The 115343-nt window shown below is 35.4% G+C and carries 109 protein-coding genes and 10 pseudogenes (1 of these 119 running past the window's edge); 86 read left to right on the top strand and 33 right to left on the bottom strand.

The window, feature by feature from the left end; genetic code table 11:
- From COE49_RS26140 to COE49_RS26130, 3 genes are all read left to right on the top strand, one after another.
- Window positions 1-1228: the 3' portion of a vWA domain-containing protein gene (locus COE49_RS26140; RefSeq protein ID WP_088229879.1), read on the top strand. It extends 869 nt beyond the left edge of the window; the window shows 1228 of its 2097 coding nt (coding positions 870-2097); its start codon lies beyond the left edge, outside the window; its stop codon occupies window positions 1226-1228.
- Between the two features lie 81 nt (window positions 1229-1309).
- Complete coding sequence (locus tag COE49_RS26135; RefSeq protein ID WP_088229878.1) at window positions 1310-4672, top strand: tubulin-like doman-containing protein; 3363 nt, start codon at window positions 1310-1312, stop codon at window positions 4670-4672.
- A 57-nt stretch (window positions 4673-4729) separates the two neighbouring features.
- Complete coding sequence (locus tag COE49_RS26130) at window positions 4730-4864, top strand: phosphonate ABC transporter permease (protein ID WP_088229877.1); 135 nt, start codon at window positions 4730-4732, stop codon at window positions 4862-4864.
- Between the two features lie 79 nt (window positions 4865-4943).
- Here the strand turns inward: COE49_RS26130 and COE49_RS26125 are convergent, their stop codons facing one another.
- The 3 genes from COE49_RS26125 to gerSA are packed head-to-tail and all read right to left on the bottom strand — an operon-like array spanning window position 4944 to window position 8713.
- Entirely contained in the window at window positions 4944-6080 is a 1137-nt protein-coding gene (locus COE49_RS26125; protein WP_088229876.1) for a Ger(x)C family spore germination protein, read from the bottom strand.
- Window positions 6081-7178, bottom strand: coding sequence for an endospore germination permease (locus COE49_RS26120; protein ID WP_088229875.1), 1098 nt, complete (start codon window positions 7176-7178; stop codon window positions 6081-6083).
- Entirely contained in the window at window positions 7175-8713 is a 1539-nt protein-coding gene (gene gerSA, locus COE49_RS26115; RefSeq protein ID WP_088229874.1) for a spore germination protein GerSA, read from the bottom strand. The genes COE49_RS26120 and gerSA overlap by 4 nt, the downstream gene beginning before the upstream one ends.
- Before the next feature lie 447 nt (window positions 8714-9160).
- Between gerSA and fdhF the strand changes: the two genes are divergently transcribed.
- The 17 genes from fdhF (at window position 9161) to COE49_RS26015 (ending at window position 24679) form a co-directional block, all read left to right on the top strand.
- Window positions 9161-12100 carry a formate dehydrogenase subunit alpha gene (fdhF, locus tag COE49_RS26100; protein ID WP_098841018.1) on the top strand — a complete coding sequence of 980 codons (2940 nt, stop codon included), beginning with the start codon at window positions 9161-9163 and terminating at the stop codon, window positions 12098-12100.
- A gap of 15 nt (window positions 12101-12115) precedes the next feature.
- Window positions 12116-12598 (top strand): helical membrane plugin domain-containing protein, encoded by a 483-nt coding sequence (locus COE49_RS26095; protein WP_098841017.1) that lies wholly within the window; start codon window positions 12116-12118, stop codon window positions 12596-12598.
- Window positions 12599-12713: 115 nt separating this feature from the next.
- A complete protein-coding gene (locus COE49_RS26090) occupies window positions 12714-13058 on the top strand; it encodes a Na-translocating system protein MpsC family protein (RefSeq protein ID WP_088229871.1) in 345 nt (114 codons plus the stop codon).
- 16 nt (window positions 13059-13074) lie between these two features.
- Entirely contained in the window at window positions 13075-13875 is an 801-nt protein-coding gene (gene fdhD / locus COE49_RS26085; protein WP_098946153.1) for a formate dehydrogenase accessory sulfurtransferase FdhD, read from the top strand.
- 16 nt (window positions 13876-13891) lie between these two features.
- Window positions 13892-14908: a GTP 3',8-cyclase MoaA gene (moaA, locus tag COE49_RS26080; protein WP_098252691.1), complete on the top strand. Its 1017-nt coding sequence runs from the start codon at window positions 13892-13894 to the stop codon at window positions 14906-14908.
- Between the two features lie 191 nt (window positions 14909-15099).
- A complete protein-coding gene (locus COE49_RS26070; RefSeq protein WP_141524761.1) occupies window positions 15100-15879 on the top strand; it encodes a formate channel in 780 nt (259 codons plus the stop codon).
- Window positions 15880-15903: 24 nt separating this feature from the next.
- Window positions 15904-16920, top strand: coding sequence for a molybdopterin-synthase adenylyltransferase MoeB (locus COE49_RS26065; RefSeq protein WP_088229866.1), 1017 nt, complete (start codon window positions 15904-15906; stop codon window positions 16918-16920).
- Window positions 16921-16938: 18 nt separating this feature from the next.
- The gene (locus COE49_RS26060) at window positions 16939-18246 is read left to right on the top strand and encodes a molybdopterin molybdotransferase MoeA (RefSeq protein WP_098252693.1); all 1308 of its coding nucleotides are present in this window, start codon (window positions 16939-16941) and stop codon (window positions 18244-18246) included.
- On the top strand, window positions 18227-18691 hold the full coding sequence (gene moaE / locus COE49_RS26055) for a molybdopterin synthase catalytic subunit MoaE (protein ID WP_088229864.1): 465 nt from the start codon (window positions 18227-18229) through the stop codon (window positions 18689-18691). Before COE49_RS26060 ends, moaE begins: the two co-directional genes overlap by 20 nt.
- A 3-nt stretch (window positions 18692-18694) precedes the next feature.
- A complete protein-coding gene (moaD, locus tag COE49_RS26050; RefSeq protein ID WP_088229863.1) occupies window positions 18695-18931 on the top strand; it encodes a molybdopterin converting factor subunit 1 in 237 nt (78 codons plus the stop codon).
- An 86-nt stretch (window positions 18932-19017) separates the two neighbouring features.
- Window positions 19018-20067, top strand: coding sequence for a P-loop NTPase (locus tag COE49_RS26045; RefSeq protein WP_088229862.1), 1050 nt, complete (start codon window positions 19018-19020; stop codon window positions 20065-20067).
- A gap of 15 nt (window positions 20068-20082) precedes the next feature.
- Window positions 20083-20307 carry a group-specific protein gene (locus COE49_RS26040; RefSeq protein ID WP_088229861.1) on the top strand — a complete coding sequence of 75 codons (225 nt, stop codon included), beginning with the start codon at window positions 20083-20085 and terminating at the stop codon, window positions 20305-20307.
- A 42-nt stretch (window positions 20308-20349) separates the two neighbouring features.
- Entirely contained in the window at window positions 20350-20757 is a 408-nt protein-coding gene (locus tag COE49_RS26035) for a hypothetical protein (RefSeq protein WP_088229860.1), read from the top strand.
- Window positions 20758-20939: 182 nt separating this feature from the next.
- Window positions 20940-21188: a DUF1294 domain-containing protein gene (locus tag COE49_RS26030; protein ID WP_088229859.1), complete on the top strand. Its 249-nt coding sequence runs from the start codon at window positions 20940-20942 to the stop codon at window positions 21186-21188.
- Between the two features lie 91 nt (window positions 21189-21279).
- Window positions 21280-22221, top strand: a complete 942-nt coding sequence (gene rarD / locus COE49_RS26025) for an EamA family transporter RarD (RefSeq protein ID WP_088229858.1) — start codon at window positions 21280-21282, stop codon at window positions 22219-22221.
- Between the two features lie 79 nt (window positions 22222-22300).
- Complete coding sequence (locus COE49_RS26020) at window positions 22301-22726, top strand: divergent PAP2 family protein (protein WP_088229857.1); 426 nt, start codon at window positions 22301-22303, stop codon at window positions 22724-22726.
- A 99-nt stretch (window positions 22727-22825) separates the two neighbouring features.
- Window positions 22826-24679 (top strand): terpene cyclase/mutase family protein, encoded by a 1854-nt coding sequence (locus COE49_RS26015; protein ID WP_088229856.1) that lies wholly within the window; start codon window positions 22826-22828, stop codon window positions 24677-24679.
- 73 nt (window positions 24680-24752) lie between these two features.
- Here the strand turns inward: COE49_RS26015 and COE49_RS26010 are convergent, their stop codons facing one another.
- Window positions 24753-24902 carry a YfhD family protein gene (locus COE49_RS26010; protein WP_140417291.1) on the bottom strand — a complete coding sequence of 50 codons (150 nt, stop codon included), beginning with the start codon at window positions 24900-24902 and terminating at the stop codon, window positions 24753-24755.
- Between the two features lie 133 nt (window positions 24903-25035).
- On the opposite strand from COE49_RS26010, the gene fabG reads away from it, so the two are divergent.
- Window positions 25036-25776, top strand: a complete 741-nt coding sequence (gene fabG, locus COE49_RS26005) for a 3-oxoacyl-ACP reductase FabG (protein ID WP_088229855.1) — start codon at window positions 25036-25038, stop codon at window positions 25774-25776.
- Window positions 25777-25827: 51 nt separating this feature from the next.
- On the opposite strand, the gene dhaS is transcribed toward fabG, so the two are convergent.
- Window positions 25828-27312, bottom strand: a complete 1485-nt coding sequence (dhaS, locus tag COE49_RS26000; RefSeq protein WP_088229854.1) for an aldehyde dehydrogenase DhaS — start codon at window positions 27310-27312, stop codon at window positions 25828-25830.
- 273 nt (window positions 27313-27585) lie between these two features.
- Between dhaS and COE49_RS25995 the strand changes: the two genes are divergently transcribed.
- The 6 genes from COE49_RS25995 (at window position 27586) to COE49_RS25970 (ending at window position 34093) form a co-directional block, all read left to right on the top strand.
- The gene (locus tag COE49_RS25995) at window positions 27586-27864 is read left to right on the top strand and encodes a YhdT family protein (protein ID WP_088229853.1); all 279 of its coding nucleotides are present in this window, start codon (window positions 27586-27588) and stop codon (window positions 27862-27864) included.
- Window positions 27865-27867: 3 nt separating this feature from the next.
- Entirely contained in the window at window positions 27868-29301 is a 1434-nt protein-coding gene (gene panF / locus COE49_RS25990) for a sodium/pantothenate symporter (protein ID WP_088229852.1), read from the top strand.
- 122 nt (window positions 29302-29423) lie between these two features.
- Window positions 29424-30356 carry a nucleoside hydrolase gene (locus COE49_RS25985; RefSeq protein ID WP_088229851.1) on the top strand — a complete coding sequence of 311 codons (933 nt, stop codon included), beginning with the start codon at window positions 29424-29426 and terminating at the stop codon, window positions 30354-30356.
- A gap of 117 nt (window positions 30357-30473) precedes the next feature.
- Window positions 30474-31583, top strand: coding sequence for a serine hydrolase (locus COE49_RS25980; protein WP_088229850.1), 1110 nt, complete (start codon window positions 30474-30476; stop codon window positions 31581-31583).
- Window positions 31584-31684: 101 nt separating this feature from the next.
- Entirely contained in the window at window positions 31685-33193 is a 1509-nt protein-coding gene (gene argH, locus COE49_RS25975; RefSeq protein ID WP_141556645.1) for an argininosuccinate lyase, read from the top strand.
- 66 nt (window positions 33194-33259) lie between these two features.
- Complete coding sequence (locus tag COE49_RS25970; protein WP_088229848.1) at window positions 33260-34093, top strand: GNAT family N-acetyltransferase; 834 nt, start codon at window positions 33260-33262, stop codon at window positions 34091-34093.
- Between the two features lie 35 nt (window positions 34094-34128).
- Here COE49_RS25970 and COE49_RS25965 read toward each other — a convergent pair whose 3' ends face one another.
- Window positions 34129-34878: a (S)-benzoin forming benzil reductase gene (locus tag COE49_RS25965; protein WP_088229847.1), complete on the bottom strand. Its 750-nt coding sequence runs from the start codon at window positions 34876-34878 to the stop codon at window positions 34129-34131.
- 116 nt (window positions 34879-34994) lie between these two features.
- Here COE49_RS25965 and COE49_RS25960 point away from each other — a divergent pair, with 116 nt between their 5' ends.
- Complete coding sequence (locus COE49_RS25960) at window positions 34995-42467, top strand: DUF7507 domain-containing protein (RefSeq protein ID WP_098946151.1); 7473 nt, start codon at window positions 34995-34997, stop codon at window positions 42465-42467.
- Between the two features lie 48 nt (window positions 42468-42515).
- Here COE49_RS25960 and COE49_RS25955 read toward each other — a convergent pair.
- Window positions 42516-42708: pseudogene (locus COE49_RS25955) on the bottom strand (CatB-related O-acetyltransferase); the annotation flags it as partial.
- 116 nt (window positions 42709-42824) lie between these two features.
- Here COE49_RS25955 and COE49_RS25950 point away from each other — a divergent pair.
- The 7 genes from COE49_RS25950 (at window position 42825) to COE49_RS25915 (ending at window position 47221) form a co-directional block, all read left to right on the top strand.
- Window positions 42825-43166: an ASCH domain-containing protein gene (locus COE49_RS25950; RefSeq protein ID WP_098946150.1), complete on the top strand. Its 342-nt coding sequence runs from the start codon at window positions 42825-42827 to the stop codon at window positions 43164-43166.
- The gene (locus COE49_RS25945) at window positions 43163-43558 is read left to right on the top strand and encodes an NUDIX hydrolase (protein WP_098841012.1); all 396 of its coding nucleotides are present in this window, start codon (window positions 43163-43165) and stop codon (window positions 43556-43558) included. Before COE49_RS25950 ends, COE49_RS25945 begins: the two co-directional genes overlap by 4 nt.
- 86 nt (window positions 43559-43644) lie before the next feature.
- A complete protein-coding gene (locus COE49_RS25940) occupies window positions 43645-44265 on the top strand; it encodes an acetate uptake transporter (RefSeq protein ID WP_098841011.1) in 621 nt (206 codons plus the stop codon).
- Window positions 44266-44403: 138 nt separating this feature from the next.
- The gene (locus COE49_RS25935) at window positions 44404-44847 is read left to right on the top strand and encodes a flavodoxin (RefSeq protein WP_071711416.1); all 444 of its coding nucleotides are present in this window, start codon (window positions 44404-44406) and stop codon (window positions 44845-44847) included.
- Between the two features lie 16 nt (window positions 44848-44863).
- Window positions 44864-45763 carry a WD40/YVTN/BNR-like repeat-containing protein gene (locus tag COE49_RS25925; RefSeq protein WP_141555254.1) on the top strand — a complete coding sequence of 300 codons (900 nt, stop codon included), beginning with the start codon at window positions 44864-44866 and terminating at the stop codon, window positions 45761-45763.
- 215 nt (window positions 45764-45978) lie between these two features.
- Window positions 45979-46179 (top strand): cold shock-like protein CspB, encoded by a 201-nt coding sequence (cspB, locus tag COE49_RS25920; protein WP_001179150.1) that lies wholly within the window; start codon window positions 45979-45981, stop codon window positions 46177-46179.
- Between the two features lie 187 nt (window positions 46180-46366).
- The gene (locus COE49_RS25915; protein WP_098252701.1) at window positions 46367-47221 is read left to right on the top strand and encodes an exonuclease; all 855 of its coding nucleotides are present in this window, start codon (window positions 46367-46369) and stop codon (window positions 47219-47221) included.
- A 133-nt stretch (window positions 47222-47354) separates the two neighbouring features.
- Here COE49_RS25915 and COE49_RS25910 read toward each other — a convergent pair.
- Window positions 47355-47882: pseudogene (locus COE49_RS25910) on the bottom strand (DUF3898 domain-containing protein); the annotation flags it as partial.
- 419 nt (window positions 47883-48301) lie between these two features.
- Between COE49_RS25910 and COE49_RS25900 the strand changes: the two are divergent.
- Window positions 48302-48994, top strand: a complete 693-nt coding sequence (locus tag COE49_RS25900) for a hypothetical protein (protein ID WP_088229840.1) — start codon at window positions 48302-48304, stop codon at window positions 48992-48994.
- Between the two features lie 595 nt (window positions 48995-49589).
- Here the strand turns inward: COE49_RS25900 and COE49_RS25895 are convergent.
- Both COE49_RS25895 and COE49_RS25890 read right to left on the bottom strand, forming a co-directional pair.
- Window positions 49590-50666: a DUF3900 domain-containing protein gene (locus COE49_RS25895; RefSeq protein WP_088229839.1), complete on the bottom strand. Its 1077-nt coding sequence runs from the start codon at window positions 50664-50666 to the stop codon at window positions 49590-49592.
- Window positions 50667-50783: 117 nt separating this feature from the next.
- Window positions 50784-51113, bottom strand: a complete 330-nt coding sequence (locus COE49_RS25890) for a hypothetical protein (RefSeq protein ID WP_088229838.1) — start codon at window positions 51111-51113, stop codon at window positions 50784-50786.
- Between the two features lie 443 nt (window positions 51114-51556).
- Here COE49_RS25890 and COE49_RS25885 point away from each other — a divergent pair, with 443 nt between their 5' ends.
- Complete coding sequence (locus COE49_RS25885) at window positions 51557-52468, top strand: VanW family protein (protein ID WP_088229837.1); 912 nt, start codon at window positions 51557-51559, stop codon at window positions 52466-52468.
- A 191-nt stretch (window positions 52469-52659) separates the two neighbouring features.
- The gene (locus tag COE49_RS25880) at window positions 52660-53568 is read left to right on the top strand and encodes a VOC family protein (protein ID WP_088229836.1); all 909 of its coding nucleotides are present in this window, start codon (window positions 52660-52662) and stop codon (window positions 53566-53568) included.
- Between the two features lie 47 nt (window positions 53569-53615).
- On the opposite strand, the gene COE49_RS25875 is transcribed toward COE49_RS25880, so the two are convergent.
- Window positions 53616-54134: a GNAT family N-acetyltransferase gene (locus COE49_RS25875; protein ID WP_088229835.1), complete on the bottom strand. Its 519-nt coding sequence runs from the start codon at window positions 54132-54134 to the stop codon at window positions 53616-53618.
- A gap of 412 nt (window positions 54135-54546) precedes the next feature.
- Between COE49_RS25875 and COE49_RS25870 the strand changes: the two genes are divergently transcribed.
- Together COE49_RS25870 and COE49_RS28185 are read left to right on the top strand one after the other, a co-directional pair.
- Window positions 54547-55836, top strand: coding sequence for a VTT domain-containing protein (locus COE49_RS25870; protein WP_088229834.1), 1290 nt, complete (start codon window positions 54547-54549; stop codon window positions 55834-55836).
- A gap of 54 nt (window positions 55837-55890) precedes the next feature.
- Window positions 55891-55983 (top strand): annotated as a pseudogene (locus COE49_RS28185) (XRE family transcriptional regulator); the annotation flags it as partial.
- A 247-nt stretch (window positions 55984-56230) separates the two neighbouring features.
- On the opposite strand, the gene COE49_RS25860 reads toward COE49_RS28185, so the two are convergent.
- Window positions 56231-56734, bottom strand: coding sequence for a GNAT family N-acetyltransferase (locus tag COE49_RS25860; protein WP_088229833.1), 504 nt, complete (start codon window positions 56732-56734; stop codon window positions 56231-56233).
- 255 nt (window positions 56735-56989) lie between these two features.
- Between COE49_RS25860 and COE49_RS25855 the strand changes: the two genes are divergently transcribed.
- From COE49_RS25855 to COE49_RS25835, 5 genes are all read left to right on the top strand, one after another.
- On the top strand, window positions 56990-57388 hold the full coding sequence (locus COE49_RS25855) for a DUF2871 family protein (RefSeq protein ID WP_088229832.1): 399 nt from the start codon (window positions 56990-56992) through the stop codon (window positions 57386-57388).
- Between the two features lie 171 nt (window positions 57389-57559).
- On the top strand, window positions 57560-58951 hold the full coding sequence (locus COE49_RS25850; protein ID WP_088229831.1) for an FAD-binding oxidoreductase: 1392 nt from the start codon (window positions 57560-57562) through the stop codon (window positions 58949-58951).
- A gap of 6 nt (window positions 58952-58957) precedes the next feature.
- Complete coding sequence (locus COE49_RS25845; protein ID WP_088229830.1) at window positions 58958-59305, top strand: DUF4260 domain-containing protein; 348 nt, start codon at window positions 58958-58960, stop codon at window positions 59303-59305.
- 34 nt (window positions 59306-59339) lie between these two features.
- Window positions 59340-59867 carry a GrpB family protein gene (locus COE49_RS25840; RefSeq protein WP_088229829.1) on the top strand — a complete coding sequence of 176 codons (528 nt, stop codon included), beginning with the start codon at window positions 59340-59342 and terminating at the stop codon, window positions 59865-59867.
- Window positions 59868-60007: 140 nt separating this feature from the next.
- Entirely contained in the window at window positions 60008-60628 is a 621-nt protein-coding gene (locus tag COE49_RS25835; protein WP_098357610.1) for an FMN-binding negative transcriptional regulator, read from the top strand.
- A 78-nt stretch (window positions 60629-60706) separates the two neighbouring features.
- On the opposite strand, the gene COE49_RS25830 is transcribed toward COE49_RS25835, so the two are convergent.
- The 5 genes from COE49_RS25830 to COE49_RS25810 form a co-directional block, all read right to left on the bottom strand.
- Window positions 60707-60844, bottom strand: coding sequence for a Phr family secreted Rap phosphatase inhibitor (locus COE49_RS25830; RefSeq protein WP_088229827.1), 138 nt, complete (start codon window positions 60842-60844; stop codon window positions 60707-60709).
- On the bottom strand, window positions 60844-61938 hold the full coding sequence (locus COE49_RS25825) for a response regulator aspartate phosphatase (protein WP_088229826.1): 1095 nt from the start codon (window positions 61936-61938) through the stop codon (window positions 60844-60846). The genes COE49_RS25830 and COE49_RS25825 overlap by 1 nt, the downstream gene beginning before the upstream one ends.
- 279 nt (window positions 61939-62217) lie before the next feature.
- Window positions 62218-63684 carry a protein adenylyltransferase SelO gene (locus tag COE49_RS25820; RefSeq protein ID WP_088229825.1) on the bottom strand — a complete coding sequence of 489 codons (1467 nt, stop codon included), beginning with the start codon at window positions 63682-63684 and terminating at the stop codon, window positions 62218-62220.
- A gap of 175 nt (window positions 63685-63859) precedes the next feature.
- Window positions 63860-64858, bottom strand: a complete 999-nt coding sequence (locus COE49_RS25815; protein ID WP_088229824.1) for an NADP-dependent oxidoreductase — start codon at window positions 64856-64858, stop codon at window positions 63860-63862.
- An 18-nt stretch (window positions 64859-64876) separates the two neighbouring features.
- Window positions 64877-65221 carry an ArsR/SmtB family transcription factor gene (locus COE49_RS25810; RefSeq protein ID WP_088229823.1) on the bottom strand — a complete coding sequence of 115 codons (345 nt, stop codon included), beginning with the start codon at window positions 65219-65221 and terminating at the stop codon, window positions 64877-64879.
- Window positions 65222-65744: 523 nt separating this feature from the next.
- On the opposite strand from COE49_RS25810, the gene COE49_RS25805 reads away from it, so the two are divergent.
- The 5 genes and pseudogenes from COE49_RS25805 (at window position 65745) to COE49_RS25785 (ending at window position 69668) form a co-directional block, all read left to right on the top strand.
- Window positions 65745-67364 (top strand): FAD-dependent oxidoreductase, encoded by a 1620-nt coding sequence (locus COE49_RS25805; RefSeq protein ID WP_249278313.1) that lies wholly within the window; start codon window positions 65745-65747, stop codon window positions 67362-67364.
- 245 nt (window positions 67365-67609) lie between these two features.
- Window positions 67610-68316: pseudogene (locus tag COE49_RS25800) on the top strand (hypothetical protein); the annotation flags it as partial.
- Window positions 68317-68706: pseudogene (locus tag COE49_RS28540) on the top strand (WXG100 family type VII secretion target); the annotation flags it as partial.
- 16 nt (window positions 68707-68722) lie between these two features.
- Window positions 68723-69373 carry a hypothetical protein gene (locus COE49_RS25790; protein ID WP_098252712.1) on the top strand — a complete coding sequence of 217 codons (651 nt, stop codon included), beginning with the start codon at window positions 68723-68725 and terminating at the stop codon, window positions 69371-69373.
- 31 nt (window positions 69374-69404) lie between these two features.
- Window positions 69405-69668: a DUF4176 domain-containing protein gene (locus tag COE49_RS25785; RefSeq protein WP_088229820.1), complete on the top strand. Its 264-nt coding sequence runs from the start codon at window positions 69405-69407 to the stop codon at window positions 69666-69668.
- A gap of 365 nt (window positions 69669-70033) precedes the next feature.
- Here the strand turns inward: COE49_RS25785 and COE49_RS25780 are convergent.
- A pseudogene (locus COE49_RS25780) lies at window positions 70034-70381 on the bottom strand (DUF3916 domain-containing protein); the annotation flags it as partial.
- Complete coding sequence (locus tag COE49_RS25775) at window positions 70374-71225, bottom strand: LysR family transcriptional regulator (RefSeq protein ID WP_088229818.1); 852 nt, start codon at window positions 71223-71225, stop codon at window positions 70374-70376. The gene COE49_RS25775 and the pseudogene COE49_RS25780, both read right to left, overlap by 8 nt.
- 108 nt (window positions 71226-71333) lie before the next feature.
- Here COE49_RS25775 and COE49_RS25770 point away from each other — a divergent pair, with 108 nt between their 5' ends.
- Entirely contained in the window at window positions 71334-72542 is a 1209-nt protein-coding gene (locus tag COE49_RS25770; protein WP_098946149.1) for an MFS transporter, read from the top strand.
- Between the two features lie 109 nt (window positions 72543-72651).
- On the opposite strand, the pseudogene COE49_RS25765 reads toward COE49_RS25770, so the two are convergent.
- Window positions 72652-72882, bottom strand: a pseudogene (locus tag COE49_RS25765) (hypothetical protein).
- Between the two features lie 258 nt (window positions 72883-73140).
- Between COE49_RS25765 and COE49_RS25760 the strand changes: the two are divergent.
- From COE49_RS25760 to COE49_RS25745, 4 genes are all read left to right on the top strand, one after another.
- On the top strand, window positions 73141-74271 hold the full coding sequence (locus tag COE49_RS25760; protein WP_088229816.1) for a serine hydrolase domain-containing protein: 1131 nt from the start codon (window positions 73141-73143) through the stop codon (window positions 74269-74271).
- A gap of 283 nt (window positions 74272-74554) precedes the next feature.
- Window positions 74555-75712 carry an agmatine deiminase family protein gene (locus COE49_RS25755; protein WP_098252715.1) on the top strand — a complete coding sequence of 386 codons (1158 nt, stop codon included), beginning with the start codon at window positions 74555-74557 and terminating at the stop codon, window positions 75710-75712.
- 315 nt (window positions 75713-76027) lie between these two features.
- On the top strand, window positions 76028-77095 hold the full coding sequence (locus COE49_RS25750) for an agmatine deiminase family protein (RefSeq protein WP_432264454.1): 1068 nt from the start codon (window positions 76028-76030) through the stop codon (window positions 77093-77095).
- Between the two features lie 40 nt (window positions 77096-77135).
- Window positions 77136-77957: a MerR family transcriptional regulator gene (locus COE49_RS25745; protein ID WP_098946148.1), complete on the top strand. Its 822-nt coding sequence runs from the start codon at window positions 77136-77138 to the stop codon at window positions 77955-77957.
- Between the two features lie 132 nt (window positions 77958-78089).
- Here COE49_RS25745 and pepF read toward each other — a convergent pair whose 3' ends face one another.
- On the bottom strand, window positions 78090-79877 hold the full coding sequence (pepF, locus tag COE49_RS25740) for an oligoendopeptidase F (protein ID WP_098841002.1): 1788 nt from the start codon (window positions 79875-79877) through the stop codon (window positions 78090-78092).
- A gap of 117 nt (window positions 79878-79994) precedes the next feature.
- Entirely contained in the window at window positions 79995-80786 is a 792-nt protein-coding gene (locus tag COE49_RS25735; RefSeq protein WP_088229810.1) for an arylamine N-acetyltransferase family protein, read from the bottom strand.
- A gap of 539 nt (window positions 80787-81325) precedes the next feature.
- Between COE49_RS25735 and COE49_RS25730 the strand changes: the two genes are divergently transcribed.
- The 3 genes from COE49_RS25730 to COE49_RS25720 all read left to right on the top strand — a co-directional run bounded on the left by COE49_RS25730 (window position 81326) and on the right by COE49_RS25720 (window position 84629).
- On the top strand, window positions 81326-83227 hold the full coding sequence (locus COE49_RS25730) for an endonuclease MutS2 (protein ID WP_098252718.1): 1902 nt from the start codon (window positions 81326-81328) through the stop codon (window positions 83225-83227).
- Window positions 83228-83233: 6 nt separating this feature from the next.
- The gene (locus COE49_RS25725) at window positions 83234-83758 is read left to right on the top strand and encodes a GNAT family N-acetyltransferase (RefSeq protein ID WP_088229808.1); all 525 of its coding nucleotides are present in this window, start codon (window positions 83234-83236) and stop codon (window positions 83756-83758) included.
- A 160-nt stretch (window positions 83759-83918) separates the two neighbouring features.
- Window positions 83919-84629 (top strand): histidine phosphatase family protein, encoded by a 711-nt coding sequence (locus tag COE49_RS25720; RefSeq protein ID WP_098252719.1) that lies wholly within the window; start codon window positions 83919-83921, stop codon window positions 84627-84629.
- Window positions 84630-84695: 66 nt separating this feature from the next.
- Here COE49_RS25720 and COE49_RS25715 read toward each other — a convergent pair whose 3' ends face one another.
- Complete coding sequence (locus tag COE49_RS25715; RefSeq protein WP_088229806.1) at window positions 84696-85661, bottom strand: quinone oxidoreductase family protein; 966 nt, start codon at window positions 85659-85661, stop codon at window positions 84696-84698.
- A 120-nt stretch (window positions 85662-85781) separates the two neighbouring features.
- Here COE49_RS25715 and COE49_RS25710 point away from each other — a divergent pair, with 120 nt between their 5' ends.
- From COE49_RS25710 to COE49_RS25700, 3 genes are all read left to right on the top strand, one after another.
- Window positions 85782-86675, top strand: a complete 894-nt coding sequence (locus tag COE49_RS25710; protein WP_088229805.1) for a LysR family transcriptional regulator — start codon at window positions 85782-85784, stop codon at window positions 86673-86675.
- Between the two features lie 301 nt (window positions 86676-86976).
- The gene (locus COE49_RS25705; protein ID WP_088229804.1) at window positions 86977-87489 is read left to right on the top strand and encodes a YjfA family protein; all 513 of its coding nucleotides are present in this window, start codon (window positions 86977-86979) and stop codon (window positions 87487-87489) included.
- A 17-nt stretch (window positions 87490-87506) separates the two neighbouring features.
- Window positions 87507-87983: a DUF2690 domain-containing protein gene (locus COE49_RS25700; RefSeq protein WP_088229803.1), complete on the top strand. Its 477-nt coding sequence runs from the start codon at window positions 87507-87509 to the stop codon at window positions 87981-87983.
- Window positions 87984-88096: 113 nt separating this feature from the next.
- On the opposite strand, the gene COE49_RS25695 is transcribed toward COE49_RS25700, so the two are convergent.
- On the bottom strand, window positions 88097-88585 hold the full coding sequence (locus tag COE49_RS25695; protein WP_098357617.1) for a DinB family protein: 489 nt from the start codon (window positions 88583-88585) through the stop codon (window positions 88097-88099).
- A gap of 203 nt (window positions 88586-88788) precedes the next feature.
- Here COE49_RS25695 and COE49_RS25690 point away from each other — a divergent pair, with 203 nt between their 5' ends.
- On the top strand, window positions 88789-89244 hold the full coding sequence (locus COE49_RS25690) for a DinB family protein (RefSeq protein WP_098357618.1): 456 nt from the start codon (window positions 88789-88791) through the stop codon (window positions 89242-89244).
- Window positions 89245-89333: 89 nt separating this feature from the next.
- On the opposite strand, the pseudogene COE49_RS25685 reads toward COE49_RS25690, so the two are convergent.
- Window positions 89334-90098, bottom strand: a pseudogene (locus COE49_RS25685) (DUF817 domain-containing protein).
- 258 nt (window positions 90099-90356) lie between these two features.
- On the opposite strand from COE49_RS25685, the gene COE49_RS25680 reads away from it, so the two are divergent.
- Window positions 90357-90908 carry a GNAT family N-acetyltransferase gene (locus tag COE49_RS25680; RefSeq protein ID WP_088229799.1) on the top strand — a complete coding sequence of 184 codons (552 nt, stop codon included), beginning with the start codon at window positions 90357-90359 and terminating at the stop codon, window positions 90906-90908.
- Between the two features lie 99 nt (window positions 90909-91007).
- The gene (locus COE49_RS25675) at window positions 91008-91235 is read left to right on the top strand and encodes a coiled-coil domain-containing protein (RefSeq protein WP_001047525.1); all 228 of its coding nucleotides are present in this window, start codon (window positions 91008-91010) and stop codon (window positions 91233-91235) included.
- Between the two features lie 170 nt (window positions 91236-91405).
- Here COE49_RS25675 and COE49_RS25670 read toward each other — a convergent pair whose 3' ends face one another.
- Window positions 91406-92731, bottom strand: coding sequence for an ArsB/NhaD family transporter (locus COE49_RS25670; RefSeq protein ID WP_088229798.1), 1326 nt, complete (start codon window positions 92729-92731; stop codon window positions 91406-91408).
- Between the two features lie 251 nt (window positions 92732-92982).
- On the opposite strand from COE49_RS25670, the gene COE49_RS25665 reads away from it, so the two are divergent.
- The 3 genes from COE49_RS25665 (at window position 92983) to COE49_RS25655 (ending at window position 95164) form a co-directional block, all read left to right on the top strand.
- Window positions 92983-93333 (top strand): YojF family protein, encoded by a 351-nt coding sequence (locus tag COE49_RS25665; RefSeq protein WP_000407040.1) that lies wholly within the window; start codon window positions 92983-92985, stop codon window positions 93331-93333.
- Between the two features lie 15 nt (window positions 93334-93348).
- Window positions 93349-94011 carry a bacillithiol biosynthesis deacetylase BshB2 gene (gene bshB2 / locus COE49_RS25660; protein ID WP_000439461.1) on the top strand — a complete coding sequence of 221 codons (663 nt, stop codon included), beginning with the start codon at window positions 93349-93351 and terminating at the stop codon, window positions 94009-94011.
- A gap of 217 nt (window positions 94012-94228) precedes the next feature.
- The gene (locus tag COE49_RS25655) at window positions 94229-95164 is read left to right on the top strand and encodes a GNAT family N-acetyltransferase (protein ID WP_098946147.1); all 936 of its coding nucleotides are present in this window, start codon (window positions 94229-94231) and stop codon (window positions 95162-95164) included.
- A gap of 149 nt (window positions 95165-95313) precedes the next feature.
- Here COE49_RS25655 and COE49_RS25650 read toward each other — a convergent pair whose 3' ends face one another.
- Window positions 95314-95790, bottom strand: a complete 477-nt coding sequence (locus COE49_RS25650; protein ID WP_098252722.1) for a hypothetical protein — start codon at window positions 95788-95790, stop codon at window positions 95314-95316.
- A 272-nt stretch (window positions 95791-96062) separates the two neighbouring features.
- On the opposite strand from COE49_RS25650, the gene COE49_RS25645 reads away from it, so the two are divergent.
- Both COE49_RS25645 and COE49_RS25640 read left to right on the top strand, forming a co-directional pair.
- The gene (locus COE49_RS25645; protein WP_141524763.1) at window positions 96063-96284 is read left to right on the top strand and encodes a hypothetical protein; all 222 of its coding nucleotides are present in this window, start codon (window positions 96063-96065) and stop codon (window positions 96282-96284) included.
- Window positions 96285-96750: 466 nt separating this feature from the next.
- Window positions 96751-98142 carry an amino acid permease gene (locus COE49_RS25640; RefSeq protein WP_140417290.1) on the top strand — a complete coding sequence of 464 codons (1392 nt, stop codon included), beginning with the start codon at window positions 96751-96753 and terminating at the stop codon, window positions 98140-98142.
- Window positions 98143-98191: 49 nt separating this feature from the next.
- On the opposite strand, the gene COE49_RS25635 is transcribed toward COE49_RS25640, so the two are convergent.
- Window positions 98192-99211, bottom strand: a complete 1020-nt coding sequence (locus COE49_RS25635; protein ID WP_088229796.1) for a zinc-binding alcohol dehydrogenase family protein — start codon at window positions 99209-99211, stop codon at window positions 98192-98194.
- Between the two features lie 177 nt (window positions 99212-99388).
- Between COE49_RS25635 and COE49_RS27430 the strand changes: the two are divergent.
- The 3 genes and pseudogenes from COE49_RS27430 to COE49_RS25625 all read left to right on the top strand — a co-directional run.
- Window positions 99389-99502 (top strand): annotated as a pseudogene (locus tag COE49_RS27430) (IS3 family transposase); the annotation flags it as partial.
- Between the two features lie 239 nt (window positions 99503-99741).
- Window positions 99742-100089, top strand: a complete 348-nt coding sequence (locus tag COE49_RS25630; RefSeq protein WP_240522845.1) for a hypothetical protein — start codon at window positions 99742-99744, stop codon at window positions 100087-100089.
- A 14-nt stretch (window positions 100090-100103) separates the two neighbouring features.
- Complete coding sequence (locus COE49_RS25625; RefSeq protein WP_016126853.1) at window positions 100104-100382, top strand: hypothetical protein; 279 nt, start codon at window positions 100104-100106, stop codon at window positions 100380-100382.
- Window positions 100383-100574: 192 nt separating this feature from the next.
- On the opposite strand, the gene COE49_RS25620 is transcribed toward COE49_RS25625, so the two are convergent.
- The 3 genes from COE49_RS25620 to COE49_RS25610 form a co-directional block, all read right to left on the bottom strand.
- Window positions 100575-101069 carry a hypothetical protein gene (locus COE49_RS25620; RefSeq protein WP_140417289.1) on the bottom strand — a complete coding sequence of 165 codons (495 nt, stop codon included), beginning with the start codon at window positions 101067-101069 and terminating at the stop codon, window positions 100575-100577.
- A gap of 89 nt (window positions 101070-101158) precedes the next feature.
- A complete protein-coding gene (locus COE49_RS25615; protein ID WP_088229794.1) occupies window positions 101159-101623 on the bottom strand; it encodes a DMT family transporter in 465 nt (154 codons plus the stop codon).
- Window positions 101624-101636: 13 nt separating this feature from the next.
- Window positions 101637-102083 carry a DMT family transporter gene (locus tag COE49_RS25610; RefSeq protein ID WP_140417288.1) on the bottom strand — a complete coding sequence of 149 codons (447 nt, stop codon included), beginning with the start codon at window positions 102081-102083 and terminating at the stop codon, window positions 101637-101639.
- Between the two features lie 109 nt (window positions 102084-102192).
- Here COE49_RS25610 and yeiL point away from each other — a divergent pair, with 109 nt between their 5' ends.
- From yeiL to COE49_RS25590, 4 genes are all read left to right on the top strand, one after another.
- Window positions 102193-102885, top strand: coding sequence for a transcriptional regulator YeiL (gene yeiL / locus COE49_RS25605; protein WP_088229792.1), 693 nt, complete (start codon window positions 102193-102195; stop codon window positions 102883-102885).
- 13 nt (window positions 102886-102898) lie between these two features.
- Window positions 102899-103252 carry a glyoxalase superfamily protein gene (locus COE49_RS25600; protein WP_088229791.1) on the top strand — a complete coding sequence of 118 codons (354 nt, stop codon included), beginning with the start codon at window positions 102899-102901 and terminating at the stop codon, window positions 103250-103252.
- A 204-nt stretch (window positions 103253-103456) separates the two neighbouring features.
- Entirely contained in the window at window positions 103457-104500 is a 1044-nt protein-coding gene (locus COE49_RS25595; protein WP_098946146.1) for a flavin-containing monooxygenase, read from the top strand.
- Between the two features lie 278 nt (window positions 104501-104778).
- Window positions 104779-105027 carry a hypothetical protein gene (locus tag COE49_RS25590; protein WP_088229789.1) on the top strand — a complete coding sequence of 83 codons (249 nt, stop codon included), beginning with the start codon at window positions 104779-104781 and terminating at the stop codon, window positions 105025-105027.
- 370 nt (window positions 105028-105397) lie between these two features.
- Here COE49_RS25590 and COE49_RS25580 read toward each other — a convergent pair whose 3' ends face one another.
- Window positions 105398-106444: a serine hydrolase domain-containing protein gene (locus COE49_RS25580; RefSeq protein ID WP_088229788.1), complete on the bottom strand. Its 1047-nt coding sequence runs from the start codon at window positions 106442-106444 to the stop codon at window positions 105398-105400.
- Window positions 106445-106504: 60 nt separating this feature from the next.
- Between COE49_RS25580 and COE49_RS25575 the strand changes: the two are divergent.
- The 6 genes and pseudogenes from COE49_RS25575 to COE49_RS25550 form a co-directional block, all read left to right on the top strand.
- Window positions 106505-106741: pseudogene (locus COE49_RS25575) on the top strand (MazG nucleotide pyrophosphohydrolase domain-containing protein); the annotation flags it as partial.
- Between the two features lie 263 nt (window positions 106742-107004).
- A complete protein-coding gene (gene hcp, locus COE49_RS25570) occupies window positions 107005-108291 on the top strand; it encodes a hydroxylamine reductase (protein ID WP_088229938.1) in 1287 nt (428 codons plus the stop codon).
- Window positions 108292-108755: 464 nt separating this feature from the next.
- Window positions 108756-109076 carry a PadR family transcriptional regulator gene (locus COE49_RS25565; RefSeq protein ID WP_000429483.1) on the top strand — a complete coding sequence of 107 codons (321 nt, stop codon included), beginning with the start codon at window positions 108756-108758 and terminating at the stop codon, window positions 109074-109076.
- 75 nt (window positions 109077-109151) lie between these two features.
- Window positions 109152-109493: a DUF1048 domain-containing protein gene (locus tag COE49_RS25560; protein ID WP_098357625.1), complete on the top strand. Its 342-nt coding sequence runs from the start codon at window positions 109152-109154 to the stop codon at window positions 109491-109493.
- Window positions 109494-109646: 153 nt separating this feature from the next.
- A complete protein-coding gene (locus COE49_RS25555) occupies window positions 109647-110408 on the top strand; it encodes an ABC transporter ATP-binding protein (RefSeq protein ID WP_098841024.1) in 762 nt (253 codons plus the stop codon).
- A gap of 1 nt (window position 110409) precedes the next feature.
- Window positions 110410-111159 (top strand): ABC transporter permease, encoded by a 750-nt coding sequence (locus tag COE49_RS25550; RefSeq protein WP_098841025.1) that lies wholly within the window; start codon window positions 110410-110412, stop codon window positions 111157-111159.
- 143 nt (window positions 111160-111302) lie between these two features.
- On the opposite strand, the gene COE49_RS25545 is transcribed toward COE49_RS25550, so the two are convergent.
- The gene (locus COE49_RS25545) at window positions 111303-112265 is read right to left on the bottom strand and encodes a helix-turn-helix transcriptional regulator (RefSeq protein ID WP_098841026.1); all 963 of its coding nucleotides are present in this window, start codon (window positions 112263-112265) and stop codon (window positions 111303-111305) included.
- A 111-nt stretch (window positions 112266-112376) separates the two neighbouring features.
- Here COE49_RS25545 and COE49_RS25540 point away from each other — a divergent pair, with 111 nt between their 5' ends.
- The 4 genes from COE49_RS25540 to COE49_RS25525 form a co-directional block, all read left to right on the top strand.
- Window positions 112377-112856 carry a GyrI-like domain-containing protein gene (locus COE49_RS25540; protein ID WP_088229783.1) on the top strand — a complete coding sequence of 160 codons (480 nt, stop codon included), beginning with the start codon at window positions 112377-112379 and terminating at the stop codon, window positions 112854-112856.
- Window positions 112857-113003: 147 nt separating this feature from the next.
- Complete coding sequence (locus tag COE49_RS25535; protein ID WP_098841027.1) at window positions 113004-113261, top strand: DUF3963 domain-containing protein; 258 nt, start codon at window positions 113004-113006, stop codon at window positions 113259-113261.
- A gap of 554 nt (window positions 113262-113815) precedes the next feature.
- Window positions 113816-114538, top strand: a complete 723-nt coding sequence (sigI, locus tag COE49_RS25530) for an RNA polymerase sigma factor SigI (protein WP_088229781.1) — start codon at window positions 113816-113818, stop codon at window positions 114536-114538.
- Window positions 114531-115343, top strand: an 813-nt coding sequence (locus COE49_RS25525) for an anti-sigma factor domain-containing protein (protein ID WP_276307232.1), incomplete at its 3' end; no start/stop codon positions are given. The genes sigI and COE49_RS25525, both read left to right, overlap by 8 nt.

Genomic DNA, 115343 nt, shown 5'->3' with positions numbered 1-115343 from the left:
ACCAGGAGAAGCGAAATTATTCGGTAATATAGTTCATATCAGTACGGAAAATCAGGAAGTCATTAAGCCAGGAACATATACGATAGAAGTGGACCAGGACATTGAGAAAGAAGGGTTACAAGTACTTGTTGAACCGGCGCTAAACTATACTGTTTCTACTTACGACAAAGATGATAAAGATCGAAAAAATGTTGAGGAAATGTATGAAGGTGTGACAGCTGTTATTGAAGCAAAACCTACCGAATTGCCAGTTCAGTCATCTTACTTCCAAACAGAAATAGAAATAAATGGAAAACAATATGCGATGAAGTGGGACGATAAAAGACATGTGTTTTATTACGAAACGAAGCTTGCTAAAGGGTTAGTGCGTGGGAAAGTTCATATGAATATAAAGGGATTTTATAGACAAACGAAAGAATTCAAAATTGAAACAGCTAAAAAGCCAGCATTATCACTTCAAACTGTTACGAAAGATTATGAAGAAAAAGTAACGAATTTAGAGAATAGCAAACCGTTCATTTTACAACCAAAGTTAGATGGTAAACCGATGACAGAAGAAGCTGTAAAAAAACTATTAAAATCTACTGGTGTCACATCTAAACAATCAATCAACTATGAAATAAAGCAACACGGTAATCAGATTTATGTTTACCCTCGTCCACATTACTCCGACACATTCAATTTTACAGATACCGGCACCGTAGAAGCTACCATCATAGTGCAGGATTCAAAGTTACAAGAAGTGAAGAAAAAAATATCGCTCCATATTCAAAATGCACCATTTTATGAAAAATATGCGCTTATTTTTAAGTTTGTTATTCCTATCACTTTATTACTGTTAATAGTAGGAATAATCGTTTTAGGATGGATTGTTCGCCCGAGATTTCACCGGAAAGCACTATTATACTATGAATGGGATCAAGAGGTAGCGAAAGATTGGCTATATCAATCAGAACCAGAATTACTTCGAAATAAATGGTGGAAGCATTATTTTGGTATCCCATTTAGAGCGGAAAGAAAAACTGTGCAATCCGTTACGTTTATAGCAAAGAAAGGATCAAAATCGATATTTGTAGCAAAAGAATCACAAGTAGTAGGAATGATTATTGATGGGATGTTTATAACAGAGGACGAAGTAGGAATGGAACATAAGACACTATACCCAAATGAACTGTTAGTAATTGATAGAGGATATGGTAAGGAGATTTACAGGTACGAATGTGAATAGTAGATCGGGATAAGAGGGTAGTGGATTCGTTACGTCCTTTCTCCTTCTTTTTAAACAAGCAAGAATAGGAAGGTGGTTCACATGACATTACAAGTTCCAACGATATTAATTGGTTTAGGTGGAATCGGTAGTACTGTGACACATCAAATATATGAAAAATTACCAGAAGAACGTCGTAAGAAGGTAGCAATGCATGTATTTGATACAGATGTGAATACATTGAGTAAGTTTGATCATATTCGGAAATTTAAGACGCAAACGAGTTCAAGTAAAACGCCGAGAGAGTATATTGCGGGAGATCCAACGATTCCAGAGTGGTTTCCGATGGATCCGACTATACTTGATAAACCGTTAACAGAAGGTGCAGGACAGTTACGCGTCATTTCCCGTTTAGCATTACGTGCTGCGATGAAAGAAGATAAATTGACATCCTTTTGGCAAGAAATTGAGAAGATTTTTCCGGTTACAAGTGATCAGACAGAATATGGTGTGCGTGTCATTATTGTAACATCACTAGCGGGCGGAACAGGTTCAGGAATGTTTTTACAAATCGCATTATATTTGCGTGAAATGCTTCGGAAAAAATTACAGCATCATAACATTTTAATACGTGGTGCGTTTTTAATGCCGGATGTTTTAGTGAAGACGAGGACGGTTAGTGCGAAAGAATTTGAAACTGTGCAAGCGAATGGCTATGCGTCTTTGAAAGAGTTGCACGCTATTACGCTCGGTTCTACTGGGGAATTATCAAAACGTGGTGGTGTAACAATTGAATTAGAATACCGTCCTGATCAAGTGGATGAGGATGGAAGAACGAATCATACAATTAAACAACACCATTTACCATACAATTATTGTTTCTTGTATGATTACGAAAACTTACATGGACATCATTTGCACAACTTATCGGATTATATGGAGCAAATGGCAAATACGATTTATTTACAATTATTTAGTCCAATGTCCACGAGTCATTTTGCACAAGAAGACAATCAAATTCAGCAATTGGCGGAATCAAGTGGGAAAGGGCGATATTGCGGAGCAGGAACGGCAAAGCTCATTTATCCATATGAACATGTGTTAAAATATTGTGCTTTAAAATGGGCTGTGCAGGGATTAGATGAATCGTGGCTTCATTTAGATCAACTGTTTCAAGAGAAGAAGCAAAGATATGACCAAGATGTAAAGCGTGGTATGCAACGTGAAAAACCAGAGCGAGGTAAAAGTTATTTAGAGGACTTAGAGCATCTTGCTACTCGCCCAGAACAAGCTCATATTTTCTATAGACAAATGTACAATGAAACACGTGAAGGAGCAGAGGGCGGTAAGCTCGGAGTTGCGAAATCTAAACTGTTTTTAGAGGCTGTAGAAAGTTATGTACAACGAACGGTGCAAAAAGATGAGGAATTAAATCGTCTGCAGCACGAGTGTAAAATTTCGGCTGCGAAACTGAAAATGATGGAACAAATGAAAGGGGAAGTAGCAAGAGTTGATCATGCGGTTCGTTTATATGCGTATGCGATTCCGAGTCGTGTACATGAACATGTAACAACTCTTTTATATGACATGATTGAATCGGACCGTTTTTCACAAAGCGGATCTGAAGGACAGTCCTATCAATTAAATACATGGTTTTTAAAGAAAACAGACCCTGTTCATCCAGTAGCAGCACGTTTTATGTTATACGAAATTCGAAAGCAGTTAGTAGAAAAAATGAATCGATTACATGAAAATAATGAACAAAAGCGTAATTTAATTCAAAACTACGATAAGAAATTTAATGTGAGTAATATTGATGGGACGGTAACGGCTGTACGCCGAGTAGAAATTGCTCAGCAACAAGGTTGGTTCGGAAAAATGGTGAATAATCAGCAACGTCTATTCAAAAAAGAGTTTGAAGACATCGTAACGCAATACGTACACAAATTAAATGAGTATCGTAAAGAAATGTTATTAGAACTTGTGTATCAATCACTATATCAAGCAGTTAATAAAATGATTCAATATTGGGAAAGGTTTTTTGATAATTTACACGAAACACGTGAAAATTTATTGTTTGAAATTCAAAAACGAAGCAAGGAATTTGAAGGGAAAACAAACCCGACGAATGTATACGTATTAGCTGAAGAGAAGTTGCAAGAAAAGATTTGGCAAGATATGCAGCAACATTTAAATTTAGGTGTATTACCGAAAGATATATCTGCGGAAATTTATATGAGTTTGTACGGAGAATATTGCAGGGATGCAAAGACGGAAGAGATTCAGTCGAAAAAGGTTGAAGATTTCTACCGTGAACATATACTGAGCTATTGTTATGACGAACTACAAGTACGCTATCGTGATAAATTAGAGCTGAATATTGTAGAGGCGTTACGAAAAGAAGCAGATTATAAGAAACGTGACCGTGATGAATACGTTCGCGAAAAAATTGAAGACCTTTTCCATTTAGCAAGCCCATTCGTGCCGAAAGTTTCCCATCATAGAGAATTACAATATTGGGGTATACATCCATCTTTAAAGAAAGAACTGCAAGAGGAATTAATTCAAGAGATGTTTAAAGAAAAAGATACAGTGCATGAAGCCTTTTCGCCATTTGAAGTAATCTGTTATCGGGCGCATTACGGCTTGTCGCTACAAGACTTTCCTAAATTATCATCAGGACATATTGCGAACGGGTTTATGAATGATAAAGGTGACTACTTCCAATCGTATTATCGCCGCGTGAACAAATTAAATAGTAAAAAATCTAGTTTAACACCGCATTTAGATAAGTATTGGCACTTACCGGCCTTTATGCCAGACTTGAATGCGACTCAAACAAAATTAGACTACGATAAATGCAATCGAGCTCTTCTATACGCGTATATGTATCGCTGGATTAGTTTAGTTGCGGTTGATGGGCAATTTGTGTATCAATATAACGGCGTTGGACGTAGCTTCTTAATTCAGTCGATGGGGAAAAATATTTCAAGTGAAAGTTATAAATTACACAGAGCATTACTTCATAATCCGTTCATTTATGAAAATATCTTATCCAGGTTTGAAGAAGAACAAGAAAAAGCGATGATACAAGGTGGACATTTATATACACATCCGTTCGTATTAGGAGCCCAAGATGTAAGATGGCTCAGAAAAGAACACGTACACAATATTTTAGATATGATTTTAATGTACGATCGTGAAGCCAAATATGATCCGACGTTAGAAGAAACGTCAGATGAATTATTAAGGTTATTCCTTGATGAAATTGAGTTATACTTCCAAAACTATTACGGTACAGGTGCCGACATGGTTGCAAAGAAAGAAAAAGAAATGTTTATTAAACAATTATGGGATCGTTCGTATGCGAAAGGGTATGTGGATCCAAATAGTGCACCGTATAAAAAGTGGCAAAATTTATTACACGTTCATGATGAAGAAGAAACTCCAAAAACGAATGTATAATGAATGAAAAGGGAATCCTTAAAAGTGGCAATACAACTTTAGAAAAGAGGGATTCTGATGCCGTTTTTAGGAAGTGTATATCAAATATTTGGATTATATCCGGAAATTTATTATGGGATGATTTCAGCTGAAATCGCAGAGCAACAAAGGTTGGAACAGGCGGAAAACGAAGAAACAGAAACAGAAGCATGACTATATAGGAAGCTTCAAAATAGAAATGATAACACTCTATTTGCTCTTTGAACGTATAAGAGCAAATAGAGTGTTTTTACTATTTAATAATACCGCTTTCTAAAATTTTAATTGTAGGTGTTACTTTTACACTTGCCTTTGAAAAAGATTTCGGCCAATCATCTTCAACCTTTTTCCATTCTTTATATTGAAATGCTCTCGCATAATCACCAAATCCGAATGGATCAAGTTGCTGTTTTTGAATTTTGTGGATTAATTCATTTAAATCTTTATTTAGTTGTTTTGTAATAAGTGCAGTTAATTTCTTTTGGTCTTTATATATATCCATGTTGAATGTCATCTCAGCTATGGATATATTAAAATTCATTTTAATATTAAATTGGAAATGGTTATCGTTATAGCCGGTCCCAATCATACGTTTGATGGTAAGAACGTTTATTGTTATGAAATCGCCGCCGTCTGTATCTTTTAAAGCACTATTACTTTCAACCGAATCAGAAGGAATCTTCATTGTAAGAGAAACAGGTGTATTAGCTTTCTTTTGTAACAAAAGAAGAAGGGCGCTTTCATAACGATTTAATGACATTTTATAGATTCCTCGAGAAGTTAATAATGCAGAACCAGTAACAATTACGTCTTTTTTTCCTTTTTTTATTTCTGAAATTGCAGGTGTAATCCCTTTATTAAACGTTTGTCTGTGAAATTCATGGAATGTGGTAAAAACAGTCCGATTGTATAGTTTGTTCGTGTTAATTAAATCTGTTAAATACTCAGGAAGAGCGGGCTTATCTTTAAAGTTATTATATATAACAGAAGAAATAGGACCATTTACTGCAACCATGCGCATGTTTCCAGTGTTTTTGGGGTCACGATACCAAACATCAAGGTAAGGCATAGCACCTTCTTGTTTTAAAAAATTTGTGCTAAATAAAATGAGCTGTAACTTTTCTGTAGATACTAAACCGCCACTTGAACTATTAAAAGCTGCTTTTGCTTCTCGAGGTGTACGTACTTTCGCTTCATGTGTTTCGTACTTTTTTTCTACGTCTTCATTAAAAATAGGATTTACGTGGTACACAATTAAATTTCCTTTCGCTCTTGCGTCAAAACCGTAAATTAATGAAATCGATTGTTTTTCTAAGTCTAGCCGATCTCCACAGCCTGTTAAAAAGGTTATGAGAAAGCAAAGTATAGTGAAATGAATAAAGCATCTCATTTAAATTTTTCTCCTTTTCCAATACTGATAAAGTGTCATGTATAAGAGAAATACGACTGGGAATAGAAAAACGATAAAATAACTGGCAGTTCCCCAAAAATCCCGCAACGCATTTATTTGGTAAGAGGAAGGGATATAAAAGAATAAAACGACAATACACCCGATTAATAAAAACCAAATAGGTAACGAACTCCCTTGTTTGTTACGTAATTGATTGATTCCATCTGAAGCAGTGAAAATATAAGGAATACAAGAGTCAAAAATAATGAAGAGATAAAATGATAAAAAGATAATTTCAAATCGTTCCAGAAATGAAAAGTGAAATGGTGTAACAAGAGAAAGCGTAGGCCATAAAAACTTAGTTATGCCATCTGGGCTAAAATAAACGAAAGAAACGAACGTAACTTGTAGGTAAACGAATAACGTAATCATATTTGCGAGAACGATGCCTTTTTTTGCAGCTGATTTGTTAGTTAGATAGGGATAAAGGACAAATGCAAACTCGAATCCGAGAGACGCAATGATAGTTGATTTCACTGTGGTAACAACTGGTAGCCATCCTTCCTTTAGAAAGGGAAGAAGATATATCCAATGACCATCTTTAAGAGGAATAAACAATAGTAATGGTATCCAGAGGGTAAAAAGCACAGTGAAAACGGCAAAGCGACTAATAATAAGTACACCTTTACATGCGAGCATCAGCATTGGAATAGATAGTAAAATCATAATTAAAAACATTGGAGTTCTAGGTAAAATCCAAATATGGATGACATATAAAAGAGAAAAGATTAAGGAGACCGCAGCAAGTATAGCGTATAGAATCCAAAGAAGCATAGCGAATTTTCCTAGCCACTTCCCAAGATAACGAGTCAGCACATCAAGTAAAGTATATCCAGGATGCTTTTCCATAATTTTCACAATGCATAGACTGACTAAAGTAGTGATAGCGCATCCAATAATAATAGAAATCCATCCATCTGTATTTGCTCCTTGTGCAACTTCACGAGGGAGTGTAAGGACACCGAATCCTACTTGAACACCACTAATCGTTAAAATGTATTGGAATAAACTAATCTCCCTCTTTGCAAGCTTTGTCACTTATCTTCCTCCATTTCCTCTATATCCGGTTGTCGATTGTCTTGTTTTAAGTTAAGGGATAGTGGGCGTTTCTTCATTATTTTCCATGGTAAACGTACAAGAATATCTTTTAAATCCGAAGCAAATAACGGAGAAAAAGGACTACCATAAGGAACACCGAGAGATTCCATAGAAAGAATATGAATAATGATGATTGCCATCCCAACCATAATGCCAATGACACCAAATAAAGAAGCAATCATCATCATTGGGAATCGAAGGAGCCGAATTCCTGCAGACATCTCCAGGTTAGGGATAATGAAAGAAGCAACCGCAGTAATCGATACGACGATAACCATAACGTTACTTACTATTCCTGCTTGAACTGCAGCTTGTCCGATTACAATTCCTCCTACGACCCCGATTGTTTGTCCAACGGGACCAGGAAGCCGAACTGCGGCTTCACGAAGCATTTCGAGTACTAATTCCATCAGTAGTGCTTCAAGTATAGGAGGGAAAGGGATTTTAGCTCGAGATTCTCCAATTGTTAATAATAACTTCAGTGGAATGACTTCATAATGAAAAGAAATCATAGCAATATAAAGAGCGGGAGCAAAAATTGCAATAAATAATCCGGTGAAACGAAGGAGTCGTATAAAAGATGGGATCATTGGTCTAAAACTATAATCATCTATCGTCTGAAAAAAAGATGAAAAAGTCATAGGACCAATTAATACGCCTGGTGAGCGATCTACAACAACAGCAATTCGTCCATCCAGAATGTGATGGGCCGTTGTGTCAGGGCGTTCAGTTATTGATAATTGTGGAAAGAGAGTATAGGAGTTATCTTCAACAAACCCCTCTAATTCACCGGTAGTAATAATGGCATCTACTTTTATTGACTCGATACGGGATGCCATTTCTTGTACGACATCTTCGTTCGCGACATCTGCTAGATAAAGCAAAAAAACTTTTGAAGTTGCTCGTTCGCCAACAGTGAATTCTTTCACTTTCAATTCTCGATTTGGAATATATCGACGAATAAGAGCGAGACTGTCGCTTGCTACTTCATTAAATCCTTCATGAGAGCTTTTTATGGAGCTCTCTGTTGTAGGTTCTTCAATACTCCTTTTTGGCGCCGCTTGCGTATCAAGCTTTAAAGCGGATGCTTGCCCATTTATAAATAAAATGCTTTTGCCATGTAAAATGGACTGTTCAATGTCTGTCCACTGTTGAACCTTTGTAATATTTCCAATAGAAACAGAGGATTCCCAAAAATCGTCCTCATTCCATTCTTTAAATAAGAGAGGACGAAGAATGTCTACGTTAATAACAGTTTTATCTACAAGTCCTTCCATATATATAAGTGCAGCTTCTTGTCCGTTTTTTAACGGGAAAGTGCGTGTAATTAATTCTGGAATACCGCTAAACAATTTGGACAAGTGCTTTAGATTAAGTGGAAGAGAAGAAGAAATAGGTTTACTTAATGTATGATTAGCTTGCTCTTGTGCGGAAAAAGATTTTTCTCCACGTATCCATTTGTTATAAGACCCCATTTGTTTGCTTACCCCTTGTTATGTATTATCCCACTATTTGTAGGCAGTAAGACCCCACCTCAAAATTCAGCGAAAGCAAAGAAGTTAGGTGGGCGTGCTGCCCATAAAAGTCCGATTGGTGAAGGCTAATAATCAGTGGGGGATGAACGAACCCCCGCTGATTAAAGTTTCACTTTATATGGGTTATTATGGATAGTTCCATGCGGACATATGCGTAATTTAAATTTTATATTGTATATTTTTAGTTTTAACGCTATAATCATAGTGTTAAAGATGGAATCGTGATATGACCTGTTATGAATCTATCGTTTTATTTATGAATAAATGGATTGGTATTTTAGCAAGATTTGCTAATAAACTACTCCACCATGATGATAGCGTGCCCAAAATGTGGTGCGTATATTTTCGTGGTGGAGTTTTTTTTATTCTCAAAAAGGGGGAAAGACCATGAATAACAACATGGTTCATATTACAATTGACGGAAAAAAGTATACAGCGGAGCCCGGTTCAACAATATTGAGTGTTATTAATGGAAATGGGATTGAACATCCGCAAATTTGTTACGTGCCAGAAGTAGATCCTATTCAAACATGTGACACTTGTATTGTAGAAGTTGACGGAAAATTAATGCGTTCTTGTTCGGCGGTGGTCACGGACGGTATGAATATTGAACTGGCTTCTGGTCGTGCGAAAGAAGCGCAAACAGAGGCGATGGATCGGTTATTAGAAAATCATTTATTATACTGTACGGTATGTGACAACAACAATGGGAACTGTAAATTGCATAATACAGCAGAGTTAATGGAGATTGAACATCAAAAATATCCTTACGAGCCAAAAGTAGATGTAAGTGAAGTGGATATGACGCATCCGTTTTATCGTTATGACCCAAATCAATGTATCGCATGTGGTCAATGTGTTGAGGTATGTCAAAACTTACAAGTAAATGAAACGTTATCAATAGATTGGGAAGCGGAACGTCCGCGAGTTATTTGGGATGAAGGAGTAAATATTAATGATTCTTCATGCGTGAGCTGTGGTCAATGTGTAACCATTTGTCCATGTAACGCTTTAATGGAGAAAACAATGCTCGGTGAAGCTGGATTTATGACGGGATTAAAGCCAGACATTCTTGAACCGATGGTTGATCTTATTAAAGAAGTTGAGCCTGGATATAGTGGTATTTTTGCGGTATCAGAAGTGGAAGCGGCCATGCGTGATACTCGTACGAAGAAAACGAAAACAGTATGTACATTTTGTGGCGTTGGTTGTTCATTTGAAGTGTGGACGAAAGGGCGTAAAATCCTTAAAGTACAGCCATCTTCAGATGCGCCAGTTAACGCCATTTCCACTTGTGTAAAAGGGAAATTCGGTTGGGATTTCGTAAATTCTAAAGAACGAATTACGAAACCTTTAATTCGTAAAAATGGAACGTTTGTTGAATCTACATGGGAAGAAGCATTGAATGTAGTTGCAAGTAAATTAGGATCCATTAAAGAAGAGCACGGTAAAGACGCTATCGGCTTTATTTCTTCATCTAAAATTACAAATGAAGACAATTATGTTATTCAAAAATTAGCTCGACAAGTATTTGAAACGAACAATATTGATAACTGTTCACGTTATTGTCAATCACCAGCGACGGACGGATTATTCCGTACAATTGGTATGGGTGGTGATGCAGGAACGATTAAAGATATTGCACAATCTGGTCTTGTTATTATTGTAGGTTGTAATCCGACAGAAGGTCATCCTGTTTTAGCTACACGTATTAAACGTGCGCATAAATTACACGGACAAAAGTTAATTGTGGCTGATCTTCGTAAAACAGAAATGGCAGAGCGTTCAGACGTCTTTGTTAGTCCAAAACAAGGAACAGACCAAGTGTGGCTAATGGCTGTTACGAAATATATGATTGAACAAGGTTGGCACGATCAACAATTCATTGATGAGAACGTAAACTTCTTTGAAGATTTCAAAGAGAGTTTGAAAGAATATACGCTTGAATATGCAGAAGAAGTGACAGGCATTTCAAAAGAAACACTTATTCAAATGGCTGAAATGATTCGTGACGCAGATGGTACATGTATCCTTTGGGGTATGGGTGTAACGCAAAATACAGGCGGTTCTGATACTTCCGCTGCGATTTCAAACTTACTTCTTGCAACAGGGAACTATCGTCGTTCAGGAGCAGGTGCATACCCACTTCGAGGTCATAATAACGTACAAGGTGCTTGCGATATGGGTACTTTACCAGGATGGCTTCCAGGATATCAGCACGTTACTAACGATATGGAACGTGCGAAATTTGAAATGGCTTACGGAGTGAAAATTAATAGTGAACCGGGCCTTAATAATATTGAAATGCTTCGCGCAATTGACGAAGGAAAAATGAAAGCTATGTATCTTGTCGGAGAGGATATGGCTCTTGTAGACTCTAATGCGAACCATGTACATGAAGTGTTATCAAGCCTTGATTTCTTCGTTGTGCAAGATATTTTCCTTTCTAAAACTGCTCAATATGCAGATGTTGTATTGCCCGCAGCGCCATCTCTTGAGAAAGAAGGTACTTTCACAAATACGGAGCGCCGTGTACAAAGACTATATCAAGTTCTTCCTACGCTTGGAGATGCGAAGCCAGACTGGTGGATCGTGCAGGAGGTTGCGAATAAATTAGGTGCAAACTGGAATTATAGCCACCCAAGTGAAATCTTTGCTGAAATGGCAAGTTTATCACCACTATTTTCACAAGCAAGCTATGAAGTACTGGAAGGATGGAATAGTTTCCATTGGGGAAGTTTTGAGGGCACGAATACACCGCTTCTGTTCCAAGATGGATTTAACTTCCCAGATAAAAAAGCTCGTTTTGCTATTGCTGACTGGGTACGTCCAGCTGAGTTTCCAGCTGAGTTCGATCTTCACATTAATAACGGTCGTATGCTTGAACATTTCCATGAAGGGAATATGACAAATAAATCAACAGGTATTCAAACGAAAGTACCTGGTGTTTTCGTTGAAGTTTCTCCAGAACTTGCAAAAGAACGTGGAGTGAAAACAGGTTCATTAGTTCGTCTTGTCTCTCCTTTTGGAGCATTAAAATTACGTGCACTCGTAACAGACCGTGTAAAAGCGAACGAGTTATATTTACCAATGAACTCTACAGATAATGAATCGGCAATCAATTTCTTAACTGGTCCTGCTGTTGATACGCGTACGAATACACCTGCGTATAAACAAACGAAAGTACGTATGGAAGTGTTAGAAGTTGATGGCGAAAATCCGATGCCAAAAGCGAACCCACGAAATAAAAAGCGTCATCCTCAAGCAGGTATTGAGGTTAATCGTAAGTGGGCACGTCCAGGGTATGTGCATTTAACGGATAAGTAGGGAGGAGAAAAGAATATGGCTGCACCTATTAAAACGATTCAAAGACAAGAACAAACTGAGGAAGAAATAAAACAGCAAAAGTTAGATGATTTAAAAGAACTTCTAACTAGTAATGAAGAAGCTCTAAATCAAATGTTTAATATAGTAGGGGAATTGAATGATATTGGCATGCTAGAAGCAGCAAATTCTATGTTGAAAGCGAAAGAACCAATCGCAAAGATTGTCCTCGGTCAAGTAACTCGTGAACCTGTTACAAATTTAATTAATAATATGATGGGTGCTGCAGGGGCTTTAACAGAACTTGACCCAGAGCTTACGAAAAAACTTATAGCTAGTTTATTAGTAGGACTGGAAGAAGGTAATGAACATCTAGAAAGTAATAAAAAAGTAGGGGTATTCGATCTTATGAAGGTATTGAAAGATCCAGATATTAATCGGGCTATTGGTTTTGGTCTCCATTTCTTAAAAGGTATGGGTAAAGGATTAAAAGACGAATAAGCTTCAAAAAGTGAACCTTTTCGTCCAAATGTTTGTACAAAATAGTTTGGATGAAAGGGTCATTTTGGTAAAATATATATGAAAGTAAAATGAGTGTTTTTGGGGGTATGATTGTATGTCAAAAAAAGTACATGAATTTAATGATATGATACGAAAACTTCGAAAGGAACTTTTCGGAAAAGGACCGGAACGAATTCATACTGTATTTGCTGAAAATATGGCTATTGCAACTCTTTATGGAAATTTAACACCTACTGAAAAATTTATTTCCAGTACGATGGATGGTGCGGAAATGGTTCATATGGCTAGAACGAAAATGATTCAAGAAGTGTATGCTGCAAATTCAGGTGAACATTTGGAGGAACTTGTAGGAGCGAAATTAGTGAATCTATTTTCAGATATGAAAGTAGAAGAAGATATCGCAGTTTCTGTGTTTGTTTTTGATAAAAATATAACGTGAGGGAAGGGTACTGATCGTGAAACCGATACAGGTAGAAAGAGAAGTTTTCCGTTATGAACAAGGGGCATTTAAGCATACAGAGGACAGCATTGTAACAGAGTTTCCAGTCACGATTAAAATGAACGGACAGGAGTTTGTTACAATGGTTAGTACTCCAGAATATATAGAAGATATGGTAATAGGCTTCCTAGCATCTGAAGGAATCATTCGGAAGTATGAAGAGATTGATGACATATGGATACAGGAAAAAGAAGGATTTGTACATGTAACGACGACAAAAGTAAACCCGTATTACGAACAAATGCAAAACAAACGTTATATTACGTCGTGTTGTGGTATGAGTAGACAAGGATTTGTTTTTGCAAACGATGCACTAAGCGCAAAGAAAATGAATGGTGTCCATGTACAGGTTGGTGTGGAAGATTGCTTCCGATTAATGAATGAGATGCAACAATCTGCGGATACGTTTCGTCATACAGGCGGGGTTCATAATGCAGCTTTATGCGATGTAAATGGTATTATTTTAAGTCGAATGGATATTGGTAGGCATAATGCACTAGATAAAATTTACGGTTATTGTTTAAAAAATAATATTTCGATAAAGGATAAAATCATTGTTTTCAGTGGTCGTATTTCTTCGGAAATATTATTGAAAGTTGCAAAGATTGGTTGTGAAATTATCCTGTCAAAATCAGCTCCAACTGAGTTGGCGTTGCAGCTAGCAGAAGAGTTAGGCATTACTACAATAGGGTTTATTCGTAATCAGTCTTTAAATGTATATACGCATCCAGAACGTGTTTTAAATATAAAAAAGTAAAAGTGAGGCAATGAAGATGAAATCAGTTACATTAGACAAATTGCAACGTCCGTTAAAGGATTTACGTATTTCAGTTACTGATCGCTGTAATTTTCGGTGCCGATATTGTATGCCAGAAGAAATATTTGGTCCTGATTACTCGTTTTTGTCTAATGATAAAATTTTATCTTTTGATGAAATTGAAAGGATAACCCGTATTTTCGTTTCTTTAGGCGTGAGAAAGTTACGAATCACAGGAGGGGAACCGTTACTTCGAAGAGGGCTTCCAGAGCTTATCGAGCGGCTTCATAAAATAGACGGTGTGGAGGATATCGGTTTAACAACAAATGGATCGTTACTTAAAAAATTTGCGCCTGATTTATATAAAGCGGGGTTATCACGTGTGACAGTTAGTTTAGATTCCTTAGAAGAAGAGCGTTTTTTCTATTTAAATGGGAATAGAAGCAAAGTACAAAAAGTTCTTGAAGGCATACAGGCTGCGGCTGAAGTTGGTATGAAAATTAAAATAAATATGGTCGTGCAAAAGGGAAAAAATGAACAAGATATTTTGCAGATGGCACAATATTTTAAAGAAAATAAACATATTCTTCGTTTTATTGAATATATGGACGTTGGAAATTATAACGGCTGGGAGTTAAAAGAGGTCGTCTCTAAACAAGAAATAGTAGATGCCATTCATAAAATTATGCCATTAGAACGGATAGAAGCGAATTATGCTGGTGAGGTTGCTACTCGTTATCGTTATATTGGAAGCGATGAGGAGATTGGAATCATTTCATCTGTAACAGATTCTTTCTGTTCATCGTGTACGAGAGCTCGCATTTCTGCGGAAGGGAAATTGTATACTTGTTTGTTCGCTTCTAAAGGAAATGATTTGAGAGAATTACTTCGATTTGGGTATACTGACGAAGAAATTACAGATGTAGTGCGCGATATATGGAATAATCGAGAAGATCGCTATTCAGATGAACGCTTAAGTAACAGTAACAAAAAACCTATGCCTAAAATTGAAATGTCACATATCGGTGGTTAATATAGAAAGCTGACATAATAGTGAAAAATGGAAAGTGTGCAAGAATTGTAGATTTTCTATTTGATAGTAAAAGTGATGATTGATATTTCTGTAAAAAATGTGCAGAGAGATTAAGCAGCATTCAAAAACCTTTATTTTAAATAGGTTTTTTGAAGCTGCTTTTTTATGTGGAGAAAATGGAGGAATTAGTAATGGCATTTCATAAACCGGAACAAATTGCTGAACTCGTAATTGAGGCCGGTGTTCAAAAAGTGAGTCAGACGCTGCCAGCAATGCTTATTCTCGGTTTTTTAGGAGGCGCGTTTATTTCATTTGGCTGTTTACTTAACATTCGAGTTTTAGGTAATTTACCTGAGCGCTGGGGGAGTTTGGTGAATATTTTAGGAGGCGCGGTTTTTCCTTTTGGACTCATGCTCGTAGTATTAGCAGGAGGAGAATTAATTACCGGAAATATGATGTCATTGTCTATGGCGCTTTATGCAAAGAAAATTACATTGGTAAATGTACTAAATAACTGGGTTTGGGTTACTCTTATGAATTTTGTTGGAGCTATTTTCGTTGCATATTGTTTTGGGCATCTTGGTGGATTAACAGAGGGAGATTATTTAAATAAAACGATAGCGATAGCGGAAGGAAAGTTACATGAATCATTTGAGAGAACTTTAATTTTAGCAATTGGTTGTAATTGGCTCGTTTGCCTGGCACTTTGGCTTGCTTATGGGACGAGTGATTTGGTCGGAAAGATAGTTGGAATATGGATTCCAATTATGGCGTTTGTTGTAATTGGATTTCAGCAAGTAGTGGCAAATATGTTTGTCATCTCAGCAGTTATTTTTGCAGGCCATCTAACGTGGATAGACCTTGTTAAGAACTTTGTTCCTGTTTTTATTGGGAATGTAATTGGAGGAGCTGGGTTTGTTGGGTTTGCATATTTTGCTTGTTATCAAAAACAACATTCTAAAGTGAAATAGATTTCTTGAAAGGAAGGGTATGCAATGGAAGAGCGGTATTCCCGGCAACAGTTGTTCAAACCGATTGGGAGTAAAGGCCAAGAAAAAATTCGAAATAAACATGTGTTAATTATAGGAGCGGGTGCATTAGGAAGTGCAAGTGCAGAGAGTTTCGTACGTGCAGGTATTGGGAAGTTGACGATTATTGATCGTGATTACGTAGAATGGAGTAATTTACAAAGACAACAACTATATTCTGAACAAGATGTGAGAGACAAAATTCCGAAAGCAATAGCGGCTAAAAATCGCTTAGAACAGATTAATTCGGAAGTGAAAATACATGCTTTCGTAATGGATGCATGTGCAGAAAACATGGCAGGGCTATTAGAAAATGTCGATGTAATCATTGATGCAACAGATAATTTTGACATTCGATTTCTAATAAATGATTTATCACAAAAACATAATATTCCGTGGGTTTATGGTTCTTGCGTTGGATCATACGGTATGAGTTATACGATTATTCCGCAAAAGACGCCGTGTTTACATTGTGTACTGAAGAATGTTCCGGTTACAGGTGTGACGTGTGACACGGCTGGGATTATTAGTCCGACAGTTCAAATTGTTGCAGCATATCAAGTGGCAGAAGCACTCAAAATTTTAGTGGAAGATTTTTCAGCAATTAGAAAAACGTTTTTCATGTTTGATATATGGAGTAATCAAAATCATTGTATCAAATTAGTAAAAATAAAAACGGACGATTGTCCATCGTGCGGTTTGAATCGAACTTATCCTTATTTATCATATGAAAATCAAACGAAGGTAGCCGTTTTGTGCGGAAGAAATACAGTTCAAATTAGACCAGTAGAAAATAGACAGCATAATTTTGATGATATTGAAAAAGTATTAAAAAAACTTGGGAAAGTAGATCGAAATCCTTATTTACTATCTGCCCAACTAGATGATTACCGCGTCGTTATTTTTCAAGATGGTCGTGTTTTCATTCATGGTACAAATGATATTCCGAAAGCGAAACAACTATATTATCGCGTATTCGGTTAATAGAAAGGGTTGTCGATAATGGAAAGAAGAGTGCCAATTACGGTTGAGGAAGCTGTGCGTAAAGTAATGGGATTTGCTAGTAATGGCTTAAAGGAGCTACTACCTATTGAATTAGCTTACGGACGTATATTAGCAGAGGATATAGTAGCTGACCATGATGTACCTTCATTCAATCGTTCACCATATGATGGGTTTGCTATTAGAGCAGAAGATACGACTTTAGCGAGCTATGAAAAACCAATTGCATTTGAGGTAGTTGGAGAGATTGGAGCAGGCTCGCTATTTCATGAAGAAGTAGGTCCGTTTCAAGCAGTTCGAATTATGACGGGAGCGCAAATTCCGAATGGGTGTGATGCGGTTGTTATGTTAGAGCTGACTCGTCAATATGAGGAGGCTGGAAACAATTATATAGAAGTGAAGCGATCATTCAAAACGGGCGACAATATTTCTTTTCAAGGTGAAGATGTTCGTAAAGGAACGGTTCTTGCAAAGAAAGGATCATACATTAATCCAGGTATTTCAGCTCTTCTTGCTACGTTCGGCTATAGCAAGGTGCCAGTGGCGAGAAAGCCTGTACTTGGATTGTTAGCGACCGGTAGTGAATTACTGGATGTAAATGATTCATTACAGCCAGGGAAAATCCGAAATAGTAATACGTATATGATATTGTCTCAAATTCGAAGAGCGGGCGGAAGAGTAAAATATTTTGGGAAGTTTAGCGATGATTTTCATACATGTTTCAAAGCTGTAAAAGAAGCGTTAAGCCAAGTAGATATGCTCATTACAACAGGTGGTGTATCAGTAGGGGATTACGATTATTTACCAGCTATATATGAAAAGTTAGGTGCATCTGTTCTTTTCAATAAAGTTGCAATGCGACCAGGGAGTGTAACGACTGTAGCACAATTAAACGGAAAGTTATTATTTGGTTTATCAGGAAATCCATCTGCTTGTTACGTAGGATTTGAATTGTTCGTAAGACCTTGTATTCGGACGTATATGTTTAGTGAAAAAGCACATTTAAAAAGAGAAAAAGCATTGTTAGGAGAAGATTTCCTAAAACCGAATCCATTTACAAGATTTGTACGAGCGAAACTGACATATAACGAAGGGCAATTAACCGCTTATCCGTCAGGTTTTGATAAATCTAACTCGGTTTCTTCTCTAGCGGAGACAAATATATTTATTGTACTTCCAGGTGGAACGAGAGGTTATAAAAAAGGTATGTTCGTAGACGTTCTCTTGTTGGAGGATAACGAGGGTAGTGAATGGCCTTGGACATTTTATAAAGTGAGAGGTGGTTCTAATGGGACAAGTTCTATTTGAGATTGTAGATATACCAATTGTGGTTGAAGAAGTAACGAATAAAGTGGCAAGAAGAGAAGCAGGTGCGATTACAACGTTTATTGGTACGGTGAGAGAATTAACAAAAGGAAAACGAACGTTACATTTAGAGTATGAAGCATATAAACCGATGGCAGTAAAACAACTTACGCAAATTGGTGAAGAAATTAATAAAAAGTGGCCAGATGCAAAAGTAGCAATTACACACAGAGTAGGACGACTCGAAATAATGGATATTGCAGTTGTCATTGCCGTTTCATCACCACATCGGAAAGTAGCTTATGAAGCGAATGAGTACGCAATTGAACGTATAAAAAGAATCGTTCCAATTTGGAAAAAAGAATTTTGGGAAGATGGAACGATGTGGATTGGAGATCAACTTGAAAATACGCCTTATCCAGAAGGAAAACCAAAGAAAGAAGAATGAGAAATGATTACAATTTTACTGTTTGCAAATTTGCGTGAGGAAGTCGGATTAGATCGACTAGTAATGTTAGAAAAACAAGAAATGACTGTTGGGCAATTAAAAGAATGGATGAAAGAAAGTTATCAATTACAATCTTTGGAAGCTGTAATGGTAGCAATTAATGAGGAGTTTGTAACAAATGGAGAGACGATTCAAGCTGGAGATGTAGTTGCATTCATTCCGCCTGTTAGTGGAGGTTAATACGTTTAAGAAGGTAGTATATGATAAATTATTTTATTAGGACATGATGTTATAAAAAATTAAGAATATGAGAAGGGATGAGTGTTATGCTTACTCATGAACAAATTATGAATGCTTTAAAACATGTGGAGGATCCAGAGTTACACAAAAGTATTGTAGAATTAAACATGGTTAGAAATATACAAATGAATGGTACAGAGGTTAAACTTGAAGTAGTGCTAACAATCCAAGGTTGTCCGTTAAAAGCAAAAATTCAACAAGATATTGAAGAATCACTTCACGCAATTGGTGCCTCTAAAGTGGATGTAACATTCGGTTCTATGACAAAAGAAGAACGTGCAGCTTTAACAGAGAAGTTAAAGAAAAATAATAGAACAGAAACTGGTATGCCGAGCATGCTTCGCCTTGATTCAGGAGTACGGTTTATTACTGTAACGAGCGGAAAAGGTGGAGTCGGAAAATCAACGGTGACAATTAATCTTGCAACTGCACTAGCTCGCATGGGAAAAAAGGTGGGGATATTAGATGCAGATATATATGGTTTTAGTATTCCAGCTATGATGGAAACGAATCAAAAACCAACGATGATCGATCAAACAGCAATTCCAGTCGTTAGTCACGGTGTTAAAATCATGTCGATGGGATTTTTTACAGAAGGAAATAACCCAGTTATGTGGCGTGGACCGATGTTAAATAAATGGATTCAAAATTTCCTTGCGAATACGCACTGGGGAGAATTAGATTATTTACTGCTTGATTTACCACCTGGTACAGGAGATGTTGCCATTGATGTTGCAGCAATGATCCCGCAAGCGAAAGAAATAATTGTTACAACGCCGCATAATGTAGCTTCATTCGTTGCTTCAAGAGTCGGTGTAATGGCAAAACATACGAATCATGAGATTTTAGGTATTGTGGAAAATATGGCTTATTTTGAAGAGCAAGATGGATCGAAAAATTACCTCTTCGGAAAAGGTGGCGGTGAAATGCTCGCAGAACAACTGCAAACAGAAGTAATTGCCAAAATACCTTTTGCAAAACGTGAAGAAAATAACGGTTCATCTGTATATGATGAAGATTCTCTTGTTGGAGAAGTATTTACATCGTTAGCGGAAGATATTATTTATAGAGGATAGAGGGGGAAGTTTAGTATGGCGTGTAATATCGATCATTCTATGGAAGATGTAATGAATAAGCTTGAAAGTCAGAAGAGTTTTTTATCTAAAGAGATTTTTGCAGGATTGAAGGTTTTTTTGCAAGGTAATCATTCACAGGGAATATTAAATGATATATTTCATCTTTTAAAAAAGTATGACTTAGTTAGTGAAGAAGAACGAGAGACGAGAAAAGCACAATTATTGCACATGATGAGGTAAATACCCTTTAGCTTTAGAATTTTTTCAGGAGGGGTGAATGTGATGGATATGAAAAAGATGATTGAAACGATAGAAGCAACAAAAATGAATGACGTAACATTATCGATTCCTCAGTTACATCAAAAGCTTGTGAAGTTGTATAGCCAAAAAGATAGTGCAGCGTATACGGAGCTATTAAAATATATTTTATCATTATCCGTGCAACTTGATTTACATTTCGTATTGAAATATTTTGGGGTGCGACCGGTTGTTGTTGCAGATGAACGTATGCAATTTCAAGAGATATTTAAATGTTTAGCTAAGAAGGATGATAAAGGGGAATGGTTTTTAAATTTGGTTTCTTTATACGTAGGTTTACTTGTAGTACTTCATTTTGATGAGAAAGAGATTGAGAGAAGTTTTTTTGGTGATATGACTACAGTAGGTGAAGGAAATGAAAAAGAAATATAAATATATACTCATAATATCTTTCTTTTTAATAGCTGTAATCGCACTTTCTATTGGTTATGTAAATATGAAAGTAATGAATTAATATCGACCAACTAAACTAGTGTGCTAAAAAGTGTTCTTCAGTTGTTTCCATCGTTTTTTCATGTTACCATTAAGCGAATTTTTCATAGGGAGAGAAAGCGATGAAATGGATTTATTTTATTATTATTAATGTTATAGCTTTTAGCCTTATGGGGCTTGATAAACGAAAAGCGAAGAAGAAACAGTGGAGAACACCAGAAAGTACGCTATTTTTATCAGCGGCAGCTGGGGGAGCAGTTGGTGCTTGGATCGGTATGTATATGTTTCATCATAAAACACATAAAAAGAAATTTGTTTTCGGTATACCATTACTTGTCGTTATAACAGTATGTTTATTTTTTGCTGTATGAGAAGTGTCGAAAGAATTGCGGATTGATTATTGGTAAAGTAAGCATGTGGGACCGTATAATGGAGAAAAATGAGAAGAGGAGAAAATGGAAGATGGGGAGTCAATCAGCAGAGCAAAAAAAAGGGATCATATATGCGGCTGGTGCTTATACGATGTGGGGAATTCTACCGATTTATTGGAAATGGGTTGAGGAAGTCCCAGCAGATGAAATATTAGCGCACCGCATCGTTTGGGCGTTCGTTTTTATGTTACTCGTATTAGGTGTTACGAGGAGATTTCGCCAGTTTATCGGAGAGTTTGTGAATCTTTTTAAACGACCTAAATTATTAATGTCATTAACAATAGCTTCAGTTTTGATTAGCGGAAACTGGTTTGTTTACATATGGGCCGTAAATCATAATCATGTCATTGAAGCAAGTCTTGGTTATTATATTAATCCACTTATTAGTATTTTACTTGGTACAGTCGTTTTAAAGGAAAAGTTAAACTTTTGGCAATATGTTGCAGTTGGTTTAGCTGGGGTAGGGGTTATCATTTTAACAGTACGTTTCGGATCTATTCCGTGGGTTTCTTTATCACTTGCTTTTTCATTTGGACTATACGGATTAACGAAAAAATTGTTAAATTATGATGCGACAATTGGACTTACGATGGAAACGATGTTAGTGACGCCATTTGCGATTCTTTATCTCGTTATGACAGGAGCACATGGTTTCGGTTCATTTGGTTCTATTTCTATGGTATCGACGTTACTTTTAATTGGAGCAGGCATTGTTACAGCATTGCCACTTTTTTATTTCGCAAAAGGAGCGCAGCTTATTCCACTTTATATGGTAGGTTTCTTACAATATATTGCACCAACAATTAGTTTAATTTTAGGTGTATTTGTATTTGGTGAACATTTCACATCTACTCATATGATGGCGTTTTTCTGTATATGGGTTGCTTTATTTGTATTCTCGGTAGCAAAAACAAAGTTTTTAGTGCAGAAACAACCGAAATTTATTAAAAATAAATCAGCAAAAGTGTCATAATGCGTAGTATTTTCTACGCATTTTTCTTTATACTTATATTATATAGAATTTTCATTATAGCTAGTAGGGAGCTGAGAACGTGGAAACAATTTTACATAATGATCCGATTATGGCTGCTGTAATTTCGTGGTTTTTAGCACAGTTAACGAAAGTTGTCTTTAAATTATTTAAAACGGGTGAGTTTGATTTTGCGAAGTTTTTTGCTTCAGGCGGCATGCCAAGTTCTCATGCTTCAACTGTTACAGCACTTGCGACAGGTGTTGGAGTTGTGGAAGGTGTGGAAAGTTCCATGTTTGCGATTGCTGCCATTTTTGCCATTATTGTTATGTATGACGCTTCAGGAGTAAGGCTTGCGGTAAGTAAACAAGCGAAAATATTGAATGAATTTTTTCACGGTAGACAAACAGAATATAAGAAGTTAAATGAACTTGTCGGACATACACCGTATGAAGTAGTAGTCGGTGCTTTATTAGGGGTTATTGTCGGAGTAGGATATTGCTTATAAGCAGAACATACTATATGTTCTGCTTTTCTTTGTTTTTATACATATTCACCTGTCTTATTGAATATCGTTATACGGATTTCGAAAAGGCGGGTGAGTAACTTGTTATTATATGAAAAAGTGCATGAAGAAATAGTGAGAAGAGCAACTGCACTTCAAACGATGCAAAGGCAAGATGGTACGTGGCGGTTTTGTTTTGAAGGAGCGCCATTAACAGATTGTCATATGATTTTTTTATTAAAATTACTAGGTAGAGATAAAGAGGTAGAACCGTTTGTGAAAAGATTAGCATCACTTCAAACAAATGAAGGGACATGGAAGTTGCACGACGATGAAATGGGTGGCAATTTATCAGCTACTATTCAAGCTTATGCTGCGTTACTTGCTTCGAAAAAATATACAAAAGAAGATGCGAATATGAAGCGAGCGGAAATGTTTATAAAGGAGCGTGGCGGGGTAGCACGTGCTCACTTTATGACGAAGTTTTTATTAGCGATTCATGGAGCATATAAATACCCTCCGATCTTTCATTTGCCAACACCGATTATGTTTCTGCAAAATGATTCCCCCCTTAGTATATTTGAATTAAGTAGCGCAGCTCGTATCCATTTAATTCCGATGATAGTTTGTTTAAATAAAAGGTTTCGTGTTGGAGAAAATTTATTGCCAAATTTAAGTCATATTGAAGGCGGGGGTGGAGAGTGGTTTCGAGAGGATCGATCTCCGGTCTTTCAAACGGTAGTAAGTGATGTGAAAAAGATTATATCGTATCCGCTTTCTTTACATCATAAAGGATATGAGGAAGTAGAACGTTTTATGAAAGAGCGTATCGATGAAAATGGAACGTTATATAGTTACGCAAGTGCTTCATTTTATATGATTTATGCTTTACTTGCATTAGGACATTCGATTCAATCGCCAATTATTCAAAAGGCAATAACGGGGATAACATCTTATACATGGAAGATGGAAAGAGGGCATCATTTGCAAAACTCGCCGTCAACTGTCTGGGATACAGCATTACTTAGCTATGCATTACAGGAGGCTCATGTTTCAAAGGAAAGTAAAATGATTCAAAATGCAACAGTGTACGTATTAAAAAAACAGCATACAAAAAAAGCTGATTGGGGCGTACATGCACCGGCTCTTACTCCAGGTGGTTGGGGTTTTTCGGATGTGAATACGACAGTTCCGGATATTGATGATACAACGGCTGCGTTAAGAGCGTTGGCACGAAGTAGGGGGAACGAAAATGTAGATAATGCTTGGGGAAAAGGAGTTAATTGGATTAAAGGATTGCAAAATAATGATGGTGGCTGGGGCGCTTTTGAAAAAGGGGTAACGAGCCGATTATTAGCAAATTTACCAATCGAAAACGCAAGCGATATGATAACAGATCCTTCTACACCAGATATTACAGGGAGAGTGTTAGAGTTTTTCGGGACGTATGCACAAAATGAATTGCCTGAGAAACAAAAACAAAGTGCGGTAAATTGGTTAATGAATGAACAGGAGGGAAATGGATCTTGGTATGGAAAATGGGGTATTTGTTATATATATGGCACTTGGGCGGTGATGACTGGTTTACGGTCACTAGGAATTCCTTCTACACACCCTTCCTTGAAACGAGCCGCTTTATGGCTTGAACATATACAGCATGAAGATGGTGGCTGGGGAGAATCTTGTCAAAGTAGCTTGGAGAAAAGGTTTGTTACTTTACCATTTAGTACACCATCGCAAACAGCATGGGCGTTAGATGCTCTTATTTCCTACTATGATAAAGAAACACCAGCTATTCGAAAAGGAATTTCATATTTACTTGCGAATCCTAATAGGAATGAAAAATATCCTACTGGTACAGGTTTGCCGGGTGGATTTTATATTCGTTATTATAGTTATACCTATATATATCCATTACTTACATTTGCGCATTATGTAAAAAAATATAGAAAATAAACCGAGAGATATCTCTCGGTTTATTTTGTTGGGTAGTAGGTCCCTGTTGAAAAGAATAAGGTTATGATTTACCTTATTTTTCTGTTGACTGGCGTTTTTGACGTGCATTAGCGGCATTTGCACGTGCGTTTGCTTCTAAGTCATTGTGGTCAGCGAGTTCTCGAGAGAACTCGACATCAATGCCATCAGCAGCTTTGCTCTGTTTGAAATTCTTTTTGTTCATTCGATACAATCTCCTTGTGCATTATGCGACGTTGCAAAGTTAGTTTGACACAAATAGACTTTTTTATACAAAGAGGATTTGGAAAGCAAGGGGCAGAAATATACAGTATAAGTAATAGAAATGGGGGATAGGGATGGAGTTTTTAACTGGGAAAACAGCTGTTATAACAGGTGGTGCACAAGGAATAGGAAAAGAAATAGCAAAGGTTTTTGGAAAACTAGGGGCGAAAGTATTAATAAGTGATGTGAATGAAGAAAAGTTACAAGAAACGACAAATGAATTAGTGGCAGAAGGATATGAAGTGAGGCAGTATCGTTGTGATGTGAGTAATCAAAATGACGCGAAGACATTAATTGAATATGCAGTTCAAACATTTGGTGAATTACATATTTTAGTGAACAACGCAGGTATTACACGAGATGCTATGTTACATAAAATGGAGAAATCAGCATGGGAACAAGTACTGCAAGTAAACTTAAGCGGTGTTTTTTATTGTATGCAGCCAGCGCTTCTTTATATGAGACAGCAAGGATATGGAAGGATTATTAATATTTCTTCTATTAGTAGGGATGGGAATATTGGACAAGCGAATTATGCAGCTACAAAGGCAGGAGTTGTAGGTTTAACGAAAACAGCGGCGAAAGAAGTTGGAAGTTTCGGTATTACTTGTAATGCAATTTGTCCAGGGTTTATGGATACAGATATGACAAAAACGATACCAGATAAAGTGAAAGAAAAGATGGTTGGAGCGATTCCAGTTGGTAGAATTGGAACGCCAGATGATATTGCGAACGCAGCGGCCTTTTTAGCGTCAGAATATGCATCCTATATTACAGGAGAAGTATTAAATGTGAGCGGAGGGCTGCAAGTTTAAAGGAATACAAATTGAAAAGAACCTGACCGAGTGGGTCAGGTTCTTTTCAATTTAATTTAAGTTTAACCAAACGCTCTTCACTTCTGTATAGTTATTTAATGCATAAGAGCCCATTTCACGGCCAAGACCAGATTGTTTAAATCCTCCAAATGGAGATGCTGCATCAAAGACGTTATAACAGTTTACCCATACTGTACCTGCGCGTACTTTACTTGCAACATAGTGTGCTGTCTTAACATTTTCTGTCCATACACCAGCTGCCAAGCCGAATTGTGATTTATTCGCACGTTCAATTACTTCATCAATATCGTTAAACGGTATTGCAGAAATAACTGGACCGAAAATTTCTTCTTTTGCAATCGTCATTTCATCATTTACATCAGCGAATACTGTAGGGGAAACAAAGTAACCTTGATCGAATGGATTACTTCCTCCGCAAAGTACTTCAGCGCCTTCTTCAATTCCTTTTTCGATATAGCTCATTACACGTTTTTGTTGTTCTTCGGAAACGAGAGGCCCGATTGTTGTTTCAGGGTTAAGACCGACACCTTGATTTAGTTTTTTAGAATAGAGGACGAGATCAGCCATCACGTTATCATACATTTTCTTTGGAACAAATAAGCGTGATCCAGCAGAGCATACTTGTCCTTGGTTAAACATAACACCAGAAAGTGCACCAGGAATCGCGCGAGATAAATCAGCATCTGGCAAGATGATATTTGGTGATTTACCACCTAATTCAAGTGTAACGCGTTTTAATGATTCGGATGCTTGTCTCATAATTTGTTTACCAACTGGAGTAGAACCAGTAAATGCAATTTTATCAACGAGTGGATGATTAACGAGAGCTTGTCCAGCTGATTCACCGAATCCAGGAACGATATTGATAACACCTTTCGGGAATCCAGCTTCTTCAATTAATTCAGCTAAGTATAGAGCGGAAAGTGGAGTTTGTTCTGCAGGTTTTAAAACGATTGTACATCCTGTAGCAAGTGCTGCTCCCATTTTCCACATTGCCATAAGAAGTGGGAAGTTCCAAGGAATAATTTGACCGACAACACCGACAGCTTCATGGCGTGTATAGTTAAAGTAATCACCGGAGACAGGAATTGTTTGACCAACGATTTTCGTAGCCCAGCCAGCATAATAGCGCATATGTTCAATTGCAAGTGGTATGTCTGCTGCCATTGTTTCACGGATTGGTTTTCCGTTATCTAACGTTTCGAGCTGTGCAAGCTCTTCTTTATGTTCTTCCATTAAATCGGCAAGCTTGTACATAAGGCGGCTTCGTTCAGCGGTACTCATGCGAGACCAAGGACCTTCGTCAAAAGCCATGCGAGCCGCAACTACAGCTTTATGAATATCTTCGCGACCAGCTTCAGAAACGACGGCAAGTGTTTCGCCAGTTGCTGGGTTAGGTGTTTTAAATGTTTTTCCGGAAGCGCTTTCAATGAAAGATCCATTCACATATAACTTTTTCGTGCCTTGAAGAAACTTTTCTACCTTTTCATGAAGATTTACAGCTAGTTGACTCATTGTATAACCCCCTTGAAAATATAATGTAAACGCAGTACGAGACGGCGTTTATTCCGAAATCAAGGATGTGGGAACTAGATGAAAAGCCTCTAATTCAAATCATAATTAATAAATACTGAAAATTCAAATTTCATTTGTGTTACAATTGTAAAAAATATGTAATGTAAGAAAATCTTCTATGTAATTATAAAAAATCCTGCTTGTTTTTGCTTTCTAGTAGGAAAAACTAGAAGAACAATGGTACAATAATACATCGTGAGAGGAGGGAGAAAAATGAAGGATTATCATGATGATCCACGTTTTCGAATTGCCCATAGAGAAGCGTTAATTGGTCTTGGACTGGCTATTATTAATTTTATAATATGGTACGGATTTGCTTATGGGCTTGGTAGTAAAGATCCAAGTGAATATACATACGTATTCGGTTTTCCAGCATGGTTTTTTTATAGCTGTATTGTTGGATTTATCGTTATGGTTATTTTGCTTAGTTTAGTTGTTCGTTTTGTATTTCAAGATATTTCACTCGATGAGGAAGAAAAAAGTGAGGAATAATAGATGAATTGGTATGTAATCATTCCAATGATAATTTCATTTATCGTTGTATTTTTAATTGGTGTATATGCTTCAAGGCGTGTACAAACAACGGCACAAAATAAATTTTTACAAGAATATTTTCTTGGTGGGCGTGAGCTTGGCGGTTTATTATTAGCAATGACAATGATTGCTACGTACGGTAGTGCGAGTAGCTTCATTGGTGGGCCTGGTATAGCATACAATATGGGGCTTGGATGGGTACTATTATCAGCGATTCAAGTTGTCACCGGATATATCGTATTAACGGTTATTGGTAAAAAGTTTGCAATTATCGCTAGGAAGATGGAAGCAATTACTTTGATCGATTATTTAAAAGGAAGATACAATAATAAAGCAGTCGTGATTCTTTCAGCGTTATGTATTATTATCTTTTTATTTTCAGCAACAGTAGCTCAGTGGGTTGGCGGTGGACGATTAATTGAGTCGCTAACGGGTTTATCGTATACAACAGCGCTATTTTTATTTACTTTTTCTGTACTTGTGTACGTATTAATTGGTGGATTTCGTGCAGTCGCGTTATCAGATACGATATTAGGTATCATTATGCTGGTTGGAACGACAATCATTTTAATTGCGACTGTCATCGCCGGTGGTGGAATTGAAAAGATTATGCACGAACTCGTTCAAATTAATCCGAATTTAATTACACCATTCGGAGCAGATGGTAGTTTAACGAAATCATATGTTACATCGTATTGGATTTTAATTGGAATTGGCGTCGTTGGTTTACCGCAAATTAGCGTGCGTGCAATGTCGTATAAAAATTCAAAAGCGATGCATCAAGCGCTCATAATTGGGACGATTGTCGTTGGTACAATTATGATTGGTATGCATTTAACAGGTGTGTTTGCACGAGTAGTACTTCCGGGTATAACAGTACCAGATAAAGTAATGCCGCTATTAGCAATGGAAGTATTGCCACCTTGGTTAGCTGGAGTTTTCTTAGCTGCACCAATGGCAGCAATTATGTCTACAGTAAACTCGTTATTGTTACTTGTAAGTTCATCGATTATTAAAGATATATATGTAAATTACATAAATAAAGATGCAGCAGACAGTACGATAAAAAAAGGAAGTCTGTGGATTACTGGTATTGTAGGGCTGCTCGTTTATGCAGCAGCGATTAAGCCACCAGATTTCTTAATATGGTTAAATTTATTTTCATTCGGTGGATTAGAAGCGGCTTTTATTTGGCCGATTGTGTTAGGGTTATATTGGAAAAAAGGGAATGCAACTGGAGCACTCGCTTCCATTGTAGTTGGGGTAGGCTCATATATGTGTATTCATCTTTTCTATCCAAATCCGTTCGGTATACATACAGTTGTCTTCCCAATCTGCTTTGCATGTATTGCTTACATCATTGGCAGTATGGTTACTATGAATAAAAAAATCTAGATAAAATGGAGAACGCAGCCCGTATAGGGTTGCGTTTTTTCGTATGAATTTGTTCTTTTTTATTCTGTATACGTATGGGTATTCATAAATTAATAACAATTGAGTGGATGGAGTTGAGGTCGATGAAAAAAGTATTATTTTTAGGAGACCCAGGAATTGATGACTCTTTAGCCATTATGTATGGAATCATGCATCCTGATATTGATATTGTTGGTGTTGTAACAGGGTACGGGAATGTAACACAAGAAAAAGCAACGAGTAATGCGGCGTATTTATTGCAAATGGCAGGACGTGAAGATATACCAGTTATTAACGGTGCGAAAATTCCTTTGTCTGGGGATTTTGTGACGTTTTATCCGGAAATTCATGGTGCAGATGGCTTAGGACCTATTAAACCTCCAAAAGCTTTTTCACCAAATATAAAACCTTTTTGTGCATTTTTCGATATTCTTGAGCAGTATAAAGGAGAATTGATTATTGTTGATGCAGGAAGGTCAACGACACTAGCGACAGCTTTTATTTTAGAAAAGCCGATGATGAAGTATGTGAAAGAATATTATATAATGGGCGGTGCGTTCTTAATGCCAGGCAATGTTACACCAGTCGCAGAGGCGAATTTTCATGGTGATCCGATTGCATCGCAATTAGTCATGCAACATGCTAAAAATGTGACATTAGTACCTCTTAATGTTACATCCGAAGCAATTATTACACCAGAAATGGTAAAGTATATTACGAAACACTCTAAAACGAGTTTTAATAAATTAATCGAACCGATATTTACGTATTATTATAAAGCTTATAAAAAGATAAATCCAAAAATAACAGGTAGTCCGGTACATGATGTTGTTACGATGATGGTTGCGGCGAATCCATCCCTTTTAGATTATGTGTATCGCCGTGTCGATGTAGATACAGTTGGTATTGCAAAAGGAGAAAGTATTGCTGATTTCCGGCCTCAGCCTGACTCAAAAGCATTAAAGAATTGGGTGCGAATCGGTTGGTCATTACATTATAAAAAATTTCTAGAAGACTTTGTGAAAATTATGACGTAGACATGATAGGAGCATACAAGTTAAAATAATGGAGATGGTCATGTAAATGATCATCTCCATTATTTTGTTTTTAAAAGATAGAGAGATAAGAGTTACACAATAGGAGAGGAATTTTACTTGAAAAAAACTATAGTATGCGCAGTGATTGTGGGTATTTTCGTTTTGCTAATATCGGGTAATTTTTTAGTGAAAAAAGTTTGGAGTTCAAATAATGATGATGCACAGTATATAGCATCTTTTATTGAAGAACATAAAGATGAGAAAAATAGTGCGCTTTTAGTAAAGAGAAATGATAAAGTTGTTTATTCTGTAAATCCAAATGTTGTATTGCCAGTTGCTAGTACGATGAAGCTAATAGTGGCACTTGAATATACGAAACAAGTTACAGAAGGGAAAATTGACCCCTCTAGTTTCGTTTCCATTAATGATGTGAATCGTTATTATGTGCCGAATACAGATGGCGGTGCACAAGACAGATGGCAAAATTATTTGCAAAAAAAAGAAAAAATAACTGAAGGAGCAGTCTCATTAGAGGAAGTTGCAAAAGGTATGGTTAAGTTCAGTTCAAATGCGAATACTGAATACTTAATGGAAGTGTTAGGATTGGATAACATTAACCGAAATTTACAAAGTTTATCGCTTCCTGCACATCAACCACTATTTCCGATTGTTTCATCTTTATACATTCCGGGATACTTGCATAAAGAACTACATGTTCCAAAAGATAAAATAGAGAAAAAGTTAAAAGAAATGTCTCAAGAGCAATATCGTGAGTATGCGATGATTATTCATGAACGCTTAAAACAGAAAGGGCCATTATTGCAGAAGGAACTTCCTCTTTATTTGGAGGACCGTTACGATAAAATTTGGTCAGATAGATTGCCGGCTGCTTCTGCAAACGATTATATGGTATTGCTTCAAAAGGCAAATCATAAAGGTGGCTTGACAGAAGCGGAGGAAAAAGTGTGGGCGGATATCGTTGAGACGGATATGAGTGCCAAGAAATATCGTAAAATATTCAGACACGCGGGGCAAAAGAATGGTTATACACCATGGACAGTGACAAAAGCAGTTTATGCAATGGATAAACGCGGGAACTGTACAGAAATAGTGTTCTTAGCAAATGATTTAAATGAGGACGACAGTGCGGAAATACGGAAACATTTAGCAAACTTACATTTCCAAGTGTTGCAAAGTGATAAATATGATGTGACTTTTATTAAATAAACTCGGTGCTTAAAGCACCGAGTTTATTTTTGTGTACAAGCACTTTTTTGCTATCTCTGGGTATGATGGGTAGTAATACTTAGGTGAAAGGGGAAAAGGTGATGAAACAGAGTAGAGAAGAGTTTATAAAGAGTGAAGGCGCTGATTTCCCTGGGAAAACATATGTGGATTGTGTATTACAACATGTATTTGATTTTCAGCGAAATTACTTATTGAAAGATATGTTTGAAGTGCACAAAGCACATATTATAATGTTGACTGAAGAAAATTTAATGAAAAATGAAGAAGCTAAAGTTATATTAAACGCACTAAAAAAGATAGAGGGAATTCCGAAAGATCAATTGCTATATACAGAGCAACATGAAGATCTCTTTTTTTTAGTAGAACATTTAATTTTTCAAGAAGCAAAATGTGATTTTGTAAGTAATATGCATATTGGTAGAAGTAGAAATGATATGGGCGTTACGATGTATCGCATGAGTTTAAGACGATATGTTTTACGATTAATGGAACATCATTTGTTATTGCAAGAAAGTATATTGCAACTTGCCGATGATCATAAGAAAACGATAATGCCAGCATATACACATACGCAACCAGCACAGCCAACAACATTGGGTCATTATGCGTTAGCGATTTACGATACGATGCAAAGAGATTTAGAACGAATGAAAAAAACGTATCAGCTTTTAAATCATTCTCCGATGGGGGCAGCTGCTCTTTCTACAACAAGTTTCCCAATTAAACGAGAGCGAGTGGCTCATTTACTTGGATTTACAAATGTAATCGAGAACTCATATGATGCTGTTGCTGGTGCGGATTATTTATTAGAAGTTAGCTCGTTACTTATGGTAATGATGACAAATACGAGTAGATGGATTCATGACTTCTTATTATTAGCAACGAAAGAATATGATGGTATTACTGTTGCGAAGCCATATGTACAAATTAGTAGTATTATGCCGCAAAAACGAAATCCGGTTTCAATTGAACATGCCAGAGCTATTACGAGTAGTGCTTTAGGGGAAGCTTTTACTGTATTTCAAATGATTCATAATACACCATTTGGTGATATTGTCGATACAGAGGATGACTTGCAGCCGTATTTATACAAAGGAATTGAAAAGACAATTCGTGTGTGTTGTATTATGAATGCAGTCATTCGAACGATGAAAGTAGAAGAAGAAACGTTAAAAAGTCGTTCCTATAAACATGCAATTACGATAACTGATTTTGCAGATGTTTTAACAAAAAACTATGACATTCCATTTCGACAAGCGCATCATGCAGCAAGTGCTATTGCAAATATGTCATTGGAGCAGAAAAAGGAGCTTCATGAATTACATTTCGAAGAAGTAGATCTGTACTTACAAGAAAATTTGAAAGTGCGTTTATTAGAAGAAGAGTGGAAAGAGATTATATCACCCGAAGCTTTTATTCAAAAAAGAAATGTATGTGGTGGCCCGAGTAAAAAAGAAATGGAGCGCATGATTAAAAAACGAAAAGAGTCGTTTCAACAAGAAGAAGAGGTATTTGAAAAGGAAAAACAGAGAATTTTACAAGCTGAAAATGATTTGAATACGTTAGTCTTGAATATTATTGAATCGTAAAAGAAGGATTTAATGAATTAATCGCCAATACTTAATGAAACTATAAATAGAGAGAAGAGATTGTCGATGATTCAATTACATGTGTATGAAGAGATACTTAATTTTAAAGAAGAGGTTACACCATTTTTAGAAAAGAATGAGCAGGAAAATAATCTTATATTAGGGTTATTACAAATGGTCCAAGAACCGATATTTATGGGGGCAGCGAAACAAGGAGAAGAAATTGCGGTTGTATTTCTTCAAACAGAAGAAAAGAAACAAATCATTGTTGCAAATGCTGAAATTTCGGGAGTAGCTATCAAAGTGCTTGCAAAAGAGTTAACGAAAGTATATCCGGATATTCCTGGATTGATTGGTAATAAGAAAATTGTACAGAAATTAGCGGAAGAGATCGCGATGTTAGAAAATAAGAAAACGAATGTTGCAATGGAGCAAGGTATATATGAATTAAAACAAGTAAAGAAAAAGTGGAACGGAGATGGAATCTTTCGAGAAGTAAGTAGTGATGAACTACCATTAATAGAACAGTGGATATATCAATTTTGTGAAGACGTGAAGCTCCCAACTACGAAAGAAGAAGCGAAACAAACAGCACATACATTAATCAATAATAGTCGTCTATTTGGTTTGGAAGTGGATGGAAAACTCGTTTCTGTAGCTGCAAAAACGAGACCAACTAATAATAACATAACGGTTAATTTCGTATATACGCCAAAAGAAGCAAGGAAAAAAGGATATGCGTCTAATTGTGTAGCCGCCCTCAGTCAACATTTGTTAGATGAAGGTTATAAAACGACCACATTGTATACGGATTTAGCAAATCCAACATCTAATAAAATTTATAAAGAAATTGGTTATGAGCAAATTATGGAGTCTGTACTTATATTTTTAGAGGAATAGAATGAAAAAGCGTGCTATTTTAGCACGCTTTTTCGCTATTCATCAATTCTAATAACCTCACCCTGCGGGAAGTCCTCAGTTTCTAGTAAGTTACGTATAGCTTTCGCAACGTATACAGGTGACAGTAGTTTTCCTTCTTCTTTTAATGCGATGAAGCGGTCTAAATTTGTGAAGTCTTCTTTATTTGTTTCACGAATTTGTACTTGCATATTTGTATCAACAACACCAGGTGCAAAAGCGACAATTTTTATTGGGTATTCTTTTTCCGCTTCTTCAGTAGCTACGCACTGTGTAAACATATTTACACCAGCTTTCGTTGTACAGTAAGCGCCCCATCCAAAATAAGGATTTTTTCCTGCTCCAGATGAAATGTTGATAACGCGTTTATCTATTTTCCATTCTTTCGTATGTTTCATGAACGTAGATGTAAGAATCATAGGTGCAAGTAAATTAATGTGAACGTTCGTAATGAGTTGTTCACTTTCTGCTTTTTCAATTGGTTTCATTGGTGCAAGTGTGCCCGCATTGTTAATTAAATGAATAGAGGATACATTGTCTTCTTTAATAGATGAGATGATCTCTTTAAAGTTAGTTTCTAAGTTATGTACATCTTGAAGATCTACGGAATGGAACATACAATTGCTGTTATTTTGTTCTGCAAGTTTAGTAAGCTTTTTATTTTCTCTTCTAGAAATAGAGATGACAGTTGTATTTTTTTCTAATAATTGCGTGGCAATTGCTTCACCTAAACCTTGTGAAGTTCCTGTTATGATTACATAGCGCATAATGTTACAGACTCCTCTCGCATATGCGGAATTTTGTTGGACAACGTACATCACATAGGTTGTCTACATTTTATAGTATAAATCACTTTTTACTATAGATGAAATGAGATGATTATGTGCCTTTTATGAACCGTTTTACAACAACAGTAACTGGTGCTGTCACGTTTACTGGGAACACGTTGGGACTCAGTCCTACATCTCCTGCGCCTGGCAATAACTTTGGTACGATTGATGTGTTTACTACAGTAAATACATCACTTCAAGTGCCAGGATTCCCAGCAGGAACGACAAATGATTGGCGATTAAATTCTTCAAGTGCAATTTTAAACTTGCCAGCAGGGAGTAGTGTATTATACGCAGAACTTGTGTGGGCTGGGACGTACAGGACTGATACTGAGGATGTTACAGCGTTTTTAAATGATAATATTTCGTTTACAACACCAACAGGAACATTTTCTGTTACGCCAGATCCGGCTACTGCCCAGCAAGGTTCAGTAGGGAGCCAGTTTTATTATAGTCGTTCTGCTAATGTAACAAATCTTGTTACTACGGGTGGAGCAGGAACATATACAACGGGTGTCGTACCAGCTACAAGAACATCCGCTGAGACATCAATTAGTCGTTCGGTAGGTTGGACTCTTGAAGTTGTTTATCAAAACGCGAGTTTACCACTTCGAAATTTATCAGTGTATGCAGGTCAAGAAATTATTGAGGCTTCATCACCACCAGTAGATGCTATTATTTCAGGTTTTGCAACGCCGTCTACGGGAACTGTTACAGGAAGGGTACTTGTAACTGCCCAAGAAGGTGATGCTAACATTGTTGGAGATCAACTTCGATTTGGGCCGAGTATGAATGCTACAGTTGCTTTATCTGGACCAAGAAATCCCGCAAATAATTTCTTCCAATCACAAATTTGTAATGACAATGGAAATTTAGATACGAGCGGCACATTTGGAAATTTGAATCAGCCGCTGGGGGCAGCCTTTCCTATCCGAAGACAAGGGTGGGATATTACGAATGTAGATGCCTCATCATCATTGGTAAATAATCAAACGTCAGCCACGGTTCGGTTCGTTACAAATGGAGATGGATACGCTGCAGCTGGATTTGGTGTTCAAATTGATGCGACGGGGCCGATTATAAATCCTGTTAAATCAGTTGATAAAACAGTTGCAGGGGTAGGCGATATTCTTACCTACACGATTACAATTCTAAATACAGGAACGGGAAGTGCGGATAACGTTGTATTACAAGATAGTATTCCGAATGGAACGACGTTTATAGCAGGCAGTGTGACAGTAGGGGGAGTAACCCAGCCGAGCGCGAATCCAGCCACTGGAATTAATTTAGGAATGATACCTAACAATGCACAGAGAATCATAACATTCCAAGTGAGAGTCACAACATTCCCAAGTCCGAATCCAATTCCAAATCGTGCAAGTGTGTCTTATCAATTCCGTCCTTTTGTAGGAAGTCCACTTGTTACAAGTACAGCTTCTTCAAATACAGTACAGACGACAGTAAATCGTGCGAATTTAAGTTTACAAAAGTCTGTAGATTTGCAAACCGCAACAATTAATGATGTATTAACGTACACAGTTAATGTGACGAATAATGGAAATGTCACTGCAAACAATGTGATTTTTGTTGATAGCATACCTGCTGGAACAACATTTGTCGCAAACAGTGTTACGGTAAATGGAGTAGCGCGTCCTGGGGAGAATCCCGCAAGTAGTATTAATATTGGGAGTATTAATGCTTCGCAAACGACGGTAGTGCGTTTTCAAGTTCAAGTAACATCTAACCCGCTTGTAAATCCAATTCCGAACCGTGCAAGTGCAACGTTTAACTTTATTCCAGTTTCTGGTCAACAACCAGTTTCAGGGCAAGCGACAAGTAATACTGTAGTTACTACTATTAATATAGCTGATATAAGAACGAGAAAAACAGTTGATAAAGCTTTTGCGACAATTAATGATGTTCTTACGTATACCATTACAATTGAAAATACAGGAAATGTTGCTGCGACGAACGTTATTTTTCAAGATCCAATCCCAATTGGAACGACTTTTATCGCAAATAGTGTGACTTTGGACGGGGTTTCACAACCTGGGGCAAATCCAGCGACTGGGTTTACGATAGCGAATATATCTCCAGGTGGGAGTAGGACTGTTACATTTCAAGTACGAGTAACATCTACGCCGTCAGGGGGTACGATTGCCAATCGCGGAAATGTATCAGCTAATTTCGTTGTTAACCCGAATCAGCCACCAGTAACGATTAATAGACAAACGAATACAGTTGTGACACAAGTTAATACAGGCGGTTTAAATGTAATAAAAGAAGTGAATACAACACAAGCGGCAGTAGGGGACACTTTAACATACACAATTGCCGTTCAAAATACGGGAAACGTCCCGTTAACAAACGTATTTTTCCAAGATGCTATTTCTTCTGCTGTTTCATTTGTGGCAAATTCTGTAACAATTAATGGAGTACCGCAAAGTGGACTGAATCCGAATACAGGATTTTCTCTTCCAAATATTTCTGCGGCTCAAACAGTTATAGTCACATTTGGCGTATTAATTGTACAGGATCCAGAAAATGAAGATATTTTAAATCAAGCAAATGTAACAGCAAGTTTTCAAGTGAATCCGAGTGAACCACCTGTAACAATCAATGTTCCGAGTAACGTTGTGAATACAACTGTACAATCAGGGAACTTTGAAGTTGTAAAATCAGTAAATACTGATGTTGCAACGGTAGGAGATGTTTTAGTATATACAATCGAAATCATAAATGCAGGTAGTGTACCAGCTACAAATGTATTTTTCCAAGATTCAATTCCGCAAGGGACATTATTTATTGAAAATAGTGTATTTATTAATGGCGTTTTACAAGAAGGAGCAGATCCAGAACTTGGATTCCTATTAAATAATTTGCCTACTGGCGCGAATGTAATTGTTACGTTTGAAGTGTTAATTGATGAAATTCCCCAAGGAAATAATGTTGTAAATAATGCGAATGTCACTGGAGATTTCCTTGTAAATCCAACAGAGCCACCGATTACTGTAACAGTACCAAGTAATACTGTTATGACAGTCGTGAATTCTTCAGGGTTAAATGTAATGAAAAGTGTAAGCGCTACTGAAGCCGGTGTAGGAGATACGTTAACGTATACAGTTCGTATACAAAATAGTGGAACAGTAGCAGCAACAAATGTATCATTCCTTGATCCAATTCCATCTGGAACAATGTTTGTAGCGAATAGTGTAACAATAAACGGAACACCTCAACCAGGTTTAAACCCAACAACTGGACTTCCGCTTGCTAATATTCCAGTAGGGGGGATGGTAACAGTTACTTTTCAAGTAACAATCACGAGTGTGCCACAAAATAGAGTTCTTCCGAATAATGCGAATGTCACTGCGGATTTCCAAGTACGTCCTCTCCAACCGCCAATTACAATTGTAACGATTAGTAATATTGTTGTGACACGAGTGAATGTAGGATCAATTAATGTAATAAAGAGTGTAAATACACCACAAGCCGGTGTAGGAGATACGTTAACGTATACAATTCTTATTCAAAATACAGGAACTGTTCCCGCAACAAATATTATTTTTCAAGATCCAATCCCAGCTGGAGCTGCATTTGTAGCGAACAGTGTCACGATAAATGGTGTTGTTCAGCAAGGTGCGGATCCTATGGCAGGTTTTCAAGTACCAAATATTCCGGTCGGACAAACGGCTACGATTACGTTTCAAGTTACAGTGACGAGTGTTCCGAGCGGTGGAAATATTAGAAACCAATCGAACGTTACTGCAAGTTTTCTTATAAATCCAGCAAACCCTCCAATAACGACTATTACAAATAGTAATTTTGTAGTGACGCAAGTAAACACAGCACAATTAAATATACAAAAATCTGCATCTGTACAACAAGCAGCACTTGGAGAAACATATACGTATTCTGTTGTCATTCGAAATAACGGCACAGTTACAGCAACGAATGTTTCTTTCGTTGATCTGATTGCACCTGAAACAACATTTGTCGCAAATAGTGTCACGATAAATGGAATGCCTCAACCTGGATTTGATCCGAATGTTGGTTTCCCTCTTCCTAATATTGCAGCTGGAACGCCATTGACAGTAACGTTCCAAGTTACAGTTGTTGCACCGTCTACACGCGGAGCTGTTTTGAATACAGCATCTGCTACAGCTACTTTTTTACTAAATCCTTTACAACCACCTGTAACAACGACAAATTCAAGTAATACGACAGTAGTTACGATACCGTTACCTCCTCCTGGTGAAGTAACAGCAACAAAAACAGTTGATGTTGCAACTGGAACGATGGGGGATGTATTAACGTATACTGTGCTAATTTCGAATGTAGGAGTTATACCTGTTACAGATGTGTTCTTCCAAGACGTAATTCCAGAAGGAACGACATTTGTTGAAAATAGTGTAACAATAGGTGCGATCCAGCAACCAGGTGTAAATCCAGAAATAGGGTTTACAGTTACTCCTTTACTAATTGTTAATGGAAATATTTCAGTAACGTTCCAAGTGACGATTACAGAAATTCCAGATAATGAAGTCATATTAAATGATGCTGACGTTACATTTACTTCACAACCGAACCCGCAGGAACCGCCAATTACACAAACAATATTGACGAATTTAGTCGTTACGACGATTAATATAGCGTTTATTTTTCCGCTAAAATTAGTAGATAAGGAAGTAGCGACTGTAGGAGAAATTTTAACTTACGATGTATTGATTTTTAATTTTGGAACAGTGGCAGCGACCAATGTTCAATTTATTGATACGACTTCCGAAGGTGTAGCGTTTGTACCAGGAAGTGTAAGTATAAACTTGGTACCAGCACCAGGATTAAATCCTTTTAGTGGTTTTACAGTTCCAAATATACCTGTAGATGATTTTGTACGTGTCACCTATCAAGAGATGGTAACGAGCATACCAGAAGGTAGAACAGTTGTTAACTTTGTAGACGTTACAGCTACATTTACTGTAAGTGAAACAGAGCTGCCTATTACGGAAACGACGACAAGTAACACGACATTAACGGAAATAAATGAGTCTGGTTTGAATGTTTTAAAATCAGTAAGTAAGCCAGTTGTTGCCGTAGGCGATATACTCACATATACAACAGTAGTTCAAAATACAGGGACAGTGATAGCGACGAATGTTCAATATAGTGATGTATTACCTTCCTCTATAACATTCGTCCAAAGCAGTGTAACAATAGGCGGTGTGATACAACCTGGATTCAATCCTAATAATGGATTCCCGCTTCCAGATTTAAATCCAGGGGGAAGTGTAGAAGTCACCTTCCAAGTCACGGTTGTCAGTGTCCCAACAAACGGGACTATTGCCAATACAGCACATGCTACTGGAAGCTTTATATTAGTACCAGGAGAACCGGCAGTTGTAGTAAATCAGCCAAGTAACACAACGCTTACAACTGTAAATAGAGGACGCTTTAATGTTATTAAACAAGTAAATAGAACAGCTACACAAGTTGGAGATGTATTAACGTATACGGTGCAAATAACGAATACGGGAACAGTAACAGCTAACAATGTTCAGTTTATTGATACGATTTCAGCAGGAGCGTCATTTGTACCAAATAGTGTCACGATAAATGGAGCACTGCAACCAAACTTAAATCCGATTACTGGATTTGAGGTTGGAGATATACTTGTTGGCGAAATAGTTATAGTGGCGTTTCAAGCGACAGTTACAACGATTCCGTCATCAGGAACAATAACGAACGTTGCAAATATAACTGGAAGCTTTACTTTAGTGCCGGGAGAACCACCAGTTGTAGTAACAGAGCCGAGTAATACGACAATAACAAGAGTAAATAGAGGACGATTCAGTGTTGTAAAAACTGTAAATAAAGAAGCAACTCGATTAGGAGATACGTTAACTTATAGTGTGCAAGTTACAAATACGGGAACAGTACAAGCGGCGAATGTTCAGTTTATCGATGTTCCATCGGCTAGTTTAGAATTTGTTACTGGAAGTGTACAAATAAATGGAATTTCGCAAGTAGGTTTAGATCCTTTTGTAGGCTTTTTATTACCGGATCTTGCGGTAGGGGATAGCGTATTAATCACATTTGAAGTAAATGTAATTTCAATTCCGCCTTCTAATAGTATTATGAATACAGCGAGAGTCACTGGTGATTTTGAAATGATTCCAGGAGAACCACCGTTTACAATTACGAGTCCAAGTAATACGACAGTAACTCCAGTAAATCGAGGTAGCTTAGATATGCTAAAAGAAGTAGACAATTCAATTGTTGGAGTAGGGGAAACGGTAACGTATACTGTTCGTATATTAAATACCGGTACAGCTGATGCGACGAATGTTCAATTTATTGATACTTTATCTCCGGAAGCTACTTTTGTACCAAATAGTGTAATGGTAAATGGAGTCGCGCGTCCTGGAGTAAATCCAGAGGCTGGATTTACGATTTTAGACATTCCAGTTGGTGAAACAGCGATTGTAACATATGAAGCTACGATTACAAGTTTTCCAGATGGCGGTACAGTAGTGAACGTTGCTGGGGCATTAGCAGAATATATTTTAGTACCAGGAGAGCCACCAATTACAGTGATGGACACGAGCAATACAGTTATTGTAACGGTAAATACGGCAATCTTATTTGTTGCAAAAGGAGCAAACTTTGAAGTAGCGATGATAGGAGATGTTGTCACTTACGGAATTGCTGTTATAAATGATAGTACAGTTCCTGTGATGAATATTGTTTTAACAGATATTCTTGATCCTAATACGTTATTTATAAATGGTACGGTAACGGTAAATGATGTACCTCTTCCATTTGCTAATCCGAATACTGGTATCCTGTTAGGTGATTTTCAGCCAAATGATGCAGCAATTATTAATTTCCAAGTTGTAATAACAGGAGGACAAATAAATAATTTAGTTACAAATACTGCTACTGCGAATGGGCTTGCAACTGTAAACCCTAATGAACCGCCTGTAGTAGTTGAAGGTGATAGTAACACAGTTGTAATACCATTTATTCAGCCGAATGTCTCAACGATAGTTGTAAAAAGGGCAGATTTGCAAACAGCAACAATTGGAGATGTTATTACGTTTACGACAGTTATTACAAATACGGGGGATACTGGCATACAAAATATTCGTTTTCAAGATATGTTAGATAGTAGTGTTGGATTTGTCCTTGGAAGTGTAAAGGTTGATAATACTCCAGTGCCAAATGTAAATCCAGTATCGGGATTTTTAATAGGTAGTTTAAGTTCGGGGGAAGCACGCGCAGTTTCGTTCCAAGTAATAGTTGAACGAGCACCAAGTGGTTCAGGCAATTATATTAATCAAGCTAGTATTCGCTTTGAATATGAAGTAGGAACAGTATTACCGCCTGTGACACAAATAATAGAAAGTAACATAGTTATCATTCCGTTTGTTCCAACGATTGAACAAATTTGCGAAACAAACTTTAATTGTTTAGATAAAATTCGATTTCAATGTCCCCTATGTAATCACTTGCTTATAAATAGAAAATAAATACCAAAAGCATCCTGCAAGAAAGAATAGGATGCTTTTTTCATATTATGGATAAGTCGTTATCCAATCAACAAGATGCCACCGCCAAGTGTGAAAACAACTTCTTCTCCTAATGAACAGAACTTACCTATTTTAATTTCGTTTCATCATTCCAAGAAAAAATAGGTGGGCCAACTTTACTATAAATGTAATCATCGATATCATATTTACTATATTCAGATTTTTGATTTAAATATAACATAGCAATTTCAGCATCCTCACTAGAGTAAATAATAGATAGGGAAGTCGAACTGTGTTAATGGATTGGTAATGTGTCAGTATGTTAGTAAGTAAAGTAAATAAAAGGGAGTGGAATGTATGAAACACAAAATGGGATTATATAACAAACCTTTTCAGTCAATTCAATCAGGAAAAAAAGTGTATGAAGTACGGTTATACGACAAAAAACGTCAACTTATAAAACAAGGCGATGAAATTGTATTTACAAACCTTACGACGGCAGAAACGATGGCTGTAAAAGTAATGGAAATAACACGATATGAAAGCTTTAAAGCAATGTATGAACACATTGATAAAAAATTATTGGATTGTGAAAATAATAGTTTAGAGGAAATGCTAGAAAGTACATACAAAATATATACGAAAGAACAAGAGGAAAATTTGGGAACGGTTGCGATTGGCATTGAGGTAATAAAGTGATAAGACATCGTGGTGCAGCTATTATTGTGCAGGACGGAAAAATTGCTCTTATAAAACGTATTCGAGAAGATGAGACGTATTATGTTTTTCCAGGCGGAGGAATCGAGGAAGGTGAAACACCTGAAGAGGCAACGAAGCGAGAGGCATATGAAGAATTAGGGATACATATAGAAGTGAGGAGCCTTATTACAAAGGTGAAGTATAAAGGTACCGAATATTATTATGAAGCCTATATTACGGATGGATTCTTTGGAAACGGAAAAGGGGAGGAGTTTAAGCAGAAAGATAGAGGAATCTATATTCCGTTATGGATGCCGATAAAAGAGTTGGAAAATGTAAATGTAAAACCTTACGAATTGGTCGAAAGTATATTCGATTATTATAAGATATAAGGTCTGACAACATACAAAAAAAACCATTGACATAGTCTTCTGATTTAAGTATTGTATTCGAGTATGTTTATAATCAGGAGGTTTATATGAGCAATCAAACTACTACATATCATGTAAAAATGACAACAGCAGATCCATCTGGAATTGGTTTATTTGGATTAGCAATGGTAACACTTGTAGCATCATCTCAAAAGTTAGGTTTAACAGATGGCGTTTCACTTGTATTACCATGGGCAATCTTTTTAGGAGGATTTGCACAAATCTTTGCATGCATTCACGATGCAAAGCATAACAATACGTTCGGTACAACAGCATTTGGTGCGTACGGCCTATTTTGGTTAGGTGTTGGAACGACTTGGTTAATTCAACTTGGAGTATTTGGCGAAAAACTAGCCCAAACTGCAGATTCAAAACAGCTTGGTGTAGCCTTTATTGGATATTTGATTTTCACAATCTTTATGACGATTGGTGCAATGGAAACACATAAAGTATTATTTATGATTTTCGTACTTATTGATTTCTTATTTATTGGTCTTTCATTAAGTACTTTAGGTGTTATGCCGCACGCAATGCATAATTTAGCAGCATATTCTGAACTTCTTATTTCATTATTATCTTTCTATGGTTCAGCAGCAGCAGTGTTAAATACACACTTCGGAAAAGTTGTTTTACCAGTTGGAAAGCCATTTGGTATTTTTAAAAAGTAATAAAAAAGCACAGATGATTGTATAGACATCTGTGCTTTTTTGTATGGAATAAATAAAATAAAAAATATAATTGAAATTGATTCTCATTATTAATATAATGAGAATGAGAATCATTTATCGTTAGAGGGGGATGCCAAGGTGGCGAAAATTTTAATAGCATATGCAAGTATGTCAGGAAATACAGAGAGTATTGCTGATTTAATTAAAGTAAGTTTAGATGCCTTTGATCATGAAGTAGTATTGCAAGAAATGGAAGGCATGGATGCTGAAGAATTGTTAGCTTATGATGGAATCATTTTAGGATCTTATACGTGGGGCGATGGTGAGTTACCATTTGAAGCGGAAGATTTTCATGAGGATTTAGAAAATATAGATTTAGCAGGGAAAAAAGTAGCGGTATTCGGATCAGGTGATACGGCGTATGAGCTGTTTTGTGAAGCGGTGACAATTTTTGAAGAACGTCTCGTAGAACGTGGTGCAGAGCTTGTACAAGAAGGATTGAAAATCGAACTAGCTCCAGAAGATGAAGAGGATATCGAAAAATGCAGTAATTTTGCAATTGCATTTGCTGAGAAGTTCTAAGAATGGGAGTGTCAACGTGGAGACAATGTTAAGTGCAACTGCTATTACAAAGTTAAGAGATGGAAAACTGTTGTTAGCTACTACATATAACGGCTTATTCATTGAACAAGATGGAGAATGGAAACAGATTTTAAATGGGTTTCAAAAACGAATTCGAGATTTACATAGTGAAGGTAACGTAGTTTACGGAGTAGGAGACGAAGGAGTTTTTATTCGTAGTATGAATGGTGGAAACGCATGGGAAGTTCGGCGCTTCCCAACGAAAGCAACGAGCTGGAATGTGTGTAGTAATAAGAGTGGAATAGTGGTTGCCCATGGAGATAAAACACTATATCATTCTAATAATTTTGGTTCTACATGGGAGACCATTCATCCATTTCTTGATTATGGCAGTGATGCACCGTCTATTCGTTCGTTATTTTTATATAAACATTACTTATTTATCGGTACGAAAATACATGCTAAATATGGTGGGGTTTGGCTTTTTGATTTAGAGACACGTAAATTAAAACGGATTAAAATAGTGAAGAATCAGATGATCTCTGCGTTGACTATATATAATTCTTATTTAGTAGCGGCGAGTGGATCGTGTAAAGGAATAAGTGGAAATATTTCTTTTTGTAAAATAGATGAAAGTATTGAGAGCGAAAAAACATATTGGCACACATGTCAAAGCGAGCAGAAAGCGAGTAGCTATTTAGACTTAAGTGTAGACCAAAATGTACTATATACGACTTCAACGCAAAATAAGGCGGGAATTAGTACGATTTGTCGTGTGCACCTTGCTGAAGGAATTGTTACAGTATGTGACTCGGTTAAAGGGCATGGTTGGCGCATCGTTAATCAAAAAGAAGGTTATGTTGTAGCTGGGTCAGGTGAATCAAAAGCGATGCAGTGGAAGAAAAAAGTTGTATAGCAAAAAAAGTTTGCTTTTATTATATTGATATGATATATTATATTTAAACCATTTTACTTTTAATAATATAGAGATTTAAATGAGCTGTAACTTCCGAGGAGGATAGCAATGTTAAATCTCCTCAGAGGTTGCAGTTTTTTAATGTCTGGCTTATTATTGTAAGGTGGTTGAAAATGAATATGTACATATAGGTACATTGTAGGAGGATTTTTTTCATGCAAAACGGTAAAGTAAAATGGTTTAACTCAGAAAAAGGTTTCGGTTTCATCGAAGTTGAAGGCGGAGAAGACGTATTCGTTCATTTCTCAGCTATCCAAGGCGAAGGCTTCAAAACTTTAGAAGAAGGTCAAGAAGTTACTTTCGAAGTAGAACAAGGTAACCGTGGACCTCAAGCTACTAACGTTAACAAGAAGTAATTTTTGAAAAAAGAAGGGCTCGCCCTTCTTTTTTTTGCATTTTTATTGGTGTCCTCCTACCTACATATAATAATAAGACTGAATTTTCGTTCTTTTATTCGGGTTATTTTTGCATAAAGTACATGAATAAATAAATACTGAAAATAGAGTATTGGTGTGAAAAGGAATATAGAAAGAGGTAAATAAATTGAAAAATGCTACACATTTCATTGTGTTCGATATTGAGAGGAATTTCAGACCGTATAAATCAGAAGATCCGTCAGAGGTAGTTGATATCGGAGCTGTAAAAATAGAAATAGGTACAATGAAGATAATTGAAGAATTTTCGGAGTTAGTGAAACCAAGTGCACGATTAACTCGCCATACAACAAAATTAACTGGAATTACAAAGAAAGATTTAATTGGTGTAGAAAAATTCCCTCAAATTATAGAGAAATTTATTCAGTTCATCGGAGAAGATTCTATATTTGTTTCATGGGGAAAAGAAGATTATCGTTTTCTATCTCATGATTGTACGTTACATGATGTAGCATGCCCATGTATGGAAAAAGAAAGTAGAATGGATTTGCAGAAATTTGTTTTCCAAGCGTATGAAGAATTATTTGAGCATACACCAAGTTTACAATTTGCAGTAGAACAGCTCGGTTTAACATGGGAAGGGAAACAGCACAGAGCTTTAGCAGATGCTGAGAATACAGCAAATATACTTCTTAAAGTGTATAGCGAGAGGGATATTTATAAGCGATACAAAAGACATGGTGAGCTTGAACTTGCAAAGGACGGGAAACTAACAGAAAAAGCGAAAAAAAAGATGCGAAAATGGGTATTTAAAGAAATGAGAAAAAATACAGAACGACCTTTCGTATGGAGCACATTTGAAAGTAGTGACACGTGGGAAAGTATAACGGAAAGATATTATATAAGTGAAAATACAGTGGAACTTCTGAAGAAACATTTTCGTACGGCAGTGAGAAAAGCGGAAAGACAGATTAGGTATTTGGCTGAGATGGAGAGGGTGAAGGAAGAGGGAAAGATAACGTAAATGTGTTAAGGTAGCTAAGGTTAGTCCTCTTTTTGTGAGGAGAATTTATTATTGAGCAACGTAAAAACTCCTATTCCATGTATAGATATAGGAGTTTTTAGTATTTACTTTTTAATGGAGTTAATTCGTGGTTCTATTCAATCCCATTCGGATCATACGAAAATTGCTGCTTATTCTCAGTCTGTTCAATCACATCTTGCAATTCATCTGGCTTTAAGAATTAAATAGGAGAGAATCCTTTCTCAAATGTTAGCGTATCTACTTTGATTATAAGTACATATCGATTGTTTACCTTTGCAATATATATTTGATCCCCGAAATCAGCAAGCAGAGCCTTCACAGAGATATGATCTGCTTTTAGCTTTAATTCCACTTCAGGAGCGTGCTCGACGATTTGAGCAGTCGCTTCCGTTACTTCTTCGGTTGAAAACTGTTCCATAATTTCGCGTTCTTCCGTACCTTCTTCAAATACATCTTCAATTTGGTCATATACCATGTACATTACTTGCGTTTTCATAATTTCAGGCATAGAGCGTTCGTACTCAACGAATTTTAAGAAGTCTTCAAAGTAGCGGGCATGTGATGCTTGGTGTATTTTTAGTTCGCCTATTTTCATGATACCTTCTTCAGGCATGTATGGATATTGAATAGATTCGTAATTGATATAGTGGGCTTATATAAATGATTTAATATACAGCGTATCTTTGGTAGTCCAAGTTTTTCCGTTAGATGATAAAACTCTTTACGTACACATACTACTAAGTCATGATCGTTATAGTTTCGTTGGTAATACTTTTTCTCATTCGAACGTTGATTTCTGTAAATGAATCTTCCGCTCTTTAACCCATTCGTCCATGTACGCGCTGTAAGTCATCTGTGAAAGGTTTACGATTTCGTTATCTAAGAATTCTGCTCTTAGCTTAATAAGAGCATCCTCCGCTTCTTATTGTATTTCTTTCGTGGACTCATGACTTTTGATTTTATGTTCCAAATCAAAAAAGTTATTTTCTGTAAACAAAATTCATAATATTTATTTTGAATACTTTTTTCATTATAGAATCTAAAATTGGAGGAACTACGATGCTAAGGAAAAATATAGAAGAAATTCTAACGGAATCTGAACAAAACGGCTGGGGATATGAAGGAATGGCGTTAAGCAGAAATTCACTCATTCATCTATGCTTGAGATTGGAAGATCAAGAAAAAGTTTATCATATTCTGGAACTTGGTGGTGGCCAATCTACTTTATTCTGGAAGTATCTTTCCTCTTCAGGATTATTAAAGATCAAGGTTACAACATTAGAACATGACAAAGATTGGGCAACACAATTATCAACACGTGTAGAAGATCTAGAAAACATTACGGTGTATTCACAAACACTAAAGCAAATTACTGATGAGGAATGGGAAAAAATCTTCTCACATCCTCAATCAGCTCATCTGGATTGGGAATCTTATGGAAAATCAGTTCCTCAAAACCAATACAACTTTTTCGGTATTCACAACGCTTTTTACGCTGAGGTAGATCAGCTAGCTTTGGAACAACAATCCTTTGACATCATGATTTTAGATGGTCCACATGGAAATGGGCGTTCCCTCGCTTATCCTCTTTTTTGTAACTTTTTAAAATCAGATGCACTACTATTAATAGATGATTTTGATCACTATCCGTTTTTGGAAGATTTACATAAAATATTTCACTATGAAGAAATACATCGACAAGCAGTTGGAGAAAAGAGATGGGTGTTGGTCCAGTTACAGGGAAGAAAATAATGAACGTTTTAAGGTGAATATCATCGAGGGTTTTGTTGTAAAGTTTTTTCGAATGAAACTAAACTGTAGAAAAATGAGGTGAGGAGAATGATACATGGGGTATTTTAAAGGAAACAATTATGACTTTACAGTCACAGCCCCGCATGAAAAGGAGGGCACTGCAAATTCTTTGGATTTTTGAAAGTATTAAATCGTACTATCAAAAAAAGGACTCCGACATTTAAAATATGAATATGATATTATCCCCTTAAGGTAGACAGTGTAAAAAGAGCATGAATAAACATGGATGTTACACTTTTACTTGGAGGGGATTTTATTAAGGAAGTGGTTGGTCAGGGATAGGGATATAAAATAACAGGAATTATAGCGCTTCAATATCCGTATATTTTAAGGGAATCTAGAAAAAGTAACCGTTAGTGACAGAAATAAAAAGAGCGCCTAATAATAAGCGCTCATGTTAACTAAAGGATTTCGTTCATATTCGTTTAATGATGGTATTTTTATACGTCTATTCATATTTTTATAGGTCGTCATAGCGGTCACTATTAGTGACTTCTAAAGTCACCAATAGATCACTCTCATATCGATAAAACCTTTATGCGTAAGGGTTTGTAGCCTTATTCTCAATCCGCTCAATCACATCTTGCAATTCATCCGGCTTCAGAAACTCGATAGGAGAGAACCCTTTCTCGAATGTAAGCGTATCAGCTTCAATCATAAGTACATAGCGGTCATTTACTTTCGCGATATGTATTTGATCTCCAAAATCAGCAAGCAGAGCCTTCACAGAGATATGGTCTGCTTTTAACTTTAATTCCACTTCAGGAGCGTGCTCGACGATTTGAGCGGTAGCTTCCATTACTTCTTCGGTTGAAAACTGTTCCATAATTTCGCGTTTCGGACTAGCAGCCCATACTTCCATCGCTTGGTCGAATTGTTCACGTTCTTCCGTACCCTCTTCAAATACATCTTCAATTTGGTCATATACCATGTCCATTACTTGTGTTTTCATAATTTCAGGCATAGAGCGTTCGTACTCGACGAATTTTAAGAAGTCTTCAAAGTAGCGGGCGTGTGATGCTTGGTGTATTTTTAGTTCGCCTACTTCAACCATACCTTCTTCAGGCATGTATGGATATTGGATAGATTTCATATTTTTTGTTGTGATGGCCATTTCAACGTTACGAATAAGTGTTGATTCGTCTGAAATAGAAGCGACTTTCGGTTCGAAGTCACATTTCATGACGAATACGAATGGGTCATCAAAGTATTTGCGTAATTTTGCTTGAGCAATTAAAAATACACCACCACGTACAGCGCTTGTGTCAAGATATGTATAAACGAGAGGTTCGCTCATATCTTTGAAGTTTTCTTTTGTTTCTGCAAAGCGAATACGGTTAAAAAGGTTGTAATGAGGGTTTGAATCGAGTTCGTGCCCTTCTTCTACAATAAAGCGACCGATCTTTGTTGGGGCTTGTTCTGTTTTCGCGTGACGTTCTACTTTTCGCTTTGATATTTTTAATAATTCACCATTCAAAAATTCTTTTAAAGAGCTATCTTCATATTCTTCAGCATCTAAAGTTTGAAAATGTTTATAGCGTTTATCAACTGCTTCACCTTTTCCTTCTACTTGTACTACATAAAAGGAAAGAAAATTTATTTCGAAATCCATATTTATCACCTTGTTTCATTTCGTTAACTCTTATCAGTATAGAGATGGAAAAAACTTTAGTCAATTTATATAAGGAAGGGGGAGTCCCTTCCTTATATAAATTTTTTATTTTTGAATTTAAAAGCCGTCTTCTAGTGCTGAAAATGGAATGTTCAATCTGTTTTCTACTGTACGTAAACGCTGATTTAGGCGGTTTAATCTACGGGTATGACGTTCAACTGTGTTTTCTAGTTGACGTACTCTTTGTTCAAGTTCATTTACTCGTCGTTCTAGTTGACGGTTTCCAGTGCCAGGAAAAGAGATTGGAATTTGAAATTGTCGATTTTGTTCATATGGATTAGCTTGCTCTGATTGATCTATATAAGGTTGATATTGTGCTTGTAAGTCATATTGTGGTTGTTGGTACGCATATTGATTATATGGATCGTATGGATTGTAGGGATACATAAAAACATCCTCCATTTCTTTAAAGTAGGTTGAATTCACCATAATGTATGTGCAAAAGCGGAGCGGCGGCACGGCAAATACCCATATATACAGAAAGGTAAGGGGTATGTACTTATGGGGAATGGCTAAAAATGTTGAAGTAGTATAATAGTTACAGACTTATGTAGTTGAATACAGAGGTAAAACAATAGTGTTTTTAATTTGTATTTCACTTAATTAATGGTATATACTGGATGGAGATAGTTTACATAAAAGTTACAATGTTATTAAACTCAAAAATTTATATAAATATGTATGGACATTTATAAAAGAAAAGAGTAACTTAAATAAAGTGAAAAATAACTTGTAACAATTTATAAATATATTGTAAAATGATTGTAACAAAACATACATACAAATGAAACAATACATAAGAATGATGTTAGAAAAAAGGGGAGAGTATATTGTTCCGTAAAATAAAGGGTATATTAGTTGGGGTGTTATGTGTAGCTGTAGTAAGTGGTTGTGGTACGAAAGTAAGTGATGTTGCACTAGTAAGTGATATTGGCGGACACACTGTAGAAGCTAAGGCAGAAGTGCAGGATACTATTAGTTTAGTTGATGGTCGTACTGGTACTGAAGTGAAAAAGCTAGATTTATCGAGTTTAGGTTATTTTGAAGATGAAGCGAAATTTAAAAAGTCGGTAACGAAGGTTGCAAGCGAAGTTGGGAAAAGCGTTGACAAAAAGATGGTCCCTTCACGTATAGCTCCTGATGGAAGTTGGCAAGAAGGAAAACCTTCGTATGAATTAATGGAAAAAGAATTAGTAGACAAATTGTTGAACGTTGGTATGTGGGATGCTTCATATCAGTTACCTATTGTAGAGAAAAAGCCTACTGCAACATTAAGTGATGCACAAGGAAGTGGTACGGTAATTGGTAGATATGAAACGAATTTAGGCGGCTCAACAGGTGGCCGAATTGAAAATATTCGTTTGTCTGCAGCCAGCATAAACGGAGTTGTATTAGCAAAAGGAGACCGTTTCTCTTTTAATGCATTAATTGGTGATACAACACCAGACAAAGGATATCAATTAGGAAAAGAAATAGTAGATGGTAAATTAGTAGATGGATATGGCGGTGGTGTTTGTCAAACATCTTCAACACTATACAATGCAGCAGATCAAGCTGGTTTGAAAATGGTAGAGAGAACGACACATTCTAAAACAGTAGGTTATGTTCCACAAGGAAGAGATGCGACAATTGCATATCCATATTTAGACTTAGTATTCGAAAATACGAATGACGCACCTGTAAAGCTTTATATGGGCATTCAGGGTGGAAAGTTAGTTGCTGAAGTACATAAAATGAGATAAGAGTTATAACAGGCTGTTTTTTGTAAAGTCACCTTTCTGAAAGTTAGAAGAGGTGACTTTTTTATTATGAAAATAAAATGATTTATAATTCTGACTTTCCTTATTTACATAGGATGATTTTATCTGTATCCTTCATAGTAACGGCTATTATTTATTGGAAAATATAAAGGGACTAAGGGGAGGAGTTATTCATGGTACAAATTCATCCGAAAACACGCATTGGTCATGTGGAATTTAAAGTGAAAGATTTAGAGCGTCAAATTGCTTTTTATGAGAAGGTTGTAGGATTAGAGATAATTAAGCAAGAGGGGAATAAAGCATATTTAGCTGGAAAAGGTGGTAATAATACGTTACTTGTTCTTGAAAAGTTAGAGAATGGGGTACTGCAAGAACCACGTACAACAGGTATATATCATGTTGCTTTTTTAGTCCCAACTCGTGAAGCTTTTGCTTCGGCGCTATTTGGTGTTATTCGTAATAAGAACGTAATTGATAGTCCGGCTGAGCAAGAAGGACGTTATACATATTCAAATGAGATTTTACCAATTTCAAGGTTTAATAGTGCAAGTGATCATACGTATAGCGAAGCATTTTATTTACAAGATTTAGAGGGTAATGGTATCGAAATATATGCAGACCGTCCGCGCGATCAATGGGGAGAAGGGTCAGGAGGGAGTACGCCACTTGATTTAAAAGAACTAGCGACGCTCGTTGATTATGAGTTTGATGGTTTACCGGCGAAGACTGTTGTTGGGCACGTACATTTACGAATAGCGGATGTAGAGAAGTCGCATGAGTTTTATGTAAATACAGTAGGATTTGAAGTACAACAACGTGAAGAGGATTGCTTATTCATTTCTGCAGGAGGCTATCATCACCATATCGGTGCAAATACGTGGAACGGAATCAATAATCCGCACCCACCAGCACATGCAACAGGACTTAAAGTATTTACGATTGTATTACCACATAAAGAAGCGTTAGATGAAGTGAAAGAAAGATTAATAGAAAAACAGCATGAAATAAACGGGACTGCAGATGGATTTACAGTAGTAGATCCAAGTGGTATTACAGTACAGTTTGAAATAGAAACAGTATAAAAGAGTCCAGAAAGTGTGTAATCACTTTCTGGATTCTTTTTGATTATTCATAGCTCAATCCAGAACCTTCTTACAACATTACCATCTTCTTCAGTGAAATCTTCATCACGGAGACCACCGTTATGTAAAATTGTTTTTTCTGAAGCGGTATTCACTTCGTCGCAAACGACAAGTGCTTTCGTGATGTTTAATTCCTTCGTTTTTTCTAATGATAACGCTAGTAACTTTGTAGCATAACCTTTTCTTCTTTCAGAAGGGCGAATGCCATAACCAATATGGCCCCCGGCGTTAAATAGATGCTTAGTTAAACTATGACGTATATTAACAGCGCCTACAATTCTATTAGTGTCTGTAACAAGCCAATACGTAGAATCTGGCACCCACGTTTCAGGAATATTTATTCCATTATGTGCATCCAGTAATTCTTGTATCATAGATGGAAAGTTAGACGGGTCTTTTGAAATAACCCACGGAATCATCGTTTCACCACTATCTTTCCATTCGTTATAAAAATCTAAGTATTCTTCTTGTAAATCGTTAGTAGGTGTAAGCAAAGAGACGTTCATTGTTTGTAGGCTCCTTTAATTGACGTATTATTTCACAAAATTGGGGTATGAAACGAAATTGTTTTCTAGCTTTCTCAACTTCATTTTATGAAATCTACATTTTGTTTTTTAATTTATTATAATATTTAAAATATTAACATAAAAAGTTCGGTATATTAAGTATATTTTAATAAATTGCTGTTATATCGATAAATGGATGTGTTTGATAAGTTTTGTTTTATTTATATATATAATGAAAAAAGAGTGGAGTGTTCGTGAACTTACATGTTGATTTTATCTCGCATTAACGGGCGGCAATACTGCAACTTAACTACTTTACTTTCACCGAATTTTGAGGCGGGAGTATTACTGCCCGCAAATAGTGGGATAAATGAAATAAAAACAAAAAAAGAATGAGGCTCGGAGGAACGACATGGAACATTTAATTTCATTATTTGAGCAACACAGCTATAGTATTTTATTCATTGTTATTTTGATTGAACTGCTTGCGATTCCGATTTCGGCTGAATTTTTTATGAGTTTTGCCGGATATTTTGTGTTTCAAGGAAAAATGGATTACACCTTGGCTATTCTAACAGCTATTGCTGCTGGAGGAGTCGGAATTACAGTTACATACTGGATTGGCAGGTTAGGAGGCTATAAACTGATTGAAAAGTATGGCCGGTATATTCATCTTGGACCAAAGAACTACGAAAAAGTAGCCGCCTGGATGGAACGATCAGGAAGTAAATTGTTGGTAGTTGCTTATTTCATTACTGGGGTTCGGCACTTCACAGGATACGTATCTGGTATTTCAAGAATGCCTTATCGAACCTTTTTTATTCCAGCATATATAGGGGCAAGCTTATGGGCAATTAGCTTTATTACGCTAGGGAAAATATTAGGACCACGCTGGCACGATTTTCATAAATTGGCCGGACAATATCTTATCTACATTGTTTTTGTACTCGCTATCGTTATAGGGGGGTTAATAGTTTATAAATTTTACAAAAAACAAATCAAAAACTTTTTCGTACGACTGCTTAATTGGCTCATTTCCTATTTTCGAACAATCAGAGCAACAGAAGTGTTTCTTATCAGTCTTACACTGGTCTTATTAGGAATAATAACCTTAATGTTGGGAATGGCACTGGATTATTTATATAATGAGTTTACTCAGTTTAACGAGGTTACTACTTATATTGTTCATTCTGTACTTCAAACAGGATGGACAAGTAGTATCAAAGGATTTCTATCGTTGCAGTCACCTATCGCATTTAGTGTTCTCATTATTATTACGATTTTAGCCATTTGGAGAAAAGGAAGGGATAGATGGCTTGAAGGTCTCTTACTTATCGTTTCCATACTTGGAGCACATATATACCATAATGCAGTCTTACACACACTGTCTTATTTTCGTTTTATTGGAAAAGATGCGGCAACACGTTCTTCTGCTTTTCCAGATGAAAAAGCAACAATTACCATTATTGTGTTTGGCACCTGCTTATTTCTAATGGTACGTCACCTGAAGAATAAGTATATACAATTAGGTCTCCCTCTTCTGGGTATCGTGCTTTTGCTAGGTATAGCAATTGCAAACATTGCGTTTTCTCATATACTTCCAAGCGATATCGTAGGTGGATATGTATATGGAGGGATGTGGATCTTCTTGAATTTCTTGCTATTTGAGATGTTTCGCCTTATCGTAAATAAGCAAATTTAATATTCAGTGCACACAGGCATATGACAGACAATGAATGTAGAAAGAAGAGGGAATTATGAAGAACTTGATGGACGTCAACAAGGGTGTTTTACTAAGCAAGTTTCATTGTACGTGAAAATGCTGCAAAACAACAAAGATATACGATGATTTGAATAACCATCTTTTTTCATCTCAATCAATTTTCACTTTACTTCTTCTGGGTAATGTACTCTTTCTTTCAAATGAAAAACACCTCCGTTGAATTTGCATACTTATTATGCGAATTCAGGAGGTGTTTTTTTCATGTACCGCTATTCGGGTTCACTTCAGTACTGCATGAAAGGGTGTTTTAATTTTATTATTTTATTGATTTTCTTAAGTGGATGGCTATGGCCGTGAATGGCGCCCTTTTTTATTATGCGTTATACCCAAATAACTTTAGTTCTTCTCCTGAGTCTGAAATTATTTTTTCGAATCGCAATCCTACTTTTTCTAAAAGCTTACCTGAAGTAACATTATCTGTAGAAGTAATTGCTACAATACGTTTCATTCCTAGCTTCTGTACACCGTATTCGATTACCGCAGAAGCTGACTCGTAGCCATATCCTTTTGAACGGAATTTTTCTAAAAAGGCAAAGCCGATATCGACATCTTCTAATGAATCTCTTTTAATAAGACCGCACATACCAAGTGGAGTGAAATCGTCTTTTCGTTCTACTAAGTAAAGACCAAAGCCCATTTTATTATACATATCGACGGGTCCGTTTAAGATGTATTTTTTTGCGTCTTCTAAGTTTCTAACTCCTTTATCACCAATAAACTGAATCCATGCAGGGTCGTTTACTAATTCGAGAATAAACGGAGCATCTTGTATATCGAACCAACGAAGATTGAGACGTTCAGTTTCTAAAACTATCAATCTATTGCACCACCTTTAAAAGTTATAACAATTAGTATGGATTGAGAAATACAAAAGTGCAACATATTTTAATTATGCACTACTTGTTCACACAAAGTTCGTTTGTTTTATATAAAGGGATATTTTATAATTAGGATTAATTGTAAAGAGTGAGATGCTTATACAATGACTCCTAGGTGACTAGGAGTTTTTACTATATAACTATCATTATTACTAAATATGACACACTACACATTCTACTTAAGGAGGTACATAATGAAGAAATTATATAATGCATCGTTTACTTATTTGATTATTGGTTTATTGTCAGGAATTTTTGCTAGAGAGTATAGTAAGTTTAAAGGGATTCTAGGATCTACACTATTAAATCTTTTGCATACGCATACGTTAGTACTTGGCTTCTTCTTCTTTTTAATTGCTTTAGGATTAGCAAAAGTATTCGCATTTCATGAAGTGAAAGGATTTAATAACTGGTTTATTTTACATAATATCGCATTAACTTTAATGTTAGGTTCGTTAGCTGCGAGAGGGCTTCTTCAACTAAATGGAGCGGACTTTAAAGGGTTAACTTATATTGTAGGTTTCTCTCATTCGTTGATGGCAGTTACTTTAATTTGGTTTATGTTGTTAATAAAGAAGTCGTTTAAAATATAGTTTTCTAGAAAAGAACTTGCAATATGTATTGCAAGTTTTTTTTGTTTATTCGACAGCAAGAAATGATTTTCATATATGTAAAACTTGAATTATTTAATTTTTCGGATTATTATGTATAAAACACTTAACATATTTTGTAATTCTAATTTATAGAAAGTAGGAGAGTGTACGATGGAAATAACAGTAGAGCGTTTAGTGAATGAATTAAAGAGTGTACTTCCCGAAGATCGAGTAGTTGTGAATACGACAGTAAGAGAGTTACATAGTAAAGATGAATCTTACCATGCTAGTAGTTTACCTGATGTAGTTGTTTTTCCGAAAACGACAGAAGAGGTTAGTAAAATAATGAAAGTAGCGAGTGAGCATAAAAAACCTGTCGTTCCTTTTGGGGTAGGGTCCAGTTTAGAAGGACATGTTATTCCATATGAAAAAGGAATTACAATGGACTTTTCACTTATGAATAAAATACTCGAGATAAGAGAGAAAGATTTTCTAGTGAGAGTACAGCCAGGAGTGACTCGCTCTCAGCTTAATAAAGAATTGAAAAAGTATGGATTATTTTTTAGTGTAGATCCTGGAGCCGATGCGACGTTAGGGGGAATGGCTGCTACAAATGCAAGCGGAACGACGGCGGTAAAGTATGGTGTAATGCGTGATCAAGTTCGAGATTTAGAAGTCGTTCTCGCTGATGGAGGAGTAATACATACAGGGAATTTAGCGGCGAAGTCATCATCAGGTTATCATTTGAATGGTATTTTCGTAGGATCAGAAGGTACGCTTGGATGCTTTACAGAGTTAACTTTAAAAGTATACGGCATACCAGAACATATTATGGCAGCGAGAGCGTCGTTTCCAACTGTAAATGATGCAGTAGAGGCGGTTATACATATTTTGCAAGCGGGTATTCCAATTGCGAGAATTGAACTTGTAGATGAATTATCTATGAAACAAGTAAATCATTACAATGAAACAAGTTACAGAGAAGAGCCTACATTATTTTTAGAGTTTCACGGTAATGAAGCAGGGTTAAAGCAAGATATTGAATTTACGAAAGAAATTGTTTTTGATCATAAATGTAGAGAGGTTGCTTTTGAAACTGAAACTGCGGCGAGGAATAAATTATGGGATGCCAGACATAACTTAGCTTATTCTTATGTGCATAGTTACCCAGGTAAAAAGCTAATGAGTACGGATGTATGTGTGCCGATTTCGGAATTAGCTGGCGCGATCCATCATGCAAAAGAGACTTTAGATAAAGTTGGTCTTGTTGGTGGTATTCTTGGTCATGTAGGAGACGGGAATTTTCACGTGCTCTTAATGGTTGATCCGAACGATAAAGATGAAGTGAAAAAAGCTGACGAAATAAACGAAAGTATCGTACTGTATGCTCTTAAACGAGGTGGAACGTGTACTGGAGAACATGGAGTTGGAATCGGAAAACGAAAGTATCAAGAAGAAGAACATGGGGCGGCATTATTCGTAATGGAGAAAATAAAGAAAGCTCTTGATCCGCAAAATATTTTGAATCCGAATAAAATTTTCAAGCTAACAGATAAGGAATGATGAAGTTTGGAGAAACGAATTATACACTTTGAAGGATTGATTGTCTTATTAGTTGCGATTTATATATATTCATTATGTGGATTCAGTTGGTTATTATTTATCGTATTACTTTTTGCACCTGATTTAGCGATGGTAGCATACACGATAAATAATCGTGTCGGTGCGCAAATTTATAATCTATTTCACACATATATTATATCAATAATACTTGTTTTAATAGGGGTCTATTTAAAGATGGATACGATTTTAATGGTGGGCCTAATATGGACAGCACATATTGGAATGGATCGAATGTTTGGGTATGGGTTGAAATATGAGACGGATTTTAAAGATACTCACATTCAGAGGTTATAAATTATTTTAGGTATGTGTTGAGGAGAGGGCTACATTGAAACAGAGAATTACTATTGAAAAATATAACGTCAAATGGGAAAGTGAATTTTGTAAATTACAAACTCTGATTAACAATGTGGTGGCAGGCAGCATTTTGTCCATTGAACATGTTGGGAGTACATCTGTTAAAGGACTTGCATCAAAACCAATATTAGACATTGATATAGTAATAGAGGATTACGAAAATTTTCCTGAAGTAGTAAAAAAGCTTGAAACGGTAGGGTACTATCATCAAGCAGAATGGAGCTACGAAGGGAGAGAGGCGTTTGGAAGAAAGGATGCTTTCGTTCCGTGGAGCGAGGAAAATGTAGTTTGGATGGAACAGCATCTATATGTGTGTGATAAAAATAGTGAAGAGCTGAGGAGACATGTAGCGTTTCGGGATTATCTTCGTGCACATGACGATATTGCTGTTGAATATGGCCGTTTAAAGGAAAAGTTAGCAAGAGAGTCGAAAAATCGAGCTAGTTATAGCGAAGGTAAAACGGCATTTATTACAAATATATTGGGGGAAATAAACTAAGGTCGCATTAAGTACATGCGACCTATTCTTTTTAAATTGAACGCTGTCACTATAAAATAATGACAAACTGGCCCTTTTGATTGATGCGATTACTAAATATAATAGGGAATAAAAAGAAAAGATCGGAAAAGAGGAAGCTTATGTACATACCAAAATATTTCGCAATACAAGATGAAGAGATGAAGTACGAAATAATTGAACAAAATAGCTTTGCTACGTTATTTTCTCAACATAATGGAGAACCATATGCAACGCATTTACCGTTGTTATTAAATAGGGAGACTCTTACTTTACATGGCCATTTCGCACGTCCGAATGAACAGTGGAAAGATAGTGGGAATCAACAAGTACTAGCTATATTCCAAGGGCCACACAGTTACATCTCTCCGTCATGGTATGAAACAAATAACGCAGTACCAACATGGAATTATGTTGCAGTACATGTATACGGTGAATTAGAAATTGTTGAAGATGAACAGGAATTAATAGATTCTCTTCAAGATTTAGTACATACATATGAAGATCCACAGAGCACCTACTCACTTGATGATGTAGATCCGAATTATATGGCGGGATTAAGTAAGGGGATAGTTGGTTTTAAAATTAAGATTAGTAAAATAGAAGGAAAAGCGAAGTTAAGTCAAAATCATTCTGTGGAGAGACGGAAATTAGTTGTGGAGAAACTTGAGAAAGTTGGTAGTGAGGGGAGTAAGGGCATTGCGAGGATGATGAAAGAGTGGTTCAATAATGATGAGGATTAACGATTATATATAGGATAAGTGTTCGTTACATTTAATTTATATAAATAAAAAAGTCGTGCTAATAGTAGCACGACTTTTTTATGCTTGTTTAAACTCGTATGCTGGAGACCATGTGTCACCTTTGTTTAATGTTGTATCTTTTAAATTGTGACTGAATCCAAAACTTAAAACTAATGTCAATGCTACTGCTGATAGTGTTAAACCAATTTTTTTCATTATTTTAACGCCCCTTTAGCTAATGATTTTTTTCGTGCTTGATTGCTTAAATTAAAATATTTACTTGCTTTGAAATGATTTTCTTCTGCATAAAATATATTCGCTAGTCGTTCTGTATACTCTTCAATGCACTCCCATAACTCTTCTGTTTCAAAATAAGAAATTCCTGCTAAAACTACTTTTTCTAGTTCAATTGTATTTGATTCTTTACAAAGCTCATCTAAGATTTTAAATCGATATTGATATTCTTTAATTTCTAATTTGTTACAGATAGATAAACCTTTTTCAATTAACTGAGCTGCCGATTTTTTCTCACCTAATTTCAAGTATTCGTCTGCTTGTAAATAAAGGGCTTTAAAGTGATTTGGCATATTTTCAGTTACTTCTGATAGATGGCGAATTGCTAAAGAAGAAAGGTTTTGATTTGCGTACAGTAGGCCAATATTATTTCTTGTACGTAAAAGTAAAGATTGTTCGCCTTTCTTTTTAAGAATATCGATAGCAGAGTTAAAACTTTCTTCAGCTTGTTCAAATTGTCTTAAATCTAGACAAGATAGTCCAAAAACATTATCACATGCAGCTAAGTTAACTTCATACCCAGTGTGTTTAGAAAATAATTTTTTTGCTTGCTGTATGTAGTTAATAGCTAGTAATGGTTTGTATATTTGGTAATAAAAAGAGGCGATACGATAATTGAACTCAGCAGATTCTAATTCTTCAGGTACATATTTTAAAAGTTTTTCTGCTTGCTCAAAGTGATTTTTAGCTTCATTATAATCTGCAAGAATTGTGTTATGAATGGCTTTAAAGAAGTGATAATAATAAGTTAGAAAATTATTTTCTGGTATTTGGAAAGAGTCAATTGTATTAAAAGCATCTTTAGTGATATCTAAACCATCCGTTAAAACGTTATATCTAAAATTAAAAAGTGAATAATAAAACAGTAAATTATTGTCTTTTTCAGAACTAGAGATTTTATCCTCAATATCATTTTTTAGTTTCGTTGCTTGGACTGTTTGATGTTGTAATATTGCTCTATACCAATCGTTAAATAGTTTTGTAACTTGTTCATTACCTTGTAGTTGAACGTTCATGAAATCCCCTCACTTTTTGAATATTCTTATAAATCATGTTATCAAAAATAACAATATTTAGAAATGGGGTTTTATATTTCTCAATATTTGTTTAGTAGATTTACTATTAAACAAATTGTAATAAAAATAGCTTTGATATTTAGATTTAGCGTAAAGAAGGGGGATATAGTAAGGATAACTAAAAGATGTTTCAGTCCACTTTATTGAAAGTGAAGTAAAGTGTAAAAAAAGGTGCGTTCACACAATTTGTATGAACACACCTTTTTACATATTAAACAATCAAGTCCCACAAAAAGTACGATAAGGACGATTCGTCGGCACAGGTGGAACGCAGTATGATTCTTGGTCTGTAGAATACGCATAAGGGTTTGATAAAGCTTCAAGAAGCTTCTCCATTACGCTATAGTCGCCACCTGTAACAGCTGCTTCTAGTGCTTCTTCTACACGGTGGTTCCTTGGGATGATTGATGGATTATTATTTTTCATCATCTCATAGGCATTCACTTTCGATTCGTCTTGTTTTTCTAATCGAGATTGCCATAGTCCGTACCATTCTTTAAATGCTGGACTTTCGAATAGAGGGGTATTTTCTAATGTATCGAGTGTTAATGAACGGAATGTATTTGTGTAATCCGCTTTATATTTCTCCATTATTGTTAAAAGTTTCTCAATAAGTGATTTGTCTTGTTCGTCTTCGCCAAATAGTCCTAATTTCTTTTTCATTCCAAGCAACCAATTATTTTCATACTGTACGCTGAATTTTGAAATTTCGTCTTGGGCGATTTTTAGTGCTTCTTCTTCATCTTCGTGCAGAATTGGTATTAAAGATTCAGCTAGTCGCGCGAGATCCCATGCGGCCATATATGGTTGATTTCCATATGCGTAGCGACCTTGTGTATCGATAGAGCTAAATACGGTTCCTTGATCGTAATTGTCCATAAATGCACAAGGGCCGTAATCAATCGTTTCTCCACTAATCGTTATATTGTCAGTGTTCATTACGCCGTGGATAAATCCAACAAGTTGCCATTTTGCGATGAGACTTGCTTGTCTTTCAATGACTGCTTCTAGTAAAGCAGTATATCGGTTTTCATGAGCTTCAATTTCTGGGTAATGTCTTTTTATCGTATAGTCAGCTAGTGATTTCAGGTCCTCGATTGAACCGCGAGCCGCAGCATATTGAAATGTACCGACGCGAATATGGCTACTAGCTACTCTAGTTAAAATTGCTCCAGGTAACTTTGTTTCACGGTATGTAGGTTCTCCAGTTGTGACAACTGCTAAACTGCGGGTAGTTGGAATATCAAGTGCATACATTGCTTCACTTATAATATATTCACGTAGCATCGGACCGAGTGCAGCACGACCATCTCCTCGGCGTGAATAGGGAGTGGGACCGGAACCTTTCAGTTGAATATCAAAACGTTCACCTGAAGGAGTAATTTGTTCTCCTATTAAAAGGGCACGCCCATCGCCTAACATATTAAAATGTCCGAATTGATGCCCAGCATATGCTTGAGCTAATGGATGAGCACCTTCTGGGATTGTGTTACCAGCGAAAATCGCAATTTCGGCTTCCTTCTTCAGTTCTTCAGGGTTAAAGCCAAGAGATATCGCTAGTGAATGATTTAATTTAACTAGCTCCGGCGAACTTACGGGAGTAGGGGGGATTTCTGTATAAAATGATTGTGGTAAAGTCGTATAACTATTATCTAAATTCCAACCTGCTTCATTATTTTTAGTCATTGTATCTCCTCCTTTTGTATTTTTTACTATGTATTTGTACGTATGTATTCTTTGTTAAGTTAACTAAAAGTATAATATATTATTTCCCCTTGCAATCTATTGTAAGGACTTCAGTGTATTGTGTCTATTTTACAGTAAATATAAAAGCTCCATTTTTCAAAATGGAGCTTTTATATTATTTAATTTTTACAATTATTTTTCCCTTTGCTCTTCCAGACTCTGAATATTCCATTGCTTTTTGAGCGTCTTCAAAAGGGAAAATTCGGTCAATTATAGGTTTGATTTTTCCGGCTTCAATATAATTTGCAATAATACGTAATTGATCCCCGCTTGGCTTCATAAATAAAAACGAATATTGCGCATTATGTTTTTTTTCAAGTGCAGTAAGTTTTTTACTTGCTAATGAAAATAAGAGTGTTTTAAAGAATCCAGAACCAAATTCTTTGCCGAATCGTGCATTCGGCATGCCTGAAACGGAAACAATGTTCCCTCCGTTTTTTATAATATTGAATGATTTTTCAAGTGTTGCACCGCCGATTGTATCAAATACTGCATCATAATCTTTTAGTACTTCTTCAAATTGTTCTGTTTTATAATTAATCATTTCATCTGCACCAAGAGACTTTACTAAATCCGCACCAGCTTCACTAGCAGTCGTTGTAACGGTAGCACCCATTATTTTTGCTAATTGAATAGCGAAAGTACCAACACCACCAGATCCAGCGTGAATTAAAATCTTTTGTCCTTGCTGTAAGTGCATGATGTCATGTAATGCTTGATAGGATGTTAATCCAACGAGTGGAATCGAAGCTGCTTCCTCAAAACTTAAATTTTTTGGTTTTAAGGCTATATCATCTTCATGAATAGCTATATATTCCGCAAAAGTACCGATTTTATTTTTTCTTGGACGGGCATATATTGCATCACCAACTTTAAAACGAGTCACTTTTGCGCCAACCTTCACGATGACACCGGAAAAGTCATTCCCAAGGATTAGGGGCATTTCATATTTAAGCAACATCTTTACTTTTCCATCGCGTATTTTAAAATCAATTGGGTTAATACTAGCTGCATGAATTTCCGCAAGCACCTCATACTCATTTATTTCAGGAGTAGGCACCTCTGTCATACGCATTGGGGCTTTCCCATACTTATCAATTATCATTGCCTTCATTTCTTATGCCTCCAAATTTCAATAAAAGTTTTGCAATAGTTTCTCAATATCTAATACAAGATTTTTTAATAAACTTAATTTTGTACGTATATCAATATAATAAAAGTTTTTTGTGCCTTCTTTTCGCATTAAAATAATACCGGCTTCTCGTAAAATCCTAAGGTGATGTGATACAGCAGGTCGAGAAAGGTGTGTTTGTTTCGTAATTTCGCCTACACGTAATCCGGTTTGACATTCCGTTTCCATTAGAACTAACAAAATAGCTTGACGTGTTTCATCACCGATTGCCAATAATACTTTTTGAGAATCAATAAAATCTTTTTTTATAACATTTAATTGTTCTTGTTTATTCATTTCAATCACTTTGCCTCCTGGTAATTAGTCGAAAGGTTTAAAATGATGAACCATTACATCGATACGGTAATGCTACATGATTGTTGTATGAGCTGCAATATTGAGAAAGAAAATCGAGACGAATGAAATTTTTAGTGTTGAAAATTATAGGGGAATAGAAAAGGATTATATACCAGAATGGATGAGGTTTTAAAAAAAGAAAATGATTTAATAATAAGTTGTATCAGATGAGAATGGTTAAGCTATTGAGCAAAAAATAAGTGGTCGTAACCCTGTATAATTTTTAGGGTTACGACCACTTATAATGTTTTCGTTATTTTGGTGTCTACTAAAGTGAGTTCTTTAGTTTTACTTTTTCATACACGCATAATTCACGCGGATTATAGATGTATGAAAAAGTAAAATTAAAAGTAATTTTGGGCGTAATCTATCTATATGATAATTTAAAATGAAATATAAGTCTATATCTTTGTTGTTTTTTTGATTATATTTATATCACTGAGCTCAGAACAATGATGTGGAGGGTAAATATATGAAATCGAATGATGTACCAGTTTTAATTGTTGGAGGGGGATTATCAGGATTAGCATCTGCGTTATTTCTTGCAAAACATAATATTGAGTACTTACTTATTGAAAGGCATCCGTCTACTGCAATCCATCCGAAAGCAGGCGGGCTTACTTTACGCACGATGGAGTTATTTCGAGAGTTAGGTTTAGAAGATAGAATTAAATTAGCAGGAAAAGCATTAGAGAATTGCCGAGGAAGAATAGCGGTTCATACAATAGCTGAGATGAATAAGGAAGAATTGGCAAAATTGAGGACCTCTCAGTATGGAAATGATGAAAAGTTACTTCAAAAAGTAGAAGAGATTAGTCCATCAAAACAAACTGCTTGTTATCAAATTATTTTAGAAGAGATGATGTTGCAAGAAGCACAGAAATTAGGCGGAAAGCTATCTTTTTATTATGAATTAATTTCTTTTGAGCAAAATGAGCACGGAGTAATAGCAACGATTCGAGATCGGGAAACAGAAAAAGAAAGTGTTATACATTGTGACTATGTAATTGCAGCGGATGGGGCAAAAAGTAAAATACGTGAGCAGCTAGGGATTGCGACCGAGGGACGGGGTACAATCGGTGGCTATTATATGAATATTTATTTTGAAGCGGATTTAAGTGAATGTATACAAGGGGACGCATTCGGTTTTTCTATGGTACTTCATCCGGAGGTTCTTGGTGCGCTCATTCCAGTTGATAACGTAAAAAGGTGGATTTATCATGTAGCTTACGATCCATTGAAAGGAGAACGACCAGAGGATTTTACGATGGAACGTTGTAAACAAATTATTCAAACCGCAATTGGAAGTATAAATGTTGAGTCAGAAATATTAAGTGTTTTACCGTGGGAAGCGGCTGAAAGCACTGCTACAAAATTTCAAGATAATCGTATTTTTTTAGTTGGCGATTCTGCACATATTATGCCGCCAACAGGAGGATTTGGTTCAAATACAGGAGTACAAGATGCACATAACTTAGCTTGGAAATTAGCGGCTGTTATAAAAAGGCAAGCAAATCCAAAATTGTTAGAAACGTACCATGAAGAGAGATATCCAGTTGCAAAATTAACGACGGATTATGCGAGTAGTTTGCTGTTCCGTGCTGCCAATAGAGAGGAAGGCAGTTTGAATAATATGGACGGTTTAGCTGTTACTGTTGGGTATCAATATTGTTCAGAGGCAATTATAGATGACTTATCCATTCCACATAGAATGGATATAATAGCGTTGAACGGAAGACCTGGTACGCGAGCACCACATTTTTTTGGAATGTATGAAGGGAAGAAAGCTTCTATACTAGACTTATTCGGTAACAATTTTGTATTACTTACTGGAGTAGAAGATAATTCTTGGGCTGAGGCTGCACATGATGTTTCATCTAAATTAGGAATAAATATAAAAGTGTATCGAATTGGTTTAAGTGGAGACTTTATTGCTCAAGAAAATGTTTTTCGTGAACGATATGGGATAGGTCATGAAGGAGCTGTACTAATTAGACCAGATGGATTTATAGGATGGCGTTCGGAAAAAGTGATAGTAAATCCATATGTAGTGCTTGAAGAGGTAATGGGTAATTTATTATGTGATTTTTAAGTAACTACGGAAGTATGGTCTTATATAGGACGATACTTCTATTTTTTTAGCTTACAAAATAAAAATTATGTAGTGAAGAGACATTATTATTATAAAAATATATTTAAATTAATTCTCTTTCTTTTTGTTTTTATTAGAATGTTTTTAGTTTTTAGTTTTAAGTGTTGGCAATTACTAGATTGAATCATTTTTTTATTGTATTATATTTCTTAGGGATTATATATTACGCTAGAGAGTGGGACTATTTGACTATTGAACCTCTTATTTTATCAAATAAAGAAGTATATGTATTAACTGGTATGTTTGACCGTGAAACTATGATTGGAATTGAGAACCCCTTTGAAAATTGGTCAGATGAAGAAATAGACAAAGAATTAGATGTAATGTACGAGAATTGAAAAAACGAAGAGCTACTCATAATAAAAGAAGATGAAACATTATGTAACAAACAACTTTTAGAATATTTCCGCATTTATTTAACTACAGGATTTGTTATTGAAGTACAGATAGGTAAAAACAGCGCTTTAGAAAAAAATTTCTATTTTAGTAAAAAAAGGTTATACAAAATGTAATAACAGATGCTAACGGTGAAAAACAATGTACATTTAAAGAATGCGGGACACCGGAGGTAGCTTGGCAATTTATATATCAAGCATTACAGCCTAAAAATTCTTTCTCTCGTCTAAATTATACATTTAAAATCCCTTCTTCTGCATATAAAGAAAACATTTTAAATCAATCAAACAAGCAATTAGTAGATTACTTGAAACTTTACTTAGATGATGAAGCTTCCTTAGAGTTAGCAAACATTATACATAATCGTGAAGAGTTAAATACTGTTCAAGTTCATTATTATATAAAGGACTCATGGTCTACAGACTGTATTCAGTTTTTATATAGTCAGAACCAATATTGGCTAATCCAAAAAGTTTTAGATAATGAGCAAACACAAATTTTATCACCAAAAGAAATTTTAAAGGATTCATTGAAATTAAAAACAAATGCTTTAGGCTATGCAGCTATAGGGTGGGATGTAATTAATGATACAAAGGAAAATATTGAAAATAAAGCTTCAAAAACTAAAATAGCTGGTGATATTATTGGTGATGCAGCAATTGGGATTGGCTCTACTGCTGTAAGTGCCTTTGCGGGAGCCCAAGTAGGTGCAGCTGTTGGAACTGTTTTTGGAGCTTGTTTTGGCTTTGGTGTTTCTATAGGAGCTAGTATATTAACAGATGGAATTAAGTTTAACAAAGGTGATTGGAATCATGATGGTAAACAGGATTCGATAAAAGATAGAGTTAAATCTGGAATCGGAGCAACTTTAGATAAAATTTTTTAGTTTTTGGGAGATTAATATGGAAAAATACCACGGAAAAAGTACAGAACAAATTATTCGGAAATTGATGCCTTACAGTGTTAGATCGAGTGTCATTATGGTGTGGGTAGTTATTAATTTTATGATTTTAACCCCATTTTTATTCCCTCCAACCTTTACCATATACTTATATATAATCTTACCTGTTCTATTGACTGCTAATATATGGGGGGGATGGGTATTTTTTTGTAAACCAAATGAGCCAAGGTTGGTACACATTTTATATAATGGATTTATGGGAATAACTTTTTCTTTTGGAAGCTTTATAGTGATTCAAAAGATTGCATATACTTTTATTAAAATTGAAACACCTCTGTTTTTTATTGTTACTTTTGTGCTTTACATTTTTACAATTTATAAATTGATTTCTATTGGAATGAAAAGTTTTTTAAAGCGATTAAACAATGAAGAAAATGGAAATATAAAAATTTCTCCAATTGTTTATTTTTCAGGATTGGGATATATTATTGGACAGATATGTGTAGGTTCATTATCACAAAATGCTTTAGCGACGGTCTTAATTTTGGTCTTTTCTTTATTGGCTGTTGTGTCTAGTATATATGGTATATATATGTGTGTATATATTGATTTAAAGAAGCGGAAAACCAAGCTAGGTTCCTTAAATTCTTAGCAAAAAACAATTAACAAGGAGGGGCCATACAATGAATTCGCAACTTTTTCCTATAGGCTCTATTGTAATTTTAAAAGAAGGTACAAAGAAACTCATGATTTTCGGGCGGAAACAACAAGTAGAAACGGATGAGATAAGAAAATTCGATTATATGGGATGTCCCTATCCAGAAGGCTATATGAATCCAGATTTCACTTATTTATTTAACCATGATGATATTCAAGAAGTTGTTTCAACTGGATATGAAGATCAAGAAGAACATACTTTCCAAGAAAATGTATTGTCTAAAGTATAATGCATGTTTTCAAAGTTAAGTATAGTTTCAAATATACTTTAAAATAAGTTCCAAGTAAGGATATACGAAACTAAGAATTTGTAATTAAGTAAAACGTAGATATACGTAAATATCAAGTGAAAGTTACTATAAAGAATTTGAACAGAATGTATCCTACATTAATGAGCAGTAAAAACTTCCACTAATAATCAGTAGGAGATGGATAATTCATCCTGATTAAAGCTTCACTTTATTGAAAAAATAATATTCACAAATTTTAATAGGTTTGGTATGATTAAAATCAACAAGTTAATAGAGGCCGGAGATATTTGAGAAAAGCCATAAATTTATTTAGGGATACAGAAGTGTCCTCTAAATAATTTATGGTTTTTTCTATTGAAAAAAGTATGAAAGTAGTCATTATTTTTAAATATGATAATTTGTGAGTTCCATAAATCTGCGATAGAAATCATAACAACAACTCGATATGTATTTGTATCGATTGGTTTCATTTTCAATAATCTATTTGCTTGATTTAATAAAGTTTGAATGCACAATCGCTTTACTTTTCTAGGTGTTTTACGAGAATCGATAAAAGCTTGTGAAACAGGTAACGGTATATACCAATATTCATCATTATGGAAAGTAGAAGGAAACGTTTTTGTATGTTCTTCAATTCGTTTTATCATAGTGTTTGTTCTTCGTTTCATACCACGTATTTTCTTCTCACGCATTGTGGATCATCTCCATAAATTTTTGTAATGCAGCAGAGTGAAAAATATCTTTTCTAGTAATAAAGGTAGTAGGAACTTTTTTGAAGCTGTTTGGTAAAGGGTTGAATGATACGTCATGTTTATGACCGTTTAAGATAGACTTCATCATAATTGCTATGCCCATACCTGATTTTACACATGCAAGTATCGCTTCAATTGTCCCAAACTCTAAAACTCGTTTAGGTGAAACTCCTTCTTCTTGAAGCCAGTCTTCCAATAATCTTCTATAATAGCACCCGTGACTAAAGGCAAGTAAATTCATGCAGTCTATTTCTTTAAAGGAGGATAAAGGATTTTTACTGATGAGAACTAATTCTTCTTCACGAAATATATTTGTGTGAAGTTCAGCGTGCTGAGTAATGCCAGCGATAAATGCCCCGTCCAGTTTTCGTTCTAATACAAGGTGAGTTAGTTGTTCCGTTGTATTTGTTTCTAAAATCAATTCGACTTGTGGGTATTTCTCATAGTAGGTCGCTAATATGGAAGGAAGCCGAACAGCGGTTGTAGATTCTGTACATCCGATTTTTAAAGTTCCTTTTGGCTCGGTTCCGTTACTTTGAACCGCTTTAATAGATTGATCCATTAAGTGGATGATTTGTTTTGCGTATGTTAATAAAATCTCACCATTAGAAGTCAACGTAACTCCTTTTCCATTTCGATAAAATAACGGAACACCTAATTCGTTTTCTAATTGCTTTATACGCATTGTTATGCCAGATTGTACATAGTTCAAATTTTTAGCTGCGTGAGATATATTTCCTTCTTTCGCAACTTCGTAAAAAACAGTTAAATCTTTTACGTCCACGTGTCATCCCCCCGAAAAAGGTATCAATTTTTTTGATGGATTATATGGTTAATCTTTATTTTATATGATATTAAAACTTTCATACAATGAAAGGGGGGAGAGATTTTGATGTTAATGGAAGAGAGTGTAAATAGTACGTATAAGTGGATGGTGTTAATTTTTGCGACGATTGCTCAAGCGACAGCAACACTTATAACGTATGGTGTCGGAGCTTTCGCTTTATTTTGGAAAGAAGAATATGTGCTTACGAATATGGAGAGTGGATTGTTAATAAGTGTTGTAAATATTGGTCCGTTATTTTGTATGCTTTTTGTCGGGCGGTTACTGGATCAATATAATGAAAAAATGTTAATTAGCATAAGTTCTTTTTTACTAGGTGGTTCGCTTTTATTGACTAATATAGTAAATGGATTTATCGGACTACTATTCGTACTTTTATTAGTTGGAACATTTTATAGTGTGTCCCAGCCAGGAGGAAGTAAAGTGATAATAAATTGGTTTCCAAAAGAAAATCGTGGATTAGCGATGGGGATAAGGCAAGCTGGGATACCGATTGGTGGTGCGTTAGCGGGAGTATTGATTCCGTTTTTTACGATAAAATACAATGTGACGTATACGATAAATATTATAGGAAGTATCTGTATAATAGGTGGTCTTTTATTTTATATATTTTATCAGGATCCACCATGTGTTCGAGAGGAAGAGAGACAAGAACGCAGTAATATCTCTTTTTGGATGCATCTAAAAGCAGTGATATGTAAAAAAGGGTTGTATTCAATTTATATAACGGGTATTTGCATGATTTCATTGCAAATGGTGTTAGTTGGACATTTTATAAAATATTTAGTTATAGAACAATCAATTACACCTATTTTAGCTGGGAAAGTATTTTCCGTTATGTTCTTTTCTGGAATGATTGGTAGGGTTATATTAGCAGCTATTAGTGATTTGTTCTATAAGGGAAATCGGCGCATTCCTTTATTTATAACTGTTTGCACTTCTATCTGCTTCATTCTCATGTTAGTAATGAGCATACATGTAAGAACGAATGTATTGTATGGTGTAAGTGCATTGTTAGGGTTCTTTTCAATTGGATGGTTCAGTCTTTTTATAGCCGAAGTTGCAGAATCAGCAAGTGAAGAATCCGTAGGGATGACAGTGAGTTTTGCACTTACATTAAATCAAATTGCTATTATTGTTGCGCCTGTTTTATTTGGCTATATTGTAGATGAAAAAGGGTATACGTATGCGTGGCTATGTATAGTTGTATTACTAAGTATTTCAGCGGCCAGCTTATATTGGAAGAATAAAAAATAAAGGAATGTTAGCAATGTAAATTTTTTATGAAGAAAGTCTAAAGAAATGCCATATGAGCGACATTTCTTTTTGAATATGCTGTATAATCAAAAAGAAATGAGATTCGTTTTCAATGACGTTCATTTCCTCTTTTGAAATTACCTGTAACTTTAGCCATAATGAGTTGTTTTTCTTTATCGTTATTTGCATGATGTATTTTGTTTAAAAATTTTTCAGCATCATGTCCTTTTAATAATTTGATCTGTTTTCCGTAATATTCAATTTAAACTATGTTTTTTTTTGTTATCCGATAATGAAACATCCTATCATCTAAACGATTGCGTTTATCAGTATTTTTCATATTACATCTCCATTCTTATAGATATGTAACAAATGTTACATTAGAAATTGAAATTATAGTTGGATGCATCCGATTGTATGGTGTAAATTTTGTAAGAAAGAAATACAATAGAGAGTAGTCAAAAATTGAATATGAAAAAGAGGGATCTAGTTTTAGTAGAGTGAATGTTAGATAATATTATAAAATATTTAAAAATTAAAAGATATAGAATAGAATGGATGCGCGTTAAGTGAAACTAGATAAAAGAGGGTTCCTATTATGTTAAAGAAATGGTTAATCGTTTCCTTTATTTTTGCTGTTTTTTGTGGAAGTGTCGTTGCACTCATACATGCAAATAAAGGTAAGAAATATGATATAAAGTCATTTTCTAATTTAAATGATAAGCGTAAGGACGATATGCAAGAAGTTAGCGTAGCTGAAAAAAAGCGTTATGAAATTGCAGCTGAAAAACTAGATCAATATTTAAAAGATAAAGGATTCAATGGAAGTGTTCTTGTAGCAAGTAAAGATCATGTGATTTTACGAAAAGGTTACGGTTATGCGAATGTGAAGGATAAAGTATTAACGACGCCAAGAACGAAATATCGCATTGGTTCTATTACGAAAACGGTAGTTGCTATATCTATTATGCAACTAAGAGAAAAAGGAAAATTAAATATTGAAGACAATGTAAATAAGTATATTCCATCGTTTCCAGCCGATAAAAATATTACATTACGAAATTTGTTAACACATACGTCTGGTTTGCCGGATCAGGGACAAGGTAGTGTTGACGCAGCTTCACGTTTAAAGTTAGTCACATGGATTGGTGCGCAATCGTTACAATTTCCTGCAGGGACAGGATGGAAATATACAGATTATAATTATATGGTGCTTGCGTATATTGTAGAAAAGATTTCGAATAAACCGCTCGCTGAATATGTGAAAGAAAATATTTTTACGCCTGTTGGAATGCATGAATCTGGAATGGGGGCAACTCTCCCTGAAGATATTTTCTTAGCAGAAGGTTATACGAAAAAGGATAATGAGTTAATAGATGCACCTCGTTTAAAAATGAACTGGCTGTATGGTTGTGGTGAAATGTATACGACTGTTGAAGATATGAAAAGGTTAGATGAAGCTATTATGGACGGTAAACTACTTTCTAAACAAAGCTTAACGGATATGTTTTCTGCATCACCTGCAAGAAAATATGGATTTAGTTTTTATGTTTACCCAGATTATTATCATAACCACGGTGTGTTAGCTGGCTGGAACACATTTAATAATTTTAATTGGGATAAACGAACGTTTGTAATATTATTCTCTAACGTACAAAATGGTATGAATGATGCATTTAATCAAGAGTTTAGAAAAATGGCGAATGATTTAATAGAAGGAAAACAATGATGGGAAAATCGGTATTGATATGTAATTATCAATACCGATTTTTTATTTAGTAAGGTTCTACTTAGTGAACAAACAGCTAGGAGGTAGTTAATAATAGAATAAATTTATGGGGGAAGTTAAATGATATTAATGTTAAATAGAGGAAAGATGCTATATGAAGTTCATTGATTTGTACGGAATTTATGATGAAGAGTAATTGGTAAATTTTATATTTATGAAAAAACTTGAGCTTCACACTATGTGAAGCTTTACATTATTGGAGAGAAGAACAGGAGGTTGAAAAATGAAAAAAATAGTAAAGCTTTGTTTCATAAGTGCATTATCTACAGCGATTATTAGTGGATGTTCTTTTGAGGGGAATCATGAAAATGTAAAAGGGAAAGAGGATGAGAAGGTAGAGGTACAGAAAAACGCTGGGAAATATACGATGCCGGATGAAAAAGGTAAACATGAAGGTACATGGTTGCAATGGCCACATGAATACACATATGGACAAGAATATAAACAAGAAGTCGAACCAATTTGGGTTAAGATGGCAAGTGCTTTAACAGAGGGTGAAAAAGTCCACATTGTTGCATATAATCAGGAAGAAAAAGAGAGAATCAATAAGCTTTTAACAGATGAAGGGCTAAATATGGATAAGATTGATTTCTTTATAGCGCCTACGGATGATGTATGGGCAAGAGATAGTGGACCGATTTTTGTTTATGATAATAATAAAAATTTAAAAGTATTAGATCCAGCATTTAATGGTTGGGGAAAGAAAACACCTTATAAAAATGATGCTCGTATACGTGAGAATGTTAGTGAACAATTAGGGATTGAAAGAATTGATTGGGGAGAATTTGTTCTTGAAGGTGGCGCAATTGAATTAGACAGTAATGGAACAGCTTTATTAACTCGAAGTGCAGTAACGAATAAAAATAGAAACCCTGATTTATCAGAAAAGGAAATTGAAGAATATATAAGTGACCTTGGGGTAACAAACTTTATTTGGTTAGATGGAGTGCCTAATTTAGATATTACGGATTTTCATATTGATGGATTTGCTAAATTCCATGATAAATCTACCATTGTAACGATGAAAGAAGATGACCTAGCTGAATGGGGTTTATCAAATAAAGATATGGATACATTGTTAGATGCGAAAAATGCTTCAGGAAAGAAGTATAAGTATGAATACTTACCGCTTAGTAAAGCAAACGTTGCTTTAGAAAACGGGAAAACTCTCGATTATAAGGGATCATACATCAATTATTATATTGGGAATAAAGTGGTATTGGTGCCTAATTATAATGATCCGAATGACAAAATCGCAAACGATACGATTCAGAAGTTATACCCGGATCGTAAAGTAGTCGGTATTGATGTGAGAGAGCTTTATAAAAATGGCGGCATGATTCATTGTGTGACGCAACAACAACCCGTTAGTTTGAAGTAGTAAATGGAAGTGTAGTTATCGGCAGGGATGTCCCATAGTCGAACTTTTGGCTAGGTGGCATTCTTTTTTATTTGTATAAAAAGGAGTAACGGTGTTGAAAGAAATCATTTTAATTAGCTTCATAATGATTGGATTTATGATTCTAGTATTTAATTGTATGCTTTAATAATTTTAAAGATTAAATAGGATTCATTACAATCATCAAATATTTATATTTTGAATCCTTGTCAAGATTCAATTTACGGCTTAATGACGGCTTTAAATTTTTTATATAAATATATAATGTTTTCCCATGCTATAATCCATTCAAGAAATGTGCACGTTTTAAAAATTGTAATGAAAAGTATTGAGGAAGAGCGGGCGTTTTTAAATCGGCTACTCAATTATTATAAAAAAAGCGAGGTAAAATATATGGAACAAAAGGGAATTATTTTTACTGCGATACCAGATGAATCAAATGAATATTATGAACCGTTTTATGAAGAACTTATTTATTTTAATGAAAATTTAAATGGGAAAAAGGGGGTTACAGACCAGCTTATTTCTTTATCAGTTGAAGAACAAGAATTCCATACGAGCTTTTTTGAGTATGATGATATTTGGTTAAGAGATGTTGCGCCAGTTGTAACGAATCATCTTATTAAATTTAAATATCGACCAAATTATTTGCCAGAGGATCAAGGACGATATTTAGATCAACAATTTAATAAATGGTTGAACAAGAACGACTTTGAGTATGTGAAATCACCATTAATATTGGACGGTGGTAATCTTATTTGGAATAAAAAAGATACTGTTATTTTAACAGAACGCATATTTGATGATAACGATGATTGGACAGAAGAGGAAATTATTGAGCAATTAGAGTGGGATTTAGATGTGAGCCGGGTTATTATTATTCCTGCTGAAGAAGGAGATGTACTTGCGCACGCAGACGGAATGGTTAAATTTATTGATGAACATACAATGTTTATTAGTGATTTTCTAGGGGATCATGAATTCAGATATCATGTTCAAGAGATTATTCAAGAGCAAATGCCAGAAGCTGAATTTATAGTTGTTCCTTCGTCATACACAGAGAAAGGGCAATATGATCAAGAAATAGCATCGGCAAAAGGCTTATATATAAATATGTTGGAAACATGTGACGCAATTTATGTTCCTAAGTTTGGATTAGCTAAAGATGGGGAAGTATTACGATATATTCAACAGTATACGGAGAAACAAGTTATTCAAATTCATGTAGGAGAAATATCGACTATGGGAGGCGCAATAAATTGTTTAACATGGTATTGTCCGAGTCATTTGTTACCTTCAAAAATGAAAAGATTAAACAATCAGAATGAAGGTTCTTCAATTAGAAAGTTTTTTGATTGGTTTTAAGAAATAAGCTTATAAGAAAATGTAGCCAAGGGGTATTTATATGTATACAATTACTGAATTTTCGCGGATTTGTAAAATGAGTACACGGATGTTAAGACATTATGATAAAGAGGAAATATTGAAACCAGCATATGTAAATCCAGTGAATGGATATAGATATTATGAGCAAGGACAGCTAGCGATAGCGTTGAAAATTAAAAAGCTCAGGGAGTACAAGTTTCCTTTGCCGAAAATTAAAGCCATTCTGCAGTCATCAGATCAAGATTCCTTTATTCAACATATGCAAGAGCAAATTGTAGAGTTGTCCCACGAGGTGAAACAAAATTTACAGGTTATTTCTGAAATGAATGAAATGGTCAATATGAGTACGGCTTTAAATATTGCTCGCCATAGAAATTACGACATATTAATTGGAATGAGAAATGGAATAACAGTAATTGCTCAACGATTACAAATAGATATAGATGAGATGGATGATTATTTTTATGACTTATATGAAAAAGTACAACAAAATAACTTACAAATAGTCGGTTCTCCTTCTAGCGTTTTTTATGATGAAGAGTATATGGCGAGTCACAGTGATATTGAATTAAGAATACCGATTATGGATGGAGACTATAAAGACGTAATACAAGAGTGCGAAATAAAAAAGTTAAATCAGCATCAATTCGTTACTACTATACATTATGGTAGCTATGACTATATAGGTTATGCATATATGGCATTAGAAGAGTGGGTCGAAAGGAATGGCTATATAATGAAAAGTCCTCCATATGAAGTCTATATAAAGGGACCTGAATGTGATTGTTTAGTAGAGGAGTATGTAACACAAATATGTTTTTTAGTTTCGAAAATAGAATGAGAATATTGTTGGTATATATATTAATGAATTGTATGCGTATGGTGGCATGATTCACTGTGTGACGCAGCAACATATAGGATAAAGTGATTTCAATAAAAAAGCACGCAGATTATATATTCTGCATGCTTTTTTCTACAATGCTGAAAATTCTTCAACAAGTTCACTAAAACGATTTAATGCACTTTCAATCGGTTCTGGTGTAGTTAAATCGACGCCAGCTTTTTTCAGTAGATTTAGTGGATAATCTGAACTCCCGCCTTTAAGGAATTCGATATAGTTTTTCTGTGCATTTGGATCATCGCTTAACAATTTATCGGCGATTTGAATGGCAGAGGCAAATCCGGTTGCGTATTTGTACACGTAAAATGGACGATAGAAATGAGGAATTCTAGACCATCCGTATTTTACTTCTTCATCAAATACAAGTGAATCACCATTATATTCTCTAAATAGATTTTCATAGATTTCACTGAAGATTTGTTCGTTTAATGGTTTACCTTGCTCAGCCATTTCATGTGTAATTTTTTCAAATTCTGCAAACATAATTTGTGTAAAGAAAGTACCTTTAAAGCTATCGATAAAGTAGTTAATTAAATGATTACGCACGTTCGTTTCTTTCGCTTCTTTTAATAAATAATGGATTAATAACACTTCATTTACTGTAGAAGCGACTTCTGCAACAAAGATGGAATAGTGTGCAGAAATTCTTGGTTGGTATCCGTGCGAATAATGCGTATGCATACCGTGACCACACTCGTGAGTAAGAGTGAACAGGCTATTTAAATCATCGTGATGATTTAAAAGAATGAAAGGATGAACGCCATATACACCAAAGTTATAAGCACCAGAACGTTTTCCAGGCGTTTCTCTCACATCTATATATCGTTTATCTTTAAAGCTTTTTAATGTTTCAATATATTCTTCTCCTAAAGGAGCAAGTGATGCAATCATAATATCAAATGCTTCGTCATATGGAATTTCTTGTTTCACACCCGTTACTAAATCGACGCTTAAGTCGTATTGTCTTAGTTCGTCTACATTTAATTTTTCTTTTCGAAGTTCATTATATGTGTGTAAAGATTGAATGTTTTTCTTCGTGGTATCAATTAAATTGTCATATACTTCTTTCGGAACCATATCACCGAATAATGATTTCTCTAAAGCAGATGGATACTTTCTTAGCTTTGAAACAGTAACGTTATTTTTAATTGCAGCAGATAAAGTAGAAGCGATGGAGTTCTTTAATTGAACATACGGTTTGTAATACGCTTTATACGCTTCTTTTCGCTTATCGCGATTCTCATCTTCTATTAATTTTGCATACATTCCGCGTGTTAAGTTTACTTTCTCACCATTATCAGTCGTCACTTCACCAAAAATAATATCTGCATTATTTAACATACCAAATGTGTGCTGCGGAGAAGAAAGTGCTTCACCCATTTGTGATAAAATTTCTTCCTGATCCTTATTTAATACGTGTTTTTTATAGCGGTACAATTCAAATAAATCTTCTTTGTAATATTGCAAGCCTTCTGTTTCTTCTATGTAAGTATGTAATGTGTTTTCATCGATGCTAAGTAAGAATGGAGAGAAGAATGATTTAGCTGCACTGACTTTCACATGTAATTGTGATACTTTATCAACGAGTGATTGGGAGTTCGTATCACGTGTATCTAGGTCAGATTGTAATCGTGCGTAAGCAAACATTAAAGATAATATGCTAGATACTTCTTCACTCTTCGTTAAATAAGATAGTAAACGATTGCCGTCGTGAATGTTGCCGTTAAATTCTTTTAGTTCGTTTGTTAATAAATCTATTTTTTTATAATCATTTTCCCAATCTTCAAGTGTGTCGTATATATCAGTTAAGTTCCATTTTTCACTATCAGGTACGTTTAATCGATCTGTAAGTTCTATCATAATCATTCCCTTTCTACATATGTAGTTATATTCCTATATAACTATGAAATACAACAAATTGCAAAAAATCCCTGCTGGAAATTGAAAAGCATCGCCAAAAGTGGCGATGCTTAAAGGTTATAATGTAATTCCAAATTTCGAATGTAAAAGGTTTGCATATTGTTCGTCTGTAACTGTTTCTTTCGTTTTTTTGCCGTTTTTCGTTACTGTAAGACTATCTTTCGTTAAAGAGGCATGCCCATCTTCTGTAAGTTTTACAATAAGAGGCATTTTATTAAATGGTGAACCTTCATGTTCAACGATAATTTTTTGTGCTGCATTTGCTTTTTCTTCATTTACTGCATCTGAATAAAATGCATAGCCTAACGTCCAATCATCAGCAGAAGATTGATCTAAAAACTCATTGTTTTTACGCATTTCTAACATGTAATTTCCTTTTTCAGTCGTTTCTTTACGAATACGATAATCTCCTGTAACAGAGTGAACAACTTCACCAGAGAAAGGGACAGGCGCAAGAGGTAAGTATGATCCGAAACCAACTTCAATTAAATAAAATGCATCCTGATATTTTAAAACAGTTGCAATATGTCCAGAATCAACAGCCCATATAGAATTTGCTGCATTATACACTGTTCCTGAGACGATATGAACATCGAATCTAGAGTCTTTAAGGAAGTAATACATAGTAGGATTTAATTCATAACAAAGACCGCCACGGTTGTTTATTAAAATTTTTTCTTTTACATTTTTTTTTGATATTTCTTTAAAGTTCTTTTCGAGAACATTTAAGTTTTCAAATGGAACAGTTTGTGCCATTGCTTGCATGATGTAAGGTAAATCCTCAAATGAAATTGTTTCTTTTTCTTCTATATGTAATCGTGCGAAAAACTGTTTTTGAAAGTCTGTCATGGAAACCCCTCCGTTAAACGATTTATATATATTGTATCTAATATTGCAAGGGGAAACATCTGCATATGTGCGTACGACTAAAGTATGACACCTTTACTTCTAGCTATACATATAGTATGATGATTTCAGTAAATTAGATTTCAATGACTATAATATAAATTAATGAGAGGTGCTTTTTGTGAGTGCGGTAGGTACTAAATAGGAAAAATTTAATGAAATAAATCGGATAAGATCAGGGGATTTTTATGTATATCATACCCCTAACTTTGTCATGGATTTATTTCGATACCTATGAAGATACCTACAATACTTTATAAAGCGTGTAATAAGAGGAATGCCATATACTTTTTAGGTGGCTTATTTTCTCATACGTTATTACACATGCCTTGTAAATGTAAAAGCTGCGGTATCCCCGCAGCTTTTTTGTATATGTTTTTAATGTATAAAAATGGTAATTGATTAATGTAGAGCTCATTGGAACCTAATGAGTAGGTATCTTCATTTTTGATGAAAATCAATCAAAGTGAGGAGAAACAAAAATGAATACGATGACTTTTGAAAAGTTACAATATAACGAATTAAAGGATATAGTGAAATCTTATTGTGTAAGTGGATTAGGGAAAGAATTATTAAATAAATTAGAACCGAGTACGAGTATAAAAGTAGTAAGGAATCGATTAAATGAAACAACCGAAGCACGAGCTATATTAGATGCAGAAGGGCATGTTCCTTTCTTCGGCATTTCAAATATTGCTAGTACAATTCAAAAACTAGAAAAAGGGATGATTTTAGATTCAGAAGAATTAGTAAGTGTTTCAGACTTTTTACGTGGATGTAGAAAGATTAAAAATTTTATGTTAGATAAAGAATTCTTTGCGCCAGTATTAGCTTCTTATGCAAATTCAATGAGCGAGTTTAAAAGTATTGAAGAGGAAATTAACTTTTCAATTAAAGGAAATAGCATCGATGCAGCTGCTAGTAAAGAGCTAAAAAGAATTCGAAATAATATCGATGCTGTAGATGGGAAAATAAAAGAACGTTTAACGAAGTTTTTAAATAGCAGTGCAAATAAGAAGTATATTCAAGAATTCTTTATTAGTAAAAAGGATGATCGCTATACGATTCCAATTAAATCTTCTTATAAAAACCAAGTTGCTGGAAGTATTGTTGAAGCCTCGGCAAAAGGTTCTACTGTATTTATAGAACCGCATACCGTTACAAAGCTGAATGCAGAACTAGCAGGTTTGAAAGCAGAAGAAGCAATGGAAGAGTATCAAATTTTAGCGACGTTATCAGGAATGGTAGTAGAAAATATTTATCATATAAAAATTAATATGGAACTTATTAGCCAGTATGATATGGTATTTGCGAAAGCGAAGTTTAGTAAATCAATTGATGGAATAGAACCGAAGTTAAACGATCATGGCTACATTCATTTAGTGAATTGTAAGCACCCGCTTTTAACAGGGGAAGTTGTACCGTTAAACTTTGAAATCGGTCAAGAATACCGTAGTTTAATTATTACAGGGCCGAATGCGGGTGGTAAAACAATTGTGCTAAAAACAATTGGATTACTAACATTAGCGACAATGTCAGGCCTTCATATTGCTGGAGATAAAGAAACGGAAATTGCTATTTTTGAAAAGGTGTTTGTAGATATTGGTGATAATCAAAGTATCGAAAATGCACTAAGTACATTCTCATCTCATATGAAAAATCTATCTGAGATTATGAGAATGTCAAATAATAATACGCTTCTATTGTTTGATGAAATAGGAAGTGGTACAGAACCGAATGAAGGCGCAGCACTTGCGATTTCTATTTTAGAAGAGTTGTACCTAGCGGGATGTATTACAGTTGCGAGTACGCATTACGGAGAAATTAAACGATTCTCAGAAATGCATGATGACTTTATGAATGCAGCGATGCAATTCAATAGTGAAACATTAGAGCCGCTTTATAAATTAGTAATCGGTAAATCAGGGGAAAGTAATGCACTTTGGATTGCAAATAAAATGAACGTAAGAGAGCGTGTACTGCAAAGAGCGAAAGAGTATATGGGGAATAAAGAGTACGCTCTAGAAAAAGTGAATGAAAGTAAAATTAGAAAACCGAAATTTGTGCAGGAAAAAAGAGAAAATCATTATGAGTACAAAATCGGTGACCGTGTAAATTTATTGGATCATGATGATTTTGGTATCATCTATAAGGAAATAGATAATTTCTATAACGTCGTTGTATATTATAACGGTGAATTCGTTGAAGTAAATGTAAAACGTATTACTTTAGAGGTAGCAGCAAAGGAATTATACCCAGAGGGATACGATTTAAATACACTATTTGTCGATTATAAAGAAAGAAAAATGCAACACGACATGGAGCGCGGATCGAAAAAAGCGCTTCGTAAAATTCAAAAAGAAATAAAAAAGAATAGAGGATAAATTAAAATGGTAACAATCAGACAAGAGCAAAAAAATGATTATAGAAAAACAGAAGAAGTTGTACAACAAGCATTTTTACATGAAGAATTTAGTGATAAAAAAGAACACGAACTTGTAAAACGTATTAGAGAATGTGACGCGTTTATTCCGGAGTTATCTATCGTTGCTATAGATGAGGAAATCGTTGGTCACATTATGTTATCGAAAATTACGATAGAACAGGATGGGACTTCTGTAGATTCGTTAGCACTTGCACCAGTTTCAGTTGCTAGGGGCCATCAGAAAAAAGGAATTGGCGGAAAGCTTATCGCGGCTGCTTTAGAAAAAGCGAAAGAACTTGGATATGGATCAGTTGTTGTGTTAGGACATCCAGAGTATTATCCAAGATTCGGTTTTAAGAAAGCAAGTGAGTGGAATATAAAGGCACCATTTGAAGTGCCTGATGAAGTGTTTATGGCGATGGAATTAAGAGGGGATGCTCTGCAAGGTGTAGAAGGGATTGTACAATATTCGAGTGCTTTTGCTGAGTAGAAGTATCGGTTAAGAAATGTATCATAAAAAACGCTATCTTTTTGTTGGGATATACAGAAAGGTAGCGTTTTTTTATTAAGTAAATCCAGTTACGTATATTTTGCTCAATGAATAATTAAGATGGTAAAATTGATATAGAAATGTAAAGGGAGAGAAGAGAATGAATAAGCGAGAAACAAATAGCAATGAGAATGTAGTTACGTTATATGTTACAAGACACGGTAAAACAATATTAAATACGAATCATCGCGCGCAAGGTTGGGCAGATTCTCCATTAGTAGAAAAAGGTGTGGAAGTTGCCACAAATTTAGGAACAGGATTAAAAGATATTCATTTTACGAATGCGTATAGTAGTGATAGCGGCCGCGCGATTGAAACTGCTAATTTAGTATTAAAATATAGTGAGCAGTCAAAATTGAAACTTGAGAAAAGAAAAGATTTACGAGAATTAAATTTCGGTATTTTTGAAGGTGAAAAACTTGAAAATATGTGGGATGTGGTTGGAAAAGCTGCAGGCGTTTCATCACCAGAAGAACTTATGAAGTTTTCTATTCAGGAAGTTATTGATCTTATTAGAGCAGCAGATCCTACGAAACAGGCGGAAGATTGGGAATTATTTTCTACTCGTATAAAAGCAGAGATTGATAAAATTAGTGAAGAGTCTGCTAAAGATGGCGGCGGTAACGTTTTAGTTGTCGTTCATGGACTTATGATAACTGCATTAATAGAAATGATAGACAGTAGTAAAACAAAACTTGGAGTAGAAAATGCAAGTGTAACGAAAATTGTATATAAAGATGGGGAATACATCGTCGAGTCGGTTGGAGATATGAATTACGTTGCAAAAGGGAAAGCAAGTGTGGAAATATAAAAAATCACATATAGAAATAAGAAAAGGAAGGTAGAGAAATCTAGCTTCCTTTTTTAATTGGAACGATTACGGGATTAATAAAATCTTCCCTGTACTTTTTCTGCTCTCTAATAATTCATGGGCACGGGCACCGTCTTGTAAAGAGAATGTAGTAGGACTCGCGATGTTTAATTTTCCACTAGCGATCCAATCAAATAATTGAGTAGAACGCTGTTTACGTTCTTCGAAAGTAGTAAGCACGTTCCAAAGGTCGCCGCCAGTTAAAGTTTTTGAAGTATCCATAAGCATACGTGGATCAACGGGCGCAGGATTACCGCCAGCCATTCCGAAAAATACGACAGTACCACCAATTTTAGTAGCGTTAAAACTTTCCTCAAGTGTAGAACCTACTGATTCATATACAACATTTACTCCCGTACCATTTGTTATTTCAAGTACTTTCGTAGGCCATGATTCAGTATATAAAAATACGTGATCGGCACCAGCTAACGTAGCTACCTGTGCTTTTTCTTTTGATGATGTTAGACCAATTACTGTTCCGCCCTGTAGTTTAATCATTTGAATAAGTAGTTGACCAACACCACCAGCGGCAGCGTGTACTAAAGCTATATCACCTTGTTTTATTTGATAGCTATCTTTCGTTAAATAATGTGCTGTTAGACCTTGCAATAAAACTGAAGCGGCTGTTTCAAAAGAGATAGAATTTGGAAGTGGGATTGCTTTTTCTGATGGAACGGCAACTAATTCTGCATTTGCAAATGGGACATCAGCAAATGCAATACGGTCTCCAGCATTGAGAGTCGTAACGTTAGCTCCTACCTTTTCAACAATACCAGCGCCTTCATAACCTAATACATAAGGTGGATTTCCAGCGAGATGATAATCACCGCGGCGTCTATAAATATCGGCAAAGTTTAAACCGATTGCTTTTGTGCGGACAAGAATTTCATTTGGATTTATAATTGGATCCTTTAGTTCTTTATATTGTAGTACATTAGCGTCTCCGAATGTTTCGAAACAAAGTGCTTTCATATGGAATACCTCCATTAATATTGTTTGTAGATGTTCTTTATCATACAATACTAATATCAATAGAAAAAGAGGATTATTTCGATGGAATCAATCGGAAATATCGATTAGAGGGGATAGCAAATGGAGATAAAACAGTTAATTACATTTAAAGTAGCTGCAGATACTTTAAATTTTACACAAACTGCGAAGAAATTAAATTTTGCTCAATCGAGCGTAACGGCGCAAATTAAAACGTTAGAAGCTGAGCTCGGTACGCCGTTATTTGAGAGATTAGGAAAACGACTTTTCTTAACTGAAGCAGGAAGGAAGTTTCAACTATATGCCGATAAGATGATTGCACTTAGTAATGAAGCAAAAATGGCTGTGAAAGATGATGAAGAAATAGCAGGTACGTTAATAATTGGTGCGCAAGAAAGTCAGTGTACATATAGGCTTCCTTCTATATTAAAGAGGTTTAAGGCACAGTTTCCCCAGATAAAACTTATATTTAAACCAGCGCAGTCCAATAAAGATGCGAAGGAACAATTGATGGAGGGCAAAGTAGATCTTGCATTTATTTTGGATGAATGTAAAACGGAAGATGTTTTACATGTGGAGCCGCTTATGAAAGAAGAATTAAAAGTAGTAGCTGCCCCAGGGCATCATTTACTCGAGCAAACTTCCGTTTCTATAAAAGATTTAGAGAAGGAAACACTTTTGTTAACAGAACTAGGGTGCTCATATCGGACTTTATTTGAAGAGTTATTTCGTACAGAAGATGTGTATCCAGCAAATAAGATTGAGTTTGTTAGTGTCGAGGCAATTAAACAATGTGTCATTGCGGATTTAGGTATAGCAGTTTTGCCCGCAATAGTAGTAGAAAAAGATATACGAGAGGGAACGATAAAAGAGTTACATCTAGAAAATACTATCAATCCAATTTTCACACAAATTGCTTGGCATAAAGATAAATGGATGACAACGCCGTTGCAACAATTTATTGATGTAACAAGGGAGTTTTTTACAACGGATTAAGTGGAGAAATATTTATTTTATATAAAAGAAAAAATGGCAATTTTGTATAAAGAACCGATGCTTGAATGAAACAAGTATCGGTTCTTTTATGTTTTAAATAAAGAATGCTATAAAATGTGTATTTCTCAACTTTTTTTCTTAGACGGATAAGTAAATTTCTTCGTATATTCCAATAATCATAAGGGAATTTACAACGTTTATTTGTTTCTGTAAGATGCCTCTAGGAAGCATGAAAGGAGGGCTTACATAGGGGATAACTTGTCTTTATTATACGTACTTATTTTGAGGGAGGAGATTGAGAATGTTAAAAAAGCTAATGAAAGTGTGTGTGTTAAGTGTAGGGAGTGTAGGAGTATTATTTAGTTTTCAAGGAAGTACATTTGCAGCTACTGATTTAAGTAGTTATTATGACGGGAAAAATCCAGCAACAACGAAAGTATACGGGGGAAGTACAACGTGTGATGCAGATGGTTTTAATGCGAAGTCTACAGCAGTTTACGAAGGTAGTAAAAAAGTAGGGACAGTGTATTTACGTTACAGCAATAAATGTCATGCTGCATGGGCTAAGTTTGTGTTAGATCAACCAGCACCAGCTGTTTCGGGAGGGGTGTATGCGTACGCTGTTGTGAATAAATACAAAAATGGTGTATTCCAAAAATCAGTTACTTCTAATCAGGGGAACGGCACAATAAAAACAGGTCAAACGAGCACGTATACAGGAATGGTATTTGATTTAACTGCAGATTTCGGATACACAGCAGATGCTGAAGCGGTTACGTTTAATAACGGTTACGGGAAAACAGCACGTTATTAATAAAGGAGTGAAATGATATGAAACTTGTAAAAAAGGCAAGTGCATGTTTATTGCTATCTTTACTCGTTGTAACTAGTATGTTTAGCACAACTAATAGAGATAAAGCGTATGCGGAAGACCATTCGTATGATGGGAAAAGTCCGTATTACAATAGTTGTGATCAATCAGCAGTAACGAAAGAAAAGAAATGGATTGATTCAAATTCTTATGTGGAATTAAAATTTAGCACGACGTGTAAGACAGCATGGGCAAAAGTTACTGTAACCCGCCCAGCAGTTTATAATAACGAAGCTGATGCAAGAATCGTTAGAAAAACAGATGGAAAGGCATATACTTGCGGAAGTGCTGGAGGAAATGGTGTTGTAAATAAAGGGCAAACATCATGCTATACGCCAATGGTATATGATTTAGATCCAAGAAAGGCGCAAGCGCAAGGGAAACATGCCATTCCGAATAGTGATGCATATAATTATGCTGAGACTATTTGGTATTGATGATATTATAAAAGTTTTTAGATGGCATATTTCAAGAGCATGTTTTGATTGGTTTTCAAAACATGCTCAACCTATATTTATTTTAATCTTTTCGATAATCTGTGACTATAGAATTAAATAAGATCTGTGTCAGGAGGAGTATATCCAAGGTGACGAGCCATAGATACAATTTGCCCTTTATGATGAAACTCATGTGTCTCCGTATGAGTTAAAAGCCATAGTGGAGTTGTGCCCCAAGGTTCTTTTTGCCATTTCACTTCATTTGCTATATTTTCGAGCCACCGGTCATTGTATTCATCTAAAAAACGTAGTGCAACCTCATCTACTAACTTAAACCTAGCACGAACCTTTTCGACATCTGCATGCTCAATTTCATAATCACTAGCAAATGAAAAATCTGCTCGTTTTTGTTTGAATGCGAATGATCCGAGCCAGTATCGATAGCAATCGGCTACATGAATATGAGTTTTTATAATGCTACCGCTTCCGAAATTCGGAATTGTGTTATGTAATTTTTCTAGTGGGATTTCTTCCAAAAACGTAAATAGGGTTTCTCTTGTAGAACGAATAAGGTTATATTGTTGTTTTAAAACATGTAACATGCGATTACACTCCTCTTTTGTTTGCTGAAATATCAGTGTAGTAAGTAATTCTATATTTACGAGGGATGAACCTTTTAATTATTTTTACTAAGCATATTAGGTGTATTTCTTAATTGTTTCTGATAGATTAAACAAGGTGAGGTTATAATAAGTGGAACATTATTAGTTCATAATAAATTGTACATAAAAAGGGGAACGATAAAATGAATAGAACAGTTGGTTTAAAACAATTTGAATTAACGCGCGGGGCATTACTGAAATTTATGGAAACGTTAGATGATAAAACTGTGGATACGCAGCCGGATGGCTTTAACAATACAATTCGCTGGCATATTGGTCATGTGTTAACGGCAGCAGAAACTTTTATGTTTGGAAGAGAATTTAAACAATTACCAACTGAATATCCAGGTATGTTTGGATATGGATCAAGACCATCTAAATGGGAAAAAGAAGGACCATCATTAGAAGTGTTAACGGCTCAATTAAAAGAACAAGCAAAGCGTATTAACGAAATTCCAGCAGAAGCATTTGAAAACAAACTTCCAGAACCATTCCTAGGATTGGAAACAGTAGGGGAGCTTTACGGTATGATGCTTTATCATGAAGCGGATCATATTGGGCAAATGAAGGCGATGGAACGTATTATTAAGGCTCTTTAGTAAAAAAAACGAAATCCTAGATGGATTTCGTTTTTTTATTGAGCAAATAGAGTAAATGAATTAAGGATAATGCTTTAACATCATTAGCATTATCCTTTTGACTCCTTCAAATGTTTTAACTGTGTAACAATCATAATACTAATGACAACGAGTAAAAACTATGAGCTAATTTTACTAAGATGAACGAGGTTCCATGCTTCCTGTTGATTTGGATATTGCCATGCTCCGAAAAATGTTGCGATGTTCTCTGCAATCCAAATGAAGAAACCAATAAGAAAAAAGGAGAGAACGAGCGGCATTTTATATGTAACGCCTTGTAATGAAAATTCCACAAATGTGTGAAAGAAAACAATGAATAATAGTAAAGTTAATACCCATCGAAAGTCATATAGAAAATGATGTGTAAAAAAATTAAAGTAAATCATAGCGCCTAACGGTATGGCAAAAATAGCTTTAGGCCAATGATACATTTGTAAATGCAATCTTCTCCACGCTTGGCATATGTAACTTGCGACACTCGCATACATAAAACCGCTGTAAAGTGGAACTCCGAACACTTTTGAATACGCCTCTTCAGGATAACTCCATGAACCGAAATGAACTTTATATATTTCTAGAAAAAGCCCGATGAGGTGAAAGACAGTAATTACTTTTAATTCGTCTTTCGTCTCAAGTCCAGTCTTGTACATAATCCACTGCATAAGAAGACATACGATGAGTATTAAATCATAGCGATATAACCCTGGAATAGAAATGATTTTTGAAAGGGCTAGTGTCAAGAAAATAACGACTGGGAATAAGCAAGATAATGCTTGTTCGTAAGTAAAATAGAGTAGTTGTTTTACATAAAACATTGTGTCACCTTCTGTAAGTTCTTTTTGATTGAATAATCTGAAGAATAATTAAGTATACTATAGTTCTAAATAATAGAGAACTATAATTAGTTTGTTTGAAAAAGCATAAAAATGTAAAATGAAGTTAATTTAATGAGAGGGAGTTGTGCCAATGTCAGCGCTTATTGTAAGTATCCCGTTTATAAAGCAGTTTATGGAACAAGGGGATAAATAGGCTAGAATAATTATCCCCGTTATTTAATAAAGGGGGAGTTTGAAATGACAATGAATCTTTTTCAAAATAAAGCTATTACATTATCAGTTATGAGAGAAACGGATGCGAAAGTAATGGCTACGTGGCAAGAGGATAGTGAATATTTAAGAAATATAGATACAGATTTGGCATTCCCGCAATCGTTACATGAAATAGCGAGTGACAGACTATTAAAGGGGCGAAAATCAAATAGTGTTTCTTTCATGTTAAGGACAGTTCAAGATGATCGCTTAATTGGTTTTGTGGCAATCCATGGCGTAGAGTGGAATAACAGAACGGGTTTGTTAGCAATTGGTATAGGAGATGTAAATGATAGAGGAAAAGGATACGGGAAGGAAGCAATACAACTTATTTTAAAGTATGCCTTCTATGAAATGAATTTACACCGCGTTGGTCTTGATGTCATTTCGTATAATAAAGCAGCTATTGCATTGTATAAAAAAATGGGCTTTCAGATGGAAGGGTGTATGAGGGAAGCAGTGCAAAGAGATGGGAAGTGTTTTGATCGTATCATTATGGGGATATTGCGGGATGAATGGATTATGCTGCAAGATTAGAAAGTACATTCAATATTACACATGTAATATGCAGGAGATATAATATTAATTGGCGAATTTTTACAGTGAACTAATTGCATTTATAAGGAGTTATGTGAGATGAACTTAGAAAAATCAAAACCAGTAAATGAAGAGGTCGCTGAATTAAAAGAACTAATTAAAGAATTGCATGGAAGTGTACACCAACTTCAAAGTGAAGTACAGCAACTAAGGCACGAAAGACCGGTTGTTGAAGTGAGAAAAGGTGTTCAATTATCTCCAACAATCGTCGGACAAATTGGTGGTATGATTTTAGGTGGTTTAGCAATTATAGGGATATTTTGGTGATGAAAAAAGGTATGCAGTTTAGCGCTGCATACCTTTTTCGGTGTCATTATTTGTCGGTAAGTCGATATTCTCTGTCGAATCGCCGGTATATTTAGAAAATTGTTGATATATTCGAAGGAACGATCGATATATTTTAAAAATCGTCGATATAATTTCACACACCATAACCTCTACATTAAGTAACGTAAATATATATAAGCATGTGATAATAATAATGCAATGATTGTTAATGGTAAACCAATTTTTAAGAAGTCCATATAAGAGAAAGCATGTCCTTCACGTTTCGCAATACCAGCAACGACTACGTTTGCTGATGCTCCGATTAATGTTCCGTTTCCTCCTAAGCAAGCTCCAAGTGATAACGCCCACCATAGTACTTCGATTTGCGGAGAATCGACAGATAGTCCGAGTCCTGTAGCTAAATCTTGAATAAGAGGGATCATTGTCGCGACAAATGGGATGTTGTCAATTGTCGCAGATGCGATGCCGGATACCCATAGGATAAGTATCGCAGCGAAACCGATGTCGCCATTTGTTACGTCAAGTACTTGTTGTGCAAGAGAAGAAATGAGTCCGATGTCAATTAACCCGCCAACGAGAACGAATAGTCCGGCGAAGAAGAAAATGGTTACCCATTCAACGTGAGCAAATATATCTTCTATCTCATGTTCTTTCACGCCGATTAACATAAGAAGTGTAGCACCTGTCATCGCAATAACCGCAGCATCTACATGAATAATCGAATGAAGTACAAAGCCTAAAATAGTTAGTCCTAAAATCGTAATCGATTTTAAAAGGAGACTTCGATCTTTAATATAATCTTTTTCATTTAATGCCATTAACAATTTAATTTGCTCAGGCGTTGTTTTTAGTTTGTTACGATACATGAAGTAAATAATGCCAAGTGTTACGATAGAAATAATAATTACGATAGGAGCTAAGTTAAGTAAAAAGGCATTGAAATCTAAATGCTTATTTGCTGATCCAATCATAATGTTAGGTGGATCACCGATTAATGTTGCTGTTCCGCCTATATTTGAAAATAGTACTTCTGAAATCAAATAAGGAACAGGATTAACTTTTAAAATACGTGTAATGGATAATGTAACAGGTACGATTAATAAGACGGTCGTTACGTTGTCCAAAAATGCAGAACCGACAGCAGTTAATAGGGAGAGTAATAATAAAATGCGAATCGGTTTTCCACCAGCTGCTTTTGCCGCTTTAATGGCTACAAATTCAAAGACGCCTGATTGACTCGTAATATGTACGAGAATCATCATCCCGATTAAAAGGGTAATCGTTTCCCATTGAATATGTGATGTGAAAGCAGTATGTAAATCTACAACTCCAAAAATAACCATAATAGCAGCACCGAATAGTGCGATTACAGCACGATTCAATTTCTCAGAAATAATAAATCCGTACGTGACTAAAAATACGGCAATTGCAAAATAATATTGCCAATTTGCTACTTCATGTGCTGATTGTTCCAATCGTGTCACCTTCTTTAAAGTATGTATTCAATTGTAAAAATGCATCCCTCTGCATAATTTATATTGTAGCAAATTCAAAAAAGAAAGAAAACTAATTAACAAAGTGAAGGAAAAAATGTATTTTTTACATATGATATAAAAAATATAAAAAACACAGTGCAAATTATTAGGAAAAGTGAGCGTTGTCCTCTAATATAGAGATAGCAATTTACATTATTTTTGCGTAAAATGGTTTAAAGAGGTGAATTCCGATGGAAATAGTAAAAGATAGTTCTCTTATTCAAAATGAAATTGAACGTTTTGTAAATAAAGATGTATATATTCATTTAGAAACGACGAACGGAGCGTATGCGTCACACTTTAATGAAAAGATGATGACAGTTGGAGCATTCATTCGAAATGCAATTATTCGCTTTGAACGCGGGAAGATTACTGGAACAAACCCATACCGAGTTGGTCTAAAGATGGATCATGGTTGGGTGTATGCAGAAGGTATTACGCACTGGGAAGTAGACGGTCAAGAGCGTTTATTACTAGCAGGGCACGATAATCAAGGTCGCTTAGCGGTAGCGCTTGAGTTAAGCTTAACGCCATTTAAGTAAGAAGGAGGGAAACTTATGGAGAGACATGTACTTGTTGTATTTCCGCATCCAGATGATGAAGCATTTGCTGCGGGAGGAACAATTCGCTTATTAACAGACCAAGGAGTACCTGTAACGTATGCATGTGGTACTCTTGGGCAAATGGGACGTAACATGGGGAAAAATGTATTCGCTAACCGTGAAACGATTCCAAATATCCGAGAAAAAGAATTAAAAGATGCATGTGAAGCGATGGGAATCAAAGATTTAAGAATGCTTGGTTTCCATGATAAAACGTTAGAATTTGAAGATGTTGATTTCGTTGCAGATAAAATTGAAGCGATCATTCAAGAAGTAAATCCATCTCGAATTATTACATTTTATCCAGAGCACGGCGTACATCCGGATCATGATGCATTTGGCCGCGCTGTAGTTCGCGCCGTATCACGTATGTCAAAAGAAGAACGTCCAGTTATTCATGCGGTTGCGATTACAAAAAATCGCGAAGCTGTACTAGGTGAGCCGGATGTTGTAAATAATATTAGTGAAGTATTCGAGCATAAATTAGCTGCACTAGGTGCGCACCGTTCACAAACAGAAGCGATGCTTGAAGAAACGCATGCAAAAATAAAAAATAAAGATGCAGCAACATTAAAATGGTTGCAACTTGAACAATTTTGGACTTATAAATGGGAGTAGGCTAGAAGGATATCTTCTAGTAGCTCTTACATAGAAAAAGCGCNNGCGCTTTTTCTATGTAAGAGTATAAATATTAGAAATTCAAACGATTCTTCGTGAAGGTGTAGATGGATATAGACGCCACGTTATGTTTGGATCTGAAATAATATTCTTTATTTACTGATTATTAAAATAATAATAAAATTTAATTAACTCAAAGTCAGGGGGATAGTACTATATGAATGGTATAAATATTAAAGCAACCTCAAAAGAAGATCTACAACAAATTTTCAAACTATGTACAATTTATGATCAAGCTATGTACGGTGAAATTGATACAACGATAGAGGATATAACTAATTCATGGAAAGGTATTGATGTTGGTAAAAGCTCTTATGTTGTTATGAATGGAGAAGAAATAATCGGATACGGAATTTTGACAGGGAATGAAGGGCAGTTTCCATCTGCTGTACTTATTCATCCTAATTATATGAATCAAGGCATCGAACAAGTAATATGGTCAAAGCTTGAAGAGCGTGCTACAGATCTTGTTAGTAATTCGTCTTGCTCGAATGGCACGATTATAACACAAGCAAATAATTTCTATGAGGAAAAAGTGTTAGGGGAAGCTAGGTTTATTCCAACTCGTATTTGGTGGGGAATGGGGATTGAATTAAAGGAAAGTGTTCCAACACCAATATGGCGAAATGGTGTTACAGTGCGACATTACATACCTGGTGTGGATGATGAGAGATTACATCAAGCTTTTAATGAAGCCTTTGCAGACCACTGGAATTCGCAATCTTCTACGTTAGAAGAGTTTTTGCAGCGTACAGAAAGAGATGGGTTTCATCCTACACTATGGTCACTAGCCATGCTTGATGATGAAGTAGTTGGTTTTATCTTTAGTAAAAAGGGTGCTGACAATAAAGCTGAAATTACTCATTTAGGTGTAAGGCGTTCTAAGCGGAAACAAGGATTGGGATTAGCGTTGTTACATCATGCATTCGGTCAATTATATGAAGAAGGGATTTCAAAGGTCCATCTAAATGTAGATTCTGAAAATATTACAGGTGCACCTCGCGTATATGAAGCAGCTGGAATGGAAGTACAGAGTAAATTTGTGCGTTTTGATAAGGAAGTATTGTTAGAAAATAAAGAGGAAGTCCAGTGATGAATCGCTGGACCTCTTTGTTTTCATAAGTTTTCAGCTGGCGTTAGCTACGCTAGCACTACTCCTTGTTGCGTGAATTTCTAGATTAATAACTAGATGTGATTGCAAAAGAAATGCCCTAATTTAATAGAGTGATTTATAAGTTGTTATTATTTACATTCAATTTTCCCATTAATTACTTCGATAGCTTTTTCACGTAAAGGGTTTCCTTCATTTAATCGTTGCAATCTAATCGGGGCACCTCCACGTTGAACAATTAGGGGTTCTTTTGGAACTTTCCAAGCAACCCTTCTGCAGTGCTGCACATTCCACTTGCTAGGCGTTATAGAGCTGAATATAGACTCATATCTATAAGGACCCTCTACTACTCCAACAGCCTGAATCTCCCAGGTCTTTTTATGGGAGTCTTTAATGTGCTTCATGACTAATACATCACCGATCTGTATCTCTTCTGCAAACTTTTGTACGAGATGTCCATCTGAATATTCTTCATATGTTTTTTTATTATCAAAGAAGTCTCCAAATTGACCAGGTCCTAATAAGGCTACGTTCAATTCTATGAAAATTTTCGGTAGATCTATCGAGCCATCCCCAGCTGCTATTTGCCAATATTCTCTCTCGTCCATATATATTCCCCCTTTTAAATAACCCCTCTACAACAAATCTGTCTGTACGAACATACCATTCTACTTTATAAAATGATATATATGTGTATTTTATTATAATATTTTGAAAAATAATGTAAACTGGAGAAATAATAATCTCGGACAAGTTAAGGTGGATAATATGAAGTGGAAAATCGTATTGCAATAGGTAATATAAGAGGGATAATAAGTTGTAATTCTATACGAAAAGGGTGAATAACATAAATGAGTTATGCCTTGAATTGAGGCGTTTTTTGAATGGTATTGATTATAATAAATGTATGTCTCTAGCTGTCATATGTTATTATAAAATATCACAATTGGACAAGAAAGAACACTATGGGCTTACAGAGAGAGTAGTAGATACAAAAAAATTTTCGGATGTGAAAGTTGAATTATTAAGCGGAGAAGAACTTATTGGGGATGTAATGATAAATAATTTTACTAATATATTAAATCCTGCTGTCAATGTATGAACAGAGCGTTTAGAAACCGCGAAAATAAAATTTAAAAATGCTAGTAGAAATAGAAATGACGTTATCAGATATAGATATTAAAGTACATGCAGTATGAAACCGAGGAAGATATACTTTCCTCGGTTATTTATATTGTAATAATATTAGTGCAGGAATCATATTGAATAGATGTATTTTATTGTTAAATTAGTTAAAAATTAATTAGATTTATGAATAATAATTTATTGAAAAAATAATTGAATTTTTCAGATAAATAAATTAATATAAAGTAAGAAATTTTCAGATTTATAGAAAATCGGAAAATGAGAGGTTTTGGAAATTTTATAAGAGGAAATAAACGATTTTAAGATAGCTTTAAAGCTATCTTAAGATGACGTTTGCTTCATCATTTTCAGACCAAATAGGAATTAGGGTAAAGTATCGTGTTTTAAATGCGGCTATGAATCATCTAAGAGGGGGAAGTGAAGTGGCAAACAAAGAATTGAAAAGAGGTTTAGAAGCACGTCATATTCAAATGATAGCTTTAGGCGGAACAATTGGTGTTGGTTTGTTTATGGGATCAGCCAGCACGATTAAATGGACAGGTCCGTCAGTCATGCTTGCTTATGCAATTGCAGGTATTTTTATCTTCTTCATCATGCGTGCCATGGGAGAAATGTTGTATATGGAGCCAAGTACAGGCTCATTTGCGACGTTCGGTCATAAGTATATTCACCCGTTAGCTGGTTATATGACAGCGTGGAGTAACTGGTTCCAGTGGGTTATTGTTGGAATGTCAGAAATTATTGCAGTTGGGGCGTATATGCAGTATTGGTTCCCAGATCTACCAGCTTGGATACCAGGTGTTATCGCAATGGTTATTCTTGGTGCAGCTAACTTAATTTCTGTTAAGTCATTTGGTGAATTTGAATTTTGGTTTGCGATGATTAAAATCGTTACAATTCTATTAATGATTATTGCGGGATTTGGCCTAATTTTCTTCGGAATTGGTAACGGCGGAGAAGCGATTGGTATATCGAATCTTTGGTCAAATGGCGGTTTCTTTACAGGTGGTTTTTCAGGATTCTTCTTTGCTTTATCACTTGTAGTTGGAGCATATCAAGGTGTGGAATTAATCGGGATTACTGCTGGTGAAGCGAAGGATCCGAAGAAGACACTTACAAGAGCGATTCAAAGTACAATTTGGCGTATTTTAATTTTCTACATCGGTGCGATTTTCGTTATTGTAACTGTGTATCCGTGGGATCAATTAAGTACAATTGGTAGCCCGTTCGTAGCAACTTTTGCGAAGGTTGGTATTACGGCTGCTGCAGGACTTATTAACTTCGTTGTTATTACAGCGGCAATGTCTGGTTGTAATAGTGGTATTTATAGTGCGGGACGTATGTTGTATACGTTAGGTGTAAATGGACAAGCACCGAAATATTTTGCGAAAATTTCTAAAAACGGTGTACCTTTATTCGGTACAGTTGGCGTAATTATCGGTTTAGCGGTTGGTGTTGTTTTAAGCTACATTGCACCGAAAAACTTATTCGTATATGTATATAGTGCGAGTGTACTTCCTGGTATGGTACCATGGTTCGTCATTTTAATTAGTCAAATTAATTTTAGAAAAGAAAAAGGGGCAGCGATGAAAGATCATCCGTTCAAAATGCCATTTGCTCCTGTTACAAACTATTTAACAATTGCCTTTTTAATTATGGTATTAATCGGAATGTGGTTTAACGATGATACGCGCATTTCACTAGTTGTAGGTATTGTATTCTTAGCTATCGTTACAATTAGTTTCTATGCTTTCGGAATAGGGAAGCGAGCTCCGTTAGAGGTTCAAAATGATCAAGAAATTTCAAGTAAATAAAGATAGTAAAAAAAGTCCGATTTCTTATCTGGAAATCGGACTTTTTTTATTAAAATTTCTCTAATACAAGCTTCCCAATTGTACGACCACCTTCAAGTAATGCATGCGCCTTTCTAAGGTTTTCTGCATTTATCGGTGTTAACGTATCGTTTAAAGTTGTATGAAGGATACCTTCATCTAATAATTCGCTCACTTTGTTTAATAACTCGTGCTGCGTAATCATATCGCCAGTTTCATACATCGCTTTTGTAAACATAAACTCCCAAACGAATGTAGCACTTTTACTTTTTAAAATACCCATCTCAAGAGGGTGCTCATTTTCTACGATAGAGCAAATTTTACCTTGTGGCTTAATGAGGTCACATATTGCTTGCCAATGTTGATCTGTGTTGTTTAAGCAGAAGATGTAATCGACATCTTTTAGCCCAAGTTCTAATATTTGATCTTTTAACGGTTTGTGATGGTTAATTGTATGGTCAGCACCAAACTTTTTAACCCAGTCTATCGTTTCACCGCGGGAAGCAGTTGCGATAACATTTAGTCCAGCCCATTTCGCAAGCTGAATTGCGATTGAACCTACACCACCAGCTCCGCCGATAATTAAAATGTTTTTAAATGTATTTTCACTTTTCTTAGCGTAATCAATGCCTAAACGTTCGAATAAACCTTCCCACGCCGTAATAGCTGTTAAAGGAATTGCTGCAGATTCAGCATCGCTTAAAGTTTTTGGTTTTTTACCAACGATTCTTTCATCAACTAAATGGTATTCACTATATGTACCTTGTCTCGTAATACTTCCAGCGTAAAACACTTCATCGCCTTCTTTAAATAATGTACAACCTTCGCCAGTTTGTACGACAACACCACTAGCATCCCAGCCAAGTATTTTCGCTACATTTTCTTTTTTATCTTTCGGAGAGCGAACTTTTGTATCAACTGGATTAACGGAAATCGCATTAATTTTAACAAGTATATCTCTTCCTGTCGCAACAGGTCTTTCAATTTCCACATCAATTAAACTGTTTTCTTCTTCAATAGGTAAGTATTCATGTAAACCAATTGCTTTCATTTTAATTTCCTCCATTAAAGTAAGAATCTTATTCTCTTTCATTATAGGGGGGAAAGGTTGTTATGTAAAAAAAGGATACGCTAATTGTTTTTTGGTAATTTAGAAACTATTTTAAATATTAAGTGTATACGGTGCCCTTATGGTAGAAAATATTGTGAGGTGAATGGCTAATGACAATACAGTCAAGAATTAGCAAAGTACATAGCATAATATAATCATAAAAGAATTAAGGGGAAACTAAAAGGCATGAGTCCGGTACAATACCGGACCCATGCCCAAGAAGCTGCCTAATGAAATAATGTGTCTAACTTTTTGGGGTCACTGCAAACAGGATGGCTCTTCTTTATTTCACATATACATAGGCTTTATTTACAATTAAGCAGATTTTATTTTATATAAATATTACTATACTAATCTAAAATTTCTGTGTTTACATTTTTTTCTTTTTATCTCATAATTTTAATTGGGAAAAGGGAGGAAAGAAATGGTTCAAATCAAATGGAAACTTAATTCCAGCAAATAAAGAAGGGATGTATAAGGGCCGACAAGTAACTGTCACTGAACATATCTTAGGTGGATATCGAAGGGGAGCAAAACATAATAGCCCTTATACTAGTTTCTCAATAAATCCTGAAGTTGCAAGCAATTATGGTAAAAATATTATTGATATTGACTTACCTGCTTTAAGAAAGGGTATTAGAGAAGGAGAAGTAACAGACGTTGCTATTTTGAGCCCTAAGCAAATAGAACGTTTAATAAAGCAAGATTCCGCAACTACAGATCATTGGAAAAATCTCGCTTTAAATTGGACTAAAAGGGATACTGAATACCTTATAAGAGGGGAAATTCCTAGTAAGTACTTTAACATTAAGAAATGAGAGGGATATTCGCTATGAAACTATACTTTAAAGACATACATTTAGGTGATATTTCAAATGCAAATGGTGATGGTTTTTGGATGTATGGGGATATTAACTTCACTAATAATATTTCTGATTTCAAAGAGTTTCTTAACAAAATGGTAGATGAAAATAATCCATCTTTAGATGATGTAAATCCAATTCTATTGGATGAAAACAATTGGTTTGTATCTAAAAATGATCAATTAGAGGGAATTGGAATACCCGCTGTCTATTTTGATTCAAATGAAATAGAATGGCGTTGGAGATAAATAAAAAGGTTCTCAGTTAAGAGAACCTTTTTCACCTCACTTCACATAAGATGAATTTTGTTGTCGCTAACAGGGGGATAACAAAATCAATTTTAATTTCTTCTATATTTTGTTCAAGGGATGAAAATAAAAAATGAAAAAACGTGTCTAACTTTTTGTGGTCACTTCACATTTCGCTCATGACTTTTTTAACTAAATAATCTTTTTAAATAAGTTATATACTTTTTTTGAACTATCTTCATTTAATTGATAATACGTAAGGTTTAAATCATCAGGAGTATCTTGCTGAGCGATCATCACTTCGCCATTGTCGTGATCAACTACCCATATGAAATATTTTTTATAAGTTCCATCTTCAAACGTAATCCACATATCACAATCTATTAAATCTGAGCCTTCTTCATCTAATGTTAATTTCCCTTTTTTCGCGGTATCCATACTCGTAATGAACGTTTTTAATTCATCTGTTTTTGTGAGAAAGATATCCTTTTTCGTCTTAATTGATTCTACATGTATATCTTTAATTTCCTGTTTTCCTAAAAAAACAGGGGGTTCATTTGGATCTCGTGAAGTTGAAATAATAGTCACTTTCTTTTTCGGTTTGTTTGCTGTATAGAAATCTTGAATAGATTTCCCAGAGTTTATAAACCATACGATTCCAGAAATAATCAATACGCTACCTAGCAGTAAAATGATTTTTTTAATAGGATATTCTCCTCTCTATTACTTCGTGTGAAAGGCTTTTCTATTAATATATGATAGGTAAGCGTAAAGTATTATAGTTGTACGTGGCTATTCTTCACAGTTTTAATAGGGCGATCAACGAATAAATTGTAAGTAAGCCCAATTAATACGAGAATTCCACCGATAATTTTGCCAATTGATAGCTCGTTTGTCATGAAGAAATCAATGATAGTTCCCATAAACAATTGTCCGATAAAGATGAGTAACGTTAAATAAAATGCTGATATTTTAGGAGTAATATAGTTTGATAATGAAATAACGATAACGCCAACTAGGCCACCTAAATAGACTACGAAAGGGATTTTTTGTAGTGTATGACTTGATATATATATAGAATCTGAACTGAAAATTAAAAATATCATGGAGAAAAATAATCCAGTAATATAATTGAAAAATGTACCTTCCCAATTTCCAATTTTCTTTGCTAAATTCGCATTAATAATTCTAGCAACAACGATAGAAACTCCAACTAAAATAGCGATACAAATATATAACATTTTCTTACCCCCATTAATAAATTGTCATGACTATAATTCCAGAAGAGATGAATAATAATCCAACTAGTTTTTTCTTTTCAAACTTTGCAACCTTCATTCCTAATAAACCGAAATGATCAATAACGATAGAAGCAATAGATTGACCGAGTAAGCTTAATGCAATCGTAATAGAGGCACCAAGTGCGGAGAAACTTATATTGCTAAAAAGAACAGTGAATACTCCAATCGCTCCAGCGCTATATAAATAAAACGGAATGCCTTTTTCAAAGTGAATTTTATTTTTGTTAAGGATTAGCACGAAAACAACTGCTATTAATCCTACAAGATGAATGACAACACTGGCTGTATAATTGCCAATCATCTCAGATAAAATCCCGTTCAATGGAAGCATAATGGCAATAAGCACCCCGATAAAGACAGAAAGAAAGTTATACAATGTAATATCCCCTTTATATTTCATGTTTGTAATGACTGTATCACGCTGAAATTGTATATTGTTATGACATATGTCATAGTGAAAGAAGAAAATTTTGTATACAATGGGGATGAGCTGTAAAGGTGGGGGAAGTATGAAGAAAGTATGTAACAAGAATAAATTAGCAGAGTATATGAAACAAAATAATATTGATTCATTTTTTAGTAATGATATGAAACCATATATGGAACTTATATTTTTTAAAAAGAATGAGTTCATTTGTAGGGAGAATGAGGAGATAGATTATTTATATTTTTTTGTGGAAGGAAAAGCGAAAGCGTTTAATACATTAAGTAACGGGAAATCCGTATTATTATGCTTTTATGACAGTTTACAGTTACTAGGGGATGTAGAATTAATACACTCCCAAAAGACTGCTTCTAATGTGCAAGTGATGGCAGATTCATATTGTGTTGGTCTGCCTTTAGGAAAAGTGAGAAATCAACTATTTCATGATGCGAAATTTTTAAGATGTATTTGCGGATCGTTAGCACATAAATTAAATCGACTTTCAAAAAATAGTACAATTAATTTACTGTATCCGCTTGAAAACCGACTTGCGAGCTACATGTTAGCGGCAGGGGAGCGAGCGGTTCAGCACGGGAATAGAATTGTGTTTAGCGGGAATTTAACGGAAACAGCGGAATTGTTAGGAACGAGTTATCGGCATTTATTGCGCACATTGAATACCTTTTGTGATAAAGAGATAATCAAGAAAAACAATGGTTGCTTTGAAGTGATGAATGTAGATATTTTGAGGGAATTGGCAGCAGATGTGTATAAATAGGAGGAGAGCATAAATAATTATACCTATATTTAGAATTTTTGATATTGAAAAAGCAAAGCTATTTTACTTAGATTTTTTAGGATTTAAGTTAGATTGGGAACATCGGTATGAGGAAAATATGCCATTATATATGCAAATTGCATTAAACGATGCTGTGATACATTTATCAGAACATCATGGTGATGCTTCGTCAGGCGGTGCAATTCGGGTGAAAATAGAGGATTTAAAAAGTTATTATGATATTTTATCAAGTAAAGATTATGCTTATTCAAAGCCTGATATAGAAAAAACACCCTGGGGTACAATCGAATTAACTGTGATTGATCCATTTTCAAATAGAATTACACTGTATGAGGAAATATTGTAGAAATGTAAGAACTTAATATATAAGTTTTCATAAATTGAGTAGTGTAATTACGTGTTAAATGAGTGGAATGAAGAGTAGTTCATAAAGTAGTGAACTGCTCTTTTTTATATTGTTAAACAGATTGAATTATTGGAAAACAAATCGTATGATAAAACATATGAACAAATGAACATATATTCATTTGTATTAGAAAGGAGGAAAAGAATGCTAGATGTAATTATCGTTGGAGCTGGTCAAGCTGGATTAACAATGGGATATTACTTGAAGCAAGAAGGATATAATTTTTTACTACTTGAGGCAGGAAACCGAGTTGGTGATTCATGGAGAAACAGATATGATTCTTTACAGCTCTTTACACCGAGGGAATATAGTAGTTTACCAGGTATGATATTAAAAGGAGAAGGAAATGGGTTTCCACATAAAGATGAAATTGCAATGTATTTAGAAGAATATGTACAGTATTTTCAAATACCGGTACAATTGCAAACGGAAGTTTTAAAAATAAGGAAAGAGGAAGAAATATTTGAATTACACACTCCTACAGAAGTTTTACAATCGAAAAAGGTTATTATTGCATCAGGTGGTTTTCAGCAACCGTACATCCCCTCATTTTCACAACATCTTTCATCACATGTTTATCAAATACATTCATCACAATATAAATCACCATCACAAATTGCTAGGGGGAAAGTGTTAGTAGTAGGTGGAGGGAATTCAGGAATGCAAATTGCAGTAGAACTTGCAAAAACTCATGAAGTTACAATGTCTATCGGTCATCCATTAACATTTTTACCGTTACATCTTTTTAGAAAAAGCATTTTTTATTGGCTAGAAAAAATGAGTTTACTATATGCTGGAATAAATACAAAGCGAGGAAGGTGGTTTCAAAAGAAAAAGGATCCCATTTTTGGTTTTGAAGGTAAGGAACTCATTCGTAATGGAGCAATTAAACTACAGGAAAAAGTGATAAGTGCATCAGAAAATAAAATAATGTTTCAGAATGGTAAAACATATAGTGCAGATAGTATTATATGGTCAACTGGTTTTGTTTCAGAGTATAACTGGATTGAAATAGAAAAGGCAGTAAATGAGAATGGATTTCCTAATCATATAAAGGGAATTAGTTCAGTAAGTGGATTATATTATCTCGGTTTGCCGTGGCAATCTCAAAGAGGTTCTGCACTTATTTGTGGTGTAGGAAAAGATGCAGTGTATTTACTTTCTGAAATCAAAAAAATAGATCAGTAGTAGCAACTACTGATCATCCATATGTACATGAATTAGGAGAGGTCAAACATTTATTAACTTTATTATAATAGATTTTCATTGAATTAAAAACTGAAAATTCTCATTTTTTGTTGAGAAAGTTTTTTGCATCGAAATATATAAGAAATAGGGATTTTTACTTGATGAAAATATGATAGTTATATTTTGGTAAATTATGATATAGTCAATATAGGAATAAACTCCTTAAATTTGATTGTTTTCATAGTAATGACAATTGTAAGTAGGAAGGGGAAACGATTGTGAAGTTTGATGATCAGCGCCTGCTAGGAGTCCGATTAGGTTCTGTACTTGTAACAGAAGAAAATCAATATTTAGTAATTAAGAAGAAAGATCATTACGCACTATTAAACTTACATAATTTAGAATGCACACATGTTGAAGTGCAGTTAGAACATATTGAAGAACTGTTGCAGGAAGATTTCCAAGAAAGTATAACGGAGATTATCGCGCCGGAACATATAAAAATTGTTGCGAAAAATGTTATATAGAGAAAGAAGCTGGAAGGAGCAGCTTCTTTCGTTGCAGTATAAGGATAACGTTTTTAACGAATTTACCGAAAGAATTCCCCTTCCTCAACCGTGTGAAGGGCGATAGCCCGGCAATAGGTGGGAGATGAATTTCGGTTTGGCATAGCCAAAAACTTTTGATAGACTAGCTATATGAAGTTCTTTGATAACTTGATATAGAAGGTAGCAGGAAGAAAATAGAGTGCGAAAACCAAGCCATTCGGTTCCTGCGTAAAATATCAACCGTACCAAAAGAGCATCCAAGCGTTGGACATCTAGGGGTGGAACATCCCGAAGTAACGCTCAGGGAGACGAAAGGTTACTTTCGTCGTGGAACTGAGAAACTCCCACTTCAAGCTTTGCTAAGTGACGAGTAGTTCACAACGTCACCAATGATGCCCTCCATTTGATGAACACCTAAGTCTGTATTTGTCATAATTACAGCCCCATTACCTCTATATGGATAACAAACCATCATACATTGAAATCCAACGCCCCATCCAAGTGAATAAATTTGTAGGTCCTCATCCGAATCATCTAGAAAAACACCTAATCCAGTCCATTTTGAACAGCCTTGAGGGGAAATCATATCTTGTACTGTTTTTTGAGAAAGTTTTAGTTTGCCTTTTTCATGTAAGGAATGAATGAGTTCGATTACTATAGTCGCTAAGTCAGTTGGTGTTGTCCAAATGCCTGAAGCAGCTGCGAATGGATAAAATGGATATTTTTCATTTGTAACGGTGCCATTTTTATTATGTCCACAAGCAAATGTATCTAATTTATTTATATCTTCAGTAGAGAATATCGTACTATTTTTCAGTTGGAGTGGCTGAAAGATATATTCTTCAAGTAAAAAGTTGAATGGTTTTCCAGTTATATCTTCAAGTAGTAATTCGATTATACAAAAGTTTGCGTCAGAGTAGTGAAATTCGCTTTCAGGTTCATAACTCACTTCTAGAGCTACTGGGCAATATAATGTTTTACCGGCAAGGAGTTTTGACATGTTAGGTATTCCTTTTGAGAGTGTATAATGTTCAAAACTATTAGGAGGATCAATGATTCCAGATTGGTGAATTAATAAGTTTCGCAACGTGATTTTTTTCTGTGAAGTAAATAGATTAGTAGGGATGTTCCAAGATGTGAGTTTATCATTTACGTCTTCATCTAAATGCACGATTTCTTGATCTGATAACGTTAGTACGAGCATTGTAGTGATGAACTTGCTAATAGAACAAGAATTGAAGATAGAATCCGTAGTGACAGTTTTAGTTGTTCCAGATTCCAGTGTTCCGAAGGCAGTCGCTTCATTTAGTTTACCATCACGTATAACAGCAAGGCTTAAACCTGCAACGGAATATTGATTCATTTTCTCATATATAGTGTTACTTTTTAAGTTCATAGTGACTCCTTTCTTCTAAAGGACAGAATATTAGTTCTATTATACAGTAGTTAATAGAGAGAAAAAGGGTTTCAAGATACAACAATTGAAGAACGTACGATGTATACAATGGCAGAATTAGGTGAGTTGGCAGAGGCAATATTAAAGCGTGATAAAATACAAGATTCAAAACGAGAAATTGGTTTAGAAATGTTTGATGTAATTTGGAATGTATGTGATTTAGCCAATAAGTTAGAAATTGATTTAGAGAAGGCGTTTAAAGAAAAAATGATGATTAATAAAGAGCGTGAATGGTAAGTTGAGTTTTAATTGTACCATTAAAAAGGGGGAAATTGTTAAATATTAGATGGATATGTTATTTGTATTCCTTAAAAGTCATCCGATACATTATGCGAATAAATGATCACCAAGTATTAATATAAGAAGACAGTAAAAATGTTATGTCAACAATGTGAACTGTCACAAATTTATACATATTATTGTGATTGATATCACATCCCTTTTCCTCAATAGGCATTATGCTTAGGTTGTAAGGAATGATTGGGAAAGGGTGGGATGATATGTTTTGTTATCAATGTGAACAAACGCCAACAGGCGGATGTAAAGTAATAGGTGTTTGCGGTAAAAATGAAACAATTGCAAGTTTGCAAGATACAATTGTGTTTGGATTAAAAGGAATTGCTGCTTATCGTACACATGCTGCTCAGCTAGGGTATACTGATGCATTTGTAGATGCTACGACGCAAGAAGCGCTGTATATGACATTAACCAATTCTAACTTTAACGAACAAGAACATATAGATATGGCTATGAAAGTTGGGAAATCAGCTTTACGAGTAATGGAGTTGTTAGATGAGGCACATACGAATCACTTTGGTGTTCCAGAGCCTGTTCAAATTACACAAAACCATGTAGAAGGTAAAGCAATTGTAGTTACTGGTCATAATTTATTTGCATTAGAAGAATTATTAAAGCAAACAGAAGGAAAAGAAATTAATATTTATACGCATTCTGAAATGTTACCAGCACACGGTTATCCGCAGCTGAAAAAATATAAGCATTTAAAAGGAAACATCGGTAAGGCATGGTATGATCAACGACGTCTTTTTGAAAAATTTACAGGTGCCATATTAGCGACAACGAATTGTGTTATGCCAATTAAAGGATCATACTCTGATCGATTCTTTTCATATGATATTGCAGGCCTAGAGGGTGTACAGAAAATTGAAAATGATGATTTTGCACCATTGATTCAAAAAGCGCTAGAACTTCCAGAAGTACATATGGAGTCGGATGAACAGTTAGTGACAGGTTTTCATCATAATACAGTATTATCATTAGCTCCAGAAATTATTGAGGCAGTAAAGGAAGGAAAAATAAAGCGTTTCTTTGTTATCGCCGGTTGCGATGCACCGGGAAAAGGCGGAGAATATTATCGTGAATTAGCAACTTCACTTCCGCCAGAAACAGTTATTTTAACAACTTCTTGCGGGAAATTCCGCTTTAACGATGTGGATTACGGTATGGTACCTGGTACGGAGATTCCGCGCTACATTGACTTAGGCCAATGCAATAATTCCATTTCTACAGTGAAAATAGCGGCTGCTTTAGCTGATGCTTTCCAATGTGAAGTAAACGAATTGCCAGTAAGCATTGTCCTATCATGGTTTGAACAAAAAGCGGTTGCTATTTTACTTGGGTTATTTAGCCTTGGAATTCAAGATATTCGCATCGGTCCAAAGGCTCCTGAATTTATTTCGCCTGGTGTGCTTGATGTATTACAAGAAACATTTGGTCTAAAACTAATTACAACTGCAGCAGAAGATATGGATATGATGTTATCGTAACAAAAATATGATCCGACTTATTAATTTCGGTATAGTATAGCGCTCCAAAACAAAAATGTAGAATATTTGTTTTGGAGTATTTTCTTTTCTTAGCGGGGGAGGTATGTGGAGAAATTTCTTCGGAAAGAAAATTGACTGTATCTAATAGGTAATAGTTGGTTTTAGAAAAATATAAAAATCGAGTTGACATTCACGACTACTCAGTCATACAATGTACTTGTAATAGGTAATACTGAGTAGTGTTGTTTCTCAAAATATTTTCAGTAAACAATAGGTAATAGCGGATTTTAGAAAAATTTTGAAAAACAGTTGACATCCATCGCTACTTAGTCATACAATGTAGTTGTAATAAGTAATACTGAATAGTGCAGTTTCTCAAAATCTATTCAGTAAAAAATTCGCCTTAGTACTCTGTGATACTGAATATAAGTCAGACAGAATAGGGGGTAAAGGAGGATCAGAATATGGAAAATTTAACTGAAATGCTGAAAGGTTCACTGGAAGGGTGTGTGCTGGAAATCATTAGCCGCCGTGAAACGTATGGTTATGAGATTACACGTCACCTGAATGATCTTGGGTTTACCGAAGTCGTGGAAGGAACGGTCTATACCATCCTCGTACGATTAGAGAAGAAAAAGCTTGTGAATATTGAAAAGAAACCGTCAGATATGGGGCCGCCTCGTAAGTTTTATTCACTTAATGAAGCTGGCCGCCAGGAGCTTGAATTGTTTTGGAAAAAGTGGGATTTTGTATCATCAAAAATTAACGTCTTGAAGTCAAATTAGCCTCATAATATAAAATGTTCCGGCTCATATTTGGAGAGTTTCTTGTTCTGCTTTATAAAAAAGGAGGAAAATAAGATGTTGGAAATGTTCAAAAAATTAATTGGTGATAAAAAAGAGTACAAAATGATGATGGGACGTGTTGAAGCACTGCCAGAGGACTATCAGTTTGTGTTTAAGAAAATTCAAAACTACATGTGGAATTTCTCGGCGGGTAACGGGATGGATATGTTACACATCCAGTATGAATTAATCGATTTGTTTGAAGCTGGTGCAGCGGAAGGCAGACAAGTGCTTGACATTACTGGGGAGGACGTAGCATCGTTTGCTGATGAACTAGTGGCAAACGCTAAAACTTATGTTTCCAAGTATCGTGAAGATTTGAATGAGAGTATTATGAAGCAATTGAGAAAAAAATAAATGCAATAGAAAATACCGACTGATTAGCTGGTTATAAATGTGAACTGCCGCCATCGCTATTCAGTTATATTTTCAAGCACTACTAAGTAATACAGATTATCAGTGATACTAAATAGAGGTGTAGGTAATTTAATTTTATAAGGGGGAACAAGTATGAGTCATGCAGTGATTTCTGTAAAAGGGTTAAAAAAATCTTTTAAAGATAAAGAAGTCTTAAAGGGAGTAGATTTTGAAGTGCAGCGCGGTGAAATTTTCGCGCTGCTAGGCTCAAATGGAGCGGGAAAGACGACAACGGTCAATATCCTTTCGACGCTGATGAAGCAAGATGGTGGTGAAGTAAGTATTTGCGACTTTGACGTTCAGTGTCAACCGGATCATGTTCGTCAAAGTATCAGTTTGACAGGGCAGTTCGCAGCTTTAGACGGTATGCTTACTGGGAGAGAAAACTTGATAATGATTGCTAAATTGCGTGGGGTTCCTAATCCTACTCAAGTCGCTGACAATTTGCTTGCAAGATTCAGCCTGACTGATGCAGCAAACCAAAGGGCAGACCAGTATTCGGGAGGGATGAAACGCCGACTTGATATTGCTATGAGTTTGATTGGGACGCCAGCAGTCATTTTTCTCGACGAACCAACGACAGGGCTTGATCCTGAAGCGCGGATTGAAGTTTGGGATACGGTTAAGGAACTTGCCGGCGGAGGCACAACAATCTTGCTAACGACTCAGTACTTAGAGGAAGCAGAACAACTGGCGGATCGTATTGCGATCTTGCATGGCGGAAAAATCATTACGACTGGTACGCTTACTGAACTTAAAGAAATGTTCCCACCAGCAAAAGTAGAGTATATCGAGAAGCAGCCGACATTAGAAGAAATTTTCCTTGCGATCATCGGCAAAAAGGAGGAGATGTAAAATGAAAAGTAAAACAGGGGTATTACTAGGTCGTTTAATGCGCAACATCATGCGTAGCCCAGATACGATTATTACAGTAGCGATTACGCCGATTATGATGATGTTGTTGTTTGTTTACGTATTTGGTGGTGCCATAAAGACAGGAACGGATAACTATGTCAATTATTTATTGCCGGGAATTTTGCTGATGGCTATTGCATCTGGTGTTGCTTACACATCCGTACGATTGTTTACGGATGTAAAGAGCGGGCTGATGGCGCGTTTCATTACGATGCCAATCAAGCGCTCGTCGGTATTATGGGCTCACGTATTAACCTCTCTTGTTGCTAATGTTCTTACTATGGTGGTGGTTATTCTCATTGCGCTTTTAATGGGCTTCCGTTCCAGTGCTAATATTTTAGATTGGCTTGCGGTAGCTGGGATACTTGGGATGTTTACGCTGGCGCTAACATGGCTGGCTATAATCCCAGGGTTGACAGCTAAGTCTATGGAAGGGGCGACAGCCTACTCGTACCCGCTCATTTTTCTACCTTTTATTAGTTCGGCCTTTGTTCCTACCGAAACGATGCCAAAAATTGTTCGTGCGTTTGCTGAGAATCAGCCTGTAACTTCGATTGTGAATGCGATTCGTGCTCTATTATATGAAGGAACTGTTGGCAACGATATTTGGATTGCACTTGCTTGGTGCGTGGGCATTATGATTATCGCTTACTTCTTCGCGGGTAAAGCATTTAAACGTCAGTTAGGGTAAGTGAATGAAATCTTCCGAAATAATAAAAGTACGGGAAAATTTTCCGTGCTTTTATTATTTGTTGCGCACTTCTAGTAGAAAATATGGGCAACTAGTAACGAATGAAATTTAATTCAATATTTTGAAGTCTAACTGATCACTGTTTATGGGGAATATAAACATAATCTCTCTTGTAAACATTCTAATACTTCTTCAGGCATTTCCCTGATTGTAATATGTTTTCCTAGGAAAAGTATCCAATTTGTTATCTCTGTCAGTTCATCGGAATTGTTAACATCGATAAATGTTTTTAAAATGGCTGTAGATTGATAAGGGTTTGTGTAAGATATTGAAACTCTGAAAGGGTGGTATTTTTTGAACTGGGTAATTGCTTTCGGGCCAAGTTCAAGTACCAGGTTGATAATTTTGTCTTTCTTACTGAGTTTTTCTAAAATCTTTTTCTTATTTAACCTCTTTTTTGTCGTGTACGGTTCGATATTGATAAGGTCATCGACAGGAAACAGCAGCTTCTTTTCTTCTTTTAAGTCAAACCCTTCAATGATCCAATGGCTTTTTTCTTTATAAAGGTGTAATAGATAAATTGGATAGGACTGGATTTCATCTTCTTCTTTGACAGTAATCAATAAATGTCTATCCAAAAGAAGGATTTGGATGAGTTTTTCTAACATAGGATGGGGGAGGTCAGAAAGCTCAAGTAGATCAGGGTTATGTGGGTTAGTCCCTTCAAAAAGCAAGAGTTGATTTAAAAGAACAAGGTCATCTTGCTGGGTTTCGGAGATGAGTCCTAGCAGTTTTTCGGCCAAAGATTGACGACTCTTTAGATAGGGAAGTTGTTGATTTCTTGTAGCCATAAAGGCAATAAAAAGAGCCTTCACTTCATTATCAGTAAAGCGAACAACGGGTAAGATAGAATTATGCATAACAGAATATCCCCCAGCTCTTCCGACTTCAGCTACAAGTGGCATCCCCATAGCTTCAATTTCTCTAATGTCTCTAACAGCTGTCGAACGCGAGATGTTAAATTCTTGTATGATTTCAGAAATTGTAAAATGGGAGCGGTTGTTGATATATCGCATGATGGTATTAATCCGTTCAACTTTTTTCATTTGAGTCTCCTAAACAGTATCATTTTTTGACATGATTTAAAGATATTATAAACTCATCAGATGAAAAGGTAAATCGTTTGATTAATTTAAAACAAGAGGAAGGTTTTGAAAATGAAAAATTACACTATAGAAGAAAAAGATAGCTTTATCGTGTTAGGAATTGGAACTGAAATTAAGAGCGAATACACAGACTTCGTTGGAATAAATAAAGAAAAGGAAGACTTTTGGTCAGCTGTTAAAGAGGATGGAAGGCTGGACACTTTAAAATCTTTAGCTACAAATGATTACATTTTTTCCGTGAGCGAAGCGGTGAATAATAAGATGATGTATTATGCTGGTGTCATGACAGAAGCACAAATAGAAGAAGAGTCTAGAGTTATTCAGTTTCCAAAGGGGGAATACTTAGTAGTGAAAGGCGAAGATAAGACGGCTGAGGAGCTAAGTAATAAGCTTACTGGCATCGCATTCGGTCAAGCTTTACAAGAAGCAAAAGATTTTGCCTATGTTGGTGGGCCGAATACAACGGTTGAGATGGGGCAAAGAAATGGCTTAGTGTTTGGTGAAATGTGGATTCCAGTTGTTAGGAAGTAAAGTAATAATTGGTACGAATATGGAAAGTAGAGGCTAACGATCTTGAATTGTTAGCCTTTTTGACATGAATATAATATTCATATGCCGTTACACAATATGTTCTGATAAAATGGAATAAAAAGGTAATTATTGCAAGGTGGTGGCGGGTTGAATAGAAAAAGGATATTTGAGCTATTCATAGTAGTATTTGTTTTTCTATTCCTTCATGTAAGCACATTTACAAATGAAAAGTTTAACGATAAATTGGGTGCTTTTACTTACATTGTTCTATTTATTTTTGTTTATATTTACGCTATATTTCTAGAACGGTATTTTGATGATATACAAAAGTGGGTTCGAAATATCACAATTTGTTTTGCCTTGACGGTAGTAGTTTTAGTAGCTTTATGGATAGGTTATTTTTAATCCCTACTTAAGAGAATGAGAAGTATGTGATTACAATATATTCGATCCGAAAACCTTACTAGAAAACCATCCATTTGATTAATCCTTTTTCAAATGGATGGTTTTTATATTTAAAATAAATATTTCTTGTATAAAAAAATATTTTTGACCCCCATAAAATGATTTATATCTACGAATATATATAGTAAAGAAAGTAAAGTACACATCGAAAGCAACATAGAAGTATGAATAAAATTGCTAGATTAAATATGGGGAATCTGAAAGAAAAAGTTATAATTACCAAAAATATAGAGAAGAGTTATTCAGAAATTGTAGTTAAAATAGAAAAAGGGTAAGAAGAACAAGTGGTATTACAAAAGAAAACAAATAAAGTAGTACCGAATACAGACTTGACTCTAGCGCAAATAGAAAAAATAGCCATCTAAAAGGTTGGCTTCAAAAAATATGAGTAACAGCAAAAAGACAAGACCAAAGAAAAGTACTAACAAAATGTGGTGAAATGGTCACTTGTTTAGTGGCCATTTTGCCATTTGAAGGAGGTTGGGAGATTACAAGTGTTGAGTTTAGTAATGAAGATTTTAAGGAAACCGAAAATAGAAGATATCGTATGTAACATACAAAACAACGAAGAAGATAAGGAAGCTTTTATCGTACAGTATCAGCCGTTTATTAGAAAATCAATCTCATCTGTCTGCCGCCGATATATTACAGAACAGGATGATGAATATAGCATTGGATTGTTTGCGTTTAACGAAGCAATTGAACAGTATTCATATAAAAAAGGAAAATCTTTTCTAGCGTTTGCTGATCTTCTTATAAAAAGAGATGTAATTGACTATATACGCAAGGAGTCTAAGCATAACCTTGTCTTTTTAAAAGAAGATAAGCAAGAGGAAATGTTAGAAATGCAAGTATCGCTTACGGAGTATATGAAAGAGATGGAAAATAGTAACCGTAAGGAGGAAATTCTCCATTTTCAAAGCGTGTTAGCTGAGTTTAAAATCACATTTTCAGAGCTTGCTAAAGAATCTCCTAAGCATCGAGATACGCGTGAGCACTTAATAGAGATTGTGAAGATTATTATAAAAGAAGAGGAAATGATGGAAGAGCTGTTCCGAAAGAAAAAATTACCGCTGAAACATATTGAACCGCGTGTTAGGGTAAGTCGTAAAACGTTGGAGCGACATAGAAAATACATTATTGCAATGTGTATTATTTTTGCAAATAACTATACATATATTCTTGATTACATAAGAGGGGGGAAGCATGATGAATAAAGGAATTGTAATGGATATAAAAAAACATAACGTAGTTGTTTTAACTCCAAATGGAGAATTTATTACATTTAATAGAAAAGCGCACTCTTACATGATTGGGGAGGAAATCTCGTTTGATGAAGAAGAGCAAAGGTCACCGCGTTTTACAATGCCATCTTTCTTAAAGTCTGCATCAATACTTGTTGCTTGTTTGCTATGTGTGTTCCTGTTTTTCTACAACCAACCGGAAGAAAAAGCTTTTGCTTATGTCTCAGTTGATATAAACCCGAGCTTAGAGGCGAGCGTAACAAAGGATCTTCGTGTTATAGATTTGCGAGCTTGTAATGATGATGGAAGGCGTATTTTAAAAGAAATGAAGCAATGGGAAAATAAACATGTGCAAGACGTAATACGTACTATTATAAAGCAAAGTCAAGAGGATAAGTACTTAACGAATGATAAGGAAGTTATGCTAACAGCTGTTGCGAAGGACAAGTCGCTAGGACCGCAGTTGGAAAAGGCTATGCAGGAATTAAAGAAAGAGTATGAGATAAAACATATTACAGTCGAATATCAAAGCAGTACGATGCAAATACGGGAGGATGCCAAGAAAGCAGGAGTTGGAACGGGCGTTTATATAAAACAAGAGAATGAGAAGCAAAAATCGCTCACTCCATCTCATCAAGAGCAACCAAAGTCACCTTCCGATGTATCACCGGATGCGACTCCTGTAAAAGAAGAAAGATATGAGAAGAAAGAGTATATAGAACAAAAGCAATCTAAGCAAATAAAAGAAAATAATGGGAATCAGCAAGAGAACAACGGC

The sequence above is a fragment of the Bacillus sp. AFS029637 genome (assembly GCF_002584985.1).
Classification (GTDB): Bacteria; Bacillota; Bacilli; order Bacillales; family Bacillaceae_G; genus Bacillus_A.
Note: the sequence above shows the minus strand (reverse complement) of the source record. Positions and strands in the feature narration are given on the sequence as shown.

Excerpts from the sequence above, each read along its gene's own strand:
- COE49_RS26135 (WP_088229878.1), top strand. The coding sequence starts at position 1,310 with ATGACATTACAAGTTCCAACGATATTAATTGGTTTAGGTGGAATCGGT.
- COE49_RS26130 (WP_088229877.1), top strand. The coding sequence starts at position 4,730 with ATGCCGTTTTTAGGAAGTGTATATCAAATATTTGGATTATATCCGGAA.
- COE49_RS26125 (WP_088229876.1), bottom strand. The coding sequence starts at position 6,080 with ATGAGATGCTTTATTCATTTCACTATACTTTGCTTTCTCATAACCTTT.
- gerSA (WP_088229874.1), bottom strand. The coding sequence starts at position 8,713 with ATGGGGTCTTATAACAAATGGATACGTGGAGAAAAATCTTTTTCCGCA.
- fdhF (WP_098841018.1), top strand. The coding sequence starts at position 9,161 with ATGAATAACAACATGGTTCATATTACAATTGACGGAAAAAAGTATACA.
- COE49_RS26095 (WP_098841017.1), top strand. The coding sequence starts at position 12,116 with ATGGCTGCACCTATTAAAACGATTCAAAGACAAGAACAAACTGAGGAA.
- COE49_RS26090 (WP_088229871.1), top strand. The coding sequence starts at position 12,714 with ATGTCAAAAAAAGTACATGAATTTAATGATATGATACGAAAACTTCGA.
- moaA (WP_098252691.1), top strand. The coding sequence starts at position 13,892 with ATGAAATCAGTTACATTAGACAAATTGCAACGTCCGTTAAAGGATTTA.
- COE49_RS26070 (WP_141524761.1), top strand. The coding sequence starts at position 15,100 with ATGGCATTTCATAAACCGGAACAAATTGCTGAACTCGTAATTGAGGCC.
- COE49_RS26065 (WP_088229866.1), top strand. The coding sequence starts at position 15,904 with ATGGAAGAGCGGTATTCCCGGCAACAGTTGTTCAAACCGATTGGGAGT.
- COE49_RS26060 (WP_098252693.1), top strand. The coding sequence starts at position 16,939 with ATGGAAAGAAGAGTGCCAATTACGGTTGAGGAAGCTGTGCGTAAAGTA.
- moaE (WP_088229864.1), top strand. The coding sequence starts at position 18,227 with ATGGGACAAGTTCTATTTGAGATTGTAGATATACCAATTGTGGTTGAA.
- moaD (WP_088229863.1), top strand. The coding sequence starts at position 18,695 with ATGATTACAATTTTACTGTTTGCAAATTTGCGTGAGGAAGTCGGATTA.
- COE49_RS26045 (WP_088229862.1), top strand. The coding sequence starts at position 19,018 with ATGCTTACTCATGAACAAATTATGAATGCTTTAAAACATGTGGAGGAT.
- COE49_RS26040 (WP_088229861.1), top strand. The coding sequence starts at position 20,083 with ATGGCGTGTAATATCGATCATTCTATGGAAGATGTAATGAATAAGCTT.
- COE49_RS26035 (WP_088229860.1), top strand. The coding sequence starts at position 20,350 with ATGGATATGAAAAAGATGATTGAAACGATAGAAGCAACAAAAATGAAT.
- COE49_RS26030 (WP_088229859.1), top strand. The coding sequence starts at position 20,940 with ATGAAATGGATTTATTTTATTATTATTAATGTTATAGCTTTTAGCCTT.
- rarD (WP_088229858.1), top strand. The coding sequence starts at position 21,280 with ATGGGGAGTCAATCAGCAGAGCAAAAAAAAGGGATCATATATGCGGCT.
- COE49_RS26010 (WP_140417291.1), bottom strand. The coding sequence starts at position 24,902 with ATGAACAAAAAGAATTTCAAACAGAGCAAAGCTGCTGATGGCATTGAT.
- fabG (WP_088229855.1), top strand. The coding sequence starts at position 25,036 with ATGGAGTTTTTAACTGGGAAAACAGCTGTTATAACAGGTGGTGCACAA.
- dhaS (WP_088229854.1), bottom strand. The coding sequence starts at position 27,312 with ATGAGTCAACTAGCTGTAAATCTTCATGAAAAGGTAGAAAAGTTTCTT.
- COE49_RS25995 (WP_088229853.1), top strand. The coding sequence starts at position 27,586 with ATGAAGGATTATCATGATGATCCACGTTTTCGAATTGCCCATAGAGAA.
- panF (WP_088229852.1), top strand. The coding sequence starts at position 27,868 with ATGAATTGGTATGTAATCATTCCAATGATAATTTCATTTATCGTTGTA.
- COE49_RS25985 (WP_088229851.1), top strand. The coding sequence starts at position 29,424 with ATGAAAAAAGTATTATTTTTAGGAGACCCAGGAATTGATGACTCTTTA.
- argH (WP_141556645.1), top strand. The coding sequence starts at position 31,685 with ATGAAACAGAGTAGAGAAGAGTTTATAAAGAGTGAAGGCGCTGATTTC.
- COE49_RS25970 (WP_088229848.1), top strand. The coding sequence starts at position 33,260 with ATGATTCAATTACATGTGTATGAAGAGATACTTAATTTTAAAGAAGAG.
- COE49_RS25965 (WP_088229847.1), bottom strand. The coding sequence starts at position 34,878 with ATGCGCTATGTAATCATAACAGGAACTTCACAAGGTTTAGGTGAAGCA.
- COE49_RS25950 (WP_098946150.1), top strand. The coding sequence starts at position 42,825 with ATGAAACACAAAATGGGATTATATAACAAACCTTTTCAGTCAATTCAA.
- COE49_RS25940 (WP_098841011.1), top strand. The coding sequence starts at position 43,645 with ATGAGCAATCAAACTACTACATATCATGTAAAAATGACAACAGCAGAT.
- cspB (WP_001179150.1), top strand. The coding sequence starts at position 45,979 with ATGCAAAACGGTAAAGTAAAATGGTTTAACTCAGAAAAAGGTTTCGGT.
- COE49_RS25900 (WP_088229840.1), top strand. The coding sequence starts at position 48,302 with ATGCTAAGGAAAAATATAGAAGAAATTCTAACGGAATCTGAACAAAAC.
- COE49_RS25895 (WP_088229839.1), bottom strand. The coding sequence starts at position 50,666 with ATGGATTTCGAAATAAATTTTCTTTCCTTTTATGTAGTACAAGTAGAA.
- COE49_RS25890 (WP_088229838.1), bottom strand. The coding sequence starts at position 51,113 with ATGTATCCCTACAATCCATACGATCCATATAATCAATATGCGTACCAA.
- COE49_RS25880 (WP_088229836.1), top strand. The coding sequence starts at position 52,660 with ATGGTACAAATTCATCCGAAAACACGCATTGGTCATGTGGAATTTAAA.
- COE49_RS25875 (WP_088229835.1), bottom strand. The coding sequence starts at position 54,134 with ATGAACGTCTCTTTGCTTACACCTACTAACGATTTACAAGAAGAATAC.
- COE49_RS25870 (WP_088229834.1), top strand. The coding sequence starts at position 54,547 with ATGGAACATTTAATTTCATTATTTGAGCAACACAGCTATAGTATTTTA.
- COE49_RS25855 (WP_088229832.1), top strand. The coding sequence starts at position 56,990 with ATGAAGAAATTATATAATGCATCGTTTACTTATTTGATTATTGGTTTA.
- COE49_RS25850 (WP_088229831.1), top strand. The coding sequence starts at position 57,560 with ATGGAAATAACAGTAGAGCGTTTAGTGAATGAATTAAAGAGTGTACTT.
- COE49_RS25835 (WP_098357610.1), top strand. The coding sequence starts at position 60,008 with ATGTACATACCAAAATATTTCGCAATACAAGATGAAGAGATGAAGTAC.
- COE49_RS25830 (WP_088229827.1), bottom strand. The coding sequence starts at position 60,844 with ATGAAAAAAATTGGTTTAACACTATCAGCAGTAGCATTGACATTAGTT.
- COE49_RS25825 (WP_088229826.1), bottom strand. The coding sequence starts at position 61,938 with ATGAACGTTCAACTACAAGGTAATGAACAAGTTACAAAACTATTTAAC.
- COE49_RS25820 (WP_088229825.1), bottom strand. The coding sequence starts at position 63,684 with ATGACTAAAAATAATGAAGCAGGTTGGAATTTAGATAATAGTTATACG.
- COE49_RS25815 (WP_088229824.1), bottom strand. The coding sequence starts at position 64,858 with ATGAAGGCAATGATAATTGATAAGTATGGGAAAGCCCCAATGCGTATG.
- COE49_RS25805 (WP_249278313.1), top strand. The coding sequence starts at position 65,745 with ATGAAATCGAATGATGTACCAGTTTTAATTGTTGGAGGGGGATTATCA.
- COE49_RS25790 (WP_098252712.1), top strand. The coding sequence starts at position 68,723 with ATGGAAAAATACCACGGAAAAAGTACAGAACAAATTATTCGGAAATTG.
- COE49_RS25785 (WP_088229820.1), top strand. The coding sequence starts at position 69,405 with ATGAATTCGCAACTTTTTCCTATAGGCTCTATTGTAATTTTAAAAGAA.
- COE49_RS25770 (WP_098946149.1), top strand. The coding sequence starts at position 71,334 with ATGTTAATGGAAGAGAGTGTAAATAGTACGTATAAGTGGATGGTGTTA.
- COE49_RS25760 (WP_088229816.1), top strand. The coding sequence starts at position 73,141 with ATGTTAAAGAAATGGTTAATCGTTTCCTTTATTTTTGCTGTTTTTTGT.
- COE49_RS25755 (WP_098252715.1), top strand. The coding sequence starts at position 74,555 with ATGAAAAAAATAGTAAAGCTTTGTTTCATAAGTGCATTATCTACAGCG.
- COE49_RS25745 (WP_098946148.1), top strand. The coding sequence starts at position 77,136 with ATGTATACAATTACTGAATTTTCGCGGATTTGTAAAATGAGTACACGG.
- pepF (WP_098841002.1), bottom strand. The coding sequence starts at position 79,877 with ATGATAGAACTTACAGATCGATTAAACGTACCTGATAGTGAAAAATGG.
- COE49_RS25735 (WP_088229810.1), bottom strand. The coding sequence starts at position 80,786 with ATGACAGACTTTCAAAAACAGTTTTTCGCACGATTACATATAGAAGAA.
- COE49_RS25730 (WP_098252718.1), top strand. The coding sequence starts at position 81,326 with ATGAATACGATGACTTTTGAAAAGTTACAATATAACGAATTAAAGGAT.
- COE49_RS25725 (WP_088229808.1), top strand. The coding sequence starts at position 83,234 with ATGGTAACAATCAGACAAGAGCAAAAAAATGATTATAGAAAAACAGAA.
- COE49_RS25720 (WP_098252719.1), top strand. The coding sequence starts at position 83,919 with ATGAATAAGCGAGAAACAAATAGCAATGAGAATGTAGTTACGTTATAT.
- COE49_RS25715 (WP_088229806.1), bottom strand. The coding sequence starts at position 85,661 with ATGAAAGCACTTTGTTTCGAAACATTCGGAGACGCTAATGTACTACAA.
- COE49_RS25710 (WP_088229805.1), top strand. The coding sequence starts at position 85,782 with ATGGAGATAAAACAGTTAATTACATTTAAAGTAGCTGCAGATACTTTA.
- COE49_RS25705 (WP_088229804.1), top strand. The coding sequence starts at position 86,977 with ATGTTAAAAAAGCTAATGAAAGTGTGTGTGTTAAGTGTAGGGAGTGTA.
- COE49_RS25700 (WP_088229803.1), top strand. The coding sequence starts at position 87,507 with ATGAAACTTGTAAAAAAGGCAAGTGCATGTTTATTGCTATCTTTACTC.
- COE49_RS25695 (WP_098357617.1), bottom strand. The coding sequence starts at position 88,585 with ATGTTACATGTTTTAAAACAACAATATAACCTTATTCGTTCTACAAGA.
- COE49_RS25690 (WP_098357618.1), top strand. The coding sequence starts at position 88,789 with ATGAATAGAACAGTTGGTTTAAAACAATTTGAATTAACGCGCGGGGCA.
- COE49_RS25680 (WP_088229799.1), top strand. The coding sequence starts at position 90,357 with ATGACAATGAATCTTTTTCAAAATAAAGCTATTACATTATCAGTTATG.
- COE49_RS25675 (WP_001047525.1), top strand. The coding sequence starts at position 91,008 with ATGAACTTAGAAAAATCAAAACCAGTAAATGAAGAGGTCGCTGAATTA.
- COE49_RS25665 (WP_000407040.1), top strand. The coding sequence starts at position 92,983 with ATGGAAATAGTAAAAGATAGTTCTCTTATTCAAAATGAAATTGAACGT.
- bshB2 (WP_000439461.1), top strand. The coding sequence starts at position 93,349 with ATGGAGAGACATGTACTTGTTGTATTTCCGCATCCAGATGATGAAGCA.
- COE49_RS25655 (WP_098946147.1), top strand. The coding sequence starts at position 94,229 with ATGAATGGTATAAATATTAAAGCAACCTCAAAAGAAGATCTACAACAA.
- COE49_RS25650 (WP_098252722.1), bottom strand. The coding sequence starts at position 95,790 with ATGGACGAGAGAGAATATTGGCAAATAGCAGCTGGGGATGGCTCGATA.
- COE49_RS25635 (WP_088229796.1), bottom strand. The coding sequence starts at position 99,211 with ATGAAAGCAATTGGTTTACATGAATACTTACCTATTGAAGAAGAAAAC.
- COE49_RS25630 (WP_240522845.1), top strand. The coding sequence starts at position 99,742 with ATGTATAAGGGCCGACAAGTAACTGTCACTGAACATATCTTAGGTGGA.
- COE49_RS25625 (WP_016126853.1), top strand. The coding sequence starts at position 100,104 with ATGAAACTATACTTTAAAGACATACATTTAGGTGATATTTCAAATGCA.
- COE49_RS25615 (WP_088229794.1), bottom strand. The coding sequence starts at position 101,623 with ATGTTATATATTTGTATCGCTATTTTAGTTGGAGTTTCTATCGTTGTT.
- COE49_RS25610 (WP_140417288.1), bottom strand. The coding sequence starts at position 102,083 with ATGAAATATAAAGGGGATATTACATTGTATAACTTTCTTTCTGTCTTT.
- yeiL (WP_088229792.1), top strand. The coding sequence starts at position 102,193 with ATGAAGAAAGTATGTAACAAGAATAAATTAGCAGAGTATATGAAACAA.
- COE49_RS25595 (WP_098946146.1), top strand. The coding sequence starts at position 103,457 with ATGCTAGATGTAATTATCGTTGGAGCTGGTCAAGCTGGATTAACAATG.
- COE49_RS25580 (WP_088229788.1), bottom strand. The coding sequence starts at position 106,444 with ATGAACTTAAAAAGTAACACTATATATGAGAAAATGAATCAATATTCC.
- hcp (WP_088229938.1), top strand. The coding sequence starts at position 107,005 with ATGTTTTGTTATCAATGTGAACAAACGCCAACAGGCGGATGTAAAGTA.
- COE49_RS25565 (WP_000429483.1), top strand. The coding sequence starts at position 108,756 with ATGGAAAATTTAACTGAAATGCTGAAAGGTTCACTGGAAGGGTGTGTG.
- COE49_RS25560 (WP_098357625.1), top strand. The coding sequence starts at position 109,152 with ATGTTGGAAATGTTCAAAAAATTAATTGGTGATAAAAAAGAGTACAAA.
- COE49_RS25555 (WP_098841024.1), top strand. The coding sequence starts at position 109,647 with ATGAGTCATGCAGTGATTTCTGTAAAAGGGTTAAAAAAATCTTTTAAA.
- COE49_RS25550 (WP_098841025.1), top strand. The coding sequence starts at position 110,410 with ATGAAAAGTAAAACAGGGGTATTACTAGGTCGTTTAATGCGCAACATC.
- COE49_RS25545 (WP_098841026.1), bottom strand. The coding sequence starts at position 112,265 with ATGAAAAAAGTTGAACGGATTAATACCATCATGCGATATATCAACAAC.
- COE49_RS25540 (WP_088229783.1), top strand. The coding sequence starts at position 112,377 with ATGAAAAATTACACTATAGAAGAAAAAGATAGCTTTATCGTGTTAGGA.